At 71.3% G+C, this 115343-nt stretch carries 73 protein-coding genes and 1 riboswitch (2 of these 74 cut by a window edge); of the genes, 24 read left to right on the top strand and 49 right to left on the bottom strand.

All coding sequences use genetic code 11. From position 1 onward, the window contains the following. Positions 1-251, bottom strand: the 5' portion of a protein-coding gene (locus tag VAB18032_RS13990) for a glycoside hydrolase family 43 protein (protein WP_043720670.1). Its footprint begins 1234 nt before the window's first position; only the first 251 of its 1485 coding nucleotides appear in the window; the start codon lies at positions 249-251; its stop codon lies off the left edge, out of view. A gap of 165 nt (positions 252-416) precedes the next feature. Here VAB18032_RS13990 and VAB18032_RS13985 point away from each other — a divergent pair, with 165 nt between their 5' ends. Next, entirely contained in the window at positions 417-668 is a 252-nt protein-coding gene (locus tag VAB18032_RS13985) for a hypothetical protein (protein ID WP_148272274.1), read from the top strand. A gap of 73 nt (positions 669-741) precedes the next feature. Here VAB18032_RS13985 and argS read toward each other — a convergent pair whose 3' ends face one another. Together argS and VAB18032_RS13975 are read right to left on the bottom strand one after the other, a co-directional pair. Then, positions 742-2463 (bottom strand): arginine--tRNA ligase, encoded by a 1722-nt coding sequence (gene argS, locus VAB18032_RS13980; RefSeq protein WP_013733501.1) that lies wholly within the window; start codon positions 2461-2463, stop codon positions 742-744. A gap of 357 nt (positions 2464-2820) precedes the next feature. Beyond that, positions 2821-3282: a VOC family protein gene (locus VAB18032_RS13975; protein WP_043720667.1), complete on the bottom strand. Its 462-nt coding sequence runs from the start codon at positions 3280-3282 to the stop codon at positions 2821-2823. A 201-nt stretch (positions 3283-3483) separates the two neighbouring features. On the opposite strand from VAB18032_RS13975, the gene katG reads away from it, so the two are divergent. The 5 genes from katG (at position 3484) to VAB18032_RS13950 (ending at position 9384) form a co-directional block, all read left to right on the top strand. Next, on the top strand, positions 3484-5679 hold the full coding sequence (katG, locus tag VAB18032_RS13970; protein ID WP_013733499.1) for a catalase/peroxidase HPI: 2196 nt from the start codon (positions 3484-3486) through the stop codon (positions 5677-5679). Positions 5680-5896: 217 nt separating this feature from the next. Next, positions 5897-6421, top strand: coding sequence for an RNA polymerase sigma factor (locus VAB18032_RS13965; protein ID WP_043724212.1), 525 nt, complete (start codon positions 5897-5899; stop codon positions 6419-6421). Continuing rightward, positions 6405-7511, top strand: coding sequence for a hypothetical protein (locus VAB18032_RS13960; RefSeq protein ID WP_013733497.1), 1107 nt, complete (start codon positions 6405-6407; stop codon positions 7509-7511). The genes VAB18032_RS13965 and VAB18032_RS13960 overlap by 17 nt, the downstream gene beginning before the upstream one ends. Further along, the gene (locus VAB18032_RS13955) at positions 7508-8539 is read left to right on the top strand and encodes an ABC transporter ATP-binding protein (RefSeq protein ID WP_013733496.1); all 1032 of its coding nucleotides are present in this window, start codon (positions 7508-7510) and stop codon (positions 8537-8539) included. Before VAB18032_RS13960 ends, VAB18032_RS13955 begins: the two co-directional genes overlap by 4 nt. Continuing rightward, positions 8536-9384, top strand: coding sequence for an ABC transporter permease (locus VAB18032_RS13950; RefSeq protein WP_013733495.1), 849 nt, complete (start codon positions 8536-8538; stop codon positions 9382-9384). The genes VAB18032_RS13955 and VAB18032_RS13950 overlap by 4 nt, the downstream gene beginning before the upstream one ends. Before the next feature lie 39 nt (positions 9385-9423). On the opposite strand, the gene VAB18032_RS13945 is transcribed toward VAB18032_RS13950, so the two are convergent. Beyond that, positions 9424-10827, bottom strand: a complete 1404-nt coding sequence (locus VAB18032_RS13945) for an aminotransferase-like domain-containing protein (protein WP_043720664.1) — start codon at positions 10825-10827, stop codon at positions 9424-9426. Here VAB18032_RS13945 and VAB18032_RS13940 point away from each other — a divergent pair. After that, positions 10826-11779 (top strand): DMT family transporter, encoded by a 954-nt coding sequence (locus VAB18032_RS13940; protein ID WP_050814606.1) that lies wholly within the window; start codon positions 10826-10828, stop codon positions 11777-11779. The two genes, VAB18032_RS13945 and VAB18032_RS13940, sit on opposite strands and share 2 nt — an antisense overlap. An 11-nt stretch (positions 11780-11790) precedes the next feature. Here VAB18032_RS13940 and VAB18032_RS13935 read toward each other — a convergent pair whose 3' ends face one another. The 3 genes from VAB18032_RS13935 to VAB18032_RS13925 form a co-directional block, all read right to left on the bottom strand. Then, positions 11791-12588 (bottom strand): SAM-dependent methyltransferase, encoded by a 798-nt coding sequence (locus tag VAB18032_RS13935; protein ID WP_126712136.1) that lies wholly within the window; start codon positions 12586-12588, stop codon positions 11791-11793. A 135-nt stretch (positions 12589-12723) separates the two neighbouring features. Then, a complete protein-coding gene (locus tag VAB18032_RS13930; RefSeq protein ID WP_013733491.1) occupies positions 12724-13749 on the bottom strand; it encodes a LacI family DNA-binding transcriptional regulator in 1026 nt (341 codons plus the stop codon). A gap of 250 nt (positions 13750-13999) precedes the next feature. Beyond that, the gene (locus VAB18032_RS13925) at positions 14000-17380 is read right to left on the bottom strand and encodes a beta-L-arabinofuranosidase domain-containing protein (RefSeq protein ID WP_013733490.1); all 3381 of its coding nucleotides are present in this window, start codon (positions 17378-17380) and stop codon (positions 14000-14002) included. A 245-nt stretch (positions 17381-17625) separates the two neighbouring features. On the opposite strand from VAB18032_RS13925, the gene VAB18032_RS13920 reads away from it, so the two are divergent. Beyond that, the gene (locus VAB18032_RS13920; RefSeq protein ID WP_013733489.1) at positions 17626-18810 is read left to right on the top strand and encodes a cytochrome P450; all 1185 of its coding nucleotides are present in this window, start codon (positions 17626-17628) and stop codon (positions 18808-18810) included. A gap of 89 nt (positions 18811-18899) precedes the next feature. On the opposite strand, the gene VAB18032_RS13915 is transcribed toward VAB18032_RS13920, so the two are convergent. The 7 genes from VAB18032_RS13915 to VAB18032_RS13885 form a co-directional block, all read right to left on the bottom strand. Then, positions 18900-19532, bottom strand: a complete 633-nt coding sequence (locus VAB18032_RS13915; RefSeq protein ID WP_013733488.1) for a hypothetical protein — start codon at positions 19530-19532, stop codon at positions 18900-18902. Between the two features lie 25 nt (positions 19533-19557). Further along, the gene (locus tag VAB18032_RS30100) at positions 19558-22749 is read right to left on the bottom strand and encodes a family 43 glycosylhydrolase (RefSeq protein ID WP_013733487.1); all 3192 of its coding nucleotides are present in this window, start codon (positions 22747-22749) and stop codon (positions 19558-19560) included. Between the two features lie 61 nt (positions 22750-22810). Continuing rightward, complete coding sequence (locus VAB18032_RS33210) at positions 22811-27547, bottom strand: Ig-like domain-containing protein (protein WP_198408940.1); 4737 nt, start codon at positions 27545-27547, stop codon at positions 22811-22813. 112 nt (positions 27548-27659) lie between these two features. Beyond that, on the bottom strand, positions 27660-29612 hold the full coding sequence (locus VAB18032_RS13900; protein WP_013733485.1) for a glycoside hydrolase family 127 protein: 1953 nt from the start codon (positions 29610-29612) through the stop codon (positions 27660-27662). 2 nt (positions 29613-29614) lie between these two features. Beyond that, the gene (locus VAB18032_RS13895) at positions 29615-30532 is read right to left on the bottom strand and encodes a carbohydrate ABC transporter permease (protein ID WP_013733484.1); all 918 of its coding nucleotides are present in this window, start codon (positions 30530-30532) and stop codon (positions 29615-29617) included. A 5-nt stretch (positions 30533-30537) separates the two neighbouring features. Further along, positions 30538-31455 carry a carbohydrate ABC transporter permease gene (locus VAB18032_RS13890; protein WP_013733483.1) on the bottom strand — a complete coding sequence of 306 codons (918 nt, stop codon included), beginning with the start codon at positions 31453-31455 and terminating at the stop codon, positions 30538-30540. 109 nt (positions 31456-31564) lie between these two features. Next, positions 31565-32863 carry an ABC transporter substrate-binding protein gene (locus tag VAB18032_RS13885; protein ID WP_013733482.1) on the bottom strand — a complete coding sequence of 433 codons (1299 nt, stop codon included), beginning with the start codon at positions 32861-32863 and terminating at the stop codon, positions 31565-31567. A gap of 388 nt (positions 32864-33251) precedes the next feature. Between VAB18032_RS13885 and VAB18032_RS13880 the strand changes: the two genes are divergently transcribed. Continuing rightward, complete coding sequence (locus VAB18032_RS13880; protein ID WP_043720656.1) at positions 33252-34277, top strand: LacI family DNA-binding transcriptional regulator; 1026 nt, start codon at positions 33252-33254, stop codon at positions 34275-34277. Between the two features lie 93 nt (positions 34278-34370). On the opposite strand, the gene VAB18032_RS13875 is transcribed toward VAB18032_RS13880, so the two are convergent. Further along, positions 34371-35414: a LacI family DNA-binding transcriptional regulator gene (locus VAB18032_RS13875; protein ID WP_050814736.1), complete on the bottom strand. Its 1044-nt coding sequence runs from the start codon at positions 35412-35414 to the stop codon at positions 34371-34373. 723 nt (positions 35415-36137) lie between these two features. Here VAB18032_RS13875 and VAB18032_RS13870 point away from each other — a divergent pair. Continuing rightward, on the top strand, positions 36138-37385 hold the full coding sequence (locus VAB18032_RS13870; RefSeq protein WP_013733479.1) for a cellulose-binding domain-containing protein: 1248 nt from the start codon (positions 36138-36140) through the stop codon (positions 37383-37385). 54 nt (positions 37386-37439) lie between these two features. Here VAB18032_RS13870 and VAB18032_RS13865 read toward each other — a convergent pair whose 3' ends face one another. The 13 genes from VAB18032_RS13865 to VAB18032_RS13805 all read right to left on the bottom strand — a co-directional run bounded on the left by VAB18032_RS13865 (position 37440) and on the right by VAB18032_RS13805 (position 53442). Beyond that, the gene (locus tag VAB18032_RS13865) at positions 37440-37997 is read right to left on the bottom strand and encodes a dihydrofolate reductase family protein (protein ID WP_013733478.1); all 558 of its coding nucleotides are present in this window, start codon (positions 37995-37997) and stop codon (positions 37440-37442) included. Between the two features lie 161 nt (positions 37998-38158). Beyond that, entirely contained in the window at positions 38159-40720 is a 2562-nt protein-coding gene (locus tag VAB18032_RS13860) for a M14 family zinc carboxypeptidase (protein WP_148272272.1), read from the bottom strand. 200 nt (positions 40721-40920) lie between these two features. Continuing rightward, positions 40921-42522, bottom strand: a complete 1602-nt coding sequence (locus VAB18032_RS13855) for a DHA2 family efflux MFS transporter permease subunit (RefSeq protein ID WP_013733476.1) — start codon at positions 42520-42522, stop codon at positions 40921-40923. A 234-nt stretch (positions 42523-42756) separates the two neighbouring features. Continuing rightward, positions 42757-43170: a DUF4913 domain-containing protein gene (locus tag VAB18032_RS13850; protein WP_013733475.1), complete on the bottom strand. Its 414-nt coding sequence runs from the start codon at positions 43168-43170 to the stop codon at positions 42757-42759. 19 nt (positions 43171-43189) lie between these two features. Next, positions 43190-44659, bottom strand: coding sequence for a glycoside hydrolase family 19 protein (locus tag VAB18032_RS13845; RefSeq protein ID WP_013733474.1), 1470 nt, complete (start codon positions 44657-44659; stop codon positions 43190-43192). Positions 44660-44664: 5 nt separating this feature from the next. Continuing rightward, positions 44665-46428 carry a type IV secretory system conjugative DNA transfer family protein gene (locus VAB18032_RS13840; protein WP_013733473.1) on the bottom strand — a complete coding sequence of 588 codons (1764 nt, stop codon included), beginning with the start codon at positions 46426-46428 and terminating at the stop codon, positions 44665-44667. Continuing rightward, a complete protein-coding gene (locus VAB18032_RS13835) occupies positions 46425-48200 on the bottom strand; it encodes an ATP/GTP-binding protein (protein ID WP_013733472.1) in 1776 nt (591 codons plus the stop codon). The genes VAB18032_RS13840 and VAB18032_RS13835 overlap by 4 nt, the downstream gene beginning before the upstream one ends. Then, positions 48197-49696 carry an SCO6880 family protein gene (locus tag VAB18032_RS13830; RefSeq protein WP_013733471.1) on the bottom strand — a complete coding sequence of 500 codons (1500 nt, stop codon included), beginning with the start codon at positions 49694-49696 and terminating at the stop codon, positions 48197-48199. The genes VAB18032_RS13835 and VAB18032_RS13830 overlap by 4 nt, the downstream gene beginning before the upstream one ends. A 29-nt stretch (positions 49697-49725) precedes the next feature. Beyond that, positions 49726-51003, bottom strand: coding sequence for a hypothetical protein (locus VAB18032_RS13825; protein WP_013733470.1), 1278 nt, complete (start codon positions 51001-51003; stop codon positions 49726-49728). 1 nt (position 51004) lies between these two features. Then, a complete protein-coding gene (locus tag VAB18032_RS13820) occupies positions 51005-51748 on the bottom strand; it encodes a DUF8175 domain-containg protein (protein WP_013733469.1) in 744 nt (247 codons plus the stop codon). A gap of 52 nt (positions 51749-51800) precedes the next feature. Continuing rightward, positions 51801-52154 carry a hypothetical protein gene (locus tag VAB18032_RS13815; protein WP_013733468.1) on the bottom strand — a complete coding sequence of 118 codons (354 nt, stop codon included), beginning with the start codon at positions 52152-52154 and terminating at the stop codon, positions 51801-51803. Between the two features lie 59 nt (positions 52155-52213). Next, positions 52214-52891, bottom strand: coding sequence for a hypothetical protein (locus tag VAB18032_RS13810; protein ID WP_013733467.1), 678 nt, complete (start codon positions 52889-52891; stop codon positions 52214-52216). Beyond that, positions 52888-53442: a protein kinase family protein gene (locus tag VAB18032_RS13805; RefSeq protein WP_013733466.1), complete on the bottom strand. Its 555-nt coding sequence runs from the start codon at positions 53440-53442 to the stop codon at positions 52888-52890. Before VAB18032_RS13805 ends, VAB18032_RS13810 begins: the two co-directional genes overlap by 4 nt. A gap of 344 nt (positions 53443-53786) precedes the next feature. Between VAB18032_RS13805 and VAB18032_RS13800 the strand changes: the two genes are divergently transcribed. Then, entirely contained in the window at positions 53787-54203 is a 417-nt protein-coding gene (locus VAB18032_RS13800) for a hypothetical protein (protein ID WP_148272271.1), read from the top strand. 121 nt (positions 54204-54324) lie between these two features. Here VAB18032_RS13800 and VAB18032_RS13795 read toward each other — a convergent pair whose 3' ends face one another. The 3 genes from VAB18032_RS13795 to VAB18032_RS13785 form a co-directional block, all read right to left on the bottom strand. Then, complete coding sequence (locus VAB18032_RS13795; protein WP_013733464.1) at positions 54325-55380, bottom strand: hypothetical protein; 1056 nt, start codon at positions 55378-55380, stop codon at positions 54325-54327. Positions 55381-55492: 112 nt separating this feature from the next. Beyond that, the gene (locus VAB18032_RS13790) at positions 55493-56395 is read right to left on the bottom strand and encodes a zf-HC2 domain-containing protein (RefSeq protein ID WP_043720652.1); all 903 of its coding nucleotides are present in this window, start codon (positions 56393-56395) and stop codon (positions 55493-55495) included. Between the two features lie 89 nt (positions 56396-56484). Then, a complete protein-coding gene (locus VAB18032_RS13785) occupies positions 56485-57054 on the bottom strand; it encodes a sigma-70 family RNA polymerase sigma factor (protein ID WP_013733462.1) in 570 nt (189 codons plus the stop codon). A gap of 353 nt (positions 57055-57407) precedes the next feature. On the opposite strand from VAB18032_RS13785, the gene VAB18032_RS32555 reads away from it, so the two are divergent. Next, positions 57408-59045 carry a ricin-type beta-trefoil lectin domain protein gene (locus VAB18032_RS32555; protein ID WP_013733460.1) on the top strand — a complete coding sequence of 546 codons (1638 nt, stop codon included), beginning with the start codon at positions 57408-57410 and terminating at the stop codon, positions 59043-59045. 107 nt (positions 59046-59152) lie between these two features. Here VAB18032_RS32555 and VAB18032_RS13770 read toward each other — a convergent pair whose 3' ends face one another. Continuing rightward, entirely contained in the window at positions 59153-60682 is a 1530-nt protein-coding gene (locus VAB18032_RS13770; protein WP_013733459.1) for a S8 family serine peptidase, read from the bottom strand. Between the two features lie 240 nt (positions 60683-60922). Between VAB18032_RS13770 and VAB18032_RS13765 the strand changes: the two genes are divergently transcribed. Continuing rightward, positions 60923-63031 (top strand): hypothetical protein, encoded by a 2109-nt coding sequence (locus VAB18032_RS13765; RefSeq protein ID WP_232510797.1) that lies wholly within the window; start codon positions 60923-60925, stop codon positions 63029-63031. Here VAB18032_RS13765 and VAB18032_RS13760 read toward each other — a convergent pair. Both VAB18032_RS13760 and VAB18032_RS13755 read right to left on the bottom strand, forming a co-directional pair. Then, positions 63016-64746 carry a hypothetical protein gene (locus VAB18032_RS13760; RefSeq protein ID WP_013733457.1) on the bottom strand — a complete coding sequence of 577 codons (1731 nt, stop codon included), beginning with the start codon at positions 64744-64746 and terminating at the stop codon, positions 63016-63018. The genes VAB18032_RS13765 and VAB18032_RS13760 overlap by 16 nt on opposite strands. Before the next feature lie 269 nt (positions 64747-65015). Continuing rightward, positions 65016-66230: a ricin-type beta-trefoil lectin domain protein gene (locus VAB18032_RS13755; RefSeq protein WP_013733456.1), complete on the bottom strand. Its 1215-nt coding sequence runs from the start codon at positions 66228-66230 to the stop codon at positions 65016-65018. A 239-nt stretch (positions 66231-66469) separates the two neighbouring features. On the opposite strand from VAB18032_RS13755, the gene VAB18032_RS13750 reads away from it, so the two are divergent. From VAB18032_RS13750 to VAB18032_RS13735, 4 genes are all read left to right on the top strand, one after another. Next, the gene (locus VAB18032_RS13750; RefSeq protein WP_043720646.1) at positions 66470-67060 is read left to right on the top strand and encodes a hypothetical protein; all 591 of its coding nucleotides are present in this window, start codon (positions 66470-66472) and stop codon (positions 67058-67060) included. A 9-nt stretch (positions 67061-67069) separates the two neighbouring features. Then, complete coding sequence (locus VAB18032_RS30095; RefSeq protein ID WP_013733454.1) at positions 67070-67699, top strand: copper resistance CopC family protein; 630 nt, start codon at positions 67070-67072, stop codon at positions 67697-67699. A gap of 566 nt (positions 67700-68265) precedes the next feature. Continuing rightward, entirely contained in the window at positions 68266-68688 is a 423-nt protein-coding gene (locus VAB18032_RS13740; RefSeq protein ID WP_013733453.1) for an SgcJ/EcaC family oxidoreductase, read from the top strand. Positions 68689-68777: 89 nt separating this feature from the next. Continuing rightward, positions 68778-69791: an SDR family NAD(P)-dependent oxidoreductase gene (locus VAB18032_RS13735; protein WP_013733452.1), complete on the top strand. Its 1014-nt coding sequence runs from the start codon at positions 68778-68780 to the stop codon at positions 69789-69791. Between the two features lie 126 nt (positions 69792-69917). On the opposite strand, the gene VAB18032_RS13730 is transcribed toward VAB18032_RS13735, so the two are convergent. The 13 genes from VAB18032_RS13730 to VAB18032_RS13670 all read right to left on the bottom strand — a co-directional run bounded on the left by VAB18032_RS13730 (position 69918) and on the right by VAB18032_RS13670 (position 91812). Then, positions 69918-72950, bottom strand: coding sequence for an AMP-binding protein (locus VAB18032_RS13730; RefSeq protein ID WP_081476112.1), 3033 nt, complete (start codon positions 72948-72950; stop codon positions 69918-69920). Between the two features lie 274 nt (positions 72951-73224). Beyond that, positions 73225-74577, bottom strand: a complete 1353-nt coding sequence (locus VAB18032_RS13725; RefSeq protein ID WP_043720643.1) for a cytochrome P450 — start codon at positions 74575-74577, stop codon at positions 73225-73227. Continuing rightward, positions 74574-75155, bottom strand: a complete 582-nt coding sequence (locus VAB18032_RS13720; protein WP_013733449.1) for a flavin reductase family protein — start codon at positions 75153-75155, stop codon at positions 74574-74576. Before VAB18032_RS13720 ends, VAB18032_RS13725 begins: the two co-directional genes overlap by 4 nt. A gap of 19 nt (positions 75156-75174) precedes the next feature. Continuing rightward, on the bottom strand, positions 75175-75615 hold the full coding sequence (locus VAB18032_RS13715; RefSeq protein WP_013733448.1) for an acyl-CoA thioesterase: 441 nt from the start codon (positions 75613-75615) through the stop codon (positions 75175-75177). A 1-nt stretch (position 75616) separates the two neighbouring features. Continuing rightward, the gene (locus VAB18032_RS13710; protein ID WP_013733447.1) at positions 75617-81355 is read right to left on the bottom strand and encodes a type I polyketide synthase; all 5739 of its coding nucleotides are present in this window, start codon (positions 81353-81355) and stop codon (positions 75617-75619) included. After that, positions 81352-82356 carry an RnfABCDGE type electron transport complex subunit D gene (locus VAB18032_RS13705; RefSeq protein WP_013733446.1) on the bottom strand — a complete coding sequence of 335 codons (1005 nt, stop codon included), beginning with the start codon at positions 82354-82356 and terminating at the stop codon, positions 81352-81354. Before VAB18032_RS13705 ends, VAB18032_RS13710 begins: the two co-directional genes overlap by 4 nt. 5 nt (positions 82357-82361) lie before the next feature. Beyond that, positions 82362-84311, bottom strand: a complete 1950-nt coding sequence (locus tag VAB18032_RS13700; RefSeq protein WP_043720641.1) for a CRTAC1 family protein — start codon at positions 84309-84311, stop codon at positions 82362-82364. A gap of 379 nt (positions 84312-84690) precedes the next feature. Further along, the gene (locus VAB18032_RS13695; RefSeq protein ID WP_013733444.1) at positions 84691-85686 is read right to left on the bottom strand and encodes a DUF1702 family protein; all 996 of its coding nucleotides are present in this window, start codon (positions 85684-85686) and stop codon (positions 84691-84693) included. A gap of 57 nt (positions 85687-85743) precedes the next feature. Continuing rightward, on the bottom strand, positions 85744-86802 hold the full coding sequence (locus VAB18032_RS13690; protein WP_043720639.1) for a carboxymuconolactone decarboxylase family protein: 1059 nt from the start codon (positions 86800-86802) through the stop codon (positions 85744-85746). Beyond that, the gene (locus VAB18032_RS13685) at positions 86799-88454 is read right to left on the bottom strand and encodes an FAD-dependent oxidoreductase (RefSeq protein ID WP_043720635.1); all 1656 of its coding nucleotides are present in this window, start codon (positions 88452-88454) and stop codon (positions 86799-86801) included. The genes VAB18032_RS13690 and VAB18032_RS13685 overlap by 4 nt, the downstream gene beginning before the upstream one ends. Further along, on the bottom strand, positions 88451-88981 hold the full coding sequence (locus tag VAB18032_RS13680) for a DUF5987 family protein (RefSeq protein ID WP_013733441.1): 531 nt from the start codon (positions 88979-88981) through the stop codon (positions 88451-88453). The genes VAB18032_RS13685 and VAB18032_RS13680 overlap by 4 nt, the downstream gene beginning before the upstream one ends. Positions 88982-89309: 328 nt before the next feature. Next, the gene (locus tag VAB18032_RS13675) at positions 89310-90824 is read right to left on the bottom strand and encodes a polyketide synthase dehydratase domain-containing protein (RefSeq protein WP_082746426.1); all 1515 of its coding nucleotides are present in this window, start codon (positions 90822-90824) and stop codon (positions 89310-89312) included. 40 nt (positions 90825-90864) lie between these two features. Continuing rightward, positions 90865-91812, bottom strand: a complete 948-nt coding sequence (locus VAB18032_RS13670) for a DUF1702 family protein (protein WP_013733439.1) — start codon at positions 91810-91812, stop codon at positions 90865-90867. Positions 91813-92259: 447 nt separating this feature from the next. On the opposite strand from VAB18032_RS13670, the gene VAB18032_RS13665 reads away from it, so the two are divergent. The 6 genes from VAB18032_RS13665 (at position 92260) to VAB18032_RS13640 (ending at position 109687) form a co-directional block, all read left to right on the top strand. After that, on the top strand, positions 92260-93066 hold the full coding sequence (locus VAB18032_RS13665; RefSeq protein WP_013733438.1) for a TIGR03084 family metal-binding protein: 807 nt from the start codon (positions 92260-92262) through the stop codon (positions 93064-93066). A 465-nt stretch (positions 93067-93531) separates the two neighbouring features. Continuing rightward, positions 93532-94275, top strand: coding sequence for a helix-turn-helix domain-containing protein (locus VAB18032_RS13660; protein WP_043720630.1), 744 nt, complete (start codon positions 93532-93534; stop codon positions 94273-94275). Positions 94276-94983: 708 nt separating this feature from the next. Continuing rightward, a complete protein-coding gene (locus VAB18032_RS13655; protein WP_013733436.1) occupies positions 94984-96405 on the top strand; it encodes an MFS transporter in 1422 nt (473 codons plus the stop codon). 52 nt (positions 96406-96457) lie between these two features. Next, positions 96458-96988 carry a winged helix-turn-helix transcriptional regulator gene (locus tag VAB18032_RS13650; RefSeq protein ID WP_013733435.1) on the top strand — a complete coding sequence of 177 codons (531 nt, stop codon included), beginning with the start codon at positions 96458-96460 and terminating at the stop codon, positions 96986-96988. 87 nt (positions 96989-97075) lie between these two features. Next, a complete protein-coding gene (locus VAB18032_RS13645) occupies positions 97076-108790 on the top strand; it encodes a non-ribosomal peptide synthetase (RefSeq protein WP_013733434.1) in 11715 nt (3904 codons plus the stop codon). A gap of 123 nt (positions 108791-108913) precedes the next feature. Then, positions 108914-109687: a VOC family protein gene (locus VAB18032_RS13640; RefSeq protein WP_013733433.1), complete on the top strand. Its 774-nt coding sequence runs from the start codon at positions 108914-108916 to the stop codon at positions 109685-109687. Positions 109688-109801: 114 nt separating this feature from the next. On the opposite strand, the gene VAB18032_RS13635 is transcribed toward VAB18032_RS13640, so the two are convergent. Together VAB18032_RS13635 and VAB18032_RS13630 are read right to left on the bottom strand one after the other, a co-directional pair. Continuing rightward, complete coding sequence (locus tag VAB18032_RS13635; protein ID WP_232510883.1) at positions 109802-110779, bottom strand: ribonucleotide-diphosphate reductase subunit beta; 978 nt, start codon at positions 110777-110779, stop codon at positions 109802-109804. A gap of 47 nt (positions 110780-110826) precedes the next feature. Next, the gene (locus VAB18032_RS13630) at positions 110827-113202 is read right to left on the bottom strand and encodes a ribonucleoside-diphosphate reductase subunit alpha (protein ID WP_013733431.1); all 2376 of its coding nucleotides are present in this window, start codon (positions 113200-113202) and stop codon (positions 110827-110829) included. A gap of 135 nt (positions 113203-113337) precedes the next feature. Then, a riboswitch (cobalamin riboswitch) is annotated at positions 113338-113543 on the bottom strand. 240 nt (positions 113544-113783) lie between these two features. Here VAB18032_RS13630 and VAB18032_RS30090 point away from each other — a divergent pair. Continuing rightward, a protein-coding gene (locus tag VAB18032_RS30090; protein ID WP_013733430.1) for an endo-1,4-beta-xylanase crosses the window boundary here: on the top strand, positions 113784-115343 show its 5' portion. 1815 nt of this gene lie beyond the right edge of the window; the window shows 1560 of its 3375 coding nt (coding positions 1-1560); the start codon lies at positions 113784-113786; the stop codon falls past the right edge of the window.

The following is a 115343-nucleotide window of genomic DNA, read 5'->3' as shown; positions in this document are numbered from 1 at the left end:
AGCACCGGCCCGCCGTTGTTCAGGTCGCGCCAGGTCAGCCCGTCGGAGCTGTGGGCCAGGTAGATCTGCTCGCCGTTGGCGGACTCCCCGGTGAAGTGCGCCATCAGGTACCCGGTGAACGGGTCCAGCGCCGCAGCCTCGGCGCGCGGTCCCGCTGCGGCGGCTCCGGCGTGGGGTGCCTGCGCGGCGGGCAGCAACAGCAGGCAGGCGGCGGCGAGCAGCGCGCTCATCCGACCCAGAACTCTCGACATCCGTTGCTCTCCTTGCCGGCGGGCTCCAGGGACGGCAGTGCATGGCCGAGCACGCTTGTGAGCGTTAACAACAGCTAGCGGCAACGCGCCGGATTCACTGTTATCGGCTTGTTTCGCAAGTGTTTACGGCCCTCATCGCACTGTCAAGACATCGACGTGCATCGGTTGCCGCGCGGTCCCGTGCTCAACTCCGGACTGCGCCGGCACGGCGACGAGGCCCCCGCCGTGGAGCAGGCGTTGGCACTCGCCGCTTTGATCGAACTGTCGACCGCCCTGGGCAAGGTGGACCTGGTGCCCACCTGGGGCGACCGACTCCGCGCACTGCCGCTGACCGCCCCCGAACGCGACCAGATCCGCCACTCCATCGCCACCCCCGACACCCGCACCCCCTGGCTCCCCCACCCCTTCCCTGGTTGATCAAGAAGTTCTGGTCTCGGAAGGGCATGTCGGAGACGCAAACATCTTGATCAACAGGGCGAGGGCGGGAGGGCTAGAGGTGGGTGGGGGCGGGGATGCCGAGGAGGGACAGGCCGGTGTGGAGGGTGTCGCCGGTGAGGTGGCACAGGGCCAGTCGGTTGGACCGGACCGGATCGGGGGCGCGCAGCACCGGGCAGTGTTCGTAGAAGGTGGTGAAGGTCTGCGCCAGGCGGTACAGGTAGCCGCAGAGACGGTGGGGTTCGTAGTGGGCGAGGACCTCGGTGAGGGTGTCGGCGAAGCCGTCGAGGTCGAGGATCAGCGCCCGCTCGGCCGGCTCCAGTGTCGTCGTCGGGTCCACCGTGATGGCGGGGTCGCCGGCCCGGGCCAGCAGGGATCGGATCCGGGCGTGCGCGTACTGGAGGTAGACGCCGGTGTTGCCGGTCAACGCCAGCATCCGCTGCGGGTCGTAGGTGTGGTCGCGGGTACGGCTGGTGGCCAGATCGGCGTACTTGACCGCGCCGATGCCGACCTGCCGGGCCCGCTCGTGCAGGGCCGCGCCGGTCAGCTCCGGGTTCTTGGCGGCGACCACCTCGCGGGCCCGGTCGACGGCCTCGGTGAGCAGGTCCACCAGGCGCACGGTGTCACCGGCCCGGGTCTTGAACGGCCGTCCGTCCGGGCCGAGGACCGTGCCGAAGGCGACGTGCACGGCGGACACCTGCGGCGGTAGCCAGCCGGCCCGCCGCGCGGTGTCGAAGACCATGGTGAAGTGCAGTGACTGTCGGGCGTCGACCACGTAGAGCAGCCGGTCGGCGTGCAGTTCGGCGACCCGTTGCCGCAGCGCCGCCAGGTCGGTAGCGGCGTAGCCGAAGCCGCCGTCACGTTTGCGTACGATCAGCGGGCTCGGCGCGCCGTCCGGTCCGCGTACCTCGTCGAAGAAGACGCAGAGCGCGCCGTCGCTGGGCACCGCCACCGCCTGCGCCGCCAGGTCCGCGGCGACGCCGGGCAGGGCATCGTTGTACGCGCTCTCGCCGACCGCGTCGGCGGGGGTCAGCCGTACGCCGAGCCGGGCGTAGACGTCGGTGAAGTAGCGGGTGGACTCGGCGACGATGTCCTGCCAGGCGGCCACGGTGTTCGGGTCGCCGCCCTGCAACGCCACCACCCGTTGCCGGGCCCGTACGGCGAACTGCGGGTCGGTGTCGAACCGGGCCCGGGCCTGCCGGTACAGCGCAGCCAACCGGCTCATCGACGCGTCGTCGCCGCCGACCGTCACGGGCTGCTCGTTCTGGTACTGGATGAGCATGCCGAACTGGGTGCCCCAGTCGCCGATGTGGTTGCGGCGTACCACCGTGCCGCCGAGGTGTTCGAGGATGCGTACCAGCGCGTCGCCGATGATGGTGGAGCGCAGGTGCCCGACGTGCATCTCCTTGGCGATGTTCGGCTGCGAGTAGTCGACGACTGTGGTGATGCCGGTCTCCGGCGTCCCGACGCCCAGCCGGGGGTCGGCGAGCCGCCCGGCGAGCTGCGTCAACAGTGTCCGGTCGGCCAGGTCCAGGTTGACGAACCCGGGCCCGGCCACTTCGGCCACCAGGTCGTCCGCACGCAGTGCCTCGACCACCTCCGCGGCGATGTCACGCGGACGCCGCCGCAGCGTCCGGGCCGCCGCCAGCACCCCGTCGGCCTGGAAGTCGGCGTGCTCCGATCGGCGCACCTGCGCAACGAAGTCCGCCAATCCGAGGGATGTTGCGGCGGCGGAGACGGTGTCGGACAACGACGAGGCCAACGAGGGCACGGTCACGGGTACTCCCGAGAGGGCTGGGACAGCGGGTCACAAGACGACGGCCGGCCGCAATACGGCGGCGGGCTCGACGGAGAACGCGCGGAAGATCGACGACTATCGTCGTCGCAGGCGCACGCGGCGGACGCTGGTGACCACCAGTTCCATCTCCACCGCCTCGACGCCAAGGTCGCGCACGAAGCGCCACCGACTACCCGCACTGTACGCGCCCCCGCCACCGCTCCCCTGCACGCCCCCAGCCCACCCCGCCCACCCCCGTCCTGTTGATCAAGAGGTTTGGTCTCCAGAACGCACCCCGAGGCGCGAACCTCTTGATCAACAAGGCGCGCAGGAGGGATGAGGGGGTGGGTGGGTGGGTCAGGGGTTGGTGGTGAAGCCGTCCAGGGTGGCGCGGGTTTCGGGGGTGTGCAGTTCCTGGAAGAGGGTGATGTGGAGGTTGGCGGGGGCGTCCAGGCGGGCGTTGACCGAGTGCCACGGGGTGGTGGTGGGCGGGGCCACCTGGGTGGCGCCGGCGGCGACCAGGCGGTCGGTGGTGGCGGCGGTGTCGTCGACCTCGAACGCCACGCGCAGTCGGGGGGCGACCTGCTGTCCGACCTCGACCTCGTCGATCATTCGCTTCTGCGCCGGGTTGGCGATCTCCAGGGTGGCACGGCCGGCGTCCAGGATCACCACCCGGGCGTCGTCGTCACCGGAGTAGGCCGCCTGCTCGGGTAGGCCGAGCACGTCGCGGTAGAAGCGGACTGCCGCCTCGTAGTCGTCGGCCTCGACCACGAGCCGCAACTGGCGTACCGGCGACGCTGGCTGCTCAGACGAACTCACGTTTCGATCTCCCACGCATCGAGGGTGGATGCCCGTCACCGAGCGGGCGTCGATTTCGGCGTCCACCGGCGGCGCGGGCGCGGTGTGCGCAACGCTACCGAAGGCGACTGCCGCAGCGGACGCATCCTGGCCCGGCACGCAGTGACTCGTGACCGGGACGGCCAGTTGACATGAACGAGAACCCGTTCGAAGAGGAGAGACGTGTCCGAAAGCGAGAACCCGGCAATCCCCTCCCCGGCGCCGAAGCCGGGTCGACCGAAGACGAATCAGGACTGGTGGCCCAACCAGCTCAACCTGCAGGTGCTGCACCAGCACTCACCTCGGGCCAACCCGATGGGCGCGGCCTACGACTACGCGGCCGAGTTCGCCGGCCTCGATGTCGAGGCGCTCAAACGCGACGTCTTCGAGGTGATGACCACGTCGCAGGAGTGGTGGCCGGCCGACTACGGCCATTACGGTCCGCTGTTCATCCGGATGAGCTGGCACTCCGCCGGCACGTACCGGATCGAGGACGGTCGGGGCGGCGCCGGCGACGGCGCGCAACGCTTCGCCCCCCTCAACAGTTGGCCCGACAACGCCAACCTGGACAAGGCCCGCCGGCTGCTCTGGCCGGTCAAGCAGAAGTACGGCCGGAAGATCTCCTGGGCCGACCTGCTGGTCTTCGCCGGCAACTGCGCGCTGGAGTCGATGGGCTTCAAGACCTTCGGTTTCGGCTTCGGACGCGACGACGTCTGGGAGCCGGAGGAGATCTTCTGGGGCCCGGAGGACACCTGGCTCGGCGACGAACGCTACAGCGGTGACCGGGAACTGTCCGGCCCGCTCGGCGCGGTGCAGATGGGGCTGATCTACGTCAACCCGGAGGGCCCCAACGGCACTCCTGACCCGTTGGCCTCCGCCCGGGACATCCGGGAGACCTTCCGGCGGATGGCGATGAACGACGAGGAGACCGTCGCCCTCATCGCCGGCGGTCACACCTTCGGCAAGACCCACGGCGCCGCCCCCGCCAGCTACCTCGGGCCCGAGCCGGAGGGCGCGCCGCTGGAGGAGCAGGGGCTGGGGTGGCGCAACAGCTACGGCAGCGGCAAGGGCAACGACACCATCACCAGCGGCCTGGAGGGCGCCTGGACGCCCACCCCGATCACCTGGGACAACAGCTACTTCGACACCCTCTTCGGGTACGAGTGGGAGGTGCACGAGAGTCCGGCCGGCGCGAAGCAGTGGCGACCCAAGAACGGTGCCGCGGCCGATGCCGTGCCGTCCGCCCACGACCCCTCCATCCGGTACGCCCCGATGATGGCCACCAGCGACATCGCGCTGCGCGCCGACCCGACGTACGAACAGATCTCACGGCGCTTCCACGAGCACCCCGACCAGCTCGCGGAGGCGTTCGCGAAGGCCTGGTACAAGCTGCTGCACCGAGACATGGGACCGCTGTCGCGCTACCTCGGGCCGTGGGTGCCCGAGCCGCAGCTGTGGCAGGATCCGGTGCCGCCCGTCGACCACGCGCTGATCGACACCGCCGACGTCGACACCCTCAAGGCGGCACTGCTCAACAGCGGCCTGTCCCTCCCCCAACTGGTCCGTACGGCGTGGGCGTCGGCGGCGAGCTTCCGCGGCACCGACTGCCGGGGCGGGGCGAACGGGGCCCGGATCCGCCTGGAGCCGCAGCGCAACTGGGCGGTCAACGACCCGGCCGAGTTGGCGACGGTGCTGCCGGTGCTGCAGCGGGTGCAGGAGGACTTCAACGCCGGACAGTCCGGCGGCAAGCGGGTCTCCCTCGCGGACGTGATCGTGCTCGGCGGGAACGCCGCCGTCGAGCAGGCGGCCCGCAACGCCGGATACGAGGTCACGGTCCCGTTCGCGCCCGGCCGCACCGACGCCGATCAGGAGCAGACCGACGTGGAGTCGTTCACCGTGCTCGAACCGAGGGCGGACGGGTTCCGCAACTACGTGCGGGAGGGCCAGAAGCTGTCCCCGGAGACGCTGCTGCTGGACCGGGCCAACCTGTTGACCCTGACCGCACCCGAGATGACCGCCCTGATCGGTGGCCTGCGGGTGCTCAACGCCAACACCGGACAGGCGCGACACGGGGTGTTCACCGACCGGCCCGAGACGTTGACAAACGACTTCTTCGTGAACCTGCTCGACATGGACACCGTGTGGAAGGTGTCCACCACCGCCGAGGGCGTCTACGAGGGTCGGAACCGGGCCACCGGCGAGATCACCTGGACGGCCACCGCCGTCGACCTGGTCTTCGGGGCGAACTCCCAGCTGCGCGGCATCGCGGAGGTCTACGCCAGCACGGACGGGCAGGAGAAGCTCGTCCAGGACTTCGTCGCGGCCTGGGCCAAGGTCATGAACCTGGACCGCTTCGACCTCGGCACCCGCCGGGGGTAGGCGGCCCCGCAACGGTACGGGTAGCGCGGCGTCGACTGCCGCGCTACCCGTACGTGTTCGCCGCCGCGTGTCACTTCCGGGCCGTCGGCGGTGCTTCGTAGGTATGGAGGAGGAAGCTGGACTCGTGGCACCGGGGCGGGTGACCGCCGCGGCGGCCGCCTGGTCCGCGCGCGGCCACCACAGACCCACCGGGCGTACGGTGCGGAAGGGGGATGGTGTGGTCGGTTCGGCCGCGGCCGGGCGCGACGGCATCCGCGCCGACCTCGAACAGGTCTTTCGGGCCTGTTATCCCCGGATCGTCGGGGTCGCCGCCCGGGTGCTCGGCTCCCGCGCCGAGGCCGAGGACGTGGCGCAGGAGGTGTTCCTCGCCTTCGGGCGTTCCTCGGTGCCGGCCGGGCAGGCGATGGGCTGGCTGTCGGTCGCCGCGGCGCACACCGCACTGAACCAGGTCCGGTCCCGTCGTCGACGCACCGCCCGCGAACAGGTCGCCGGTGCCCCGGAGACGGTCGGTCCCGACGTCGCGGAGGCGGTGGTGACCCGCGACGAGCGCCGACGGGTGCGCGCCGCGTTGGCCCGGCTGCCCCGCCGCCAGGCCGTCGCCCTGCTGCTGCGGCACAGCGGTCTCAGCTACGCCGAGGTCGCCGCCGCCCTCGATCTCTCCCCCGGCAGTGTCGGCACCACCGTACGCCGGGCCGAGTCCGCCCTACGCGAGGAGTTGAACCGTCATGCGTCATCCGACTGACGGCACGCTGCGCCGTCTGCTGGACGAGCCGGCCGGTGTCGCCGACGCCGACCGCGCGCACGTCGCGAACTGCCCGGTCTGTCTCTCCGGGCTGGCCGCCGCCCGGCAGGATGCGACGCTCAGCGCAGCGGCGCTGGGCGGACGACCGGGTGTCGGGGTGGAAGCCGACGTCGACGTGGATGCGGGCTGGCAGCGGTTGAGCCGTACCGTCGCCGAGTCCGGTCGCGGCCGGGTGCCCACCGTCGCCCGCGAGCGTCGCTGGCGTGCCGCCCTGCGCAGCCCGGTGGTCGCCGCCGTCGCCGTCCTCGCGCTTGTGGGTGGGGCCGGCGCCGCAGCGGCCGGGAACTGGTTGCAGGTCTTCCACACCGAGCGGATCGCCCCGGTCACGATCGCGCAGGCCGACCTGGTCGCGCTGCCCGACCTGTCGGCGTACGGCGAGGTCGAGATGACCGAGCCGGCCAACGTCCGCGAGGTCACCGACGCCGCCGAGGCGCAGCGGATCACCGGGCTGCCCCTGCCCCGGCTCGACCGGTTGCCCCGGGGCGTGACGGGCGAGCCGACGTTCCAGGTCGGTGACCGGGCCAGCGCCGTGTTCACCTTCTCGGTGGCCCGGGCGGCGCAGACGGCCGCGGCGCACGGCAAGCCGCTGCCGGAGCCGCCCGCCGGGCTCGACGGCAGCCAGTTCCGGTTGACCGCCGGCCCGGGAGTCGCCGCCGTGTGGGCGGGCCAGCACGGGATGCCGAACCTGATCGTGGCGCGGATGGCCGCGCCGACCGCGTACTCCTCGGGCATCGAGTTGTCCACGGCGGTCGACTATCTGCTGTCGCTGCCCGGTCTGCCGGAGAACGTCGCGGCCCAGTTGCGGCACTTCACCGGCGACGGTACGACGCTGCCGCTGCCGGTGAACGCCCGGTACCTGACCGCCTCCCCCGCCGACGTCAACGGGACGCCGGCCACCGTGCTCACCTCGCGCGACGGCGTACTGGCCGGGGTGGTCTGGGTCGACGGCGCGACGGTCACCGCGGTGGCCGGCCCGCTGAGCGCCGACGAGGTGGTGTCGGTGGCGCGCGGACTGCGGTGGGACCGATGACCGGCCCGGACACCGTCCGGAGCGATCCACCCGCCGGGCAGGAAGCCCTGCTCTCCGGGCAGCAGGACGAGGCTTCCCTCGGTGCGGCGGCGCGGTTGGTGGCCGAGTTGCCGCCCGCTCCGGCGGTGTGGTGCTCGGGGCTGCGCAAGCGGTACCGGCGACGCACGGCTGTCGACGGTGTCTCCTTCACCGTGGACCGGGGTGAGGTGGTGGGGCTGCTGGGCCCCAACGGGGCCGGCAAGACCAGCGTCATCAAGATCCTGCTCGGCCTGGTCCGCCCCGACGCGGGCGAGGTGCTGCTGCTCGGGCGGCCGGCACGCGACCCGCGGTCCCGGGCCCGGGTCGGCTATCTGCCGGAACTGTTCCGCTACCAGCCGTGGCTGACCGCGGCGGAGGTGCTGGCCCTGCACGTCCGGCTCGCCGGCGCGGACGTGCCGCAGCGGGAGCGGCAGGAGTGCCTGGCCGCCGTCGGCCTGACGGACCGGGCCGGCGACCGGGTGGGCGGCTTCTCCAAGGGCATGCAGCAGCGTCTCGGGTTGGCCGTGGCGTTGGTGGCCCGTCCGGAACTGGTCGTCCTGGACGAGCCGACCAGCGCCCTGGATCCCCTCGGCCGGGCCGACGTACGGGACCTGTTGCTCTCCCTGAAGGCCCGGGGCGTGGCGGTCCTGCTCAACTCGCATCTCATCGGTGAGGTGGAGCGGGTCTGTGACCGGGTGGTGATTCTCGACAGGGGGCGGGTGGCCGCCGCCGGCACCCTGGCCGAACTGCTCGGTCGGCGGGAACTGCGACTGCGGCTCGACGGGGTGACCGAGCCGGCCCGCGACCGGCTGGCCGCCGCGGGTCCGCTCGCCCAGGAGGGGAACCTGTTCACCGTCACGCTGCCGAGCGAGCCGGAACCGACCACCGTGCCGCAGCTGGTGGCCGACCTGGTCGGTCTCGGGGTACGCGTGCACGCCGTCGAGCCCGGGCGGGTCAGTCTCGAGGAGCGGCTGCTGGCCATCCTCCGTACCGCAGGGGAAGGGCGATGATCGTCCGGACCGTACTCACCGTGGCCGCGCTCACCCTGCAGGAGGCCGCGCGGCGGCGGGTGTTGCGCTCGCTCGCCGCGCTGACGATCGTGCTGCTCGCGCTCAGCGCCTGGGGGTTCTCCCGCATCGACGCCGAGTTCGGCGGGCTGACCAGCGGTGAGGCGCGACTGGTCGCGGCCATGGTGCTCAACCTGGTGATGTTCGGCCTGAGCCTGATCGCCGCGCTCGGTACGGCGTTCCTCGCCGGTCCCACCCTGGCCGGCGACATGGAGTCCGGGGCGGCGCTGGCGATCCTGGCCCGACCGGTGCACCGCTTCGCGGTGCTGGTGGGCAAGTGGCTCGGGCTGATCGCCTTCGGGGCCGGTTTCGTCGCCCTGGCCGGCCTGGCGCAACTGCTCGTCGTCCGGGTGACCGTCGGCTACTGGCCCCCGCAGCCGGTGACCGGTCTGACGCTGCTCGCCGCGCAGACCGTCGTGCTGCTCACTCTCGGCCTGCTGCTCTCCAGCGTCAGCTCGCCGATGGCCTCGGGTGTGGTGGCCGTCGGCCTGTTCGGGGCCACCTGGATCGCGGGGGTGGTGGGCGCGTTCGGCACCGCGCTGGACAACGACAGCGTGGCCCGGGTGGGCACGGTCTCCCGGATGCTGCTGCCGACCGACGGGCTGTGGCGCGGGGCCATGAACGCCTTCCAGGACCCGACCGTGCTGCGGCAGTTCGGCCCGGCCATGCAGGGTCACCCCTTCCTCAGCGACGCCTCGCTCACCGTCACCTACCTGGCCTGGGCGGCGCTCTGGGTCGTCCTCGTGCTCGGGCTCACCGGGATGGTGTTTCGCCGCCGCGACCTGTGATCCGCCGTATCCGTGCGGCAGCGCTGCGGCGGGCGGTGACTACCCGGCGGGTTGTCGCAGGACGCGGGCCAGTCGGCGGACTGCTTCGTCCATCATTTCCGGTGCAGCGGCGGCGTAGGTGAGGCGCAGGTGGGCCGCCGGTGGTTCGGCGGCGTACCAGGGGCGGCCGGGAAAGACGACGACGCCCTCGGCCGCCGCGGCGGTGGCCACCGCGACGTCGTCGGTGCCCTCGGGCAGCGGCAGCCACAGGTGCAGGCCGCCACGCGGCACCGGCAGCCGGTCGACCAGGTCCGGCAGGTGTCGGCGCAGCGCGGTCAGCAGCGCCTCGCGCCGGTCCCGCAGCGCGGTGCGCAGCGCCCGGTGGTGACGCGCCCACGCCGGGGCGGTGACGAACTCGATGGCGGCCTGTTGCAGTGGGCCGGCGACGAAGAAGTCGTCGAGCAGCCGGGCGGCACGTAGCCGGGCACCGGCCGGGCCGAGCGCCCCGATCGCGGCCACCCGCAGCCCGGGAGCGGCCGACTTGGTCAGCGAGCGCAGGTAGACGACGTGCCCGTCCCGGTCGTCGGCGGCCAGTGGCGGCGGGGCCGGTCCGTCGATGGTGAGGTCACGGGCGTAGTCGTCCTCGATCAGGAACGCACCGGCGTCGCGTACCGCCTCGGCGACCAGGGCGCGGCGGTGGGCGGCCAGGGTGGCGCCGTGCGGGTTGGCGTACAACGGTTGGCAGTAGAACAGCCGGGCACCGGTACGGGCGAACGCGGCGGCGAGGTGGTCGGGGCGTACGCCGTCGGCGTCGGCGGGGACGGGCACCACCCGCAGCCCCGCCGCCTCGGCGGCGGCCAGCGCGCCCAGGTAGGTCGGCGATTCGACGAGCAGGGCGTCGCCGGGCGCGGCGAGCGCCCGCAGCGCCGTCGACAACGCGGCCTGCCCACCCGGACAGATCGCCATGTCCTCGGCACGCAGCCCGCCGCCGATCTCGCGGGCGAACCAGGCGCGCAGGTCGGCCCGCCCCTCGACCGGTCCACGCTGCCACGACGCGGGCTGCCGGGCGGCGCGGGTGAGCGCGGCGCCGAGCGCGGCCGCGGGCTGCAACTCCGGGTCCAGGTAGCCGCCGGAGAGCGGAATCGCCCCGGCGGGCGGTAACGCCAGTAACGCCTGCAACTGGTCGTCGCCGGGGCGGCGAGGGCCGAGCGCGACAGTCTGCCAGGACAGGTCGACGGTACGGGGCTCGACCGCTCGGGCGGCCACATAGGTGCCCTGGCCGGGCCGGGTCTCGATCAGCCCTTCCCGGACGAGGTGCCGGATCGCCTCGGCGACGGTGACCGGCGAGGCCCGATGGCGGCCGGTCAGCTCGCGTACCGACGGCAGCCGGGTGCCGGGGCCGGCGGCGGCCACCGACCGGCGTAGATCTTGGATAACGCGATCGGTTGCGTTACCGTCATTCATGAGAGAGAAGAGTAGCGCTACTGAGCCGCGGACGATAGCGGGCGACCGGGCGGCCGGTCTCCTGCTCGGCGCGCTGGGGGTGCTCGCGTTCAGCATGTCGCTGCCGGCCACCCGGGTCGCGGTGCAGCAACTCGACCCGTGGTTCGTCGCCTTCGGCCGTTGTGTCGGCGCGGCGGTGCTGGCCTGGGGCTATCTGTGGATCACCGCGGCGCCGTGGCCGAGCCCTCGGCAGTGGCGTCGGCTGTCACTCGTCGCCCTCGGCGTGGTGGTCGGTTTTCCGCTGTTCACCTCGTTGGCGCTGACCAGCCAGACCGCCTCGCACGGCGCGATCGTCATCACCGTACTGCCCGCCATGACCGCCGTGTTCGCGGTGCTGCGTGCCGGCGAACGCCCACCGCCGCTGTTCTGGATCGCCAGCACCGGCGGTCTGCTGGCGGTGCTGGCCTTCCTGGTCGCCAACGGCGCGGTGGTCGGCGCGCCGGCCGTGGCCGACCTGTTCCTGCTCGCGGCGGTCGTGCTCGCCGGGCTCGGGTACGCCGAGGGCGGTGCGCTCGCCCGTGAACTGGGCGGTGCCCGGACGATCTGCTGGGCCCTGGTGCTGTCGCTGCCGGTCACCGTGCCGATCGTCGCCGCCGTCGCCCTGGCCGCTCCCCCGCACGCCGGTGCCGGCGGCTGGTCGGCGTTCGGCTATCTCACCGTGGTGTCGATGTTCCTCGGCTTCTTCGCCTGGTACGCCGGGCTGGCCCGGGGCGGCATCGCCCAGGTCGGCCAGCTCCAACTCGCGCAGCCCGTGCTCACCCTGGCCTGGTCGGCCCTGCTGCTCGGCGAACGGGTCACGCCCGCCTCGATCGTCGCCGCCCTGGTGGTGCTGGCCTGTGTCGCGCTGATCCAGCGCACCCGCACCACCAGGCAGGCGATCGTGGTCGTCCCGGCGGCGGCCCGCCGACGGTGACGACGCCCGGGTTACGGCTTACGCCCGACCGCGCAGTACTGGTCGATCGCGGCGGGCTCGGGACCGGTGCTGTCGGGCCGCCAGCGGGTGACCGAGACGACGCCGGGCTCGACCAGCTCCAGTCCGTCGAACAGGGCGGCGATCCGCTCGGGGCTGCGCAGGTGGTACTTCGGGTTGGCGGAGATGTTCCAGATCCGTACCGCCTCGGTGACCGCCTCGCTGGTGTCACTGCCGTCGTACATCGCCAGGTAGCTGCCGGACGGCAGGGCGGCCATGATGCTGTTGATGATCGACTTCGCCTCGTCGTCGGACTCGACGTGGCCGAGGATGCCCATCAGGATCAGCGCCACCGGCTGGCTCAGGTCCAGCGTCCGCGCCGCCTCGCGCAGGATCGCCTGCGGATTCCGCAGGTCGGCGTCGATGTAGTCGGTCGCCCCCTCGGGCGTACCGACAAGCAACGCCCGGGCATGGGTCAGCACCAGCGGGTCGTTGTCGACGTAGACGATGCGGGCCTGCGGGTTGACCGACTGGGCCACCTCGTGGGTGTTGTCGGCGGTGGGCAGGCCGGTGCCGATGTCGAGGAACTGCCGGATGCCTGCCTCACCGGCCAGATAACGCACCGCGCGGGTGAGGTAGGCCCGGGAGAGCCGGGCGTTCTCCGCCAACTGCGGCAGGTTCGAGATGATCTGATCGCCGACCTCGCGGTCGACGGCGAAGTTGTCCTTGCCGCCGAGCAGGTAGTTCCAGATCCGCGCTGTCTGCGGCACACCGGTGTCCAACGTGGGCCTGTTCTGTTCGCCGTCCGTCACGGTCACACCATCCGCCACGATCGCATCCTCGGTCTCGTTTGGATCCAGGTCGAGATATGGATGGAAAGCTTAGAGTCGATCCCTGACCGTACGCTCAGCGGCCCCTTCGTCGGGCGGGTGGTGTGCGGCGGCGGATCAGCCGACCGGCATCGTCGACTCGCGCATCACCACGCGGCAGGGCAGCTCCTCCGACCGGGGCACCGTGCCGTCGATGGCTTCGAACAGCCGCTTGCCGGCCACCGCCCCGAGGTGCTTGAGGTTCATGTCGACGCTGGTCAGGCGGGGACGGGAGTCGGCGGAGATGGCCTCCCAGTTGTCGAAGCCGATCACCGATATCGTGCCCGGCACCTCGCGGCCGAGGTCACGCAGCGCGTCCAGGACACCCCGGCCGATCTGGTCGCTGCCGCAGAAGATCGCGTCGACCTCGGGATGCTGCTCGACGATCATGTGGGTGGCGGCTCGACCCCAGGACTCCTCCCACGACCCGAAGTAGGGCCGGTCGCCGACCATGCGCAGCCCGGCGGCGGTCAGCGCGGCAGTGGCGCCTTCGACGCGGTCCCGGGCCGCCTGGAAGCCGGCTTCGCCGGTGATGTGGGCGATGTTGCGCCGCCCGCAGGAGATCAGGTGTTCGATGGCGAGACGGCCGCCGCCCACGTTGTCGGCGGTGATCGAGATGTCCTTCGGATCGGCCGAGGGGGCGTAGACGTAGACCACCGGCACCGCAATGTTGCCGGCCAACGGCGGACGGGGGTCGGTGCGGGAGCCGACCACGATCAGGCCGTCGACCCGGCGGGAGAGCAGCGCCTGCACGTGGTGCTTCTCGCGGATGGCGTCGCCGCGCGCGTCACACAGGAAGACCGAGACCTGCCCGGCCCCGAAGGCGTCCTCGGCGCCCATCAGGATGGGAATCGAGAAGCGCCCCTCCAGGTCGCTGGTCAGCAGACCGACCGTGCCCGTCCGGCCGCTGAGCAGACCGCGGGCCAGAGCATTCGGCGCGAACGACAGCAACTCCGCGGCCTCCAGCACCCGTACCCGGGTGGTCGCCCGCACCTCACCGCGCCCGTTGATGGCCTTGGACGCGGTCGCGACCGACACCCCGGCGAGCTTGGCGACGTCGGTGAGCGTGGGGGGACGCTTGGCGGGCACCTCGGACTCGGTCATGCGGTGCGTTCTCCTGACGCCGTCGGTCACTGAAACCTTTCCGGAATTTTCGGCCGGGTGCCGGTCTGTCGCCCGTCTCAACCCTGGTGGCTTGGCCGAACATTACACGGAAATCGGCGTCGGAAGGCTCCGGGAGGCCGCGCCGTGACCCGCGTCCCGAAAGCGTTTTTCGGACCCCTTGCCGCGGCCGTGAGGTGACCTGCCGGGACCGTTCGGGGGCGGTGCCGTCCGCCCGCCCCCGACCCGGCGATCAGGAGGCGCCGACCGCCGGATACGCCGCCTCGATCCGCGTGGTGACCGACTCGCCGTCGACCGTCCCGGTGACCACGACGGTCACCGTGCCGGCCGGGATCGCCGCCAGACGTGTGTTGAACGACTGGTAGGCGGGCTTGCCGACGGCGACGTCGGTGACCGTACGCGAGCCGTACGCGGTGTCGAGCTCGATGGTCAACGGCACCTCGTCGGCGTTGACCGCGTTCACCGCGAGGTAGACCCGGCCGCCGATGAGCTGCGTGCGTACCTGGACCTCGACGTTCCAGGTGTGCCCCGGATCGAGTTCCGCGTTCGAGCGGGCGGCCTGCGAGACGATCGTGCTGCGCTCGGCCGCGGTGAACAGTCCGGCCTCGACGAACTCCCCGGCGAGGCGGGTCACCGTCGACACGAACTGGCCGTGGTTGGCGAAGGGCGCCTCGTCCCACACCAGATCGAGGAAGGTCGGACCGTCGGTGCCCGGCGACGGCACGTCGGTCACCGGAATGTCGTAATTCGGCAGGCCGTCGTTGCGCTTGCGGTTGGGCACGCCGGTGTCGGCGGCGCCGAACACCACGGTCGGTTCCACCCGCCGGAAGTACGACGACGCCGCCTGCGTGTCGCCGATGTAGTACGGCCGCAGCGTGAAGCCGTTCGCGGTGAACAGTTGGTCCCCCGCCGCGGTGGTGGCCGCCGGGGTGATCGCCGCGCGGGCGTAGTCGCCGTCGCGCTTGAGGTGGCGGTACAGGGACAGCTCACGGTAGTTGCCGTTGCCCGGGTTGCCGAGCACCTGCAGCAGGACCGGGCCCCAGAAGACCGACTGGGTGTCCGGACGGTCCAGCGCCCGCTCGATGCGAATGCTGAACGGCATCCGGATCTCGATGACGTCGCCGCGCTGCCAGGTGCGGCTGAGGGTCAGGTAGCTGTTGGCAGTGGCGGTGACCTGCTGAGCCAGGCCGTTGATCGTGACGAAGAAGCCCTTGCGGACCCAGCCGGGCACCCGCAGCTTGATGTCCAGCGGGCCGCTGCCGTCCACGGTCAGCCTGGTGCGGTCCGCCCGCGGGTAGTCGGTCTGCTGGGTGATGGTGAAGTCGCGCTCCGCCCAGGTCAGGGTCGAGGCGACGTACAGGTTGACCCAGAGGGTGTCGCCGTCGGCGGACTTGAAGTAGATGGTCTCCTGGTACTTGGTGTGGTTTTCCACGCCGGTGCCACCGCAGCAGGTGCCGGTGTTGCCGTAACCGCGGTTCGCGCCCGGGGTCAGCGGCTGGAAGTAGGTGACCTGCGGGTTGCTGACGGTGGTGGTGTCGGCGCGCGAGCCGGCGATCTGGTTGATCAGGCCCCGCTCGTAGTAGTCGAGGTAGGCCGCGTCGTGCTCGTGGAAGAACAGGTTGCGGGCCAGCTTGAGCAGGTTGTACGTGGTGCAGGTCTCCGCGCCGCCCTGGGCGATCGAGTTGGCGATGTTGCCCCGGTTCTGGAACAGCTCGATGTTGTTGTTGGAGCCCGGGTAGTTGCCGCCGGTGCCGCCGTTGGCGTACATGCGGTGCGGGACGACCATGCCGTAGAAGTTCTTCGCGGCCTGGAAGTACTCGGTGTCCCCGCTGTGCTCGTAGACCCGCAGGTAGCCGACGAACTGCGGCACGTGCGAGTTGGCGTGCAACCGGTCCGGGCGGCGACGACCGGGGTTGTTCTGCGGGGTGACGACGAGGATGTCGCGGTTCTCGACGCAGGCGTCGAAGAGCGACTCCCGGTTGTCGAAGAGTTTGGCGGTCTCCAGGTGCTTCTGGTCGCCGGTGAGCGCGTAGATCTCGGGGAAGACCTCGTTCGCGCCGCCGGTCTCCCCGGCGATGTAGAGGTCCCACATGTAGTTGAGGTTGTCCCGGGTGATCGGGCCGGTGTACGCGGGATGGTTCTTGTCGCCGATGGTCAGTGCGAGGTGCGCCCAGCCGGCCATCTTGACCACGACGTCAAGGGCGGTGGCGTTGTCGGTGTGGTAGTACGCGTCGAGCAGCCCACGCATGATCTTGTGCTGGGTGTACCAGGGCGCCCAGGTGTTGGTGGTCGCGTTGCTGCCGTACACCGCCCAGCGGGGCGGACCGAGCCGCAGCACCGCGTCCTCGGGGATGGCACCGAGGTAGCCGGGGTGCGTCGGCACCCACAGGGCACCGCCGCTGCTCTGGCTCGCCACGATGCCGCCGTCGCGACCGTTGGGCGAGGCGTCGCGGATCGTGGAGCCGCCCTCCTCCTCGAACCGGTACCAGGCGATCGACCCGCCGCCGGTGCTGCCGGCCGGCGAGTCCTGCAGGGACTGGATCTCCTGCGGGCTCAGCGCCCGGTCGAAGATGTGGAACTCGTCGACTGTGGCGTTGAGCATCGGGTCGCCGTACTGGGAGCGCCCGATCCACCGGTTGCCCGGATTGCCGAGGTTCGCCGGGCTCAGTGTCATGTTGGTGTTCTGGCCGACCTGCTCGCCGTTGACGTAGAGCGTCCCGGTCTGCTGGGTCAGGGTCACCGCCAGGTGCACCCACTGGTTGGTCGGCAGCGCCGAGGTGCCGTCGATGCGCTGTTCACCACCGCTGCCGCTGACGGTGATCGCGAATCGCGGCACGCTGCCGGTGACTCCGGCCCGCGGGGTCAGGAACATGTTGACCGTGGCGTTCTGACCGAAGTCGAACAGCCGGCTCCAGTTCTGCGCGGCGGCGAGATTCACCCAGGTGGCGATGGTGAAATCGGTGAGCTGGCTGATCGCCTCCTGGGGCAGCGTGACGTGCTCGGCCCGGCTGGGGCCGTTGAGCCGCAGCCCGCTGCCGAACCGGCCCGGCACCCGGCCGATCTGTGGTTCCTCCGGATCCTCGGTGCCGGGGCCACCGCTGCCCATCCGTGCGGTGATGGCCGTCTGGCAGGCCGCGAGTTCGTCGACGATCCAGTCGAGTTTGCTCTTGAAGATCGGCTCGCCGTGGTCGGCGTAGCCCTGCGCCAGGGCGGTCATGACGTGACCCGCCCAGTGGCCGCTGAGCAGTCCGCCGTCCTCCCAGCCGCCGGGCGCGGTGACGCCGGCCGGGTTCGGCCGGCCGGCCTGGTTGTTGAACAGCACCAGGAAACGGCGCTCGTCGAGCTGCCGGAGGTAGTTCTTCATCCGGTCGCGCTTCTCCTGGAACAGGCCGTCGCCCAGGGTCACGTCACGCAGGCGGAACGGCCGGACCGGGGCGGTGGCGCCGGGACCGACGTCGGTCGTGGTCGAGGTGATCACCCTCGGGGAGGTCGTCGGATCGGGCCTGGCACCGGCCTGAGCCGCGGTGGCCGGGAGGGCACCCGCGGCGACACCGACGGCTGACGCCTGGAGAACCTGACGTCGACTGACGGGAAGCTTCTCGAATTGCGCCACAGGGGACCTTCCTTCCGGGTGGGGGCGGCTGGGATCCATCGCGACTCCCCATGCGGTCCGCAACGCTCGCCGCGAGCCGGCGGCCTTTGGCCGGCCGGGTCCGAGCCATCGATGTCAGGAGTGATCCATTGTTAGCGCTCACCATAGGGCCTGACAGCGCTTGGTTCAAGGGAAAGTCCCTTGATTGACACCTCCCTGAAACATCCATATGTTAGCGCTAACTCATTCATGGTTGGGGAGGTTCGGTGGCCTTCGGTGTCTCGGAGTTGTGGGACCCTGCGGTCCGCCACGACCCACACCCCTTCTACGACCGGGTACGCGCCAGCGGCGGACCGGTGCCGCAGGTCGACCCGGCCGGCAACCGGCTGTGGGTCGTCGCGGGGCACGCCGACGTGCTGGCCGGGCTGCGGCACCCCGAGATCGGGCACGAGATGCACCGGCGCGGCCCCGGCGGGTGGCAGCGCAGGACGGACGACCTGTCGGAGGCGGCCCGGATCGAGGCGCGGCAGCTCATCAGCCTCGACCCTCCGGATCACACCCGGCTGCGGGGGCTGGTCAGCGGTGGTTTCACCGCGCGGGCCGTGGCCCGACTGGAGCCGTGGATCACCGATCTCGCCGACCGGCTGGTCGCCCGCGCCCGCCGCCTGGGGCACATCGACGCCGTCACCGACCTCGCCGACCCGGTGCCGGTCAACGTCATCGCCGAACTGGTCGGCATTCCCGAGCCGGACCGGCCGCAGTTCCGCGCCTGGTCGGCGGCGATCGTGTCGGCACGCCCGGACGGCCCGGCGGCGACCAGCGCCTTCGCGGCGTACCTCGACGAGTTGGCCGCCGCGCGCCGGGCGGCACCGGCCGACGATCTGATCACCGCGCTGGTGGTCGCCGAGGACCGGGACGACCGGCTCGACCGGGACGAGTTGGTGGCCCTGGTGCAACTGCTGCTCATCGCCGGGCAGGAGACCACCGTCGACCTGATCGGCAACGGACTCCGGCTGATGCTGAGCCATCCCGAGCAGTGGCAGGCCCTGCGGGCCGACCCGTCGCTGGCCGCCGTGGTGGTCGAGGAGACGTTGCGTTTCCGGGGGCCCGTCGAGATCGTGCCGCCCCGGTACGCCTTCGCCGACATCGAGTTGGGCGGCGGGCGGATCCCGGCGTACGACCGGGTGGGCCTGTCGTTGTGGGGTGCCAACCGCGACCCGGCGGTGTTCGAGCGCCCGCACGAGTTCGACATCCACCGCGCCGACGTGGGGCGGCACATCGCGTTCGGGTACGGCATCCACTTCTGTCTCGGCGCTCACCTGGCCCGGCTGGAGAGCCGGATCATGTTCGAACGGATCGCGCAGGAGTTGCCGGGCCTGCGTCTCGCGGTCGACCCGGCGCAGCTCGACGGTTTCCGGCTGCATCACGACGGGCTGCCGATGCAGGTCTGAATCCGGTCCGGTCCGTCGCACTGTCATGCCCACCCCCTGCGGCCACAGGCGATGGTCGGGGGCCACCCACGCGGCCCCCGACCGCCGTATCACTCGAACAGGGACAGGGTCAGCGTCGAGGTGTACGCACCAGCCTCGACATCCGCCGGAGTCCGCAGGAACAGATCCGCATCAACCGTGTACTCGCCAGGAGTCACCGCACCCGAATCGAAGGTCGACACCAGCAGTTCCTGGTCCACCAGACCCACGTTGTTACCCGGCTGCGTCGGCTCGTCCAACACCGTGACGACCTCTTCACCCTCACTGACCAGACCGGTGTCCCCACCATCGATCAGCTTCGGCTTCCAACCCAGATGACCGGCACCGATCGGCGCCTGGTCGGCGTCGCCGACGAAGTCGGTCGCGCTACCCAGCACCGCCCACGCGGCACCGGCCGGCACCTCGTCGGCCGTACGGGTGTCAGTGACCGTCACCGTCGGCAGGGTGCCCGTGAACTGACGGACCAGCAACGTCGACCCGTCCTCCGACAACAACACCGAATCGGCGGCCACCGTCATCGCCAGGACACCCGGCTCCCGAATCTCCTCGATCTCGACGGTCACCTCCACCCCGGCCTCGTCACCCGGCTCAGCGAAGGCAGGCGAACCCACCGCCACCACCCCGGCCAGCAGGGCACCGGACGCACCGGCGGCCAGCAGCCGCTTACGACTCCATGTGTTCATTCGTTTCTCCGTTCGTCGTCTGTGATTACTGGGCTTGTCGCGGATCGGCGGCGCAGTCGACGCCGGGGTGTTGTGCGGTGACGACAGTCGTCACGTCCCTGCCGTCGACCGAGCCGCTGACGCGGACGGTCGCCGTACCGGCCGGCATGGAGGCGGTACGGGTGGTGAACTGCTGGTAGGCGTTGCCACCGGGCGCCACGGCGGCGAAGACACGTTCGCCGTACGCGGTCTGCACGGTGACGTCGACCGGCGCGTCGTGGTCGTTGCGGACCTGCACCGCCAGGTACGCCCTGCCGGCCACGCATCGCGGCTGCGCGGTCACCGTCACCGGCAGCTCCGGCACGACACCCGGGTCGTCGGCGAAGACCCGCCACTCGGTGATCGCCACCGCGGACCAGGTGGTGCCGTTGCCGTTGGCCCGGATCGTGGCCCGCACCCGCGAGGTGGTGACCGGGTCGAAGGAGACGGTGTTGAAGGCGGTGGTGCTGGTGCCGTATCCGGCGGCCCCGGTCACGTCGCGCCAGGACGAGCCGGTCTCGTCCCAGTACTGCAGCACCCAGCCGTCGGGTTGGGCGACACCGTCGCCGGAGCCCTGATTGGAGTCGCGCCAGAACTTCAGCTCGGTGCCGGTGATCCGTACCGGACGCGACCAGGTGTACTGCACCCACTGGGTGGCCGGCCGGGTGCCGGACCAGGTGCCCCAGATCTGGGCCTGGCCCGGGTTGGTCGGGTCGGCGTTGTCGTTGAGCGCGGTGAGGCTGTTCCAGCTCGCCGTGTAGGAGGCGGCCGGGGTGGCGATCGGCGCGATGTTGCCGGTCAGCGGGCCGGACAGGTCCGCCGGGACGACCACCGTCCTGGCCGTCTCCAGGTTCCCGGCCACGTCGAGCGCCCGGAACGACAGGGTGTGCCGGTTGGCGTCCGGTGCGGCGACCGGACCGGTGTAGGTCTGCCACCCGCCGGTGCCGATGGCGTACTCGATCCGGGACACCCCGGAGGTCGCGTCGGTCGCGGTCACCGTGACCGTACGAGCGGTGCCGTGCACGGTGGCCGTGCTGACCGGCGCGACGGCGTCGATGCGTACGGCGAGACTGGCCGGCGTCGAGACGTTGCCGGCGCGGTCGGTCGCGGTCGCCGTGACGGTGTGCTCGCCGTCGCCGGTGACGGTGACGTCGACGTGCCGCACGTCGTTCACGACGGCCGGTTCGCCGTCGTCGACCCGCGAGGAGATGCTCAACCGGCCGCCCCGGTCGTCGACGCCGGCGACCCGCACCCGCACCGCCGAGCGGAACCAGCCGGCACTGCCGGCGCTGCCACTGGGCGTGAGGGTCACCGTCGGCGCGGTCTCGTCGCCTTCGGTGTCGTCCGGGGAGATCACGGTGAGCTGCGCGGAGACCCGCCCGGCGGCGTAGCCGAGCACGGTGCCGGAGATGGTGAAGGTCCGGGGCGTCGCCACGTCGTCCGGCGTGACCTCGTCCCAGTAGACCGGCACGCGCAGCGTCTCGGCGCCGAAGGACACCGGCAGGGTGTCCGGCAGGTCGGTCTCCCCCACCTCCACAGTCATCGCCGGCGCGCTGACCGTCTCCGGCTGCGCGGCGAGGACCTTCCATTCCTCGACCGCCACCGCGGAGTACGTGCTGCCGTTCGTCGAGGCGTCGAAGACCGCCCGGACCTGCGTGGTGGTCACCGGGTCGAATGTGGTGTTCTGGAAGCCCTGGGTGCCGGTCGGATAGCCGCTCGGGTTCGGCACGTCGGCCCACTGCCCGGCGTCGAGGTTCCAGTACTGGATGCGCCAGCGGGCGGGGGCAGCCACCCCGACCCCGGTGCCCTGCGGCTGGTCGTTCCAGAACTCGATCTGCGAACCGTTGATCCGCATCGGCTGGTCCCAGGTGTACTGCACCCACTGCTGCGGCGGGTTGTTGCCGGTCCAGGTGCCCCACATGTCCGGCGGCAACGGGTTGCGTCGGACGATCTCGTCGTTGAGCGCCTTCACCCAGTACTGCGTGGGTACCGGCTCGTTGGAGACGGTGACCCGCGCCTCCTGGGCGATGTTCGGCCGGGGGGTGAGGTCACGGCCCTTGGCCGGGGTCGGGGTGACCAGCTTGATCCGGGGCGGGGTCTGCGTGTCGTCCCACTCCAGCGGGTCGATCGCCACCGACCGACGGAAGTGACCGCCGCCGACCGCGTCGGCGGTGTGGTACGCGAGGTACCACTGCCCGTCGAACTCCACCACGCCCGGGTGGCTGGTGGTCGAGGAGACCGGCCGCAGGAACGTGCCCCGGTAGGTCCACGGTCCCTGCGGCGACGACGCCGTCGCGTAGGCCAGGCAGGCGTGGTAGTTCGCCGGGGTGCACTGGGAGGTCGGGCCGGCGTTGTTGCCGGCGTACGCCAGGTAGTAGGTGCCGTTGCGCTTGAAGGCCCAGGCGCCCTCGAAGAAGCCGGTCAACCCGGTGACGGTCCGCACCGCGCCGATCGGCGTCTTCATGTCCTGGCCGAGTTCGAGCATCCGCAGCTGGCTGAACGAACCCCACCACAGGTAGACCCGCTGGTCGGGGCCTTCGCCGTCGACGAGGATCGTCGGGTCGATGTTGTGGATGGTGTTGGCGGTGGGCACCCGCTGCGAGACGATCGGTCCGCCCGCGTGGTCGGTCCACGGGCCGGTCGGGCTCGACGAGACGGCCACGCCGATGGCGAACTTGTCCGACGCCGGGCTGTCCCGCTCGTGGATCGGGACGTACCAGTAGTAGCGGCCGTCCACGCCCCGGACCACCTGACCGGCGTACGCCCGGCCGGGGGTCGCCCAGGCGAACGTGGTCTCCGGGCGCATCAACGACGGGAAGTGGGTCCACTGGCCCGACTCGACGTCGGTGCTGCGCAACGCCCCCCACTCGTTCATGATGAAGTCGTTGGTGGCCGGTCCGGCCTGGTCGTGGCCGGTGTAGATGTAGAGCTGGTCGTGGTCGCCGTCGTTGCCGGGGGCGCCGGCCGGCACCACCAGCGGCGCCGGGTCGGCGGAGTAGTAGCTGCCGTCACCGAGGATCGGGTTGACGGTGTTGGTGAAGGTGTACGACTCGGGTTCGGCGGCCTGCGCCGGGCCGGCGATGCCGGTCAGGCCGGCGGCGACGAGCCCGACGACCGCCGCCACGGCGACCGCCCGACGTGGACGGTGACGCGAGGGTGGGGCGGTGTGCCGCCCCACGGTGGTGTTCACGGTGTCCATCTCCTCACGGGACGATGCGATGGTGGCGGCGCCGATGCGCCGACGCCGCCACCAGGGGAGGTCAGCCGCAGGTGAGCGCGCCGAACGGTGCCTCGAACTCCACGGTGACCGGCTCGCCGTCGACGATTCCGGTGGCCTTCACCGTCGCCGTCGCCGCCGGCACCGATGTGGCGCGGGTGTTGAACGCCTGGAAGGCGGACTTGCCGGACGCCACGTCGGCGACCGTCCGCGACCCGTACGGCGTGACCAGCTCGATGGTGAGCGGCACGTCCCCAGCGTTGCGGGCGTTGACCGTGACGTAGACGTTGCGGCCGGTGCAGCGGGTGCTGGCCTGCACCTCGACGTCCCACGTCGGCGTCTCGGGCGGGTTGCCCACGGTGAGGGTCAGCGTGGTCCGGGTGGCCCCGGCCTGGCTGACGTACGGCGGCAGGATCAGGTCACCGATGATGGTGTACCGGCCGGGGACGTTGACGATGTTCTCGTCGAAGTTCCACTCGACCCCGATGGCCTGGTTGTCCCGGGAACCGTCGTTGTAGGAGACCGACACCTTCTCCGGCAGCCAGGGCAGCTCGCCCACCTCGACGGCCTGCTCGAAGGTCTCGGCACCCTGGATCGAGATACCGCCGGTGGACATCTCCGGTCGCACGTAGATGCGGGCCTCGGCGATCAGGCCGTACGCGTCGTTGGTGCCGTAGACCACGAACGGGTCCACGTTCGGCTCCGCCACCTGCTCGGGCGTGATCTCCTGCCAGTTGAACGCCACAGTGCCGCGGGCGCCGCTGGCGTAGACTGCGTCGAGCGTGGCCGGCAGGGTCGGCACCTGCCCCACACCGGTGCGGATGAGCACCGGCGAACGCACCGAGTCGACGGTCTCGCCGTTGGCCCGCCACCGCAGGACGCCGGTGCCGGCCCCGCTGCCCTGCACGCCCCAGATGCGGATACGCAGGTGACTGGCGGTGATCGGGGCGAAATCGAAGTGGTTGTAGCGGTTGGTGACCAGCCCACCGGCGTACGTCGAGTCACCGGTGAGGGTGACCGGCGTCCAGGTGCTGCCGTTTGTCGACCACTCGATGGCGTACGTGCCGGCGGCGGGGCGGCGGGTGCCGCCGTTGTCGTCGTACCAGTAGATGTCCGTCGAGGACAGTCGTACCGGCGCGTCCCAGCGGTACTGGATCCACGCCTGGCGGTCGAGGCTGGTGCCGTTGGCCGGCTGACCCCAGTTGCCCCAGCCCTGGCCGGTGCCCGGGTTCGAGTTGGCCGGGTTGGTGGGGGCGTTGACCCGGGAGTGGTTCTCCCACGAGGCGGTGCCGCTGGTGCTGATCGTCGCCGAGGCACCGAACTCCGCGCTGACCTCACGCTCGGTGAGGGTCACCGCGACGGTGGCTGCCGAGCGCTTCTCGCCGTCGTCGGCGACGAACCGGAACACGTAGTCGCCGGCGATCGTGCCGGTGACCCGGGTGGACAGCGCCTGCGCGTCGGCGAAGATGACGCCGGCACCCTCCGGGGTGGAGACGGTCTCCCAGCCGAAGGTCAGGTCGTTGTCGTACGGGATGCCGTCGTCGGTGGCGGTGGCGACCAGTCGGGTGGACAGGTTGCCGTCGGTCGAGTTGTCCCGGGCGGCGGTGACGACCGGCGCCTGGTTGGTGACCTCGGGCACGTCCCGTCCCGAGTCGAAGACCTGGATCTCGGAGATGGCGGTGAAGAAGGTCGGGTTGTTGGTGAAGGCGATGCGGACCTTGCTCGACGTGACGGTGTCGAACAGCGCCTCGTTGAACTTCGCCGACGGCACCGTCGGGTTCTTGAACTGGTCCGGCACCTCCCGCCAGCCGCCGTTGCCGTCGGGCACCTGGATCCACCAGCGAGCGGGTTCCCGGTAGCCGGCGGCCTGCCGGTCGCTGACGAAGAAGACCTTCACGTTGTCGAAGGACTTCGCCGCACCCAGGTCCAACTCGACGTAGCCGTTGCGCTCGGTGGTGCCGTAGTTGCCCCAGTAGGGCTCGTTGGCGGTGACCCCGTCGGTGACGGCCGCCAGCGACACCGGACGCTCGGTCACCGAGATCGCGCCGGGGGTGTAGTTCATCGAGGTGGTGCTCCAGCCGGGCGTGTGGAACTGCCGCCACGGCGTCGGCCGCACCCCCTGCTGGGTGTACGACGAGCTGAGCTGCGCGCCCTGCGCCAGGTTCGGCGCGTCCTCGGTGAGGTCGATGCCGGCGGTCTTGAGGTAACCCACCACCCGCTCGTCGGCGATCGGGGTGTCCACCGCAGCCGGGAAGTCGGTCCCTTCGGTCGCGGTGAAGGTGACGGTGAGCCCGTCGGAGGCCTGGACCTGGTTGGTGTTCGGGTCGTAGGTGAGCTTGCCGAGCTTGTCGGTGCTGACCTTCTTCTCCCCGTTGAGGAAGAGGCTGTATCCGGCGCCGAGGCCGTACTCGCTGCCGTCCGGGTCCCAGACGATCGTCACGTCCTGCCCGTGGTACCGCAGGTTGTTGACCATGAAGTGCTCGTACCCGAACTCGATCGGCCAGAGCTCGATCTTGTCATCGGAACGCGGCTGGATGCCCGCCATGTCCTCGATGAAGATGTAGTTCATGTTGCCGAGCATGATGTGGTTCTGGTTGTTGCGGTTGTAGGTGCGGGTGTTCGGGTTCCAGTTGGAGTAGTACTCCGCCTGGTTCGCGATCCGCATGTCCGCGTTCGGGTAGATGCTCCAGGCCATCCAGTCCAGCAGCCGCTTGGCGTACGCCGGGGTGATGTACTTCTGCTCCGGGTCGTAGTGCCGCAGGGCGGAGCGGACACCGCGGTACTGCACCGTGAAGTTGATGTTGGAGAAGTTGTTCGAGCCGCCGATTCCGTAGGCGGCGCGGTCGTACTGGTTCGCGGTGTAGAACGGGAAGATCGGGAAGTTGTCGCCGTAGGTCAGGAACCGGAAACCGTCGACGTAGGTCTGCCACTGGTCCTTCGGGATCAGGTTCTCGGCGTAGACGTCGTAGAGGTTCGACTCCTTGGCCGGGATCAGGTTGCGGGCCGACGCGGGCAGCGGGTTGGCCCGCCCGTTGGCGCTGGCCGCGCTGGTGGCGCCGTGCGACGTGCCGGCCAGGAACATCCGCATGTCCGGGCTCCACAGCCGGTTGAGGATCGCGTCGCGGATCTGGTCGGCGCTTGTCGCCATCTCGTCGACCTTGGCCTGGTCGGCGTCGGCGAGCTGGTAGAGCTGCCGGGCCGCGTCGAAGGCACCCCAGACGTACGCCGACTCGGGCCGCTCGATGGTCCGCGCGCCGGGGGCGCCGGCGTTGGACTTCGGGAAGCCGAAGGTGATGGCGTCGGCGTCGTTGCCCGGCATGTAGTTGGTGTCGTACGCGATCAGCTTGTCGTTGTTGCCGTCGTAGTGTTCGAGCTGACCGACGCCGTCACCCTCGAAGTACCCGGCGAACTTGCGGGCGATGTCCTTGCCACCACCGTGCACGTTGTACGCCTCGAGCCCGGCGGTGCCGAGGTACTGCGAGTAGTGGTTGTTCCAGCTGGTGTGCCCCGGGCTGTCCAGGAAGGCCGACGAGCCGGACAGCTCACCGATGTTGAGAATCTGACCGTACGGCAGGTACGGCGTACGCAGCCACTTGGTGTCCTGAAGGTGCATCGGCTGGGTCAGCGCGACGGCGTTCTGGTAGAGGTTCACCCCCTCGATCGTCGTCGGGTACTGGTAGACGTGCCCGGAGGCGTTGGCGTCGAGCGAGTTGTACCGCTCACCCCACCAGCGGTAGACGATGGCCTTCTCCAACGCCGGGTCGGGCACGTCGATGTAGGGGACGTCCTGCGCCCAGCGGCGGTTGAACTCGGTGATGCCGGTGCGCACGGCCTGCGCCGGCGACAGCTCGGCGTACTCCTGGTAGCTCTGCACCGTCTCCGGCAGGGTGGCCGAGGAGACCGCGCCGACGACCGACAGCGACGTCGAGCCACCGGCCGGGACGGTGATCTCCCGGTCCAGGTTGCTGCCGCTGCGGGTGAAGCCGGCACCGGTCAGGTCGATGCGGATGGTGTCCCACGCCGTGTCGACCAGCCCGTTGTTGGAGCCGCTGGTGATGGTGCGGGTGCCGGTCAGCGCATCCTCGCCGGCGGCCTGGGTGGCCAGCGGTGACGCGGCACGGACGGTGAAGGTGGCCGCCTCGTCGCCGGGGTTGCTGAACTCGATGGCGGTGACCGCCACGTTGTCGTAGGTGATGAACTTGGTCAGGTTCGCGGTGACCCCGGTGGCGCCGATGGTGTACCGGCTCTTGGCGTGGCTGGGCGCGTTGAACCGGTGGGCGTTGACCTCGCTGACGGTCTGCCCGGGCACCGTGACGGTGTAGAGGTTGCCGAGGTTGTTCGGGCCGCCGACGAACGCGCTGCCGGCGAAGCCCATGACGGTGAAGTTGTTGTTGCTCGCGCCCCGCATGTACAGCGAACGGCCTCGGGTCATCAGCACCGCTGACCCGAGGGCACCCTGCACGCCGAGAATGCGGTCGAGGTAGTAGTCGGTGCCGCCGTCGGCGAGGTCCTTGTCGAAGATCGACTGGTGCATGCTGTCCGCGGTGAACGGCACTCCGGGCCGCAGTTGGTTGGCGACGTCGCCGACGTTGCTGTACACCGGGTCACCGATGTCCATGACGTGGCTCTGTCCGTTTGTGTAAACCCCGACGTCGCCCTCGTTGCCGGGCAGGATCGGGCTCGCCGCGTGGGCCGGGGACGGTACGGCGACCGACCCTGTCACCACGAGCGCGGCAAGGGCTGCCCAGAGGGGCGCCCTTCGCACGCGTCTACGGATCATTTCCTTCCTCCTTGTTCTCGGCGCGGGGGCGGGTGAGGCGCCCGGTCGCACCTGTGGCGGTGATTCGAACGGCTGTGTCGTCATCGGTCATCGACCGCTGTGAGCGCTAACATCAGGGCTGCCCTGGCGCTGGTTCCGGCAGGGCGGTGTCGGTGGGAAGCCAGACCCGCATGGTGGAGGGCCCGCGATTGGCCCAGGCGTGGTACGGCACCAGTGGCACGTCGTCGAACTCGTCGACCGGCACCGGCGCCGACTCGACGGCGTCGGCCCGGTAGGGCCAGTCGTGTTCCTGCCCGCGCACCTGACGGCACCGCACGAGGACCTGACCGTCGAGCAGGCGCGGCGGTCGACCCGCGTCGACGCGGAGGTCGTCGACGCTGGCCACGCCCGGCACGTCCACCGACTCCAGGGCGTACACGAGTGGGCCGCGCTCCACCGCGACACAGCCGCGCACCGCGTCGATACGGCTGTCCGGGTGCACGAACCGGGGCGCCATCGGCAGCCGCAGCACCATTTCGTCGCCGCGCCGCCACGCCCGATGCTCGGTGAACACGCCCGCAGCCACCGGCCGGGGCACCCCGTCGACGGTCACCGTCGCCCCCTGGTCGGCCCACCCGGGCACCCGCAACGACAGCGACCAGGGGTGCTCGTCGTCGCTGTCGACCCGTACCCGGATCTGGCCGTCGTACGGGTACTGCGTCGTGATGCGCACCCGTCGGCTGCGCCCGTCGGCGAGGTGCTGCTCCACCGTGCCGCTCAGGTACTGGTGCAGTTGCAGCCCGTCGTCGTCGCAGGTCGCGACGTACGCCGACAGGCTGGCCAGGGTGCGGGCCACGTTGGTCGGGCAGCAGGACACCTCGAACCAGGGCGCCCGCAGTGACGCCGCCGCCCGCAGGCTGGGCCGGTCGGTGTCGGGCGTGGTGCCGAGTTCCCGACGGTGCAGGGTGTTGGTGTAGAAGAAGCTCTGCCCGTCGGCCGCCGGGGAGGTCGACACCACGTTGAACAGCGTCCGCTCGATCAGGTCGGCGTACCGGGGGTCGCCGTCGGCGAGCAGCAGCCGCCAGGCCAGCATCACCGAGCCGATGCCCGCGCAGGTCTCCGAGTAGGCGCGGTCGGGGGGCAGCATCCAGTCCCCGCCGAACGCCTCGTCCTGGTGCCGGGAGCCCTGCCCGCCCGTGACGTAGGTGCGCCGCGACACCGTGTTGCGCCACTGGCCGCGCACCGCGTCCAGCAGGCCGGCGTCCTTCAACTCGACGGCGACGTCGACCGCACCGGCGGCCAGATAGTTCGCCCGTACCGCGTGGCCGCGCAGCACCGTGGCCTGCCGGACCGGCTGGTCGTCCTGGAAGTACTCCCGGCCGAACTCCACGTCGGCGAGCCGGCCGTGACCGCGCCGGTCGACGAAGAGGGCGGCCTGGGTCAGGTAGCGCTCCTGGCCGGTGGCGCGGGCGAACTCCACGAGCGCGGTCTCGATCTCCGCGTGCCCGCAGACGCTGTCGATGCCGTCCGGTCCGAAGGTCCGGCACACGTTGTCGGCGGCGCGGCAGGCGATGTCGAGCAGCCCGTCGTCGGCATCCGGGCGGGTCCGGGCCCGGGCGACCGCGGCCTGGAGCAGATGTCCGACGCAGTAGAGTTCGTGCCCCCATTCCAGGTCGGACCAGCGCGGCGCCTGTCCCGGCCGACCGAACCTGGTGTTCAGGTAGCCGTCGGGCTGCTGGGCCGCGCCGACCCGCCGCACGATCGCGCGGAACCGTGACTCCAGTTCCGCGTCGTCGGTCCGGCCGATCTCCCAGGCCATGGCCTCCAGGAACTTGTAGACCTCGGAGTCGGAGAACTCGCGTCCCCGGCGCTCGCCGGGGTCGCCGCCGTTCGCGGTCAGGTCGAAGTTGCGGATCCAGCCCTCGCGCTCGAGCCAGTGCTCGATGTGCTGGAGTGTGGCCGCGCCGTTGATCGACTGGCGCTCACCCCAGAATCCGCCGGTGATCTCCACGTCCCGCAGACCGAGGGGCCGCAGGCGGCCCTGGGCCGGCAGAACGGGTGCGGCCGAATGCGCGTTGCCGCTCATGGTCATCCTTTCAGCGCGCCGGACATGAAGCCGCGCACGTAGTGTCGTTGGAGCAGGAGGAACAGGACGATGCACGGAAGGGCGAGCACGACGACGCCCGCCTCGGTCGCCCCGTAGTCGACGACACCCTGGACCTGGCCACGCAGATTCGACACCGCGAGCGGGAGGGTCATCCGCTCGGAGTCGTTGATCAGGATGAGTGGGGCCATGAAGTCGTTCCACGCGGCGAGGAACCCGAACAGCCCGACGGTGATCAGGCCCGGCTTGACGGCGGGCAGCAGCACCCGCCACAGCGCGCCGAACGACGAGCAGCCGTCGACCATCGCGGCCTCGTCGAGTTCGCGTGGCACCGCTTCGAAGGAGATGCGCATCAGGAATGTGGAGAACGGCAGCTGGAACATCGTGAGCACGAGAGCCACGCCGACCAGGGAGTTCTGCAGCCCCACCTGGTTGAGCAGCACGTAGAGCGGGATCAGCAGGGTCGCGTACGGGACCATCAGGATGGCGAGCGTGATCAGGAAGAGCAGGTTCTTCCCGGGGAAGCGGAACCGCGCGAAGGCGTAACCGCCGAGGAAGGAGATCAGCAGCGTCAGGGTGACCGTGAGCAGCGAGACGAACGCGGAGTTGGCGAGGTAGCGCCAGATGCCGGCCTGGTAGGCGGCGAGCGTGCGGTAGTTGCCGAACCCCCAGCCGTCCACCTGGTTCGTGCCGGGCTGCGGGGAGACCGAGGCGACGGCCGTCCAGACCAGTGGCGCCAGGAAGATCAGCGCGACCGCCCCGGTGAACACCCAGTACGGCGTACGCAGGGCGATGCCGGCGATGGTCATGCCCTCGGTCTTTTTCCGACCCTCGTGCCGCGACGGTGTCGGCGGCGCGGGTCCGTCGGTGACGGCCGATTCGGTGGTGGATGCGACGGTCATCGGCGTCAGCTCTCCTCGGACCGGAAGGCGCGCATCTGCAGCGCGTTGATCAGGATCAGGGCCAGCAGCACGATGACGGAGATGGCCGCCGCCACCCCCAGGTCGTTCTGGCCCTGGAACGCCACCATGTAGATCAGTTGGACCACGGTGATCGTGCTGTTGTCCGGGCCGCCCTTGGTCAGGATGTAGAACTGTTCGAAGGCCAGCAGGGAGCCGGTCACGCAGAGCACGGTCGTCAACGCCAGCGTGGGGCGCAGCAGCGGCAGGGTGACCTTCCGGAAGGTCTGCCAGCGGCTGGCGCCGTCGGTGCGGGCAGCCTCGTACACGTCGGCCGGGATGCCCTGCAGGCCGACGAGCATGAGCACCATGTAGAACCCGGCGTAGCGCCAGACGATCAAAAACGTGGTGGAGATCAGCGCCGCGGTCGGCGAGCCGAGGAAGGTGAGGCCCAACCGGTCCATCACCGGCGCCAGCGGGCTCGCGTACGGCGAGTAGAGCACGTAGAACAGCAGTGACGCCGAGGCCAGTCCGAGGGCGCTGGGGATCAGGAACGACGCGCGGAGCAGGTTGTTCCAGCGGCTGGACTCCTGCACGAGCAGGGCCAGTCCCAGGCCGAGTGCCAGCAGCAGGGCGGTCGCGAGCGCGGTGTACTTGAGGGTGAACACCACCGACTCGGTGAAGAAGCGGTGGTCGACCGCCTTGACGAAGTTGTCGGGGGCGTTGATGCCCTGGTCGCCGCGCAGCAGCGACCACTTCGACAGCGACATCCGGATGACCAGCAGCAGCGGCACGGCGAACAACAGCGCCACGAAGACCGCCGTCGGGGTCGCGTAGAGCCAGCCGAGCAGGGCCTGGCGGCCGCGCGGCCGGGTGCGACGCCGGGTCGCCGCACCCGGCGGGCGAGACGGTGCGGTGACGCTCATGGAAACCTCTCGTTCGTTCGGTGGCGGGATCATCGAGGCGTTCGGGTCGCCCGCAGGCGTGTGCCGACCTGACACCGGTCGTCGGACGGCGCACGCCTGCGGGGCTCACCTACTGCTTGAGTACGGCGGTGATCTCGTCGTTGTCCTTCTTCAGGTCACCGCTGCCGTTGAGGACCTGGTTGCGCACCAGGGTCAGCCACGGGCTGTTCGGCGCGTTGAACGCCTGCTGGAAGTTCAGCGCGACCGGAGTGCCGCCCTTGCCGGCGACCTCGTTGATGGTGACCAGGCGCGGGTCCTCGGCGGCGTACTTGTTGTTGGCCAGGTCGGCGCGGGAGACCACGTCCTTGTTCTTGGCCAGCACCTCGACCTGGGCCTGCTCGGACATCATCCAGCTGAGGAAGTTCCAGGCCTGGGCGGCCTTCTTCGAGTCCTTCGAGATGCCGATGCCGTCGCCGCCGACGAAGGTGGAGGCGCCGCCGTTGGGGCCGGGGATGCCGGCGACGCCGGCGTCGAACGGGGTCGAGGAGAGCAGCGTCGCCGGGTACAGCATCAGGCCGACCTTGCCCTCGGTGAAGGGAGCGGTCCAGGTAGGACCGGTCTCGCCGGCCGAGGCGGGCAGCACCGCGCCCGAGCGCCACAGGTCGTGCCAGACGCGGTAGACCTGCTGCGCGGTCTCGTCGGCGAGCTTGGACTCCGTACCGTCCTCACTGAGCACCTGGCCGCCGCCGGCCCAGATCGACGGGAACCAGGTGAACAGCAGACAGCCGCCGCAGTTCAGCCCGGCCGCCGTGCCGTAGACGCCGTCCTTGCCCATCGCCTGGATCGCCTTGGCCGCGGCGGCGTACTCCTCAAGCGACGCCGGGGCCTTCTCCGGGTCGAGTCCGGCCTCGGTGAACAGCTGCTTGTTCCAGAACAGCATCGACAGGTCCAGCACGAAGGGCAGGACGTGTTCCTTGCCCTCGCGGGTGCCGGCCGACAGGTGTCCCTTGTTGATGGAGTCCTTGAAGTCCAGGCCGCTGATGTTCGAGCTGAGGTCCTGGAAGAGGCCCTGCTCCACCCAGTTCGGCACGTAGACGATGTCGGCGGCGAAGAGGTCCGGCAGACCATCGGAGCCCGCTGCCGCACCGACCTTGGCGACGTAGTCGTCGTTGGGTACGACGGTGAGCTTGACCTGGTTCTGGTGGCTGGCGTTGTACGCGTCGACCAGCAGCTTCGCCTGCTTCTCCAGCGGCGCGCGGGTCCACAGTGTCAGCTCACTGCCGTCGTCGACGCCGGTGGGACCGGCGTCGGCCGCGCTCGGGCCGCTCGGCTCGTCGCTGCCACACGCCGCGACGCCAAGGGTGAGCGTCGCGGCCAGGACTCCCGCCAGCGATCGTAGGGCAGTCCGCCTGCCCAGGGATGTGCTCATGGTCCTCTCCTAGGGTTCATCAACCGGGCGCGAAACCGCCGAGCGGTCTCCGCCAGCCGAGGTGTGCAGTGTCGAGTTGCCGCGTCAGGTGGATGGGGCAAGGCGGTGACATCACGGTCGGGCGTCGGACAGGTCGAGCCGACCCGCGACGCGGTTCTGCGCGCACCACCGCCGAAGTCACCGCCATGGCGAGGTGGCACCCATCACGTTCCGCCGATAGGGTGCTTCACGAAAACGGTTTCGGCAAGATGTCGTACGGGTAAAACCGGGGCCGATTTTCGGCCCACCCCGGACTTCCGCTTGTGTCAGTCTTCGCACTACGCTGGCCGGAATCGTGGGGCTAGCCAACGGCTGCCGGGTTTCTGAAATTGTTGCGAAAGGCTTTCGAGTGGGCCGACGACGATCGCAATCAGTGACGCTGAGTGATGTGGCGCGCCACGCTGGTGTCTCGATGGCCACCGCGTCCAAGGCCATCAACGGTCGCCCCGAGGTCGCCTCGGCCACCCGGGAACGGGTGCTGCGCGCCGCCGCCGAGCTGTCCTTCCAACCGAACGTGCTCGCCTCCGGGCTGATCTCCGGTCGCACCCGTACGGTGGGGCTGCTCACCGACGAACTGGGCGGCAGATTCGCCATGTCCATCCTGCTCGGGGCCGAGAACGCCCTCGGCAACGGGCAGATGTCCGTGCTGCTCTGCGACGCGCGCGGCGACGCCATCCGCCGCCAGCACTACATCCGCACCCTGCTGGCCCGCCAGGTCGACGGATTCATCGTGGTCGGTGACAGCAACGAGGTGAGCCCGTCGGTGACCCAGCACATCCCGGTGCCGGTGGTCTACGCGTACGCCCAGTCCACCGACCCGAACGACCTGTCGATCGTCGCCGACGACGAGGGCGGGGCCCGGCTCGCCGCCGAACACCTGGTCTCGCACGGTCGGCGCCGGATCGGGCACATCACCGGCCCGGACAGTTACCGCGCCGCCCGCGACCGGGCCGCCGGGCTGCGCACGGTCCTCACCGAGGCCGGTCTCGTACCGGCCGGCGACCCGCTGTTCGGCGAATGGTCCCAACGCTGGGGTCGGCACGCGGCACGTCTGCTGCTGGCCGCCCGGCCGGACGTGGACGCGATCTTCTGCGGCAACGACCAGGTGGCTGCCGGCGTCGCGGACACGCTGCGCGACCTCGGTCGCCAGATCCCGGACGACGTGGCGATCGTCGGCTACGACAACTGGGAACTCTTCGCCGAGGAGTGCCGCCCACCACTGACCACCGTGGACCTCAACCTCGAACAACTCGGCGCGACCGCGGTCCAGCACCTCATCGCGGCGCTGGACGGCAACGCCACCGGTGGGGTGATCCGGCAGCAGGGTCGCCTCGTCGTCCGCGAATCCACCGGACCGGCCCTCACCCGCCACTGACCCTGGTACCGCGGCGCCACCGGCGCGCGTCCCGCACCGCCCTCACCATGCTCGGAGGCCGCATGGCGGTTCGAGAGCGCCCACGCGAAGGGCTCAGGTGCCGCGTGACGGGCCGGACAGGGTCAGGTCCGCGGCTGCGTGGTCGTCGTCGCAGGGTGCCGCCGCGCTGCGGCGGATGACCAGCTCCGGCACCAGTACGTCACGGCGGGGCCGCGAGCCCGACGCGGGCCGGTCGAGTTGCTCCAGCAGCAGTCGCAGACTGCGCCGGCCCAGCTCGGCGAAATCCTGCCGGACCGAGGTCAGTGGGGGCAGGAAGTGGGCCCCGTCGGCGGTGCCGTCGAATCCGACCACGCTGACCTCACCCGGTACCCGCCGACCGGCCTCGTGCAGCGCCCGCAGCACACCGAGGGCGAGTTGGTCGCTGGCGCAGAAGATGGCCGTGACGCTGCGGTCGCGGGCGAGCCGCTCGCCCTGCTCGTAGCCGGTACCGGCGCTCCAGTCACCGGGCACCACGGCGGGCGTCGGCGCCCCGGCGGCCCGCAGGGCGGCATGCCAGCCGGCGACCCGCTCCCGCGCCTCCGGCCAGTCCTGTGGGCCAGCGAGGTGGTGAACGGTGGTGTGGCCCAGGTTGAGCAGGTGTCGGGTGGCGAGCCGGGCACCTTCGACGTTGTCGATCTGCGCACTCGACACGGCCTCGGTGCAGCCGCCACCCACGGTCACCGCCGGCAGTCCGGACGACGCCTCGGCCAGGGCGTCGGCCATGGCGGGCTTGGGTGCGATGGCGATGAGCCCTTCGACCGACTGGCGGCGGAGCCAGTCGACCGCCTCGAACACCGATCGACGATCCAGGTGCCGCAGGCTGGCGACGCTGACGAAGTAGCCCGCGGCCCGAGCCGCGCCCTCGATGGCGTACAGCATGGAGGTGGGTCCGTAGAGCGGGCTCTCGTAGCCGACGATCCCGAGCGTGCCGGAGCGGCGGGTGACCAGGGCGCGGGCGGCCGGATTCAACCGGTAGTCGAGCCGGCGCATCGCGTCCAGGACGCGCTGTCGGGTGTGGTCGGCGACGTACGGATGCCCGTTGATGACGCGGGAGACCGTCTGGGCCGACACGCCCGCCAGTTCCGCGACGTCCCGCATGATCGAACGGCCCGAAGCTCTGACCGGCCGTTCGGCTTCGTTGCCGCGTGCGAGGGCGGACGGGGCTGGTCGCTCCCTGTCCGGCCAGGCACGGCCGCTGTTCTCGATCACCCTGCTCTCCTCGTCAGGAGGTGCCCGCGCGACGCGCGGCGAAGGAAGCGGTGGCCCCCTCCACCACCGACGTCACCTGACCTCTGACAATGAACGCCGAAAGCGATTTCGGCAATGCCCGTCAGGAGATTCGCACAGAAAGCTGAGACGCCCCCCTCCCCCTTTCACCCCGACCCGTCCACACCCACTCCTCCCCGCCCCACCCCCACCCCCACCCCCACGATCTTGCACTTTCGGTCGCCGCTATACGGCTTTTGGTCCGTTAAGCCCCGACCAAAAGCGCAAGATCGGGCGCGGGCAGGGCGCGCGGGGGGCGCGGGGGGGGCGCGGGGGGGCGCGGACGGGGCGCGGGGCAGGGGCAGGGGTGGGGGTGGGCGAGGGGTGGGCGAGGGGTGGGGTGTGAGGGCGGCGGGGTGGAGGGTGGGCAGCTTTGCGGACGAAAGGGTTTTCGGCAAGAGGTGCCGGGAATTACGGCGGTGCCCGCGAAACGGAGGTTGAGGCGACTGTTACGTCACGCCGCGCCACCTTAGTTTGTATAGAAGCCAATCTATATCACCTCTTGGTGTTCGGGCGTCGGCGATCGCTGAGGGGACTGACGAGTGGAGGAGCCTCATGAGATCGTTCAGAACGGGCACGCGGATCATGGTGGCGATGGTCTCCGCGCTGGCCACCATCGGCGGGGGCGCGATCGTGGTCACCGCAGCGCAGGCCGCCGTCGCCGTGGCCTGCCGGGTCGACTACCGGGTGACCAGTCAATGGTCCGGCGGCTTCGGTGCCGACGTCACCATCACCAACCTCGGTGACCCGGTCGACGGGTGGAAGCTGACCTGGGCGTACCCCGCTGGGCAGCGCGTCGTCCAGGCGTGGAACGCCACCGTCACCCAGACCGGCACCCAGGTCAGCGCCACAAACGTGAGCTACAACGGCGTCCTGGCCACCGGGGCGGGTGCCACCTTCGGCCTCAACGGCTCCTTCCGCGACAGCAACCCGGCACCGGCCTCGTACGCCCTCAACGGGGTGACCTGCACCAGCGGGCCTGGCACACCCACGCCGACCACCCCCGCACCCACCACCGCCGCGCCGACGACGCCACCGACGAACCCGCCGCCGACCAGCGGCTGGAACCCGCCGGCCCACCTGGTGTCGCCGCTGAACCAGGTGTGGCAGCACGTGGAGCAGACCTACAACAACGGCAACCTGTACGGCTTCCGCAACTACGGCTGGGACCAGGTGATGGCCAACCGCGGCCACCTCAACTTCTGCGTCCGCTGGGACTCCTCCGCCCCGGTCACGGCGACCCAACGGGACCAGATCCACGCCACCCTCGCCCGCCAGTACAAGAAGTGGATGGACGTGATGGCCGGCCACAACGCCTGGCCGTACCGGGACGTGCCGATCCGGGTCGTCGGCTGGGCGGTACGCGACCGCAACCAGTTGCAATGGAACGACAACTCCGTGGACGTCTACGTCAACAACATCCGGGAGAACGCGCCGCAGTGCGCCCCCGAGTGCGGCCGGTTCTTCAACCAGGGCGGCCAGTACCCCAACTGCCCGGGTGGGGCGGCCCGCCACTACGACCAGTCACTGTGGTTGACCGACGGGTTCGGCGGCGGCGCCGGTGGCGACTGGGGCCAGCGGATGGGCCGCGAGTACTTCATGTCGAACCTCAACGCCGAGAACATGCACATCCTGCTGCACGAGATCGGGCACACGTTCGGCCTCGACGACTTCTACGACTGGACGCCGTCGGGCGTCGGAGGGTTCCTGATGCGCGCCGGCAGCGCCAGCTCGATCACCGAGTTCGACGCCTGGATGTTGCGCGACTGGTGGCGCCACCTCAAGAGCCGGTACGGCTACTGACCGCGTCGGCGCGCCCCCGGCCCCCGTGTCCGGGGGTGCGCCGACGAGAACGGATCAGTGGTTGACGTCGTAGACCGCCAACTGCACACCGTTGCCGTACGTGGCGTGCTCGACAAGCGTCAACTGCTGCTTGTCGGCCCCGTCCGGGGCGAACAGCCGCCGGCCACCGCCGAGCAGCAGCGGAAAGATGAGCAGGTGGTACCGGTCGACCAGGCCGGCGGCGGCGAGCCCCTGGGCGAGGGTGGCGCTGCCGTGCACCAGGATCGTGCCGCCGTCGCCCTGCTTGAGCGCGGCGACCTCGTCGAGCGACCGCAACACGGTGGTGTTGTGCCACTGCGGGTCGGTGAGCGTGGTCGACACCACGTACTTCGGCATCGCGTTGTACTCGGCGAACTCCTCCATGGTCGGCCAGACCGGCGCGAACTCGTCGTAGCTGACCCGACCGATCAGCAACGCGCCCGCCTCCTGCTCCTCGCGGGCCTTGATCTCCCACACGGCCTCGTCCATCGGCACATCCTTGAACGTCCAGCCGGCGTGCGGGTGGCTGCCACCGCCCGGCGAGTCGATCACGCCGTCGAGGGACATGAACTCGGTGACGATCAACGTACGCATGGCGCGGGTCTCCTTCATCGGCGATCTGTGGTGCCTTCACCAGAACGTCGAACGGGCCCGGCGGGATTCGACAGCCGACGAGGAAATTTTTCCTCGCCGACGAGCAGTGCCCCGCCGGTGCGAAAGCTCGCACCGACGGGGCACCGGCATACCTCAGCGGACTACTTCTTGTCCTTCTTGGGCTTCTTGGGCTTCTCCGGCTCCGCGTCACCGATGGTGATCGTGGCCTTGTTGAAGTTGTTGCGCTTGTCGGCCTTCGACGGGTCGTAGTTCTTCTCGATGTTGCCCGCCGCGTCGACCGAGAACCAGTGGAACGTGGTCGTCTCGGTCACGTGGAACACCTCGCCCGGCTCCCGGAACTCGGTCGCCTTGTAGCGGGGCGAGTCGAGGGTCGGGCGGCTGCCGTCGATGGTGTAGTAGATGGTCGCCGGCTCGCTGACCTCGAACCGCACGTCGACCGGGCCGGAGAACCGGCCGGCACCCGGCACCAGCGTGGAGGTGGGAGCCTTCTTGTCCTTGCCCCACTCCGCCGCGATCCGGAACATCTCCATGATGCCGTTGGCGTACTCCATGGTCTCGGCGTGCCCGCTGACCAGCTCGGGGTTGCCCTCCCACGGCGGCTGGAACGAGCCGCCCTGCCAGTTGCCGGTCGCCGGGTTGTATACCGAGCCACCGACCTCCCAGCCGAAGGAGAAGATGCCGTAGGTGTGGTACAGGTCCTCGCGGACGTTGCCGGCCGACGAGTAGAGCACGTCGGACGAGCCACCCACGTTCTGCGGCGTGACCACGGTCTCCCGGTACGCCTTCACCTGGGACAGGATGCGGGAGGCGGCCTGCCAGTAGAACATCTCGTCACCCAGCGGCGGACGGGGGGTGGTGACCCGCCCGTCGGCCTTGTAGGAGCCCGGCTGCCAGAACAGCTGGCCGCCGTTGGAGTGCACCGACATGAAGAACTTGATGTTCGAGTACGTCTCGGCGAGCCAGACGATGTTCTTCGCCTCCGGCTCCGACAGCTTCTCCGGACCCTGGTACGTGTCGCTGGTGCAGCTGAACGAACCACCCGAGTAACCGTCCTGCGCGGAACCCACCCGGTAGTTGCGGTTCAGGTCGACGCCCCAGTTGTTGCGGCGACCCGGGTCGGCGTTGTCGTCCGCGCAGTGGTTGGTCAGGTTACGACGCTGCGAGGCGTTGTTGTAGAAGCTGTAGTTCGCCCCGTCGGGGTTGTTGCTCGGGATCAGGAAGATGTCGGTGTTGTCGACGATCTTCTTGGTCTCCTTGTCGGTCTTGTAGTTGGCGACAAGCCGCTCCGCGGTCTCCAGGGTGGTCGTCGCCGGCACCCACTCGCGGGCGTGGTCCTGCGCCTGGATCAGCACGCCGGGCTTCTTGCCGTCCCGGTGCTTGCCGATCCGCAGGACACGAACGGTGTTCGGGCCACGCGGCACGTCGCCCTCGGGGGCACCGACGCGCTTCTGGTCGAGGAAGTCGGTCAGCGCCACCGGAGCCGTCGGCTGCACGATGCCGGTGCCGGCGTTCGTGCGGTACGGGTGCGAGCGGTCGATCAGCCCGTTGGACTGGGTCTTCAGGGCCGTCGCCACCTGAGCGGCGGTGCTGGCCAGCGCACCGGAGGAGTCCTTGGCGAGCAGGACCCGTACGGCCTTGCCGTTGACCTCTACGGACAGCGGCAGGTTGGCGCCGGGCCGGTCGACGAACTCGACAGTGATGTCGTTGCCGCCCTCGTGGCCCCAGGCCGCGGAGGTGACGACGACCGCGGACTGACCGGTACCACCGATGGTGGCCTGCGCCTTCCGCTGGTAGCCGTTCGTCTTGTACGGCAGGTACACGATCTCGGCGATCTTCGGGTTCTCCCGAGCGATCTCCTCGATCCGGTCGTGCAGCTGCTGCGGGTGCTTGTAGCCGTCGACCAGGTTCCACTTGTAGCCCGGCTTGTCGGTCAGCGGCGGCTCGCCGTCCTCCAACCAGTCGGACACCGGGCCGACCGCGACGCCACCGGTGGAGCTGGTGACCCGGATCTTGCTCGGCCGGGTGTCCAGCTTGAACAGGTTCCGGTGGAACATGTACTGGCCGGAGTCGATGAAGCGGCTCATCGTCCGGGCGAGGGCGAAGTCGGTGCCCGGCCCGGAGTCGTTCTCCACCTGCATGCCGATGATCGGGTTGGTCTGCGCACCCTCGGTGGTGCGCGCCTCGACGTAGAGGAAGCCCTGGCCCTTGGTGGTGAACCAGTCGGCGCGGGCGATGCGTACCGTCGCCTGGTGGCTGTAGGTCGACGTGCTCGTCGCCGCGGTGCTGTCGGTCGCCGCAGCGGACCTCGCGGCGACCCGCGCGCCGGCGTCGGCTGCGAAGCCGCCGTCAGCCTCATCGCTCCAGGTGAAACCCTCGCCCTCGGCCAGGATCCGGACGCCCATCGCCTCGAGTTCGGCGACCTGCTCGGGCGTCGCCACCACCTCGGCCTCGATCCCGTCCGGCACCCGCGTCAGGCCGTGTTCCAGGTCGAAGCCGGCGGCCGCCACCTCGTCCAGCATGTCGGAGCCGGTCAGGTGGACGCGCACCACGTCAGCGTGGTCCGCGTGTTCCAGGTGGGAGCGCTCGGCGTCGGCAGCCGGCGTCGCCGCGGGCTCCGCGACCGCCGGCTGGCCCGCCAGCAGGACGCTTCCCACCAGAACGGGTACTGCGAGAAGAGCGATGCGTTGTCGAGTGCGCCGCATTCTTCCCTCCTTCTGCTTGTGCAAGTGTGGGGAGCAACGTATCGGCGTCGACCGTCCTCGCTGGCCCATCTCCTGCCTGGTTGACCGAATCTTGAGTTTGGCGGGTGCCGGGAGGGGTTGACAGTGGGCCGGAGACGGCCTCAGCGCGAAACGCCGAAGGGGCCGCCGGAACACTCCGGCGGCCCCTTCGCTGAAGGTGATCAGTGGATGACGACCGGTGCCTTCGGCTGGTCGCCGGACTGGTCGTCGAGCAGGTGGGAGCGTTCGCGCCGCCGGGGCAGGAACGCCGCCGGGATGAGCGTCAACACGACAAGCCCGAACGCCACCCAGAAGGTGGTGGCGAAGGCGTCGGCGGCGAAGTCCAACCCGCGCTCGATCAGCGACGGCTCGACCGGGAACTGCTGGAGCAGCTCCGGTTGCTGCTGCGCCGCGATGGCCAGGCCGGTCTCGGTGATCGGGTTGCCGTTCGGGTCGGTCACGCCCGGGATCGGACGGGAGTTGTTCAACTCGTTGGTGAGGATCACCGACATCACCGCGGCGCCGATGGAACCGCCGATCTGCTGGAGGATGTTCACCAGGGTGGAGCCGCGGGCCACCTCGTGCCCGGTCAACGTCCGCAGCGCCGACGTCATGATCGGCATCATGGTGCCACCCATGCCCAGGCCCATCACGAACAGCGAGCCGCAGATCAGCACGTACGAGGTGTTCGCGTCGATCTGGGTGAAGGTGGCGAACCCGGCGATGATCAGCAACAGCGCGAACGGCACCGTCCGGCCGACCGGCACCTTGTCGGCGAGCATGCCGGCGATCGGCATGGTCAACATCGCGCCGATGCCCTGCGGCGCGATCAGCAGACCGGCGGCCAGGGTCGACTCACCCCGGACCTGGAGGAAGTAGCTGGGGAACAGCAGCCCGGCGCCCATGAAGGCGATGATGAACACGAACATCGTGACCGCGGCCACGGTCAGTCGACGGTTGCGGAACAACCGCAGATCCAGCAGCGGGTGCCGGGGGCGGAACGAGTAGATGACGAACGCCACCACCAGGGCCGCACCGATCAGCATGGGCAGCCACACCCCGGTGTCGGCGAAGGTGCCGGTCTCGGGCAGCGTCGAGACGCCGTAGAGGAACAGGGCGAGTCCCGGCGAGAGCATCAGCATGCCGAGGAAGTCGAACGACTCCGAGGGCTCGGGATTGTCCTTCGGCAGGGCCTTCTGCGCGTACGCCAGCGCCACCAGGCCGATCGGCAGGTTGATCAGGAAGATCCAGTGCCAGCTCGCCACGTCGATCAGCCAGCCGCCGAGGATCGGGCCACCGATCGGGCCGAGCAGCATCGGGATGCCGAGCACCGCCATCAACCGGCCGATCCGGTGCGGCCCGGCCGCCCGGGTCATGATCGTCATGCCGAGCGGCATGAGCATTCCGCCGCCGAGACCCTGCAATACCCGGTACGCGATCAACTGGCCGATGGTGTCGGCGGTGGCGCAGAGCCCGGAGCCGATGGTGAACAGCGCCAGGGCCATCATGTAGAGGCGTTTCGTGCCGAACCGGTCGGCGGCCCACCCGCTGAGCGGGATCACCGTGGCCAGCGCGAGGGTGTAGCCGGTCATCGTCCAGGCGACGCGGGCGTACGAGGCGTCGAACTCGCTCTGGAAGGTCGGCAGGGCGACGCCGACCACCGTCACGTCGAGAATCGACATGATCGCGCCGAGCACGACGACGCCCGCCACCTTGAGAACCGCAGCGTCGAGCTTGTCCGAGGTCGGAACAGGCTGCGACGCCGCGACCGATTGCTGTGTCACGAGGTCTCCTGAATCGAAAGTGCCCGTTGGGCGTCGCTGGCGGCACCAGCCGGCGATGGCGGGCATGACCGTTGGGCGCTAACCCGCAGCGCAGATTAACCCGCACCAGCGACGAAACTCGCGTGGATTAACGGTCAGCAGACCGACACGTGACGTGTTCCTGGTCACGGTGGGAATCGGTCACCGGGACGCCGCCGGGCGGTGCCGTACGACGTACGCGTCCCGGTGACCGGTTCACCAGGAGTGCGGGGCGTCGCCGTCGACCTGCGGCCGCTCCTTCGAACGGTGTGACCCGGGTTTGCAGCCGGCGAACGGACCGTTGGGGCTGCGTAGGGCGTCCATGGTCGGCCAGAGGTGACTCTGATGCCACGTGGCCGGGTCGGAGCCGTTCGCCTGCGGACCGGTGCGTTCCTGCCAGGCGAGCCAGAGCCCGTGCAGGTAGGCGATCGCCTCCGGGTGTTCCCACCAGCGGGGGCACCAGGGCGACGAGGAGCTGACCTCCCCGCCGTAGACCGGCAGCAGCAGGTTCGCCACCCAGTACGACAGCCGGCGCAGCTCTTCCTCGTACTCCGCGGCGTCGAGGTAGAGGATGAAGAAGGGCTTGCCTTCCTCGTCGGTCTCCTCGACGACCGGACCCACCTGGGTCATGACTGTCCTCCCTGTCGTCCTAGCACCGCAGGGTGCTCTCGTCACCGGGGTCGACGCCAAGGTCGGCGGCGAACCGCTGGTACGCCTCCACGCGGGCCTGCACCTGGGCGGGATTGCCGCCACCGCACTCCAGGGCGCCGTTGATGGTGCGGATGGTCTCGCCGAACCCGCCGCCGCCGGTGATCGCGGAGTGCGCGGTCATCCGGCCCGCGCCGGTCTGGGTCATCCAGAACCACAGCGCGGTCTGCCAGGCGACCGACGGGTCGTCGCGTACCAGGTCCGGCTGGTGGAGCAGGTCCAGGCCGAGCGCGTCGCCGGCGGCCTTGTAGTTGGTGTTCCAGCTCAGCTGGATCGGTCCGCGCCCGTGGTACGCGGTCTGCCCGGCCGGGCAGCCGTAGGGCTGGCCGGCGTCGCAGTAGTTGCCCCAGGCGGCCTGGTTGATCTCCTCCACGTGCACCAGGCCACCGGACTCGTGGTTGATGTTGGCCAGGAAGGCGGCCAGCTCCCGCTTGCGGGTCTGCTCGTCGCCGGTGCCGGCGAAGGCGGGGAACTTGGCCATCGCGTCGGTCAGCCCGGCGTAGGTGTAGAAGGAGTTCCGGTGGGGGAACATCGCGGTGAACTGCGCCTCGCTGAGCACCGCGGTTTCGTCGGTGTCGGTGCCGTCCGGCCCGGGCGGAGCGGTGGTGCTGTCGTCGTCGGGCTCCGGCTCCTGGTCCGGGTCGCCGGGGGCGGTGTCCGAGTCGGGTTCCTCGTCGCCGGTGGTGGTGTACTTCGCGAAGAGCCCACGCACCTGGAACGGGTACGCGCCCAGGGCCAGCACCGGCATACCGCCCTGGGCCTCGACGGTTTCCAGACCGATGTCCCAGGCCATCAGGGTCAGGCTGAGGTGGTCGCCGACCACCTTCTTGTCCTTGCGCAGCTGCTCGGTCCGCTCGGCCAGGTGGCAGAAGTAGCGGGCGTGCGCGTGGATCGAGTCCTCGGCGTCGAGCACGGAGGCCTCACCGCTGTCGTCGTCGTCCGCACCGAACTCGTCGAACACCTCGGGGGCCAGCTGGGAGAGTCCCTTGCGGCCCTGCGGGCCCTCCTTGTCGGCGTCGAAGCCGGAGGCGTAGTCGATCTGCGCCGCGAGGATCACCGGGGTGAGTAGGTCGCACTCCTTGGCGGCGGCCCGGATCGGTGCGACCAGGTCCTCATCCGGCACCTTCGTCGGGTCGAAGGTGCCGCGGCCGTCACCGCCGGACAGTTCGATGAGCGCGTTGAGGCGGGACGTCTGGCCGCCGGTGTCCGACGGATCCGACGAGGCCGAGGTCAGCTGCGAGCCGCCGGCCATCGCGAAGATGACGAGCAGGACGATCAGGGCCAGCAGCGCCAGGACGATCAGCGGGAACAGTCCGACCACCGAGACGACCAGCCAGAGCAGCTGCGAGGCGTCGAGTTTGAAGACCGAGCTGCCGGCCTGCCGGGCCGCCTGGGCCTTGCGCAACGCCATGGCGCTCAGCCGACCTGGCGGGACTCGCGGCGGCTCCAGCTCGCCGCGGCACGGTCGGTGATGGCCTGCACCTCGGCCTTGGCCGCCGCGGCGATCGGTCCCGCGTTGGGCTCCCGGAACCAGGGGCGCAGCCGGATCAACGCCGGGCGTACGCCGGTGGCCAGCAGCAGGGCGGTGCCCTTGGGCAGGGCGCGGATCTTGTCCGCCGGCAGCACCTGCTCCTGCCGGTAGGACACCGACCGCGACGAGCCGTCCTTGGACCGGGAGTAGCTGGGGGTACGCACGTCGTGCTGGCCGACCAGGCGGGCCACCTTGTCCACGAAGTCGGCGTCGTCGAGCCCGGCGCCGAGCAGTTTGACGGTGGCGGCGCTCCACAGCGCGTCCATGCCCGCCTCGCCCCAGACCCGTACCCCCTGCCGGTAGCTCTGCAGCAGGGTCACCACGCTGATCCCGCGTGAGCCGAGGTGGCTGTAGAGGTCGGGCAGATCGGAGATGCGGCACACGTTCGCCGCCTCGTCGAGGATGGCGGTCATCGGCGGGTCCAGTCGTCCGCCCATCCGTTCGGCGGCGACCACCCCGGCCCGGATCACGGAGTCGGCCAGCCCGGCGATCACCCCGGCCGCCGAGCCACCACCGTCCTTGGAGAGCAGGTAGAGGGTGTCCCGGCCGAGGACGTGCTGCTCCGGGATGAACTGCGGACGGTACGGATCGGGGCTGACCCAGGCCAGGATCTCCGGGTCGAGCAGGCAGGCCACGCACTGCCTGGCGGTCTCGTAGATGCCGTCGCGGGTCTCGACGGCGCCGCGTACGGTGCCCTGCAACTGATCGGCCATGGCGGTCATGCCGACGTCGCGCAGCAGGTCGACCGGGGTACGGTCGGCCGGGTCGGCGAGCCAGGCCAGCAGGTCGTTGACCGTCGCGCCGCTGCGGGACGCGGCGAGGAAGAGCGCGGTCAGCGTGTTCTGCGCCGCGGCGATCCAGAAGTCCTTCTTCGACGAGTCGTCGTTGACGGAGCTGACGAAGTGCCCGGCCAGCCGGCGCGCGCCCTCGATGGTGTCGCAGCCGCTGAGCATGTCCCACCACATGTCGCGCTCGGTGTACGCGATGCCCTGCGGGTCGAAGGTCCACACCCGGCCGACCCTGGTCCGCTCCTGCCGGGTGACGGTGAACACGTCGGACTTGTTCGACGTCAGCAGCACCGGCCCGGGTGCCCGCAGCACCCGCGGGATGGCGATGCCTGTGGACTTGCCGGCCCGGGGCGCCATCAGGTCGAGTTCGACGTCCTCGTAGGAGGAGCGCAGCTCCGGGCCGGCGGGCACGAGGTCACCGAGCAGGTTGCCGGTGTCGTCGGGGTGCAGCCGGGCGACGTCCTTGAGGCCGGGGCGCAGGTCGCGGGCGCGAGCTTCCAGCCCCTTGCCCGTCATGGCGCTGAGCTCGCGGGGGCGGGCCAGGCTGCGGGGCTCGCGGCGACGACGGACGAACCCCCGCACGAGCAGGGCCAGCGGGGCCGCGCCGGCCAGGACCAGCGCGACGGCCCCGCCATAGACCAGATACGACGGTACGCCGGGCCAGAGCTCCTGAGTGGCGCCGCTGACCAGGCGGACGTACACCTGAAGGGTGAACGGCGGCGGCTGCCAGCCGTGCCCGGTGAGCAGGGCGGCGAGGGTTCCGCCGAGCCACAAGGGCACGAAGACCACCAGGTTGACCAGCGCGAAGCCGGGAATCAGCCACGGCAGCCAGTCGCCGCCGATTCCGTCCTGCCGGCTCATCGTCGCCCCGGCCCATCGTGCCGCCAGCCGTCCGGGTCGCCGGCGATCAGGTCGCCACCGGTCACCGCGCGCACCGCGGCGGCCCGTTCGGCCAGGAGTCGGTCGGCATCGCCGTTGGCGATCCAGCGGGTGTTGGTGTCGTGCAGGTGGCGTTCGGTGTCGGTGATCGCGACCCGGATCGGGATGCCCGGACGACCACCGACCTTGATCAGGAACCGGCCCCGGCCGGGCGGCTCCTCGTTGCCGCCGTCCTGCGCCCAGCCCGGCGGCGAGGACCAGGACGAGACCAGGTCGATCTCGCGTCGGGACAGCCCCACCACCCGGCCCAGTTCCTCCATCTCGGCCCGGGGCAGGCCGGCGCAGGCCACCATGCCGGCCCGTTCGACGAAGCCCCGGGCCTTGGCCTTGTCGGCCTCGCTGCCGAGCGCCTCGGCGTCCTTGAGGGTGTGGGTGATCTTCGCGTCGGCGAGGCCGAGTGACCGGTTGAGCCGGGTCAGCGCGTCGATGCGGTCGACGATGCCGGAGGCGGCCCGCAACGGACGCCACAGTTCGTCGAGCACGGTGAAGAACCAGCGGCGGGGGGCCAGTCCCGCGTCGGCCAGGGCGTGCGAGGCGGCCACCGTGCCCAGCCCGTCGGACCAGGCGGCGAGCATCGCGGCGGCGGTCAACTGCCCGTCGGCCTCACCGATGCGGGAGATGTCGATGCAGACGGCGGTGGCGTCCGGGTCGATGCGGGTGGAGGTCTCGGCGGCGAAGGTGTCGCCGAGCGGGCCGTCGAGGATGCCGAGCAACGAACGGTGCAGGGGATCGACGGCGTCGCGGTAGCGGGACTCCTGGCCCCGGTCGAGGGTGACCTGCCGGACCCGGGGCGGCCCCTCCTCCAGCACCGCGAGCAGTTGCGGCAGCCGGAACGTCCGCCCCTGGGGGGTACGTTCGCGCAGGTGCCGCAGGCAGGCGGAGAGCACCGACTGCTCGTGGTCGCTGATCGGGCCGCCCCGGACGATGGTGAGCAGTGCCGCGACCATGTTGAGGACCCGACCGTGGGTTTCGGCCGCCAGGGCGTTACCCGCCTGTCCCCCGATCTTCGCCGCGGCCGCGCCCATCGCGCCCGGGTCCAGGATGTTCAGTCCACCGACCCCTCGGGCGATGGAGATGACCTGTCCACCGAGGGCGCGGACGGTGTCGGCGTAGTCGGGTTTGAGGTCACCGAGCACCAGCGGCACCACGCCCTGGGCACTCAGCCCGATCAGCATCCGGTTGATCAGTGTCGACTTGCCGAGGCCGGGCATGCCGAGCATGAACAGCGACGGGTTGGAGATGTACCGGGCCCGGGTGAACCAGTTGAGCGGGTCACCGCAGACCGTGGCCCCGGTGTGGATGTGCTGCCCGAGCGGGATCCCGGTCATCGGGGCACCGGAACCGGAGGCGAACGGCCAGAGCCCGCAGGCCTGCACGGTGGTGGCCCGCCACATGGTGGGCGGGTCCACCGCCGCCACCCGACCGCCACCCAGGGCGTACGAGCCACGGTGCGGGACGCTGTCCTCCCGGTTGGCCCGGGCCAGGCGTCGCAGGTAGCGCTGCTCGGCGGCGTCCTGCTGCGCCTGTCGCCGCCGCTGCCGGCGCAGCGACCGCGCTGACACCCTGCCGCCCTCGTCGGGTTCCCGGTCCTGGTCCGCGGCCGCCGGCACCACCAGGTCGGACATGGCGGTACGGGCCCCGGACGCGCCGCGTGGCCAGCCCGCACCGAGGCGGAACAGGGCGCCGGAGCTCACAGCGCCTCCTTCAACTCGTGCGGGACCATCGTCTGCTCCCAGGGCAGGATGCCGACCGGCAGAGCGCAGGAGAACGCGGCTGCCTGCATCCGGTCGGCCGGACGCATCGCGATCCGGGTGGCACCGAGCAGGTTGCGCATGGTCACCTCCGCGTCGCGGATCTCGGCGACCGAGTCGACGGTGAGCGTCACCAGCATCGAGAACTCGACCAGACCCGCCCCGGAGGCCTCCTCCGCCGCGGTCTGCTCGGCGGCCTCGATCTCGGAGATCGCCCGGGCCCGGACCAGGCCTCGGGTCGAATTGGCCATGAACTGGGCGGACCGGCGGTCCGACTCGACGATCTTCGCCGAGGTCGCCGGGTCGATCGGCCGGTAGACCAGGGCGACCCGTTTGCGGCGGATACCCAGTGCGGGGTCCAGCAGGCTGCGCAGCACGCCGGAGCGCACCGTGCCGCGCGGGGCCAGGGTCAGCAGCCAACTGCGGGAGACTCCGGAATCGTGCTGGTAGTGGCTCACCGTCTCGACGGTCGCCGCCGGCCCGGCGTCGGCCCACTCCAGGCCGGTGTGGCCGTGCTGGGCGCGTACGTCGAGCACCTCGGCGGCGACGGCCGGGTCGTACGCGACCCGGACGACCTCGGCGATCCGTTCGGCGGACAGCGGTTCCGCCGAGCCGCCGCCGGCCGCGACCAGCCCGCCCAGGACACCCGGTAGGCGCAGCGCCAGATCGGCCACCATCGTGTCGTGGTCCCGTCGGGCGCCGCCGGGTGCCGAGTAGGTGAGGGTGAGGAAGGTGTTCATCTCCGACGACGCGGCCGGGTAGCTGGCCACCACCTCCTCCATGACGGCGCGGGCGGCGGGCGGCGCGTCCGGTGAGATGCGACCCAGCACCTCGGTGGCCAACCGGGTACCGGGATCCGGGGCGGTCTCCACCACCACCGCGGCGCCACGCAGCCCGGGCTCGTGCGCCAGCCGGGACAGCCACTCGCCCCACAACGCCACCCAGGTGTCGACCTGGTCGGGGTCGACGAGCGACCCACCGTCGGGCTCGCAGGCGAGTACGACCGTGTACTGGTTGCGGTGGCGGTGGTAGAGCACCCCGAACGGGCGGTCGTAGGGGTCGCGCCCCTCCAGCATGGTCACCCGGCTCAGCAGTCCCGGCGGGCGGAAGCGGCCACCCGGGCGTGCCGACAGCGGTCCGGAGGCGTACAGGTGCCGCCCCAGCGACTTGCGGCGCAGCCAACCGATCCGGACGGCGGCCATGTTGTAGACGTTGCGGCCGTCGGCGGTACGGATCGCCAGCGGCGCCAGCATCAACGCGAACGGGAGCCCGACCACCAGTGCGGTGTTCAGGGAGACCATCGAGGAGATCAGGACCATCACCAGCCCACCGAACAGGCCGACGGTCCCGACCAGGCCCAGCGAGCCCAACCCGGCCTTGCGGGGGCGACGCCAGTTGCCGTACGTCGGTGTCTTAATGGATTCCGCGGTCGTACTCACGATGGTCCTTCTCCTCGTTGCGGCTTCGGTCAGTCCCGGTCCCCGAGGGCACCGCTGGCGATGTCGCTGGCGTGTTTGTGGGTGCTGCGCGCCCCACTCGCGGTCTTCTGCACGGCGCTGGCGCCCTGGCCCACCGTCCAGGCGGCGACGCCGATGGCACCACCGGCGACGCGTCGCGCCGCCGTCCCGGCGGCGGCCAACCGGCTCCCGGAGCCACCCGAGTCGCCGTCACCGGAACCACCCGGGGCACCGCCACCACCGCCACCGCCGGCACCGGAGGCACCGCCGCCGGAGGAGCCGCCACCGGAAGCGCCACCCGCGGACGAGCCGCGCGAGCCACTGCCCGTCGGTGCGCTGTTGCCGCTCGGCGGCCTGGGTTTGCCCGAGATGGCGGAGGCGGCCTGGCCGCCGGCCCCGGCGATCTTCTTGGCGCCGGTCGCGACGGCACCCGCCGCGGCGCCGGCGGCGGCCATGCCCGTGCCGCTGCTGTCCCGCGAGCCGAGCGTCGCCATCGCTGGCACGACCAGCCGCATCAGCGCGGGCAGTGCGACGGCGGCCATCAACAGCACGGCGGCGCCGGCGAGTTTGTAGTGCTTGGCGTTGTCTCCGGTGGCGCCGATCATCGCCGCACCCGAATACATGATCAGCCCGACCACCGGTTTGAAGGCCAGCCAGGCCACCATCCAGGCGATGTGCTTGCGCCACCAGCCGCCGCCCCACTCGGACATCGAGGCCGCCGCGGCCAGCGGAAGCGTGCCGGTGAGCAGCACCATCACGCCGAGCCGGATGTACATCAGGATGACGTGGACGCAGCCGGCGATCAGCAGCAACAGCCCGACGATGATCAGCAGGAAGGCGGTGAGCCCGTCGGTGCCGCAGTTGGCGATCAGCTTGAGCTGGGCCTTGATGCCCTCTTCGTAGAGGTGGTGCGAGTAGGCGTCCGCCTCGCTGGCCAGCCAGTTGGCCACCGTCCACGCGGCCCCCACGGTGAGGACCATCCGGACCAGGCCCAACAGCGCCACGGTCAGCGGCTGCCCCTTGCGTTCCAGCGCCACCCGGAAAGCCGCCGCCAGCAGTGAGGCCACCGCGATGGTGACGACCAGCCAGTCGGTCTGCATGTGGATGCTCTCGTTGAGCTGCTGATCGCCGAGCGTGGGAATATCGCCCAGATTGGCGAAGAGTTCGACGGCGGCGCCCATGATCGCGGCGGCGATGTCGCTGAGGATGCCGTCGATGCCCCGCTCGAAGAAGCCGACGACCTGGCCGATCGTGCCGATGTAGACGGCGTCACCGGTGGCGCACTCCACGTCACACCTCGTCCCAGAGCACGAAACCGACGAGCGAGACGACGGGGGCGGCGCGGGTGTGCAGGCCGCCCGAGTTCAATGGCCGCAGCCGCCAGTCGACGCCGTTCCAGTCCACCGTGTAGTCGACGGAGGCGTACAGGACGTTGGCCTGTCGGATCAGCACCCGGACGGTGGCCGTGCTCGGCGAGTACCGCAGCACCAGGAACCCGGCGAGCGTATTGACGGTCTGCACCGGCCCGGTCTCGTCCATCGACGCCCGCATCGCGTCGAAGTAGTCCCGCCCCAGGCCCGGGACGAGCTGCTGGTGGCTGACCGTACGCCAGTCGGGCCCGCTCATCTGACGGGAGATGGTGTGCACCGCCATCACCGCCCCCATCGGGGTGTGCGCGAAGCACCACAGCAATGGGCCGGTGGTCTTGCGCGGCCCGGCCGAGGCCGAACGCGGCACCCGTGCCCCGTTGAGCGGCCGCCACGAGATGTCGTCGGGGGCCGTGGTCGGGATGCGCTGTGCGGAGTCGTCGGTACGGCAGCCCTGCGGCCGGCTGCCGTCCGGGCCGAGGCTGCCGATCACCGGTCCCGGGGTGGCCGCGACGCTGGGGCTGGCGTCCCGGCCGCCGCCGATCGCGGCGACCGTGCCGGTGCAGAGCGCGAGGGCGAGAAACCCGGCCGACATCTGCCAGCGGCGGTGCTGCCAGAACGGCTTCTCCTGATCCGCGTCGTCGTCGGACGTGTATCTGAGTCTCATGGCACCTTTCCCGGTTCGCGATGGCCGCGTGCTCGCTGTGTGGTCGGTCGGTCTAGGTGCCGGACGATCCGGTGCCGAACACCCAGCTGACGATCGGGCCGGCGGTGGCGACCAGGATGCAGCCGCCCAGCACCATGCCGAGCCGGCTCATGTGCTCCGAGCTCTCGCCGCGCTTGTGTGAGATGGCCATCACCGCGCCGGTGATCAAGATGCCGACCACACCGGCCGCGGTGCCGCCCCAGGCGATCAGGCTCAGCACCTGCTGGACCTTCTGGGACAGACCGTCCGGCAGCGTTCCGTTGATCGAGGGCTGCGGGACCGTACCGCCGCCGCCCGCCGGATCGGGTGCCGCGAGCAGGGTGGTGACCCGTGCCAGGCTGTTGTAGTAGACGTCGGAGAGGGACACTGCGGCTCCTTGAGTTCGGATGTGTTGTCGAGCGGGCTCGGCGGTGCTTCGCCGAGGGGTCAATCAGTGAGGGCGAGCCACCTGACGAACGGACCGGCGGTGGTCGCGATCAGACATGCCGTGAAGACGAAGGCGATGCTTCTCGTGTACTCGGTCCGCTCCTCCATGGCCCCGCGACGCAACTGCGCGGCCAGGGTCGCGCCGGTGATGAGCAGGCCGGCCACTGCGGCGGCGCTGACCAGCCACGCCATCAGGTTGAGCAGGTTCGCCACGGACTTGTTCGGGTTCGTGTCCACCGTGTACGCCGTGATCTCCGGCGGCTCGAAGTTGATGGTGTTGATCGGGCTGTCGCACTGGAACTTGCCGGCATGCACGGCACCCGAGAGCGTGCAGCTGCGCGCACCGGTGATGTCGACGTTGTCCTTGGTCACCGACTCACCGGCCAGACCGGTGTGCATCTCGATGTCCATCTTCACGCTGTCGCCCGGCGCGTACGGGGCGCTCATGTCGAAGGTCCCGTGGGTCGAGCCCCGCTTGCCCGTGCAGACCCGGTCACTGCCACGCGGTTCCTTCATGGTGGTGTCGGTCTTCAGGCAGAGGGTGTAGAGGAAGGCGGCGCCGCTGGTGTGCACCTGGAGGGTGTACTCGTCCGCCGCCGCGGCAGACGAGGGCGCCAGCAGGCTCAGCCCCAGCACGGCACCGACGACGACGAGGACGGTGCGGGCGATGCGGCTCATGACCGCCTCCGCGCCTCGGCACCGGTGGCCAGCACCGTGGCCAGCCGATCCAGTTGCCTCGGCAGCCGCTTCGGTTCCTCGCCCACCCGCAGGGCCGGAATCCAGGGCAGCCGGTGCACCGGCGCGATCGACCGCAGCAGCCGGATCCGGCCGAGCAACGGCGCCGGCAGGCGGACGGGCGCATCGGCGATCAACACCACGCCCATCAGTCGCATCCCCGCCGGATGCCGGCCGTCGCGCAGGGCGTGCAGCGCGCGGGAGACCGCCCGCAACCCTTCCAGGTTGGTGCGGCCGACCACCATGACCCGGGCGGGTTCGGCGAGAGCCGGGTCCGGCCACCGGCAGCCGATGTCGGTACCGCCCAGCAGCCGGCTCAGCGTGGTCGCGCCCGCACCACCGTGCGCGCCGATCCACCCGATGCCCTGCTCGGAGAGGCTGTCACGCTGCCCGGCCGGGCCATCGTCGTGCACCGGCACGGTCAGCGGTCGCGTCCGTCCCGCTCCGCCGGCCGACACCGCCGGTCGCCGTACCGTCATGGACCCGTTGCCCATCTGCCCCGCCTCCCTTCCTGCTCGCCTTCGGCACCTACCGGATGCCGCTGAGGCACCGGTGACGGCCGCTTAACGGTGCGAGTGGTCGGTCGGTTCAGAACGAGTTCGGGGTTTTTTCCTCGGTCCGCTCGGGGCGGCACCACCAGCGCCGAGGCGCGGGTCGATGCGGCGCGGCGGGCCCGGACCGATTCGGAAAGTCGCCTCATTCGACGAACCCGGCGGCGTCGCACCCGTAGAGGACGGTGCATACACAACCTGGAGGGAGACAGATGGTCACACCGCCGTCCCGCCACCAGGAGGCCGCACGCGGTCTCAGCTCACGACGCCCGACGCGGTCGGGCCCGGTGCCATCGTCCGAGGTGGTCGCGCAGGCCGCGGCACTGACCAGCGTCCGTCATGTCCACACCGACGACAGCTGGATGGACCAGCCGCAGCTGCGGCAGGCGGACGCGCTCAGCAGCGAGCGTGACCGCGCCTGGGGTCGCGTCAACCAGGCCCGCGGTCTGGCGGCCAAGGAGTATCTCGACCATCGGGCCACCCCGGCCGATCATCCGGCCGCCCCGACCGAATCGCGGGAACGCAACTGGACGGCCGCCGACCACGCCCGTTGGCGACGGCTGGCGCTGGCCGCTGAGTCCGGTCCGGGCCACACCACGGCGGCACGGCTGACCAGCGTGCGCGGCGTCGGGGCGAGGAGCCGGCCGGTTGCCCCGCCGGTGCTCGGCGGATCCGGGCGGCGGTATCAGGCGCGGTCGCGCTGAGTACCCGTGCCACAGGTCAGCGCACGCGGACCGGCCCCGGGTGCCGGCGCACCGGCACCCGGAAACCGCTGCTGCCGGCGACCACGACACCGGGCATACGGTGTCGCGGCCGCACGGTACGTCAGCCTCTGCTGCCGCGTCGTCCCTGACCGCCCTGGCTGTTGCGGCGGGTCAGCTCGGTGAGCCCCGCCTGCGGGTCCTGCTGGTAGCGGTAGCCGCTGCCGGACGGCAAGCTGACCGAGCTGGACCGACCCGTCGTAGGCCGGCCGGCGCCAGCATGCGACTGCATCGCGGCGGCGCGCTTGCGGTCGGCCTTCTGGTCCACCTTCGAGAAGTACTCGGTAAGCGGTCTCTGCACCTTGGCGGGGAGCCTCGTCCAGTTCTCCAATGCCATGATCTTCTGTCGGTTCGCGATCAGGAACTCGGCGCCCCCCACGTCGGGTTCACCGCGGCGCTCGTTGAAACCCTTGATCGCTGCAGCAGTGGCGTTGACCAGGGTCCCGGCGAAGGCGATGTCCGGCCGTCCCTGCACCAGCGACGCGACGGCGGTGACGGTGCCACCGGTGAAGCTGACCAGATCCGCCGCGACCTCCACCGCAGGCTTGCTGGTCGCGGTCTTGAGCCGGTGGATCTGCTGGGCCGCCAGCCCGGTCTCCGGGTCGACCTGTCCCTGTCGCATCGCGTCGCGGGCGGTCTCGTAGCTGGTGTACGCCGTACCGATGGCGGTCATCAGTCCGCCGACGCCCTGCACGTAATCTCCGGCGCTCTCGGTAGCCGACGAGGCGCCCCGTATGCCGGCACCGACGAGACTGGTGACCGCGCCGACCGTCTGCATCCAGTAGAACGTCTGCTTACCGAACCTGGCCAGCATCGACCCGTTGTCGGCGACGGCGACCACTTCCGCGCCGACCTCCGCCAGGGAAATCGAACTCGACGAGCCGGTCGACCCCATCGACCCGGTCGGCGAGGGCGGCGAGTCGTACAGTTGCTCGCCCTCGTACATCTGCTCGGTCTCGTGGATCGGTTCGAGCGGCTGGCGCTGCATCGGCGCCAGCGGCGTGGTGGCGGACCGGGAGAACCGGGGGCGCGGTGGGTCGGCGAAGGCCCCCTGCGGCGCCGAGCCGCGGCGACCGCGTGGATCACTCAGGTCGCTGAACTCGTAAGCGGGATCGGACACGATGGCTCCTCACGTGCGTGACGTTTGTCGACGCCAGCAGGACGGCCAGGGGCACCGATCGGTTCACCCGCGACTTGAGAAAACCCGGGCGTGGGTACGTGCGGCCCGGTGGTCAGCGGGGAGAGGCCGGGCTGCCGGCGATCGGGGCGGTCACGATCGCCGAGCCGTCGGTGAGCCCGACGGTGATGAAGGACAGCTCGTCGACCGGCAGGGACGTCTCGCCGGCCACCTCCTGCGGCCCGGACGTGGCGGTCCAGTCCCGAACGACGTGGGTGGCACCGTCGCGGGTCACCGCGAACAGCCGGTACCGGGTGCCCTGCCGCAGACCGGTGGCGGTGATCCGGATGGTGGAACTGCCCTGATCGCCGGCGGTGATGACCACCGAGAGGCTGGCCCCGTAGCCCGGCGCCTCTCCCGTGCCGGTCAGCACCGGGTCGGCCCGGGTGGTCCATTCGTTGATCGCCACCACCCCGCCGGCCAGCGCCAGGACCACCGCCGCCGCCGCGGCCCAGAGCCCACGCCGTCGGTACCACGAGCCGGCCGTCGTCGCCGGACGCGTGCCGGAGGTACGCCGACCGGTCGGGCGGCTGCCGGACGGACGGACCGGAGCGGGACTCGCCGCGCCACCGCGCTGCCGTGGCATCGGCACCTCGGTCGGGCCGGCAGTGCCGTCGGCCGGGCCGGGGTTGTCGGGAGCATCCGACTGCTGGAGCTCAGCGACGCCGGGGGACCGCACCTGAGCGGGAACGGTGGGCTCGGGCGCGTCCGTCGATGCCGCCGGGCCGGACCCGGACGGCACCGAACCCGCCTCGGCGGAGAAGTCGGACGGTGCGGCGTCGGTCGGCAGCGACCAGTCCACATCGGCGAGACCGGCCAGGCCACTGATCGACGGGCCGATCTCGGCCGCTTCGTCGAGGCAGTGCCAGCAGTCGGCGAGGTGTGCCTCGAACGCCTCGCGCTCGGCGTCGTCCAAGGCGCCCATCAGGTAGAGGGCAAGCCTCTCCTGATCGGCCACGGAGTGATCCCCGCCTACGCGCATCCAGCCCTCTCCTCAACGGGTCGGCACCACGCGGTGTGTCTGTCTGGGCCCGGGCGACCTCGGGATCAGGACGACTCGGTCGAGCCGATGGCGGCGTGCAGTGCGCGTACCGCGTAATAGGCTCTGGATTTTACCGTACCTTCGGGTATCCCCAGGCGCATCGCCGCCTCGGCCACCGAGGCGCCTCGGTAGTACATCTCGATCAGCACCGCCCGGTGCTCCGGGCTGATCTTGCCGAGGGCGAGCCGCACCGCGTGCACGTTCACCACCCGGTCCATCTCGTCGTCGGTGGTGGGGACCCGGTTCAGGTCCGGCAGACTGACCTCGGGGGGTCGGGCCTGCCGAGCGCGCATCGCGTCGATCGCGACGTGCCGGGCCACCGTGTAGAGCCACGGGGCGATCTTCGACGGGTCGGCGGCGAGCCGGTCGGCGTTGCGCCAGGCCCGCAGAAACGTCTCCTGCACGAGGTCCTCGGCGAGTTCCTGCTGCCCGAGCAGCAGGCGGGTGAGGAACCGGTGCAGGGGTCGGCGGTACTCCTCGACGATCTGCCCGAGCAGGGTCTCGGTGGCGGGTGTCTCGACGGTGGCGCTGTCCGATGAAGACGGTCCGATCGACTCGTTGGGCACCGTCGACACAAACCGCCTCCCTGACGGACGGATGGCATCCTGCCGGCCAGGGGGACGATGCGCGCCCTCGCGGCCCTGACAGCGAGCATAGTCGTACGGACTCGGGGTGACGCCGTCGAGGTCGGCCGCCCGGCGGCGACGACATCGACGGCTGCGATGATCGGCGAATCGATCCAGCTCAGCATGGTGCTACTCCATTCCGGACGGTACGGGTCGATCAAGTGCCGCTGCCTCGTTGACGGATAAAGGGGACCGCCGGTTCAGTCCCGACCGACACCGATTGAGAGAATCCACGTCGGCGGTGAACGCCAGACGATGGAAATCCGTCACGACAGGTGTCGCCACGCCGAAAGGGATGGCCCGTGACCACCGACCTCGTACGTAAGACGTTCAGTTTCGGCCGGATGCCGCGCAAGTTGCTCGCGGCGCTGCTGGCCGCGCTGGCGGTCCTCTCCGCCGTCGTCGCCACCATCAACTGGGGGGTCGCCTCTGCCCGCGATGACACCGTGATCGGCACCAAGGTCACCGACCGACAGTTCAACGCCATCGTCGCCGCGGCCCGCTCCTGCCCGATGCTCACCCCGGCGCGGATCGCCGGGCAGTTGATGGCCGAGTCGGGGCTGGACAACCGCGCGCGGGACACCGCCTCCGGCGGCAGGGGCATCGCCGGTCTGGACGACGAGGACTGGAAGACCTGGAAGCCATGGCCGGACGCCCGCCGCTCCGACATCTCCGCCAACGTGCTGGCGCTGGCCCATCAGATGTGCGACTTCAGTGGTCAGCTCCGCCTGGCCGGCATCACCGGTGACCAGTGGCGGGTGGCGGTCGCCGCCTTCCACGCCGGGCTGCCCGCCGTCACCCGGGCCAACGGCGTACCCGCCGACGCCGTCGAGTACGTCGACCTGGTCAGCGGCTACGCCGGGTACTACGGCCAGCTCAAGCAGTTCGGTGGGCCCGGGGTGCCCGCCTCGACGGCCCCGCCGGCGAGCGACACGAAGGGGGTACCCGCCCCGTACGTCCCGTTGGTGGTCACCGCCGGGACGGTGTGCGAGCAGGTCACTCCGGCGATGGTGGCCGCCCAGGTGATGGCGCTGTCCGGCTTCGACCCCCACCGGTTGGGTCCGGCCGGGCAACGCGGCATCGCGCAGTTCCTGCCCGAGGTGTGGCGCAGCTACGGTCCGAGCCGTGGCTCCGCCTGGGACCCGGAGACGGCGATTCCCGCGGTGGGCGCCACGATGTGCGCGCTGATCGACGAGTTGTCCAAGCTCGACGGTGATCCGTACCTGCTGGCGCTGGCCGCCTACCGCAACGGTCCCACCGCCGTACGGCAGAGCGGGGGCAGTTTCGACCAGCCGACCGAGACCTTCCTGCGCGCGGTGAAGGCGCTCACCGACCTGTACGTGCTGGACACCCGGCTGGCCCGGCCCGCGCCGTCGGCCGATCCCACCACCGCACCGCCGTCCTCGCAGGCACCCGACCCGGAGGCCAGTGAGCCGCAGCCGAGTTCGTCGGCCAAACCGTCGTCGGCGCCCCCGAAATCGCGGAACACGGCGCCGTCCGAGCCCGACGAGGCGAAGCCGACGACCACCGCGCCGAAGACGACGGCACCCAAGCCCGAGCGTCCCTCCGGGGCCAAGCAGATCTTCCATCCGCGGACCGGGCTCTGCGTCAGCTCCGGCAGCACCGGCGACGGCACCCGACTGGTGTTGCGCAGTTGCCAGGAGGATCCGTCGCAGTGGTGGGTGGTCCGCGACGACGGCACCATCCGGTCTCGCGGGCTGTGCATGGACATCGCCTGGGGCGACTCCGCCGACGGCACCGCCATCCAGGTGGCGATCTGCAGCGGCAACCCGGCGCAGTCCTGGCGGATCAACGACAAGGGCGGCATCATCAGCACGCTCAACGGCAAGTCCGTCGACGTCGAGATGGGTGCCAAGGACAAGCCGCTGGAGCTGTGGATCTACGTCGGCAACGCCGAGCAGACCTGGAAGCTGCGCTGACCGCGGACCGCTGAGAACACGACATCGGGGTACGGACCGTGTCCGTACCCCGATTCGTCGCCACCGCCCGATCAGCTGCCGTCGACTGACCAGCTGCAGGCGGCCGATCAGCTGTAGGCGCGCCGGCGGTGCAGGCCCAACGCCAGGAAGGCACCGCCGCCGAGCAACGCCACCCCGATCAGGACGAGGGTGGCCATCCCGCCGCCACCGCCGCTGCCGCCGCTCGACCCGGCACCGGTCGGCTGCTCGCCCTCCAAGGTCCGGGCGAGCGACACCACCGGGTTGATCATCCCGGCGCCGTACCTGCCGTCCGGGGTCTGGTCACCCAGCGCGTCGGCGGTGTTCCGGATGCGCTCCTCGATCTGGGTCGCGTTCAACTCCGGGTAGGCGGCCCGCACCAGAGCCGCCTGGCCGGCCACGAAGGCGACCGCGAAGCGGGTGCCGCTGTAGCTCAACGTGCCGGCCTTGCCCGGTCCGATGCCGAGCACGTCCGCGCCGGGCGCGACCACCTCCACCGCGTCCGGCTGGTACTCCTCGACCAGCTTGTTGTCCGCGCCGACCCCACCGACCAGCAGCAGCGCGCCGGTGGCCTTGGGCTCGCTGGCCGCCGGCAGCGTCACGGGCTTGGTCGGTGCGCCCGCCACCACGACCACGTCATGGTTGAGCGCGGTGGTCAGCGAGGCGGCGACCGCGGGAGCGGACAGATCCACATGCGAGCCGAGGGCAACTACCGAGGCGCCCGCGCTCACCGCCACCTCGATGGCGTTCGCCGCGTCCGTGGGCCGGGCGGTGCCCGATCTGCCGACCATCCGGACCGGTAGGACGGTGGCGTCCGGGGCGAGACCGACGGGCGTCTGCTGGATGCCGGTGTTCGCGGCGATGATGCTCGCCATCGCGGTGCCCGTGCCCAGACAGTCGGTGTCTCCGCGCCCGTTGCCGACGGTGACGTCCGCGCCGACCGTGACCCGTCCGCTGAGCTGCTCGATGCGGCCGTCCACACCCGAGTCGAGGACAGCCACCATGACGCCGTTGCCCCGGCTGAGATCCCATGCGCCGTCGATGGCCAACCGCAGTTGCGCCCAGTCGGAACGGCTGCTGGAGCCGGCGACCGCCGTGCACCCCGCGGTACTGCCGGTACCCGACGGTGACGGGCTCTGGCCAGGGCTGCGCGACGGCGTCGGGCTGGTGGCCGGCGGCGGGCTGGTGGCGGACGTCGGGGCGGTGCCGGGTTTCGCGGTGCCGCTGGGCCGAGGGCTGGTGGTGGGCTTGTTCGGTTCGGACGGGATCTGCCCGTACGTCACCCCCTCGCCGACCGCGTCCCAGGGCAGCACCAGATACCAGCCTCGGTTGAGTCGGGCCGGGTCGGTCAGGCTCGCCCCGTCGGGTTGCACCCGGCCGGCGTTGAGGTTGTAGATCTCCGCGGAGCGTTCACCACTGCCGAGAAACCGGGTCGCGATCGCGGTGAGGTTCTCCGGCTGACCCTGGTACTCCGCCGTGACGACGTAGTACTTGACGTACGCCTGCGGGTCCAGCGGCGCCTTCCGGGCTGTCGCCGTGCCGGCCATCGCCACGACCATGCAGCAGACGACCACCATGCCCGCGAGCAGGCGTCCTACGTTGGGGCGCTTCGCCAGCACTGATGTTCCTCCTTCAGTAGCCCGGCCGAAAGCCCGGCCGACACGCTCTACAGCGGATCTGGACCGTATCCGTTCAATACGATCGAGGAAAAAACGCTCGAACTTGGCTGAACCAGCGGCCAGTGACCATCGTCATGATGACGCAAGGGCCACGAGACCAGATGATGTGGTGGTTCGCCGGCCGTCACCCGCACGCTGTAAACCTGCGGACGTTGGTGAAAGCAGATGTACGCCACGACCATGACGATCGACGCGGACGATGACCAGCCGGTGGTTGCACACCGCTTCGACCCCCGCCGCCACCGGCGGATCCCCGGCCTGTTCGATCTCTGGCTGACCTCCGGTGCACGCGGTGGGTTGGTGCTGCCGACGAAACCCGACCGGCCGCTTACCGCGCGGGCCATCACCGAGTTGGTGCTGCGCTCCGGCGAGGCCGCCGACGACGTACGGATCCTCACCGACGACGGTGCCCGGCACGCCGAACTGTTCAGCGAGGTGGCCGGGCTGCTCGCCCACGACGTGCTGATCAGCCCCGAGGGTGCGGAGATCCGGCAGCACGGTGGGCGCGGCGGACCGCTGCACGCGGTGCCGGTCGACCGCGAGGCCCGCCGGGCCCGGGACTGGCTGGTGATCCAGCCGCCGGACCTGGCCACGCCGTTGCCCGGCTGGTTCACCGTCGAACGTGGTCTGGTCCGTCCCCGTAAGGGGGTGGTGAGTCTGCCTCTGCACGGCGGCGCCGTCCTCGCCACCCGGGCCGACTTCGTCGCCCGGCGGGCCACCGCGCACCGGCTCGGCACGACCGTGGGCGGGCTGGTGACAGTCGCGGTCACCGCGCGGGCCGGCGGCTTCCTGGTCGGCGACTACGGCGGTACGCAGCGGGTCTACCGCGGCGACCAGCTCGCCGCCCTCCTCGGCGACCTGCCGCTCTACGGCAGCGATCTGCGGCTCTGGCTGACCTGGCCGTCCGATCCCGAGGAACAGCACAGCCTCGGCACCCATGCCCGGGAGCTGGCCGAGACCACCGGCGCCACGGTCTGGACCCCGCCGCCGGGTGGTAGCGCGGAACTCGTCGACGGCCGCCACGATCTACGGGCACTCGACCATGCGGGTCGGCCCGCCGAGTGGCACGCGTACCGGCCGCCGTTCGCCGCCGGTCCGCCGGCACTGCGGACCACCCCGACCGGTCTGCTCGTGCCGGCGTCGGCCCGGCTCAGCCTCACGGTGCATCCGGCGTCCCCACCCGACATCGAGGCCGAGCAGACCGACCCGTCGCCGGCCGTCGGATCCCCCGCTCCCCCACCAGTCGAGCCGTCACCGGACACCACGGCCACGCAACCGACCGACCGGATCCCGCAGACCGCCGAGCCGACGGAGCAGGTGTCGGCAGACGCCGACGGGCCGACGAGGCAGGTGTCGGCGCAGGCCGACGAGCCGGTGGAGCGGGTGCTGGCCGCGGCGGAGTCGGCGAGGGCGGGTGTTCCGGCGACTCCGCTGGCTCGTCCCGCGCTGGCCGGTGAGGATCGTCGCCCGCCCGGGTACGGTCTGCGGTGGCTGTCCCCGGGGCAGCAGGTCAACGCCGAGCGGTTCGAGGCGTTCGTCGCCTCACCGGTCGACGCTCAGACGGTCGGCGAGGGACTGCCCGGTGCCGAACTCTTCCTGCTCGCCTTCCTCGACCCACGGTCGGTGCCCGAGGGCCGCCGACTGCTGCGGGTACGGGTGGATCCGGGCGGGGCGATTCCGATGTCCGCGCTTCGTGCCCGGCTGCCCGCGCGCCTGCAACACCTGCGTGGGCTGCGGGAGGCGTACCTGCTGCCGGCGGCGCGGCTGGACCGGGTCGTCGCGGTGGACACCTTCACGGTGGACCCTGCCGGCGAGCTGACCTCGACCGGGGAATGCGTGCCGGAGCCGCTCTCCATCCGGTGCGGCTCCCCGGCCCGGTTGACCGCCGGGCTGCCCCACGAGGTACGACGCTGGCCGGCCTTCGGCACCCGTCGGGCCTACGCGCTGCTGCCCGCCGACCGTGTTCGCCTGCCGCGTCACTGGCTGCGGTTGTACCGTCGCCAGCCGCCGGTCACGGCAGGGCGGCTGATGGTGGAACTGCGGGTACCGAGGGGACGCACGATCGACGTGACGGCGACCGCCGACCTGCTCGCCCCGCTGAGCCGGGTCCGTAGCCGGGCCGAGGCGCTGCGCGCCGCGCAGGTGGAGTTGATCCTGGCCAGCCGCTCCTACCCCCGGGTGCGGGTGCGGCGCGCGTACCGGGCCGAGGCAGGTGCCTGGCAGCGGGTGCCCCGCCTGGATCAGGGTCCGCTACCGAGCGTCCTGCCCCGGCTTCAGCCGCCGAGCTGAGCGGACCACCGGCCGTACGGCACGGCACCGATCACCAGCGGGATGCAGCGGCCCCGGGAACCGGCGGCCAGGCCGGGTAGGCCCGCACCACCGTCCGTCGGCACCCCTGCGCCGATCACGACGTACGGCTCGGGCCCGAGGTCGTCCGCCGCAGCCCAGGTGGCCAGCCGGCGGCAGCCGTCAGGAGGTTCGGCACCGAGCGCGTCACCGACGACGGCGACGGCGACCCCGGCCTCACGCAGCTGCCGGGCATAGGTCGCGGCCAGCCGGCGGCAGTCGTCCATGACACCGACCAGGGTGAAGACGTCCGGTGCCCGGCGCAGGTCGATCTGCAGGCGCCACGGGCCCCGGCGGCCCAGCACCAACGGCACGGTCGCGGCGGGCACCGGCTCATCGTCGGCGAGCCAGGCGTAGGCGGCGGTGGTCGGACCGGTCGTCACGCCGACCAGCCGCACCAGGATCGGGCCGAGGTCGGTGGCGAGGTTGGTCCGGACGTACGGCACCTCGCCCTCGCCCGGCAGCGCCGGTCGGGCCGACCCACCCTCGTCCGCCGTCGTCGGCCGCTTTGTCGCCACCGGGGCGGCGGACGTGGTCGCCGGCAAGGCGGTCGTTGGGGTGCCTGGTGGGGTTTCGGGGACGGCTGCCGACGGGGCAGCCGATGCCGTTGACGGCGGGGCAGCGATCGGGGGCCATTCCGCCGGGGGCGTCGACGACGCGGGACCCGGCCCGGGATCAGGCGAAGCGGCGGTCTTGGCGGGATCGGGCCGAGCCGACGGCGGCGGCCCGGCAGGCGTCGACCGGCCGGGTGCCGCCGACGGAGTCATCGGCACTGCCACGGTGGGCGATGGCTGTGCCGCCGATACCGAGCCCACCGGGGCATCAGGCGCGGACGCCGGGGGGTTGGGCGAGGACGCGCGTGGGGCAGGCGAGGGCACGGGAGGATCGGGCGGGGACGCGGGTGGGGCAGGCGGAAAGGCGGGAGAGCCAGGCGGGGACGCCGGCGGGGTGTCCGAATTGGCCGCGAGTTCGGCCGGGGTGGGGGTGTGGTGGCGTTGCGGCGGCCACGGGCCGTCGTCGAGGGTCGCCGAGCGCATCCGGTACGCCCGTCGGGGCAGCACCAGGATCGCGACGACGGCGAGCACCAGGGCGAGCGCTCCGGCCCCGACGCGTACCAGATCGGGGGCGGCATCGGCCAGCTTCGACGGCGCGGCCTGGATCCACGGGGTGCGGTCGGCCGGGGCGGTCGGGTCGCCGGCCGGAGCTGCCGTGGCCGGCGGCGGGGCGGCACCGCCCGGTGCGGGTGGCGGAAGGGACGGTGAGGGTGGCAGCAGGGTCGGCGAGGGCGACCCGGCACGCGGCGACGGTGTCGACGGGCTCGGCGTCGATCGCGGAGCCGGCGGGCGGATCGCGGGCAGGCGGCCGGTGCGTACCCCTGGTCCGTCCGCGTCCTTCGGCAGTACGAGGATCCAGCCGGGCGCGAGTTCGACGCCGTCGGTGAACGTCGCTCCGTCGGGCTGTTCCCGGCCCCGGTTGAGCTCGATGATCTCCCGGAAGCGGTTGCCGTTGCCGAGGGTCCGCAGCGCGATGCTGTACAGGTAGTCCCGCTGGCCGTCGACCGGCGGCCCGACGACGTAGTACTTGCCGGTTTCCTCGGGCACGGCGGCGGTGGCCTGCGCCTGCGCGGCGACCGGGATGAGCAGGACCGCCAGCAGCACCGACAAGGCCCACCAGTGACTCGCCCGTCGACCGCGCACCAGGTGCGAGCTCGCCGGTATCTGCGGGTCCGACCTCGACGCCCGGCCCCGACCAGCTGACTGCATTCCTGTCTCTCCGTCTCCTCGCACGCCGTGGCCCACCGGGGGGCGGGCCGTGCGTACCCGTCTGGTCAGCGACGTTGCCCAGTGGACCGGGTCCCACCAGTCCCGTCGGCGGGATCTCCGCCGGGGACGGGCAGGATCATCGCACCGGTGGAATCCGGGCGGGCTCAGCGGCCCACCGGCTGCCACGTCTGGTTGGCCCGACCGGGGGCACATTCCCAGGTCTGGAGGGCAGCGCCGTCGGCGGTGTTGCCGCCGCGTACGTCGACGCACCTGCCTGAGTGGGGATTACGCAGCATCCCGGCCTCGACGACCCAGACCTGCGCCGGACCGCCGTTGCAGTGCGCCAGTTGCACCTTGGCGCCGTTGTCGCGCGACGCCCAGGCGACGTCCATGCACTTGTCGAGCGCCATCAGGGACCCGTTGGGGCCGTGCGAGAACCGTTGGGCCGGGCTGTCGTTGCACCTCCAGAGCTGCAATCCGGCACCGTCGGCGGAGATGCCGCCGGGCACGTCGATGCATTTGCCCTGGTACCCGCGCAGCGCGAAGGTCGAGGCGGGCTGCTCGACGGTCCGCCGTACGGGAGCCCCGCCGCCCCGGAAGGTGACCACGAAGTCCGCGCACCCGGGGCAGCTGAGCACTGTCTCGTTGCCCGGCACCCGGTCGTGGGTCGACCACAGGTAGGCGCGCGGACCGAAGGGGCGCAGCGCGGCGGTGTAGGTGCTCTCGGAGTCCCGCTCCGGGTTGACGCAGTTGATCCGGTCGCCGCGCTGGGGGTCGATCACCGCATGCGCCTCGGGGCAGGCCGCGAGCAACTGCCCACCGGAGCAGTCCCACCTGACGCAGGTTCCCGCCACCGGGGCGGGCGGGCCGCCGGGCGTCTCGATCGTGATCGTCAACGAGAGCGCGTCGACGTAGCTGACGTTGTACCAGGGTGCCCCGGAGTTGTGCTGGTCGAAGTTGAACTCGGCCAGGCTGACCGGTTCCGCGCCTCGCTCGCAGCGGTCCGGGTGGACGCCGCAGTCACCCACCAGGCAGCGGAAGGTGCTGCCGGGTTCTCCGCTGCACCGCTGCCGGGCGAAGAACCGTCCGCGCCAGTGGCCCGGCCGACCGTCGTCCGGGATGACGATGGTCGCTGACGCTCCGGGGCGCAGGACGGGCAGGCCGGTGATCGGTCGCGAGCCGTCGGCGCTCTCCCCCGCACCGATCCACAACGTCTCGCCGGTGGAGTTGACGAACGTGACCCGTTCCCCGACGACCGCGTCGGATCTGCTCGACATGACCACGACCAGACCGAGGGCGAGCGTCAGAATGGTCAGGAGGGCGATCCTCCCACCCAGTCGAGCCTTGCCGCCCGGGAACGAGCCCGTACTCACCGTCATGCCGCCCTCCGCTGGCTGAACAGGCGGACCCACCAGGTCCGCGGGGTGTGTGCGACCGGCGCACGCCCGCATGACGGCGCACGACGCCCCTCGGTTCAACCGCACCTGGCCCTGGTTGGCGGAGATCGATGTCGACCAACCGGCAAAGATCGATAAATGCGCAATTACGAGTAAGCGAATCGCATACGCGGGCACCTAACGTAGTCGTCAAATTACCCAGCTCTCTGGATGGAGTCCACATGACAGTGGCCAAGGAGCATGCCGCTCGGCGTGGGGTGATCGGCGCGATCAACGAAGCGCATCACCGTGCGGTTCTGGGGCTGTACATGGTCATCGTGCTAGCCCACTGGGCCGAGCACCTGGTTCAGGCGTACCAGATCTGGGTGCTGGGTTGGGCCCGGCCACAGGCGCGCGGCGTCCTGGGCATGCCGTTCCCCTGGCTGGTCAGCTCCGAGTGGCTGCACTACGGGTACGCGATCGTCATGCTCATCGGTCTGTTCGCCCTGCGTCCCGGTTTCGTCGGGCGGGCCCGCACCTGGTGGACGATCGCCCTGGCGATCCAGTTCTGGCACCACATCGAGCACTTGTTCCTGCTGTTGCAGGTGCAGGCCGGCTTCCTGCTGCCCGGCACGTCGGTGCCGACGAGCTTCGCCCAGCTCCTGATCCCCCGGGTCGAACTGCACCTGTTCTACAACTCCATCGTGTTCCTGCCGATGCTGGTCGCGATGTACCTGCACCTGCGCCCCAACGAGCAGGAGTTGCAGTTGCAACGATGCAACTGCACCCTGGAAGGCCGTCAACGGCTCGCCGCCACCAACTCCGGCAGCTGACCGGCCATCATGTCTGCCGGGCGCCGCACGCTGGCCATCGTCACCGCCCTCGCCTCCGTGGGGGTCGCCCTCACCGTCGCCGCGGTCGTCCGGCAGTCCGACGGCACCCCCGCCCGGGTCCTCTCGGTGGACCCGGGCGACGGTGCCGCGCTGACCTCCGCGCCGGACGCGGTCACCCTGCGGTTGTCCACCGGCGCCGACTCGGTGCTGTCCCACGTCACCGTGCGCGACAACACCGGCAACGCGGTCAACGACGGCCGGGTACGCGCCGACGGGAAGACCGGGCTGCGCCAACCGGTACGGCTCACCGACCCGGGCGACTACAGCATCGCCTACCACATCACCTTCTCCAACGGACAGGACGCCACCGGCATCCTGCGCTTCAGCGTCGGCACCGGCGCACCGCCCCAGGGCATCGTGGACGTCCCCGACCCGATCCTGGACGACGCCGACCACGCTCACGGCATCGACCCGTTGGGCGCCACGCTCCTCGTCATCGACGGCCTGGTGCTGGTCGTCGTCCTCGCGCTGCTGCTGCGCCGGCCCGCCCGTCACCGACGACCACCGGCCCGCGCGTCGACCGTCTCGGCCGCCTCCGGTCACCTCGACGGGTCACCCGACGAGCCCGCCGGCCGCTGAACCACTCGACCGGCCCGGTCGGTGCTGATCACCGACCGGGCCGGTCCTGTGTGCACTGACGTCGCGATGGCCGTAGAGCCTGCTCCCACCCCTCGCATCCTCGGGTGTGCGCACCGGCTGTCCCACGGCCGTGAGCACGACGAAGGTGGTGGCTGCGAGGGCCTCCACCCGGCGCGAACGTGTCGACTGCCGTCGATCGCACGTCCATTCGTGGCCCAGCCTGCGAATCGGGCGAACGGCGACCGACGACGGCGACCGTACGCGCCGATCCGGGCGGTCATCATTGCGCTGACGTGCGGCGGAGCACCGTCCAGTGACGCACTCGGAGAGATGCGACGGCCGCCGCGCCACTGTGATTCTCACAGGTGACGGGCTGCGCCGTCCGGCACCCGCTTCCGGCGGGATCGCCCTCAACACGCAGCAGGGTGCCCACGGCTTGGAGTCGCCGACCAGCCGACATCGAGGAGTGCGCAGTGCCAGCCACCGACGTCTGGAATGCCGCAATCCTCGCCCCGGACACCCGCACCATCTGAGGCCCGACGCGCCTCTGACGGAAGGAGTCACCCGTGACCACCAACAGCCTCGGACCGCAGGTGTCCGCCGACGACCGGGCCGCTGTCGCAGCCCTGCCCGAGCGGGTCGTGCAGGCGTGGGCGGCGAACGACGCCGACACCTTCGCCGGTCTCTTCACGCCGGACGGCACCATGATCCTGCCCGGTGTGACCCGCAAGGGCCGCGACGACATCCGCGACTTCATGGCGCAGGGCTTCGCCGGCCCCTACAAGGGGACCCGCGTCACCGGGCAGCCCTTCGACATCCGCTTCCTCGGTCCCGACGTGGCGCTGCTGCTCACCGAGGGCGGCGTACTCGCCCCGGGTGAGACGGAGGTGGCCGCCGAGCGGGCCATCCGCGCCTCCTGGCTGCTGGTCCGTACCCCGAACGGCTGGCAGTTGACCGCGTACCAGAACAGCCCGCGCGACGCGCGCTGACTGTGCACGTCCTTCGGCACCCGGTCGAAGGCCCCGCTGACTGGTGCCGTCCAAGGTGTCCCATCTTCGAGTGAAGGGCAGGAACGAACGTGCGTGTACTGGTCACCGGCGGCACCGGTTTCATCGGCTCGCACACGGCCGCGGCATTGCTGCGCGCCGGGCACGAGGTGCGACTGTTGGTTCGTGACCCCGACACGGTCGGGCCTGCCCTCGAACCACTGGGAGCGTCCACCGCGGACGTGGCGACCGTCACCGGTGACGTGACCGACGCGCGGTCGGTCGGCCGGGCGATGGACGGCTGCGCCGCGGTTCTGCATGCCGCCGGGGTCTACTCGTTCGACACCCGCCGTCACGCGCAGATGTGGCAGGTCAACGTCGGGGGCACCGAGGTGGTGCTCGACGCGGCCCGCGCGGCCGACGTCGAGACGATCGTGCATGTGTCCTCGGTGGTGGCCCTGGCACCGACCGGGGGTGCTCCGCTCGCCACGGATCTGCCGGTGGGCCGCCCACGGGAGCGGTACATGGCCACCAAGGCGGCTGCCGAGGAGATCGCCCGACGGCACCAGGCAGCGGGATCACCGGTAATCATCACGTACCCGATGGCCACGCTGGGCCCACACGACCCGTACGTCGGTGATCAGGCGGCCCGGTTGCGGGCGCTGCTGCGCGGGCAGCTGCCCATCTGGCCGGGCGGCGGATTTCCGGTGGGTGACGTCCGCGAGGTGGCCGACCTGCACGTCGCGGCGCTGCGACCCGGGCCGGGCCCGCGACGCCTGCTGGCACCGGGACGGACCTTGTCCACCCGTGAGTTCGTCGCGGCCGTACGCGAGGTCACCGGCCGCCGGTTGCCGGTCGCCTACCTGCCCTCGGCGGCGGTGCTGCCGGTGGGGGCCGCCGCGTCCGCGTTCCAGCGGATCTGGCCCTGGCACGTCCCCGTCGAGTACGGCGCGGTCTACACCTGTCACTGCGACCTGCGTACCGGCCCGCAGGTGCCCGCGCCGACCCGCCCGGTCACCGAGACGATCCGGGACACCGTGGCCTGGTTGTACCGGACCGGCCGCATCAGCCGGCGACAGGCCGGGCTGGCCGCCGACGCCGCTTGACCACGAGGCGACGGCGTCACCTCCAGCGGCGCTCCCTCCTTCGGCGATCCGTCGCCGGCGTGCCCTGGCGCCGGCCACCCTGGTGCCGGCGTGCCCTGGCGCTGACCGCCCTGGCCGTCGGCGCGGCTACTGTGCCGTGTCTGCGGCAGCGGCGAGTTCCGCCCGACCTTCCGCCGCCTCGACCAGGATGGTCATCCCGGCCAACGTGTGGTGGGTGAAGCACTCGCGCAGCGGGACCGTGACCCCGAAGCGGCGCTGGATCCGCCGGACGAGCTGGGGGACGAGCATCGAGTGCCCCCCGGCGTCGAAGAACGAGGTGTCGGCCGCGAACGGACCGGTGCCCAGCAGCGCCGACCAGATCTCGGCCAGGCCCCGTCCCACCGGGCTGTCCACGGGCCGTCGCGCCGCTGCCGATCTCGGTGCGGACGCTCGGCGACGCTCCCCCTTGCCGGCCGCCTGGCGGGGCAACGCCTCGACCGGGTCGCGGCGGCCACGCAACTCCAGCAGCCCGTCCCAGCGCCAGCGCCCGAGGTCACCGGTGCGGTACCAGCGCAGGTCGCTGTCGTCGGCCGGCTCCCCGTCGGGGGCTCGGAACGCCGCCCGCCGTCGGCTACCGTCGTCGCCGCTGCCGTCGTACTCACCGCTGCCGTCGTGCCCGCCGTCGTCGAGGTAGCCGTCGCAGATGTAGCGGCTGCGCACCACGATCTCGCCGGTGAGGCCCGTCGGGCAGGGCTGGTCCGCCTCGTCGAGGACCAGCACCTGCCGTCCGGGAATCGGGCGGCCGATCGGCACGTTCGCCGGCACCGGGCCGGTGATCTCGTGCCAGGTGGCCGCGATGGTCTCGGCGGGGCCGTAGAGGGTCGCCAGCCGGGTCGCCGGCAGCACCCGTCGGAAGCCGTTCACCACCTCGTCCGACAGCGTCTCGCCGGTCAGCACCAGCCGACGCAGGCTGCTGGGCCGGGCGGCGGGCTCCCGGGCCGCGAGGACGCCCAGCAGCTCCCGGGCGAGGCTCGGCACCGTCTGCAGGAAGGTGATGCGCTCCCGGACCAACCAGTCGACCAGCTTCTCGGGGTGCGCCCGGATGCGGACCGGCACGGGATACAGGGTGCCGCCACCGACCAGCGTGGCGACCGTCTCGCACAGGCTCGGGGCGTGTTCCGGGGCGAGCCACTGGGCCACCCGGGCACCGGGCGTCAGCTCCAGGGCGTCGGCCATCCAGGTGACGAACTGGGCGAGCGCCGCGTGGTCGTGGGCGATGCCCGCCGGCCGCCCGGTGCAGTCCGAGGCGTACGCCACATAGGCCGTGCGGGTGAGGTCGTCGGTCGGCGGCGGCGCCGTCGTCGTCGACGAACGGGGCAGGCAGGTCACGTCGACCAGCCGGCCGTCGAGTTCGTCGCGGAACCAGCGGGCCAGGTCGTCGTCCGGGTCCTCCCCCGTCCGGAGCAGACAGACCGGACGCAGCTGCGACAGGATCGCCCGGCCGCGCTGACCGCCGTCGCCGGTGCCGAACCGGACCAGGTGACCACCGGCGCGCAGGACGCCCAGCGACGCGGCGAGCTGCCACGGCCCGGTGGTCATCCGTACCGCCACGGGCGCGCCCTCGACGGCCAGCCCACGCAGGTACGTGGCCACCGCCGCGGTGCGGCGCTCCAGTTCGCCGTACGTCCACCGGCCGTCCCGGCTCGCCACGGCGACCGCCTCCGGGTTCTGTCCGGCACGCCGACGGACGATCTCGTGCACGGGCAGCGCTTCGGCGCGCGGGCCGTCGGTCGAGCCGACAAGCGTCGGGCCGTCCAGGGACAGCCGATGCACCGGCGTGTGCGGTGCGTCGAGCGCGGCCGACAGCAGCGTGCGCACCTGCCCGAGCAGGCCGGCGGCGGTGGCGGAGGCGAACCGGTCGGCGCGGTGGCTGAGCGTGCCGGCCACGGTGGGCCAGGTGCTGCGTACGGTGATCGCCAGATCCGCGACGGTGGGGCCCAGGTCGGTCACCGCCGTCGGTACGACACCGGCACCGGCCAGCCGCAGGTCCGCCTCCGGGCCCGGTAGGGCCAGCAGGACGTCGCAGAACGGCACTCGCCTCGGGTCACGCTCGACGGGCAGTTCCCGGACCAGCCGCGCGAACGGCAGCTCCCGGTGTCTGGTGGCGGCCCGCAGCACGGCTGCGGCCCGGTCCACCGCCTCGCTGAAGGTGGGGCCACCGCCGAGATCGGTGGTGAGGACCAGCAGGTTGTCGCAGGGGCCGACGAGCGCGGGAAACCCGGGCGGTGGCACCGGTACCGGCATCGCGACGGTCACCCGGTCGTCGTCGCCGTACCGGTGCAGGACCGCCTGCACGGCGGCCAGCAGCACCGCCGCCGGGTTGGCCGACCGGGTCCGGCAGTACGTGGCCAGCTGGTCGGCGAGGGCGGTGCCCCAGTCGAACGGCACCAGGCCGGCGGGCCCCGCCGGGCGGGTGGCGCCGTCGTGGTCGACGGGCAGCGGTACCGGTGGCGGCAGCGGGGTGAGGTGGGCGGTCCACCAGTCCAGCAGCCGGCGGCCGACCGGGCCGTCCACCAGGTCACGCTGCCAGCGGGCGTACTCGGCGTAGCGCAGCACCGGGGCCAGCGACGCGGGGGTGATCGGGCCGGGGCGTACCTGCGCGGCGTAGCAGATGGACAGCTCGTCCACGATTATCGAGATCGACCGGTCGTCGGCCACCGCCCGGTGCAGCGCCAGCACCAGCCGGTGCGTGGCGGGGCCGGTACGCACCAGCGTCAACCGGGCCAGCGGCGTGTCGGTGGCCCGCTCCGGGACGGAGGCGGCCGCCGTGCAGACCCGGTCGATGGCGCGTTCGCGTTCCGCGTCGGCCAGGTGCCCGAGGTCGACGTGGACGAACGCGCCGGTGCTGTCGGCGGAGACCACCGGCTGCGGGACGCCGTCCACCTCGACCAGCCGGGTCCGCAGCACCTCGTGCCGATCCAGCAGTGTGCGCCAGGCCGACCGCAGCGCCGGCACGTCGATCGTCCCGTGCAGGTGCCAGGTGCGGACCAGCCGGTGCACACCCCGGTACGGGGCGAGTTGCTCCAGCAGCCACACACCGTCCTGCAGCCAGGAGGTGGGGCCCGGCTCGACTGCCACCTCGGCGTCGCCGGTCAGCGTCGTTTCTCCGCTCGTTGCCACGGACGAATCGTGGCATGTGGAATTGCGGCGGTCTTCTCAGTGATTGCGATCCCGAATACCGGTGCCGACGATTATCCGTCGAGCAATTCAGTCGACCGAAACTGACCGGAAATGGCATTTCCGACCCGCCTTTCCGGCCCTGCACACGCCGCAGTGCCGCCGCGTGCCTTCGCTGCCGGTTCGCAGCGACATGCCTCGCGACGGTGCGCGTTTCGGGTTTGTTCCGGCGTGCCGCCGTCGTCGGCGGCACGCCGTCCGTTCATCGCGCCATCGGTCAGGAGACCACCGTGACCCGCATCGGCAGGCCACCCTTGATCCGCAGGGAGAGCATCGGTTCGGGCACCACCTGGTACGCCGGGTCGCCGGTCAGCCGCAGTTCCCGTACCACCATGGCGGTGACGAAGGTGGCCTCCATCAGTCCCAGGTGGTTACCCACGCAGAACCGTGGTCCGGCGCCGAACGGCACGTACGCGTAGCGGGGTCGGTCGTTCGGGCGGGCGGGGTCGAACCGGTCCGGGTCGAACCGGTCCGGGTCGTCCCAGAACTCCGGATGCCGGTGCAGGGTGTACGGGCAGATCAGCACGTCCGAGCCGCCCGGCACGTGGTAGCCGCCGATCACGTCGGGCTGCTGGGCGATCCGGGAGAGCATCCACACCGGCGGGTACAGCCGCATCGCCTCGTTGATCACCTGTGCGGTGAACCGCAGCCGGGCCAGGTCCTCGTACACCGGCTGCCGGTCGCCGAGCACCTCCACCGCCTCGGCGCGGACCCGTTCCAGCACCTCCGGGTGCCGGTCGAGCAGGTGGAACGTCCAGCCCAGCGTGCTGGCCGTGGTCTCGTGACCGGCCAGCAGCAGGGTGACCAGTTCGTCGCGCATCCGCAGCCGACCCACCCGAGGGTCGGCCTCCTGCCGGGTCGAGACGATCAGCCGGGACAGGGCGTCGTCGCCCTCCTCGCCCCGCGCCCGCCGCTGGGCGACCAACGCGTCGACGACCCGTTGCAGGTCCCGCCGGGCCCGCCGGAACCGCAGCTGGTGCGGCAACGGCAGCCAGGTCGGCACGGAACCCATGGTGACCATCTCGAACATGGCCTGGTCCTGCATGACCTCGAAGGAGTGGCCCACCGAGCGGTGCTCGCTGAGGTCGCTGTCGAGCAGCGTACGGCCGAGCACACCGAGGGTGAGCCCGGTCATCTCCTTGACGATGTCGACGGGCGCGCCGTCGCGGTGCGCCCGCAGCCGTTGCACCAGCCCGGCGGCCTCCTCGACGACCACGCCGGCCTGGGCGGCGATCCGCTTGGCCTGGAACGCCGGTTGGATCACCCGCCGCTGTTTGCGCCACAGCTCACCCTCGCTGGTGAGCAGGCCGTCGCCGAGGGCCCGCCGGGCCTGGGCCAGTCCGACGCCCTTGTGGTAGTTCTGGCTGTTGTCGGCCAGCACGTACTTGGCGTGGTCCGGGTGGTTGAAGAAGTAGAGCCGTTTGAAACTCGGCCCGAGCCGGACCACGTCGCCGTAGCTGGCCGCGGTGCGCATCATGCCCAGCCGGTCCTGGGCGAGCTGCCAGAGCGTACGCAGCATCGCCGCTCCGGTCGGTCCCGCTGTGACCCGCCGCGTTCCTGCGATGGTCATCCCGTCACCCCGCCTCGGACAGCGGCCTGCCAGGCCGGCACACCGTCAGCCACGTCGATGCCGTCCCGGTCGAGTTGCCGGAACCGGCCACGTACGAACAGCACCCCGTCGGCCTCCGGTTCCCGACGGACCGCGAGCAGGTTGGCCACGAAGATGGTGTGGTCCCCACCGTCGTAGGACCGCCACAGCTCGCACTCGAAGTGCGCCAGCGCCCCGACGATCAGCGGAGCGCCGGTGAGCCGGCCCGGCACCCAGTCGACCGCGTCGAACTGAGCGGCGCCCAACGGGCGCCGGCGGTCGGCGAAGTGCCGGGCCACCGGCTCCTGGTGTGCGGCCAGGACGGAGACTCCGAACTGGCCGCACTCGATCAGGCTGCGATGCATGATCGCCTGTTGATCGACGCAGATGAGCACGAGGGGCGGATCCAGGGAGACCGACGTGAACGAGTTCGCGGTCATCCCGTGTGGACATTCTCCGCCAACGGTCACCACGGTCACGCCCGTGGCGAACGTGCCGAACGCACGGCGCAACTGGACCGGATCGCACGGCTCGGCGGTGGGCTCTGGCTGGACGTTCACGTGTACCTCCCGTGGATCGCTATGCCGCCCGCGCCCGCACCCGGTAGGGCGCCAGCGCCCGGGCCAGCGCCTCCGGCACCCGGGACGGGCTGGTGCGGTTGTTCGGCCCCCGCATGCAGGCCACCCGTTGCCGGCCGCGGGCGACCAGCACCTCGCCCTCGGGATGCATCCGGACATAGTCGAAGCTGAATTCGATCTGTGTCTGGGCGAGTTCGACCAGCCGCATCCGAATGGCCAACTGGTCGAAGGCGGTGATTTCCGCGAAGAATTCGCAGTCGACCTTCAACGTGAACAGCTTCAGATCGCTGCGCAGGTCGTCGAGGACGTCGTTCGCCTTGTCGTGCAGGAACATCTCCCGGCAACGGCCCTGCCAACGCAGGTAGTTGACGTAGTAGACGTTGCCGACCAGGTTGGTCTCCTCGAAACCGACCGTGTGCCGATACTCGTAGTAGTCCTCCACCTCACAGCCCTCCGTCGGTACGGACGGTGAACACGACAGGCGTGGCCGCCGGGCCAACGGTGGTGGCGAAGGTCGCCACCCGCGTCGCGCCCGCGGCGAAGACCAGCCACCCGTCGCGTTGGATCGGGGTCAGCGTCACCGAGAGATGCTCCGGCAGGTCGACCTGCCGCAGGCAGTCCAGCGCCGCCTCCACCTGGGTCGCGGCGGTGTCCCGGTCGACGCCGAAGCCGGTGACCACCTGGTCGACAAGCGCCTCGTACCGGCCCAGGACCGGGGCGCCGCTGTCGACCGGTCGCGGCGAGACGGGCCGTACGTCGCAGCCGACCGGGGTACGGGCTGCCACGGCGAGGCTGAGTTCCGCGCCGTGGGAGACCGCCACGTACCGCCCGTCCACCTGCTCGGCATGCCCGTCGGGGGTGTACCGCAGGTCGGCGGCGTGCCCGAGGGCCCGACCGACCGCCAACTCCGGCTGGTCGCCGGCGTTCGGCTCCACCGCCACCGCGATCGCGGTGCCGATCAGGTCGCCCAGGGTCCGCTCCAGGTAGGAGCCGAGCAGCGGCGCCACCCAGGGGCCCCGGCCGTCCTTCTTGCGTACCGCCCGCAGTTGCAGGCCCTCCCACCGCTCGACGACCTCGCCGGTGCCGGTGCGCAACGCGATGTCGTAGACGTAGGTGTCTCCGTCGCGCTCCCGCTCGGTGGCGCAGTAGCGCAACGGCTCACCGGTGCCCATCCGGGACCCGGCCGGGTACAGCCGTGCGATCGCCACCGGCAGCAGCGTGGCGTCCGGTACGCAGACCTGGTTGCCGTGCATCAGCGCGTCGCGCACCCCCGGGTCTCCGAGCACCAGCGTGTCCGGCAGGTAGGCGCTGAACCAGTCGGTCTCCGGCACGGTGGCCACGTCGGCGTCGACGTCGCGGGCCGCCGCCCGGTGGAAGGCGCGCAACCGTTGGAAGCGCGCTCCCTGGAACAGGGTGTCGCCGTACAGGTCCCGGGCCGGGTCCAGCGGCACCGGCGGCAGGTCGTCGGCGACCTGCTCCGGCGGACCGTCCGGCACCGGACCCTCGACGAAGCGCAACGTGGCCTCGAAGTGGTCCGCGGCGAATCCGGTGTCCGCGGTACGGATCACCGCCCGTACCGTGTCGTCGGCGGTCACCAGGGCCGCGACCCGGATGGTGGTGCTGCCGTGCGGTGGCACCACGATCGGCCGGGCGAAGCGGGCCTGTTCGATGACCGGCACCTCGCTGCGACCGGTCACCGTCATGGCCGCCTGGGCCATCGCCTCCATGCCCATGACCGCGGGGAAGAGCAGGTTGCCGTCGAGCAGATGGTCGGGCAGGTACAGGTCGCTGCCGGCGGTGAGTTCGATGTCCGTGACCAACTCCACGCCGTGGTAGCGCACCTGCGGCCGGTCCACGAAGCGCAGCAACGGCAGTTCCGGCTCCTCGAAGCGCAGCGTGTCCAGGCTGTCGGCCCGTCCGCTGATCACCACCACCGCCGGGGTGTCCGGGTCGGTGACCAGCCGGCGCAGCACCGCCACTCCCTGCTCGGGGGTGATCGGGGTGATGCCGTCGCGGGCCAACGACTCGACGACGGACAGCTTCTCCCCCATGCCCACACCGGACCAGACCGACCACTCCAGGCAGATCGAGCGGCAGGTCGGGTGGGCCGCGCCGAAGCGACGGGTCTGTTCGGCCAGCCGGTCGTTGGCCGTGGCGTAGTGCGCCTCGCCCCGCAGCCCGGCCCGGCCGATGATGCTGCCGAAGGTGACCAGCAGCTTCAGCCGGTCGGCGTCGACGGCGTCCAGGACCGCGGCGAGGCCGCCGACCTTGGGTGCCAGCGCGCCGTGCACGGCGTCCATGTCGAGCGAGGTCAACGCCGCCGGTTCGTTGCGCCCGGCGCCGTGCAGCACCCCGGTCACCGGGCCGAGCAGCCGCTCGACCTCGTCGACCGCGGCCCGCACCGCCACCGGGTCGGTGACGTCGGCACGCAGGTAGCGCGCCTGCACACCGGCGGCGGCGAAGCGTTCCAGGTTGGCCGCCAGTTCCGCGTCGGCGGCCAGGTCGGAACGGCCCAGCACGGCGAGTTTGGCACCGGCGTCGGCGGCCAGGGCGAGCGCGCACTCCGCCGTGATGCCCTTGCCGCCGCCGGTGACCAGCAGCACGTCACCGGCATCGAGCGGCTGTTCGACCCGACCGGCGTCGATGGGCAGGGCCCGCAGGACCTGCTGCCGACGCGCCCCGGTCACGTCGTAGTGGACCTCGTGATAGGTGTCGGTCGCGGCGACCTCGGCCAGCACCCGGTCGGCGACGTCCAGGGTGGCCGGCAGGTGCACCACAGTGGTCCGGATCCGGGGGTCCTCCAGCCGCAGGGTCCGGGCCAGGCCGCTGGCGCCCAGGCCGTGCTGCACCAGCACGAAGCGGTCGCCCGCTCCGGCGGTCAGCGCCGCCCGCGCCCCCTGCAACGCCGGTTCGAGTTGCTCCGGGGTGCAGTCGGCCGGCAGCCAGACCAGGACTCCGCCGCCGACTCCGCCGCCGGCCAGCGCCTGCCGGGCCTGCTCCGCGCGCGGGTCGGTGTGGCCACCGAACAGTTGCCACCCGGCGTTCGTCTCGGCCGGGCCCGGCACCGGTGTGGGCGCCTCGACCAGGTCGACCGCGAACGCCCGGATGAAGGTGTCCACGCCCGGCACCGACGCGGGCTGCGTCAGGTCCTCGGCCAACCCGGTGCCGATCAGCGCCTCCATCGCCTCGGCGACCTCCCGTACGGTCGCCGTGGCCACGTTTGTGGGCAGCCGCGACGGCGGTACGCCGAGCTGCTGCGCAGCCTGGTTCACCACCTGGCTGACCGTGATCGAGCTCAGGTGCAGGTCGTCGAGGAGCCGGCTGTCCTCACCGACCATGTCCAGCGGCAGTTCCGCCCGGGCGGCGACGAGTTGACGCAGCACCAGGGAGGCCGGCTCCCCAGTGGGTGCGGCACCGTTCACGGAGGCCGGCGCGGCGACCGGCGGCGGCGAGTCGGGCAGCACCACGTCGGAGTCGGTCTCGCACGGGCTGGCGAAGAAGCTGAACTCGTCGACGTCCTTGACCGGCCGGACCAGCCGGCCGTCGAAGAGCTGCGGATGCACCCGCGCCGCCCCGACCACGTACGCCGCGGCGACGACGCGCAGCACGCTGGCCAGCGTCTCGTCGTCGGTGTCGAGCGCGACCGTCGGCACCGAGGTGTCGGTACGGCCCAGGTCGGACAGGATCCGCCCCGGTCCGACCTCGACGAACAGGTCCACCTCCTTGGCGGCCATCGCGATGGCCTGCGCGAACAGCACCGGCTCGGTGATCTGGTCGCGCAGCAGCACCGACAGGTCGACGTCGGCAGGCAGGACGGTGCCGGTCACGGTGGAGACCACCTGGCGCTGCAACGGCTGGAACCGCTCCTCGGCGAGGTAGCCGCCGAACGCCTCGGCCGCCTCGGCGACCAGCGGCGAGTGGAAGGCGTGCGAGACCCGTAGGCGTTTGCCGGGGATCCCGGCCACCTCGGCTCGTTCCAGCACCCGCTCGACGGCGTCGATCGGACCGGAGATCACCGTCTGCCGCTGACTGTTGTAGCCGCCGATGACCACCGGCTCCCCGCTGAGCAGGCGGCGGGCGGTCTCCGGGTCGGCCGGGACACCGGCCATGGTGCCGCCGGGACGGCCGTGCTCGGCCATGGTGCGTCCCCGGGCGGCAGCCATCCGCAGCACCGAGGACAGGTCCATCGCCCCGGCCCAGTGCAGCGCGGTGAGCTCGCCGAGGCTGTGCCCGACGGCCACGTCGGCCTCGATGCCGAGCGCGCTCAGCACGCTGAGCCCGGCGACCGAACCGGTGACGATGCGCGGCTGGGCGACCTCGGTGGCCACCACGTCACCGGTGGGCAGCGCCGCCTCGGTGACGATCCGGTCGGCCTGGGTGAACCGGCGGCGCAGCGCCTCGGCCGGTCGACCCCGGCCGGTGCCCTGGCCGGGGAAGAGGAACCCGACCCGGGCGGCGCCGCGGACGTGGCCGAGGAAGGCCCGGCCGTCGGCGGCGTACAGTCGGCTCTCGCCGGCCTGCAGCGCCGCGTGCACCCGCAGCAGTTGACGCTCGGCGTCCTCCGGCGAGCGGGCCACCACCGCGGCCCGGTACGGCCGGTCGCCGAGTTCGGTGTAGATGCTGGCGGCCAGGTCGCCGAGTTGGGCGTAGGAGAGGCGGATCACCTGTCCGGCCAGGGCGTGGACCCGCTCGGCCAGTTCGGCCGGGGTGTCCGCGTCCAGGACCAGCAGTTCGACGTTCTGGGCGCGGGCGGCGATGGTGCGGGTCCGGGCGTCCGGCGAGCGACGCGCAGTCTCCTCACCGGACACCACCAGGTGCGTGTTGATGCCGCCGAAGCCCATCGCGGTGATCCCGGCGCGCAGCGGCGCGTCGGCCGGCCACGGCTCGGCGGTGGGCAGCACCCGCAGCTTCGCCTCGTTCGAGGTGAGCACCTCGTGCGGCTCCTCGCAGGCGACCGTCGGCGGCAGCATCTGGTGGTGCACCGCGAGGACCGCCTTGAGCAGGCCGGCCACCCCGGCCGCCGCCTTGGTGTGCCCGATCATCGCCTTGATCGAGCTGATCGCGGCCGGGGTGCCGGACGCACCGGCGGCCCGACGCGCCTCGGTCAGCGCCCGCAGCTCCGTCGCGTCACCGACCTCGGTGCCGGTGCCGTGTCCCTCGAACATCGGCACGGTCTCGATGCCAAACCCGGCGCGGGCGTACGCCCGGGTCAGCGCCAGCCGGTAGCCGTCCTCCTCCGGCCGGGTGATGCCACCCTTGCCGTCGGAGGACATGCCCCATCCGGCGATGGAGGCGTAGATCCGCCGGCCCTGCGCCACCGCGTCCTCGTGGCGCATGAGGACGACCATGCCGCAGCCCTCGCCGGGCCAGAAGCCGTTGGAGCCCTGGTCGTAGACCTTCATCTCGCCGCGCGCCAGCGCACCGGTCTTGGCGAAACCGATGATCTCGAACGGGTCGATCGACAGGTCGACCCCGCCCGCGACCGCGACGTCCAGTTCGCCTTCCACCAGGCTTCGGCAGGCGGTGAGCACCGACAGCAGCGACGACGAGCAGGCGCCGTCGACGGTGTAGCCGCCGCCCTTGAGGTCGAAGTAGTTGCAGATCCGCCCGGCGATGGTGTTGGACAGGCCACCGGCCAGGGTGTCCTCGTCGATGGCCGGGAACGGCGCCTTGTAGCGCTGTTCCAGGGTGCCGAGGAAGTCGGCGAGCTGGTCGTCGTCCCAGCCCTGCTCGCGCAGGGCGGCACCGACCGTCCGCCGGACGTACGGCCAGCGCAGCCGCATCACGTTCGCCCGGGAGAACTCCCCGGTCAGGGTGTTGCCGACCACCACGCCGGTGCGTTCGCGGGGCAGTTCGGCGCCCATCGGGAACCCGGCGTCACCGAGCGCCCGGGCGGCGGTGTCCAGGGCCAGCCAGTGGGTCAGGTCGGTGGACCGGTACGTGCTGCCGGCGATCCGGTACTTCTGCCGGTCGAACTCGTACCCCTCGATGACCGCGGCGTTGCGGGCGTAGAACCGGTCCGGGACGCTGCGGTCGGCATCCCAGTAGTCGGCCAGCCGCATCCGTTCGTCCGGCAGCCGGCGGAAGGCCCGCCGGCCCGTGATCACGTTCTCCCACAGTTCACCGGGAGAGGCGGCGTCCGGATATCGGCATGCCAGGCCGACGACGGCGATCCTGCTCATGCCGGCACCGCTTCCTTGTGGGAGTTGGGGCCCGCGGCGAGGGCGTCGGTCGCGGGGACCGGCACCCCGTCGGTGGGCGCCGCCGCGGCGGCGGCGGCTTCCCGCTGTTCGCGAGCCTTGTTGGAGATGTGCAGCGCCCAGAGGAACATGCCGCGGATGAGGCAGACCGCCGCGGTGGCGAAGAAGAGCCCGTACGCGATGCCCATGCCCGTGATGAGCCCGTAGAGACTGGCCACGCCGGCGCCGAAGGCGATCTGGGACGCCGGGCGGGACGGGCTGGTTCCCGGGTCGGTGATCATGTAGTTCGTGAACAGCACGAACGCCACGCTTGTCATCATGCCCAGCGCACCCAGGATGGAGACGTCCAGGACCAGGCCACGGATCACCGCCTGGAGCACGAACGCGGACAGCCAGCCCATGATCAGGAACATCCGGCCGGTCAGCTTGGCGTTGAGCATCGTGCCGGCGGTGAGGATGATCGCCGGGACCAGCCAGTCACCCAGCGCCGGGGTGTGCTCGGTGAAGTGGTACGGCGGCGCGATGCTGGCCCACGGGAAGAGAATCAGGATCATCGCGATGCCGAAGTTCGACGGGTTCATGTAGTGCCGCAGTCGACCCCGGACGGGGGCTCGCAGGATCCACTTCGCGGCGATCGCCACGGTGACCCCGAACATCATCACCCAGACCCGGTCGTTGACGTAGGTCAGCATGTTGACGGCCAGCGAGGTGATGTGCGCCGGGAAGAGGAACTCGACGAATCCGCGCTTTCCGGCGCCGAGGAAGCGCGGCGCGCGACCCTCGGCCCGGGCGCCGATCACCTCCAGCACGATCTCCACCGTGTAGCCGGTGGCGAGCGCGATGAACGGCCACAGCCAGGGCTGCTCGAAACCGAGGTAGACGTAACCGACGATGTTGAAGATCGTGATCGAGATCGCGAAGCGGCGCAGCGCCGTCGTCGTCTTCGCGTCGTGCCGGACGGGGCTGGTCTTGGTGTCGGCCATCTCCGTTACCTCTCGTTGGCCTGCGAGCCGAGCTGCACGTCGTGCCAGCCCGGGGTCAGCTGAAGGTCCTGCTTACGGATTTGCCCGGTGCGGTCGCGCCAGCAGAGCGTGACCTGTACCGAACCGGTGACCTCGGCGCCGAGACCGATGTGCACCTCGTTGCTGCGCTTGCCGGAGTGCCCGCCGCCGCCGTCGACCCGGGAGACGAACTTGCGGCCGTCGGGGGTGGTGACCATGACCTGGGCGCCCACCGCCGGCGAGCCGGTAGTGGCCGGATCGGCGGTCTCGTGGGTCAACCGCAGGCCGAGGAAGGCGCCGGCGTCCGGGCTGGTGTTGCGGTAGAAGATCGGCTCGGCCCACTGCCGGGCCACCGCCATGTCGAGCCGGCCGTCGCCGTCGGCGTCGCCGGTGGCGATGCCTCGGGTCGGCAGCGGGATGTCCAGGCCGAGCTCGGGGGCGATGTTGACGTACCGGCCGTCCTTGCCCTCGACGAAGAAGTGCAGACGCTGACTGCCGCCGATGTCGTCACCGGGACGCACGTTCGGCCACCAGCTCGTGTGGCGCACCAGCGTGTCGTTGGTGGTGGCCAGCTCCTGCAGCTGGGGCCAGCGGTTGACCTCACCGCGGACGAAGCCGGTGGCCTGGGCGATGGCGAGCCGGCCGCCGTTGTCGAAGTCGGCCATCTTGACGTCCCAGCCCCAGCCCGACCAGGCCAGGCCGAGGTCGGCGCTACGGTCCCGGAAGGGCGCCTTGCCGCTGCTGAACGCCGTCTTGACCCCGCTCTGGTCGGCGGCGGTGTTCATGAACGTGTAGTTGCTCTCCTGGATGCCGAACGGGGTGGTGATGTTGCTGACGAACAGGTCGTACAGGCCGTCACCGTCGATGTCACCGAAGTCGGCGCCCATGCCCTTGAACGAGTCCCGGCCCAGCACCTTCGACTTCGGGATGGTCGCGCTACGGGCCCCCTGGACCAGGGCGAACTCGATGTTGCCCGGGGTGGACCGGTTGTAGAGCAGCCGGTCGGGACCGAAGTCGTGCGCCAGGTACAGCTCGGGCAGCAGGTCACCGTCGAGGTCGACGGCGGCAGCAGCCAGCGCCCACCCCTTGGAGGCACTGTGCGGGATCACGTTGTCCACCCGCTGGAACACGGCGGTGGGCTCGGCGCCCCCGGTGCCCTCGGTGAACCGGAAGACGTAGTCCTCGCCGCCGTTGAGGCCGTAGGACATCGAGTCGTTCATCTCCACGCCGCCCTTGACCGTGTCGTCGAGGACCGGGCTGTGCGGGAAGTAGTTACCGACATAGATGTCGACGTGGCCGTCACCGTCGAAGTCGTCGATGGCCACCGCGTTGGTGTTCCACAGCGGGCCGTTGTACTCGCCGACACCGACGCCGGGCACCAGCTCGACGGGGCGGTAGGCGGCGGTGCCGGAGCTGAGTTCCTTGCCGTTGTTGAGGAACAGGATCGGCGTGCGGGCCCAGTAGTAGACCAGCAGGTCCATCCGGCCGTCCTCGTTGAAGTCACCCGGCGCGCAGCCCATCGGTGCGGTGATCCGGCTGATCGGCAACGGCGCGGCGTCCAGCGCGAACGGCTGGTACCGCTGCTCGCCCAGACCCGGAGTCGGGGTGACGATCGTCTGGTCGGTGCGCGGGTCGGTGATGCACAGGTCGTTGGCGAGACCGTCACCGTCCAGGTCGTTCATCGCGATGCCGGCGCCCACCGAGGAGATCCAGGCGTCGATGTGGGTGTACGTCTGGTTGACCTTGCGCACGGTCTGCTGATGCTTGCTGGCCGGCAGCGCGATGCCCATGGGCTCGAACGCGTACCGGGACGCCAACTCCGTACGCTCCGCCGCCGAGGCGCTGGGGAGCCGGACGGCGAAGAACATCCCGACCACGAGTGCGAGGCCGATGATTCCGGCCAACTGCCGGCGCAGCAAGCCAATCGTCATTGACATGAACTCAAGACCTCCCGTTGGTGACGGATTCGTCGGTGGCGACCCCACCGCGCGTCGCGGTGAACTACCGGCCCCGGCCGGTCGGACCGCGGGCCGCTCGGCCACTCGCAATAGCCGGTGGCTTGCGCCCTCTCCGATTGACGGGCGGCACGCGGGACCCGGACCGAGATGCTGGTCCGGACCCTCTTCGTGCCGCCCCGCCATTCGTAGGGCGTGTCAGCAGATCCTCACAGGAGGTCAGAAACCCGGGCTACTCGAAAAATGCCAAGCATTGCTGCTCATCGAACTGATGACACATAAAGATATGCTTCCCAATCTGCGGAACTGAGTCCCCAAAAAGGACTGGGAAGGACGTGGAAGGACGTGGAAATGTCGGGCATCACTCGGCTGCGGCGGCCGCCGTCTGCTCGAATTGCCGACGGATGTTGGCCCGCCACCGCTCGTACGGCGGCACGGATCCGCCGGCGTCCGGCGCCGGGGCGGTGTCGTCGGCCAGGGCGACGGCGGCCGGCACGGACAGCCCGGACAGCGCTGCCGCCGCCACCGCCGAGTGCGGCGGCACGAACCCCGCGTGCACTCGCGCGCGCAGCGCGAACACGCTGCCCAGCGCCAGCTCGGGGGCGTGCTCGCCGGCCTCTCGGCGCAGCGTGGCCAGGTCCGCTTCACCGCACCCACCGGCGAAGGTGGCGGCCAGCCCGACACCGCTGAACAGGTCGGCGTGACGTTCCGGGGCGAACCGCCGGACGGCGGCGTCGACATCGAGCACGCGGGCACCGTGGATGAACCACAGGGCCCGCCCGATGCCCTGGTCCACCGCGCGACCGAAGTAGTCCCGGTGCCCCTGCCAGTCGTACGGCGCCGGCCGGCGCTGCTCGTCGACCCACTTCGCGACGTCGAAGTAGGCCAGGTCGAAGCCGTACCCGTCCACCGCCAGCCAGGTCATCGTCGGGTGGAAGGGACCGGGGTCCAACTCCGGCACCACCTTGCGCCACAACGGTCGCGGCAGCCGGGCCATCGCGAAGCCGATGCCGATGTAGGCCAGGAACAGGTGCGGCGCACCCGGGCCGAGCAGCAGCTCACGGGTACGTCGCCGCCGCCCGCTGCCCATCGCGTCGAGCACGGTGAAGGCCATCGTGACGCCCTCGTACGCGAAGCCCCGCATGCCCTCGTCGACCAACTCGACCCGCTGCTGCACCTCCTCGAGGCCGCGGCAGTCGATCCCCCACTCGAAGCCGCAGACCACGGCCCGTGGAATCGCCTCCAGCCGGGCCGTGGCCGGTGACGACGGCCCCGGGAAACCCCGGCGGGCGAAGCCGACCTCACTCAGCGCCGGCGCCAGCGCCAGCCTGCGCAACGAGCCCAGAACGGTGGACATCGCGTTCCTCCCTCGACGGAGTCGTACCGGACAGCATGGCCGCCGACAGTGCGGCGGTCACGAGGATGCGGGGGCGTCCGGGTCGACCCGGACCCAGCCGGCCGCCCGGCGGGCGGCGGCCATGCTGGCCCATGCGGTCAGCTCGACAAGCGCCCGGTCGTCGGCCCCGGCGGCGCGGACGTCGGCCACCACCTGGTCGTCGACCTGGTAGGAGGCGAAGGCGGTGAGCAGTGCCAGCCGTGCCGCCGGTTGGTCGACGGTGGGCAGATCACGCACTGCCTCGCCGACCCAGGCGCGGCTGATCCCCGTCGGTCGGCCGTCCCAGTCGTCGAGCCGGGCGGCGACCAGGTCGCGTACCGACGTGGGCACCGACCGCTGCCCGGCGGCGTCGATGGCCGCGCCGCCCCGGGCGAGCGCGTCGGCCAGCGTGGGGTGACAACTGCTCCAGGCCAGATCCGGGGCCAGTGGGGCGGCCGGCAGCAGGTCCCGGGCGGTGCCGGGCGGCCGGTCGCCGCGGGCGCCGCGGGCCATCAACTGGCCGAAGACCCGGCGGACACCGCCGCGCAGCGCCGACGGCAGGGCGGCCGGCAGCGGCGACGGTTCGAGGAAGACGTTCACCATCCGGTTGAGGTAGTGGAAGACCAACGCCACGCCGAGCAGTTCGACGGCCTCGACGGCGGGAACCGGCGGCACGAGGTCACGGGCCTGGGTGCGGTCGGTGCCCGCGCGGGCCCACTCGGCCACCCGGCGCCGCTGGTCGTCACCGGCCGGGTCGGCGGCGGAGCGCAGCAGCCCCGCCATGGTGGCCGAGTGCACCTCCACGCAGTACGGGCAGGAGTTGACCGTGGAGACGGCGGCGGCCACCGCCTCCCGGGTGGCCCGGTCCACCCGGCCGGCGGCGACAAGCGTCTCGCGCAGCACGATCCAGCACGCGGCCAACACCGGTGGCGCGGGCGAGTGCAGGCTCACCGGCGGGGCGAGCATGCCGAAGTCCCGCTCCACCTGGCCGTACACGACGGCGGTGAGGCCGTCGGCTCGCTCGATGGGCACCGGGGTGACCCGGCGTACGTGTCCCCGGGAGGGACGCCGGGCCACCCTGGCGTAGAGGCCACTCACCGTCGCAGTGCGCTGCGCGCCAACGGCAGCACCGCGTCGCGGCTGCTCGTGGCCCCGTCGGGGGCGGGAGCGCCGTACTGGACATCGACTCCTCGGGCCCGCGCCGCCGCGACGATGCCGGGCACCGCCCGCTCGGCCAGCGCGGCGATGGTCATCGCCGGGTTCACGGTCAGGCCGGCCGGTACGGCGGAGCCGTCGGTGACGAAGATGCCCGGGTGGTTGCGCAGTTCGTGGCGGTCGTCCAGGGCCGAGGTGGCCGGGTTGTCGCCGATGCGGCAGGAGGCCAGCGGATGCACCGTGTAGGCCCCCACCACGTCGTTGGTCCACGGCATCACCCGGGACAGCCCGTCGCGTTCGAGGATGTCGCGCACCTCCGCGTCGGACAGCGCCCAACCGCGCAGCGTGTTCTCGGTCGGCTCGTAGCGCAGCGAGCCACGGGCCAGCATCTGCTGGGACAGCCGTACGGCGTTGCCGCTGGGCGGCACGGCGCCGAACTCTCCCTCGTTGTCGTCCTCGCTCATCGTGAAGACGGTCAGCCAGGACTGCCAGGTGCGCAGCAGTTCCTTCTTCTCCGCGCCGAACCAGGTCGGCCCGACGGCGTCGGGCACCTGGGCCAGGATGGTGCCGAAGCCCGGCGGGAAGTAGAGCTGCTCAAGGGAGAACCGCTCGTACTCGGGCAGGGAGCCGTCCAGCCGGTCCCAGTTGGCCACGCAGGGGCCCTTGCCGATCTGGTACGCCTCGTACGGCACCCCGTCCGGCCGGCTGAGGCCGAGCACGTCGCGGATGCGCTCCTCGTCGAAGATGGCGGTGTTGAGTCGCTCGCCGTTGCCGGAGAAGTACCGGCCGACGGCGTGCGGCATGGCGCCGAGGGTCGGCTCGGAGCGCTGGAGGATCACCGGCGTGGCGCCGGCACCGGCCGCGATGATGACGATTTTCGCGTCGATCGTGCCGCTGCCCACCTCGACGCGGTAGTCGACGTCGTCCAGGACGGTGTAGTGCACCCGGTAGCCACCGTCGTCGGTACGGCTGAGGTACTGCACCTCGTGCAGCGGCCGGATCTGCGCGCCGTGCGCCAGTGCGGCCGGCAGGTAGTTGAGCAGCAGGGAGCGTTTGGCGTCGAACCGGCAACCGGCCATCATCCAGTTGCAGTTGGTGCACTTTGCCTGGTCCAGCGCCACCGGCACCGGGTTGGCAGTCCGCCCGGCGTGGTCGCAGGCGGCACCGAACAGCCCACCGGAGAACGGCACCGTGTCCCAGCTCGTCTGGGAGACGGGCAGCGCCTCGGCGACCCGGTCGTACCAGGGGTCGAGCGTGTCACGGGAAATCGAGGACGGCCACATCCGGTGCCCGAAGCGGCCCTGGCGGTCGAAGACGAAGCGGGGCGCGCGGGGCATCGCGGCGAAGTAGACGACGCTACCGCCGCCCACGCAGTTGCCGCTGAGCACACTCATCCCGTCGCCGACGACGAAGTCGAAGACCCGCGTCGACGACGAGCCGAACTTGAAGTCGTGCTCGAACTCCTCACCGGTCAGCCACGGCCCGCGCTCGAGCACGACCACTCGCGCGCCGCCCGCGGCGAGGTGGTACGCGGTGATCGCGCCGCCGAAGCCGCTACCGATCACAAGGACGTCAGTGCTCTCGGAACTCGTCATGCAGGGCTCCCGGAGGCCGTGGTGTCGGGGTGTGGCTGGGCCAGTTGCCGGCCGTAGCTGTAGGTGTCGAACCGCCACAGCCCGTCGGAGTCGGGCTGGCGGAAGCCGATGATCTTCAGTCCGACGTGGCCGGCGTCGAGGGCCTCCACGGTGTGGGAGTGTGCGGCGGCGTCGAAGGCGATGACGCTGAACATGGCGAGACTGATCCACGCCTCCCGTTCCGGGTGCGTGGGGTCGGTCAGGCGCTGCACCAGCCGGACCCGGTCGGGGAAGTCGAGCGAGACGAACGCCGGCACCTCCGGGTCCAGCTCGATGCCGGTCTCGGCGGCGTACTCCTCGGCGTGCTCGTCGAGCCCGTCGGCCAGCGCGTCCAGCGCCGGAGCCAGGCCGCCCTCGGGAGAGCGCAGCGCCAGCAACGCTCCGGCGGCGACCGCGCCGCCGTCGGACGAGACGCCGGCCACGGCACGATCGCCCGGCCACCGCTTCTCGCCCGGCAGAATCGTATCGGCGTACGCCTCCAGCACCATTGTTCGTCCCTGGTTGGTTTCGATTGCCGGGGGCACGGGCATCACCTCTGACGCTCAACTCGAACTGACAGGAAACGCAGGGCCCGAATCGGCTACCGAGGGCAATTCAAGTCACAACTGAAGGCGCCTGACGCCCTCCGCTACATTCATCCAGCCTGGCGTACACCAATGGTGTACGGCGAGCGGCGGGTCGGCATCTCGCGTCATGCTGTCCGTATCCATTTAGGACCTTCGGGCGATGGGAATGGCACGGGCGCACAAATGCGCCCGCCGGTCCCGGCGGCCGATGTCAGGTGACCAGCCGTGACAGCCGGGACTCCCCGCCGGGTCAGCCGGAGGTCGGCTGGTGGCGGGCGGCCACCGCCACCACCAGCTCGTCCGGCCCGCCGCGCAGCCCGGTGGCGCAGGTGGACACCCGCCAGCCGCCGGCGCTGAACAGCAGCCAGCCGTCCGAGGTGTCCCGGTCGTAGGTCAGCGGGGTGAACGCGGTGACGCCGACCTTGTGCAGCGACTCCAGCGCCGACCAGACCCGGGTGCCCGCCCGGTGCGGCGATTCGCCGGTCTCGGCGACGATCAGTTCGGCCAGGGCGTGGTGCGCGCCGAGCAGTTGACGCCACTCGACGGGCGTACGCTCGACGACGGTTTCCAGGTCGCAGCCGACCGGCGTACGGGCCGCCACCGCGAGGGTGTGGCCGGCGCCGTGCGCGGCCGAGATCCACCACCCGCCGCCGACCTCGGGGCGACCGTCGCGGCGGTAGCGCACCGTCGTACCGTCACCGAGCAGCCGGGACACGGCCAGCGCGGTGTGCTGCCGCCGCCACCCCCGGCGCAGGCCCGGCTCCAGCACGGCGGCCACGTCGTGGGCGGTCAGGGCGGCGAGCCTGCGGCGCAGGTACGGTCCGAGCACCTGCGCCGGCCACGGACCGGTGGCCCGGCGTACCGGCAGCGGTCGCAGGCGCAGCCCGGTCCACCGTTCCACGATCCGCCCGCCGGCCAGCGTCTCCAGGTCGAACCGGTGCACGTCGTCGTCCTCGACCCGACGGGTGGCGCGCAGCGTCACGTGTTCGTAGGGGCCGGCCCCGGCCAGCCAGATCCGGTCGACGCCCAGCGGTTGCAGCACCGTGTCGGGTGCCCAGGGGTGCAGGGCGCGCAGGAAGGCGTCCCGCACACCGGGGTCGCCGAGCACCAACGGGCCGGCGACGGCGGCGAGCGATCCCACCGCATCGCCCGCGGTCAGCTCCAGCACGCAGCCCGACGCGGTGATCTCGCGGTAGCGCAGCCGGCGACCCGAGGCTCCCGCCTCGATGAAGAAGGCGCGGGGCGGCCGGTACGGCGCGAGGCCACCGACCCGCACGGGCGGCACCGGCAGCGCGGTGGGCACCGGCAGGCCGGCGGCCGACGGTACGGCGGAGGCGGGAACGGCCGACCGGCCGGCGCCCGGGTGCCGCAGCCGGGCGTGGGCGTAGGTCACCTGACGGCCTCGGTGCTCACCGCGCAACGTGACCACGACGGCGTTGGCCACCGGCTCGGCCGCGGCGGTCAGCCGCAGCCTGACGACGTCCTCGCCGACGACGAGCGGCGCACCGAACTCGACCGCCTCGAACACCGGCGGACCCCGGTGGCCGGTGAGCGCGGCCCACCCCTGCGCGAGCGCCTCCAGCACGTGCGCGGCCGGCAGCAACGGAGCGCTGCGGTCTCTCGGCTCGTCGAGGCCGGGCGTCTCGCCGGGGCTGAGCGTGGTGGTGGTGACCAGCAGCCGACCGGGGTCGTGGACGAGCACCGCGCGGGTGAAGCGCGCGGCGAACGCCAAGGGCTGGGTCATCCCGTCCGCTGTTGTCGCCATGCGCTGCACCGTGTCCACTCTCTGCGGTAGCGTCGCCGACTCAGGCGAACTGCGCCTGGATCCGCTGCCGCCACACCTCGTAGGCCGGTTCGGCACCGTCGGGCGGGAGGTTCTCGCGGGCCCGGTCGGTGACCGCCGCCGCCTCCTCCGGGCTGCACCCGCAGAACACCTCGGTGGCCAGGGGCGTGTGCTCGGTGACCAGTCCGGCCCGCAGTCGTGCCTGCGCGCCGAAGGTGGCGCCCTGGGCGAGCTGCGGACGGTACCGGCCGGCGTGGACGGCGAGCTTCTTCAGGTCGTCGGGGTCGGCGCCGCCGGCGTAGGTGGCCGCCAGGCCCATGCCGCTCCACAGATCGGCGTGCCGGTCGGCGTCGAAGCGACCGATGATGTCCGCGGCGACATCGGGATCGGCTCCGGCTACGAACCAGCTGGCCCGGCCGATGCCCTGGTCGAGCGCGCGCCGGGGGTAGTCGCCCGGCAGGTCCGGCGGCCACGCCACCGGAGCGACCGTCTGCTGGCGGACGTACCGGTCGGTCTCGAAGTAGGCACGGTAGAAGCCCAGGCCGTCGAGGACGAGCCAGCGCAGCAACGGGTCCGGCGCGGCCAGCGCCCGCCAGCGCCAGCGGGGGACCTTGGCGAACGCCCAGCCGATTCCCACGTAGGCCATGTAGATGTGGGGCGCGCCGGCGCCGGTCAGGAACCGGGTGGTGCGGTTGCCACCGGCCACCCCGTCCAGCACGGCGTAGCCCATGGCGGCCCCTTCGTAGGCGAAGCCACGGAACTGTCGCTCGATCAGGTCGAGTCGACCGATGTCCGACTCCTCGCGGGCCTCAACGGCAGCCCGGAAACCGGTGAGGAAGCTGGCACCGACGGATTCCAGCCGCTGGCGGGCCGGCTCGTCCTTGACGTGGAATCCACGTCGGCTCATCGTCGTTTCGGCAATGTCCGGCGTCATCAGCTGCGCGCGGAGGGTACGCCACAGGCCTGCCATGAGCTCTCCCCAGGGAAGACGGACGCGATCGGGTCCGGGTCCTCGTCCGGTGTCTCCAGACGAACCGAGGCTATGGGTACGGGTTGACCTGCGCCTACTTCATAGTTGCTCTGAGTGACAGAACGATCACGGAAGGCGTTCCCTGGCTGGCCGGCGGGACGACGGCCACCCGAACGCAATTGACCCCGCGGGCCAACCGGCTGAAAGCACGAACAAAGAAGGAATACGGTCGCCGACTGGGGCACACTCGGAAAGTCTATTCGACGTGATCACACCCAGGACGCGTCGTCGCACGTCAGAGAATTTTCTCCACGCGCAGACGCTTCCACCGAAAATTACTATATCCACCCAGAGGCAATGATGCCTACCAATCGGTAAGAACCGCAATTCGCCGGGCCCCGGCGGAACGCCGCCGCCGACCAACCATTTCAGGAAGAGGGTATCGACGTGACACAGGCACCGGACGTGATCGCCGACCTCACCGCGGAGAGTGAGGCTCTCGACGCCGTCGTGGCCAAGCTGAGCGACGAGCAGTGGGAGACCGGCACCCCGGCACACGGCTGGGCGGTCCGACACCAGATCGCCCATCTGGCCGCCACCTTCCGACTCGCCGGACTTGCCGCCGCGCAACCAGCCGCCTTCCAGCAGATGACCTCCCGGCTCAGCGACGACTTCGACGCCAACGTGGCGGCCGCCATGGCCGACTTCGTCGTCGAACCACCGGCGGTCCTGCTGTCCCGGTGGCGGTCCGAGCGGGCCACCGCGGAGAAGGCACTCGCTGCGGTCCCGCCCGGTCAGATGGTGCCGTGGCTGGTCCGACCGCTGCCGGCGCCGGTGCTCGCCGCGGCCGGCATGATGGAGGTCTTCGCACACGGCCGGGACGTCCTGGACGCGCTCGGGGTACGCCCGTCCTACACCGACCGCCTCGGTCACCTGGTCGGGTTCGCCGTCCGGACCTGGGACTTCGGCTATCTGGCCCGGGGCCTGACGGCGCCCGACGTCCAGTTCCGATTCGAGATCACCGCCCCGTCCGGCGCGCTCTGGGCGTTCGGGCCAGCCGACGCCGACCAGCGGATCACCGGCCCGGCCGAAGACTTCTGCCTGCTCGTCACGCGCCGGCGGCACCGGGACGACCTGGCGGTCCGGGCCGTCGGCAGCGACGCCGAGCACTGGCTCGACATCGCCCAGGCGTACCGGGGGCCGGCCGGGCCCGGCCGGCGGCCGGGGCAGTTCTCCCAGACCGATCAGGCCTGACCCGGTCAGGTCAAGCACATACCACGTGAAAGGACGTCGGATATCTGTCTCGCACAGTTCCGCCCGCCCGCCGGAACGGTGGATCGTCCCATTTACCAACGTTCCGCCGGGTGGGCTTCCGACAAAACTGGATGATCATTCCATGGCACCGCAGCACCAATTGCTGCTGTCGCCACATACGAGGCAAGCGTCCGTTTTTTCCGGCCTGACCAGTGTCGGCGTAAAACTTGAATTGACCTGCATGATTCGCTGTTGATTACGACGCTGAGCCCGGATAGCATAACCCTGCGTCACCGCGTAACTTCCCTCCGTCAACAGTCAAATGTTTTTCCTCGCAAATAAAAACTGGGTTAACAGAACCAGCACGCGCGGAACGGCGTATCGCCACACGCCGACATCTGACGTCGCCACGCCACAGCCACACAAAACGTCGCCACAAGCGCAGCCATCGGATTGGGGGATGCGATGGAAGACAGTATCCAGCGAGCCGTCGGTCGGGTAATCGAAGCCATCCGGGAGGACCTAGCGGAGCAACACACCGTGGACGGCATGGCCCGAACAGCCATGTTCAGCAAGTTCCACTTCACCCGAATCTTCCAGCGCACCACCGGCATCTCCCCCGGCCGCTTCCTGATGGTCATGCGGCTGCACCGTGCTAAACAGTTGCTGCTGTCCACCTCCATGAGCATCACCGAGATCACCCACGAGGTCGGCTACGCGAGCGTGGGCACCTTCAGCTCCCGCTTCAGCAGCAGTGTGGGGGTCTCGCCGAGCACCTACCGCAGGCTGCGCGGAGTGACACCACAGGTCCCCGTCGACAACCGGGCCGTCGCCCAACCGCCGATCCCGGCGATCCAGGGCATGGTCCACGCACCCGAGTCCGAAGAGTCCGAGGACCGGCTGACCTTCATCGGGCTCTTCCGCGACCCGGTTCCGCTCGGGCGTCCGGTGCGGTGCACCGTGCTGGAGAAGCCCGGACCGTACCGGTTGGACAGTCCACCACCCGGGCAGTGGTACGTCCTTGCCTGTTCCCGCCTGCGGGGTCGCCAGGACTACTGGCAGGCCAACTGGAGCGACGACGACGCTCTGATCGGCGTACACGGGCCGATGACCATCAGCCGTCGGCCCGGTGCCATGGAGGCCGATCTGCACCTGCGCCGAATGACCCCGCTCGACCCACCGATCCTGCTCGCCCTTCCCCTGCCCTGAGCCCGCGCTTCGGGAGCACCCCCCACCGGTCCACCACCACCGTCCACCTCTCACTGTCGACTTCCGCACCCGCCCCCGTCGGCACCGCACCGTCGCGGCGTACACCGGGACGCGGAGACGCTCTCCGACACACGGACCAGACCCGCCACCGGTCCGGTGTCGACCCCACCCGCCGGCACCAGGACCGGCGCGGTCACTCGCGACATCACACCCGCCCGGCCCGCCGGATCCACCCGGTGGGCCGGTCGATGCCGGCCGCCCGCCACGGGAAAGCGCCGACGGGTGCTCGGTCCCGCCGCACATGACACGTACGGAGAAGTCGCGACCGTCCCAGGCGAAGGAATAGCGCCGGCCCGCCGCATGAACGGCGTCCAGATCGCCCCGAACAGCAGCCGGTGCGCGCCGTGCCGCCCACCGCGAGACCTGACCGATCGACAGGCGTGACACAGCTCGGGGAACTCAGGAAACACAGGCTCGTGCTGCGGACGCACTGCTGCTATCTTCATTGACCCACGTAAGTTTCAAAACCGGACCGACGTGGCTGAGGGTGGTCCCGTCACGCGCGGCGCCCGGGCCACCGAGACACAACCCGGTTCGCACCCGGGTCCGTCTTATCCGTGGCCACCGCGGTCGTTAACTGTCGACGGCACGTCCCGACACGCGCCAGAGGCAACAAGCGTCCGCGACACGGGGGAACCAAGGGGCTGGATGGTGGAGAACTTCAGCGGAGCGTCGACAGCCCGTCTCGGCGCACGGCAATGGCTGGCGATCGGCGCGCTCGGCGCGTCGTTCCTGGTGGTGGCAGCGGACAGCACCATCGTCTACGCCGCGATCCCGAGCATCCAACGGGCACTGGACCTCTCCACGGCGACCGTGCAGTGGCTCATGTCCGCCTTCCTGATCAGCTTCGGCGGCGTCCTGCTGCTCAGCAGCCGGCTGGCCGAACTCTTCGGCCGACGCCGGCTGTTCACCATCGGACTGGCGCTGATGACCGCCGCCTCGATGCTGTCGGCGGTGGCCTGGGCCGGTGAGGTGCTCATCGGCGCCCGCGTCCTGCAGGGCATCGGTGCGGCGCTGATCGCGACAACCGCGCTGCCACTGCTCGCCATCGCTCTCGGTCCCGGTCCGGCCCGGGTCCGCGCGCTCGGCCTCTGGACGCTGATCGGCGCCTTCGGTGGCACCACCGGGCTCCTGCTCGGTGGGCTGCTCACCGACACCGTCGGGTGGCGGTGGGTGTTCCTCGTCAACGTGCCGGTGGGGATCGTCGCCGCGCTGCTGGCACCGATCCTGCCGGCCGACCGCTGCGGCGGATCCGGGCATCCGCTGGAGGTGGCCGGCGGGGTCAGCCTGGTCGGTGCCCTGACCCTGATCGGCTGGACGGTCGTCGCCGCGTTCGCTCCCGGAAGCTCGACCGGCCCGGCCCTCCTGCGGTTGGCCGCGGCGGCGGTGCTGCTGCTGCTCTTCCTGGTCATCGAAGCACGGACCGGCCGCCGCCTGGTACGCCCCGGACTCCTGCGATCCCGCACCCGGTTGGGCGGTCTGGTGGTGCTGTTCGCCGCCGGCACGCTTATCGACGCGGTGCTGCTCCTGGTCACTCTGTACGGACAGGGAGCGCTGGGGCTCTCCGCCACCAGGTTCGGCGCGTTGATGGTCGCCCTGACCCTGTCCTCGGTCGTCGGCTCGTACGTCGGTCAGGTGGTGGTGGTGCGACACGGGCTGCGGCTGGTCGCGTTGACGGGCATGTCCGTGGCCGGTGCCGGCCTGTTGGCGCTGGCCATGGTGAACGGCCCGCTGGACACCGTCGACTTCCTCAGTGTGCTGCCCGTGGTCGGCGTCGGCGCCGGCGCCGCCTTCGTCGCCGCGCAGATCGCCGTGACCCTCGGTGCCTCCGATGCCGATTCCGCGGCAGCCTCGGGCCTCAGCGATGCCTCGTTCAGCCTGGGCGGGGCACTCGGGCTGGCCGCCGTGTCGGCCGTGCTCGTCGCGAACCAGACCGAGCTGCCGGTGCCGATGGGCGCCGCCCTGCCGATGGCGTTCACGGTGACCGCCGGACTCGCCGCGATCGGTCTGGTGGCGGCGTTGCTGCTGATGGGCCAGCAGCGTACGCCGGTGCCCAGCCAGGGAACGTAGGGGTGAGATTTCCACCCGACCGGAGCGAGCCGATCGCCTCTACGATGGCCTGATGGCTCTCCGCAGGTACGGTCAGGACTGCTCCATCGCACGGGCTCTGGAGGTCGTCGGTGAGCGGTGGACGCTGCTCATCGTCCGCAACGCGATGGTGGGTGACTGCCGCTTCGAGTCCCTGCTCGACAGTCTCGGCATAGCCCGCAACGTGCTCGCTCAACGACTCACCACACTGGTCGAGGCCGGTGTTCTCGAACGTGTCCCCTACCGCGAGCGGCCGGTACGTCACGAGTACCGCCTCACCGAGCGCGGCCGTGAACTGGCGCCCGTACTGGCCGCGTTGATGCGGTGGGGGGAGAAGAACTGCCCCACCGACCAGCCCCCGCCCAACCGGGCCCTGGTGCACGCCCGCTGCGAACACCCGGTCGAACTGGTGGTGCACTGCCCGTCCTGCGACGAGTCGATCCCGACCAGCGAGATGGTGTCTCGTCCGGTCGTACGTTCTGCCGTCGAGACCCACGACCCGCAGCCCTCGGCGGACGGGCGGCCATCGGCGGTTCTCGCGGCCACCGTTCCCGGCGTCCGCTGACCGGAGGGCAGCGCAGCCGCCGTCCACGCGGCGACGGTCGGCAACTCCGGTGCCGGTCCCAAGATCCCGGCCACCTACCATCCTGCTGTGTCGACTGCGAGCGGGCCCGGCGCCCACCACGGCCTGCTGGGCGTACTCCTCGATGCCGCCGACCGGGCACCGCAACAGGTCATCGTGCACGTCCGGGAGGACGGCACGGAGCGTACGGTCAGCTTCCGGCAGCTGCGGGACGAGTCGCTGCGGGTGGCCGGCGGCTACCGGGCCGCCGGGATCGCGCCCGGTACGGCCGCCCTCCTGCTCGCCGACGCCGGTGACGACTTCCAGCCGATGTTCTGGGGTGCGCTCGCCGCCGGACTGGTGCCGGTGCCGCTGCCACCCGAACCGAAGCGGGTACGCGCCGTGCGGGAGGTGCTGCCCGACGCCGTGCTGGTGACCGACGACGCCACCGCAGCCGTGGTGGACGGGCTGCCCGAGCCGGTGCTGCGGCTGGCCGACCTGCGGGCCGGCGCCGCACCGGCGGAGCTGCCCACCGTCGCCGGTGGTGACCTCGCCTTCCTGCAGTTCTCCTCCGGCAGCACCGGCGCGCCCCGGGGCGTGGAGCTGACCCACGACAACGTGTTGGCCAACCTCGACCAGGCCCGGTCGGCCAGCGCGGCACGCCCGGACGACGTGCTGGTCAGCTGGATGCCGTACTTCCACGACATGGGGCTGATCGGCACCCACCTCACCCCGCTCGCCATCGGCCTCAAGCAGGTACGCATCCCTCCGCTGGCGTTCGCCAAGCGCCCCGCCCTCTGGTTCACCACCGCCCACCGGCACCGGGCCACCCTGCTGTCCGCGGCGAACTTCGCGCTGGCTCTGGCGGTGCGCAGGGTGCCTGCGGAAACCCTCGCCGGGCTCGATCTGAGCGCCGTACGGTGCGTGGTGGTCGGGGCGGAACCGATCTCGCCTGCGGTCTGGCGGTCCTTTCTGGCCCACACCCGTCCCGCCGGGCTCGATCCCGCCGCGCTACGACCGGTGTACGGGCTCGCCGAGGCGACCCTCGCGGTGACCTTTCCCCCACCGGGCGAGGTGGCGGTGCCACACGTGCTGGACCGCGCCAAGTTGAGCCAGGGACGGGCGGTGCCGACCCGACCCGGCCCGCACGCGGTCGAACTGATGGACCTGGGCCATCCGGTGGCCGACTGCGCGGTACGCGTCGTCGACGATCACGGTCGACCGCTGGCCGACCAGCGGATCGGCCAGATCGAGGTACGCGGACCGAACGTGGCCCGGGGCTACCATCGTGATCCGCAGGCCAGCCGGGACACCTTCGTCGACGGTTGGCTGCGTACCGGCGATCTGGGTTTTCTGCGCGCCGGGCGGCTCTGTGTCACCGGCCGGGCCAAGGACGTGGTGTTCGTCAACGGCCGCACCTTCCACGCCGCGGACCTGGAGACCGTGGCGGTGGCCACCCCCGGCCTGCCCGGCGAGGTGAGCGTGGTGGTCGGCGCGACCGACCCGGATTCCGGTGGGGAACGGATCGTGGTGTTCGTGCCGTGGGCCCGTCCACCGGCCGACGCCGGTACGGTGCTCGCCGCGGTGCGGGCCCGGGTGGCCGAGGCGTGCGGTCACGACGAGGTGCGGGTGCTGCCGTTACCCCCCGGCGCGTTCGCCCGGACCACCAGCGGGAAGTTGCGCCGACGCCGGATGCGTGAACGGTACCTGGCCGGCGATTTCGCCGACCGCGAGCGACGCTGGTGTCCGCCGGTCGCCACGGAGGTGCCGCACGATGCCCCGCCGGCCGCCGACGATGCGCCGCGCGACGCCCCGTCCGGGGCGGAGTTGGAGGCGCTCGTCCGCGACGTCTGGGCCCGGGTGCTGGGCCGTCCACCTGCCACGATCGGCCCGCACGACCGGTTCCTTGCCATCGGCGGATCGTCGCTCAAGGCCATGGAGGTGCTCGCCGCGCTGGAGGACGCCCTCGGTATCCCGTTGAACCCGGCGGACCTGCGGGACTGCCCCACCGTGGCCAGCCTCGCCGACCGGCTGGCCGACGCGCCGCTGCGCCGGCCCACCGGTGACGCCGTCGGTGCCCCGGCGCAGGGACCGGCCCGGGGTCCGGTGCCGGTCGCGGTGATCGGGATGGCCTGCCGGTTTCCCGGCGCGGAGAGCCCCGAGCAGTTCTGGCAGCAGTTGGTCGATGGCGTCGACAGCGTCGACGTGGTGCCCGCACACCGGTGGACCTCGTCGGACGGGACCGCCCGGTGGGGCTCCTTCCTCGACGATCCGATGCTCTTCGACGCCGGGTTCTTCGGCCTCACCGACGAGGAGGCGCGGCTCACCGATCCGCACGCGAGGCTGTTCCTCGAGATCGGCCACGAGGCGCTGGAACGCGCCGGGTACGCCGGGCCACGCAGACACCGGCACCGCATCGGCGTCTTCGCTGCCGTCGGGGAGAGCGCGTACCCGCAGATGGTGGCGGCGGACGGGTCGGCCGGCGGGGCGACGGCGCTGGTCGGAAACCTGCGCAACCTGATACCGGCCCGGTTGGCGCAGACGCTGGATCTCACCGGGCCGGCGATCGCGGTGGACACGGCGTGCTCGTCGGCGTTGGTGGCGCTGCACCTGGCGGCGCGCAGCCTGGCCGCCGGGGAGTGCGACGTCGCGGTGGTCGGCGGGGTGAACCTCAACCTCACCGAGACCGGGTACCGGCTGCTGGATGCCGCCGAGGCGCTCTCCCCCACCGGACGGTGCCGGGCCTTCGCCGCCGACGCGGACGGTTTCGTCCCCGGCGAGGGCGGGGCCGCGCTGGTGCTGCGCCGGCTCGGTGACGCGCAGGTCGACGAGGACGAGGTGCTGGCCGTGGTCGCCGGGACCGCCGTGGGCAACGACGGGCGGGCGTTGAGCATGCTCGCGCCGAACCCGCACCGGCAGTGGGAGGTGATCGCGCGGGCGTACCGGGAGGCGGGCATCGACCCGGCGCAGGTGTCGTACGTGGAAGCCCACGGCACCGGCACCGAACTCGGCGACCCGGTCGAGGTCCGGTCGCTGGCGGCGGCGTACCCATCGCCCGTCGACGGGGTGCCGCGCGGACTGGGTTCGGTCAAGACGAACCTCGGTCACCTGCTCAACGCCGCCGGCCTGCCGGCGCTGGTGAAGGTGGTGCTGGCCCTGCGGCACCGGTATCTGCCGCCCGCCCTGCACCACACCCAGCCGGCCGACCGCTGTGACCTCGCCGGAGCCGGCTTCGCCGTGGTCACGCAGGGGCGGCGGTGGAGCGCACCAGGTCCCCTGATCGCCGGGGTGAACGGATTCGGCTTCGGCGGGACGAACGCCCACGCGATCCTGCAGGAACCCCCGCCCACCGCGCCCACCGCGCCCGGCGGGCCGGAACTCGGTCTGGTCACCCTGAGCGCGCACTCGGTGCCGGCGCTTCGGCAGGCGGCTCGGGACCTCGCCGCCCACCTGCGGGCGCATCCGCACCTGGCCGAGGCGGACGTCTGCGTCAGCGCCGGCACTGCCCGCGACGACGCCGCGTACCGACTGGCGATGGTCGCCGACGGCGAGCTGGCCGTCCGGCTCGACCGGGCCGCCGACACGCTGGGCGAGCAGATCGCGCCGGTCAGCCGGCGACCCCGCACGGTGTTCGTCCTTCCCGACGACGGCGCCACGGTGCCACCAGCGGCGGTACGTGACCTCTACGACCGGCTGCCGGCCTTCCGCGACCGACTGACCGAGGTCGCCGCCCCGACGGTACGGGGCCGACCGCTGCTGACCTGGTGCCTGAGCGGTGCCGACGATCCGCAGGTCACCCGGCAGGTGGCGGTGGCGGTCGGGCTCGCGCTGGTCGGTCAGTTCACCGCCTGGGGCGTACGGCCGGACCGGCTGCTCGGCGTCGGCGTCGGTGACCTGGCGGCGGCGGCCGGCCGGGGCGAGCTGGACCCGGCCGAGGCGATCCGCCGCGCCGCCACAGCCACCCCACGGACCGAGCCGGAGCTGCGCGTCGCGCTGAAGCAGCTGTGCGCCGACGGGTACGACACCGTCGTCGACCTGGGCGTCTCGGGCCGGCTGCACGCCGTGTCGCCGCACGTCGGGGTCGACCCGGCGCGGGTGTTGACCGTACTGGACGGGCCGCAGGCCACCGGGGCTCTGCTGGCGGCGGTGGGGCAGCTGTGGGCCCTCGGTGGCTCGCTGGACCGGGCCGCGCTGCACGCCGGTCGGCGGCGGGTGCCGGTGCCGACGTACCCGTTCCAGCGACGGTCCCATCCGCCGTCACCGGTGCTGCCGCTGCACCGGGTCATCTGGCGGGAGACGCCGTCGACCAGCGGCGGGCCGGCGGCCGGGGTCGACCGCGACCTGCCGGCCCGGGTGCGGTTGCGCGGCCCGGGTGCCGACGGCGACCTGGCTGCCCGACTCGCCACGGCGCTGCGCGAACGCGGCGTCACCGTCCAGGTCGCACCGCAGGTCGACGACGGTACGCCGCCGGAGCTGACCGTGCTGCTGGCCGGTGCCGCGGTCGACCTGTCGGACGTGGCCGACCTCGATCGCGCCGTGGCCGCACAGGTTCGTACGGTGCGTGCCCTGATCGACGAGCCGGACACCCGGCTGGGTCGGCTGCTCGTGGTCACCGAGGACGTCCAGGTCACCGGGCACGGCGAGCGTCCCCGGCCGGTGCAGGCGGTGCTGGGTGGGCTGTGCGCGGCGTTGGCCGACGAGCGACCGGGCCTGCGTGCCCGGGTGGTCGATCTGTCCAGTGTGGATGACTTGGCGGTCCGGGTGGAGTCGGTGTGCCAGGAGTTGTCCGACCTGCACCGGGCCGAGGCCACGGCGCACCACGCCGACCGGTTGACCGGGCTGGCCTGGCGGGCCGGACGCCGACTCGAACGGCACCTGGTGTCGGTGTCGGTCCCGGTTACGCCGTCGGGTGCGGCGCACTCCGATGACATGCACGTGATCCTCGGCGGTGGTGGCGGGCTCGGCGCCGAGCTGGCCCGTACCCTCGCTCACCGGGGACGACCCACCCTGCTGCTGGCCGGGCGGTCGGCCCAGGCCCCGGCGGGCCTGCTCGACGAGTTGACCTCGGCCGGCGCCACCGCGACGTACCGGCGGTGCGACGTGACCGTGCCGGCCGACGTCGACGCGCTGTTCACCGGGCTGCCCCGGGTGGGGACCGTCTGGCACGCCGCCGGCACGGTCCGGGTCGGCACCCTGACGGCGAAGTCGGTGCCGGAGATCCGGGCGGTGCTGGCACCCAAGGTACGCGGCAGCTACCTGGTGGCGGAGTCACTGCTGCGGCACGGCCACGACCGGGTCGCGCTTGTCGGTTTCTCCTCGGTCAGCGCGGTGCTGCCCGGTCTGGCCGCCGCGATCGGCGACTACGCGGCGGCCAACGCCTTCCTCGACGCCTTCGCCGCCGCCCAGCGGGTGACCGGCCGCCCCTTCCAGGCCGTCGGTCTCGCCGCCGTCAGCGACACGGGGATGGCAGCCCGAGAGGGCTCCCGCCACGACATCGCCGGCTCGCTGACCGCGCGGATCGCGCTGGACGCGTTGCTGGCTGCTCGGGACGTCGACGCCGCCCACCTGATCGTCGCGGACCGGCGACCGGCGACCGCACCCCCGGCCGGCGTCGCGCGACGGGGGCAAGACTTCGATGGCCGCGTGCAGGCACACGCCGGCCGGCCCGCCCAGCCGGTCGACCCCGAAACCGTCGAGGTCGCCGAGGTCGGCGGTGTTTCGGCCATCAAGCCGGCACGTCATCAGAATTCGGACGTCGAGGAATTGGCGCGGCTGCTGCGCCGGCTACTCGCGGAGCCCCTGCACCGCCCGGCTGACCAGATCACCGACGACGACTCGTTCCTCGCCCTCGGCCTGGACTCGCTGGCCGCAGTCGACCTGGTCAAACGACTGGAGGACGAACTCGGGCGGCAACTGCCGGTCACCCTGTTCTTCGAATACACCACGATCGCCACGTTGGCCGCTGCGCTTGCGGAAACCGTTCCGGGGCAGCCCCCGGGCCACCAGGTCGTGCCGCCGTCGCGGGTGGCACGACCGGCGGCGGGCGGGGGATCACCGAGCGGTCCGCTCGCCGATGGGGAGCCGTTCGCTCTCACGGCGGTGCAGCGGGCCTGGTTCGTCAACGAACGACTGCACCCGAGCGTGGCCGGGTACGCCTTCGTCCGGCAGACCGTCACGGGGCCACTCGACGTCCGGCTGCTCGACCGGGCTCTGACCGGCCTCGTCGCCCGGCATCCGATGCTGCGGGTGCGCTTCCTCGCCGACGTCACCGCCCCCCGGCAGGTGATCGTGCCGCCGACCGCCGCCGCCATCAGCCTGGACGTACGGGCACTGGCCGGCGAGCTGACCGCGCTGGAGGAGCAGCTCTGCAACACGCCTGTGGATCTGACCCGGCAGCCGCCGCTGCGGGCGGTGCTCGCTCAGGAGCGATCCGACCGCGCACACCTGATCCTGGTGCTGCACCACGCCGCCGCCGACGGGTTCAGTCTCAACCTGCTCAGCGAACAACTCTGGGCGGACTACAGCGCACTGGTGACGGGAGGCACCCGGACGGTGCTGCCCGTCACCGGCAGCTTCGCCGCCTTCGCCGCTGACCTCGCCCCGCCACGCGAGACGGATCTGACCTGGTGGCGTCGACAGTTCGACGATCCGGGATGGACGCTGCGGCTGCCGTACGACGGCGACCCGGCGGGTCTGCCCGCCCCACCCTGCGTCACCCGAACCGACGAACTGGACGCCGCGCTCGTGGCCCTGCTGCGCGAGCGGGCCGCCGACGCCGGTGTCTCCCTGTTCCACCTGCTGCTCGCCGGGTATCTGCGGTGCCTGGCGAGGTGGAGCGGGCAGCGTCGGGTGCCGGTCAACGTGGCGCGGGCCGGTCGGGACGCCCGGATGCCCGGCATCGAACGGCTCGTCGGTCCGTTCGCCGACACCCTGCCCCTGCTGGTCGAGGTGGACCCGACCGAGCCGGTTGCCCGGTTGGCCGATCGCCTTCGGCAGTCCTGGACCGAGGCACAGCGGCACGGCTCGGTGTCCAGCCTGGACCTGGCCCGGCTGCTCCCCGCGATCGACAACGGCCCGCGTACCGCCAGCCCGGCGGGGTTCAGCTTCGCCCGGTTCCCGGTTGACGTCGATCCCGACTGCCCGGTGACGGTCACCCCGACGGCGGCCGGCTCCGGTTCCGCCGCCACCGGGCTCAGTCTGCTGTGGTGGGAGTCGGGGACGACGCTGCGGCTGTCCTGGAACTTCCCGCTGCGGTTGTTCCGGCGGCAGACGGTGGCCCGGTTGGCCGCCGAGCACCACCAGGAACTTGTCGACCTCGCCGCCGGGCGGCAGCGGGCCGGCGACCAGGATCGCAGCGTACGACCGGAGCCCGTTGCCGGGGATGTCAGCGCCCGGATCCGGGCGGTCTGCCGGCGTACCCCGGACGCGACGGCGATCACCGACGGCCGACGTACGGTCACCTACCGGGACCTGGACCGGGCCGCCGACCGGGTGGCGGCGCTGCTGCTCGCCCACGGCGTACGCCCCGGCGAGCACGTCGGGTTGCTCACCGCCCCCGGCCGGAATTCGATCATCGGGGTGGTCGGCATCCTGCGCGCGGCAGCGGCCTGGGTGCCGCTGGACGCCGCCCATCCCCCGGCCCGGCTCGACGGACAATTGCGCCGTGCCCGCGTCCGGGTGGTACTGCACGACGACGACTGCGCAGCCACGGTCGCCCGACTCGACGCCACAGCGGTCAACCTCGACGGCCCGGCGGTCCCAGTCGACAGCCCGGCGGCCCCGCTCGACGGTCCGGCGGTCGGGCCGGACGACACCGCGTATGTGATCTTCACGTCGGGCTCGACGGGGCGGCCGAAGGGGGTGCCGATCACCCACCGGTCCATGACGAACTACCTCGACTGGGCCATCGACACGTTCGGCTATCACGCAGGTGATCGGCTGGCCCAGACCTCGTCGATCTGCTTCGACGCCTCGGTCCGGCAGATCCTGGCGCCGCTGCTGGTCGGGGCCACGGTGGTCACCTTCGCCCGGTCGGAACTGCGCGACCCGCAGGTGCTGCTGTCCCGGTTGGAACGGGACCGACTCACCGTGTGGAGTTCGGTGCCCACCCTCTGGGAGCGGCTGCTGCGGGCCGCCGAGGACCGCACCACCCGCGAGGGCGTACGGCCGAATCTGTTGGCCCTGCGGTGGGTGCACGTCGGCGGGGAGGAGTTGTCGCCGGTGCCGGTACGCCGCTGGTTCGACCTGTTCGGCGACGGCTGCCGGATCACCAACCTGTACGGCCCCACCGAGGCCACGATCAACACCACCTGGCATCTGATCGACAACCGCCCCGACGAGACGGTACGCCGACTGCCGATCGGTCGACCCGTCGGCGGGGCCCGGATCCGCGTGGTCGACACGCACGGTGACCCCTGCCCGCCCGGGACGGCCGGTGAGCTGCTGATCGGCGGCGTCGGGGTCACCGCCGGCTACCTCGACGAGCCCGCACTGACCGTCGCCGCCTTCACCCGGCTCGACGGCGAACGGTACTACCGCAGCGGCGACCGGGTCCGCGTCACCGCCGACGGCACCCTGGAGTTCCTCGGTCGGCTCGACGACCAGGTGAAGATCCACGGGCACCGGCTGGAACCCGGCGAGATCGAGGCGGTGCTGCGTACCCATCCGGCGGTGACCGCCGCGACGGTGCTGCACCAGGCCGAGCCGCATCCACGGCTGCACGCCTTCGTCGCACCCCGACCGGGAACCGAGCCGACGGTGGCCCAGCTGCGCGAACATCTCGCCGACCGGCTGCCGGAGCCACTGGTTCCGGCGCGCATCCATCTGCTCGACACGCTTCCGTTGACCGTCACCGGGAAGGTCGACCGGGATCGGCTGCGTGCACTCGGCGGCTTCGCACCCGCCGCCGGCCCCAAGCGACTCCCGACACCCGCCGCTGCGGGGCGACTCCCGGCAACGGCCGCTCCGGAGCGACTTGCGGCACCCGTCGGTGCGGACGCCGCTGCCGGCGGATACACCGCAACCGAGGCGAGGCTGGCCCGTATCTGGGGTGAGCTGCTCGACCTGCCGGCGATCGCGCCCGACGACGACTTCTTCGCTCTCGGCGGCGACTCCATCCTGGTGCTGGAGGTCTTCGCCCGCGTCCAGGACCAGTTCCCGGCCACACCGAGCCCCACCGTCATCTACCAGCACCGAACCCTGCGGGACCTCGCCGCCGAGATCGACGCCACCACTGCCAGGCGCCGGACCACCGACGGCACGGGCCGCAGCACCGCCACCGTGGACCGGGTCACCGGCCCGGTGCGCGCCGGCGCGGACGGGCCCTACCCGGTGACGGCCACCCAGCGCGGTTTCCTGCTCGCCGACGCCATCGCACCGGGCGACGGCACCGCCTGGCTGGCCCGGCTACGACTGCGCGGCCGGCTACGTCGCGACGTCTTCCAGCGCGCCGTCGACCTGCTGGTGGCCCGGCACCCGATGCTGCGTACCGTCTTTCCGGCCGGCGTCCGTCCCCCGGTCCAGCAGGAACTTCCCGCCTCGCTACGGCTGCCGGTCGGCTACCGGGCGGTCGCCGGCCCCGCCGAGGTGGGCACCCTGGTCGCCGAGGAGCGCCGCCGTCGCTTCGAGCCGTGGGCCTGGCCGCTGCTGCGACTGCAGCTGCTGGGGCTCGCCCCCGACGACCACATCCTGCTGGTGCACGGCCACCACCTGATCGGTGACGGCTACAGCGCCGCCCTGCTCGGCCAGGAACTGCTGACGGTGTACCACCGGCTGGTGGCCGACCAGCCCGACGGACTGCCTCCGCTGCGCACCCACTTCCGCGACTACGTCGAGCTGCTGGCCGACCGGGTCGCCGGCCCACCCGACCCGGACGCTCACGGCTGGTGGCGCGGACGCTTCGGCACCCCGTACCGGCCGCCGGTGCTACCCGCCCCCGGCAGCGCACCCGACCCGGGCGGTACGTCCGCGCCGGTCTGCGGCTTCACCCTGGACGGGACCGTGGTCGCCGGGCTGCGCCGGCTGGCCGCCTCGGCGGCGAGCACCCTGTACGCCCCGGTGCTGACCGCGTACCACCGGGCGGTGGCCCGGTTCACCGGACAGGACGACCTGGTCTTCGGCCTGGCGCTTACCGGTCGGGATCATCCGCTGCCGGACCTGCACCGGATCTTCGGCCCGTGCGCGGCGATGCTGCCGCTACGGCTGGGCGGCTCGGCCGGCTTCGCCGAACAGCTCGCCCACGTCGGGGCCGAGGTCGCTACTGCCCGCCGGTACGACGACCCGCCGTCGATCGCGGCGGCCGTGCCCACCGGCCCGGGCGGCACGCCCATCGGTGCGCAGTTCTTCTTCAGCTTCCTGGACTTCTCCGCCCGCTCCGCGCCACCGGCCGTGCCGGGCGATGCCGATCGGCTCAGCCTCGACTGGGACGCCGACAGTGAACTGGCGCCACCGCCCCTCGGGACCGACCTGTTCCTGACCGCGCGCCCGGAGCGGGACGGGCTCCGGCTCACCCTGCGCGGCTGTCCCACCACAGTCACCCCGGCCGAGCTGCGCCGGCTCGCCGACTGGCTCCGCGCCGACCTGACCGCCGCCGCGCACACCGACCCGGCCCGTCGGGACCAGACGGCCACGCCTGCCGTGGTCACCGGTGACGCCGCCAGCGTGCCGGCGACGACTGCCGTTCCCGGCCGACCGACCAGGCTGGCCGCGGCGATCGTCGGCTACCTGCCGCCGCCGGCCCAGCTCGCCGCGATCGCCGGGCTGCCCGCCGGCAGCCTGCCCCGGGACCAGCTACGCGAGCTGCTCTTTCCTGGTGGCCGTCCGCGTCTGCTGGAGCAGCTGACCACGCCGCTGGGCGTCTCCGGCTTCGTCTGCCTGCCCCGGTTCGCCGACGAGCTGACCGCCGCCGGGGACGTCCTCGCCGACGAGACCGCCGAGGCGGTGGACCTGGCCGCCCGCCTCGGCGCCCGCTGCGTGTCGCTGGCCGGGATGATTCCCGCCCGCACCGGCTACGGCCTCGGGGTGCTGCGCCGTACCCGCAGCGGCGTGGCGGTGACCACCGGCCATGCCGTCACCGTCGTCTCCGTCGTCCGCACGGTGCAGGCCGCGCTGGCCGCCACCGGGCGTAGCCTCGCCGGCCGCGACCTCGCCGTGGTGGGTCTCGGTTCGATCGGGTTCTCCGCGCTGCGGCTGTTGCTCATCCGGGCCGAGCAGCCGCCCGCGCGACTCGTGCTCTGCGACGTTCCTGCCGCCGCGCCTCGACTGGGCGAGCACGCCGCGCGGCTGCGGGCGGACGGCTTCGCCGGCACCATCGAGGTGTGCCCGTCGGCACCGGGAATCGCCCCGGCCGGCTACACGGCGGACGTGATCATCGCGGCGACGAGCGCGGCCACCGCACCGATCGAGGTCGACCGGCTGGCACCCGGCACCATCGTGGTGGACGACTCGTTCCCGCCCGCACTGGACACCGCAAAAGCTCTGACCCGGATGCGCCGCGACCACGACATCCTGGTGGTCGGCGGTGGGCTCCTGCACGTCGGCGAGACCGAACGCGACATACCCGGGGACCTGCCGCCGGTGCCGGTCGACGGCAACGTGCTCGGGCTGGCCGGGACGATCGCCTCCTGCCGGTTGGAATCGCTCCTGTGGTCGACCGCTGCGGACCTGCCGCTGGTGCACGGCCTGGTGGACGACGCGACCGCGGCGGCGTACGCGCGGGCGCTCACCGAGGCCGGCATCGACGCCGCGCCCTTGCACCTGCTGCACCACCCGATCGGGTCGGAGTTGCTCGGGAGGTTCGGACGCTGACCGCGCAGGCCAATTACTCAGCTGCGCCCGTCGTGGCTCGGCCTTACGCTTCCGTCCAGCGGTGGTCGGTCGACGGTGACCGGGCCGGCGGTGTGGTCGACGTGGTCGGTCTGCGGAGCGGAGATGAGCAACGAGATGGCATGTCACCTGTTCGCGCTCTGCGTCGACGCCCATCAACCGTCGCGGCTCGCGCGCTTCTGGTCGGAGCTGCTGCGGTGGAACGTGACGGACGATCCACTCGACGGAGTCGCCCTCCTGCCCACCGACGACACCGGCTTCCGGCTCCGCTTCCTCGCGAGCCAGGAGCCCAAAATCGGCCAGAACCTGATGCACTTCGACCTGACCAGCACCTCCGTGGAGGACCAGCGGCAGACGGTGGCCAGGGCGTTGGCGCTCGGCGCGCGGCACGTCGACGTCGGGCAGGGCCCCGAGGATGAGCACGTGGTCCTCGCCGATCCCGAGGGCAACGAGTTCTGCGTCATCGAGCCCGGCAACAACTTCCTCGCCGAATGCGGGTTCGTCGGGGCGCTGGCCTGCGACGGTTCCCAGCAGGTCGGCTACTTCTGGGCTGCTGCGCTCGGCTGGCCGCTGGTGTGGGACCAGGACCAGGAGACCGCGATCCGATCGCCGCACGGCGGCCCGAAGATCACCTGGGGCGGCCCACCACTGATGCCGAGGTTGGGCCGTAACCGCCTGCACTTCGACGTCGTACCCCCGCCCGGCGGTGACCAGCAGGCAGAGGTCGACCGCCTCCTCGCCCTCGGCGCCACCCGAATCGACGCCGACCTGGATGCGGGCCGGGGCGAGACCAACCGGGGCGAGACCGGTCGGAGCGAGACCGGCCGGGTGGCGATGGCCGACCCCGACGGCAACGAGTTTTGCGTCCTGACTGCCTGACGCGTAGTCGCCCTACAGCGCCGACGATGTGGACGCCGTTTCGGCGGTATGGCGGTATCCGGGTGGGTGGGTGACCGCCATACCGCCGAAACGGCGAATCGGATGAGACCGGGATCAGAAGTCGTCGTCGAAGGCCACCGTGCCGGTGACACCGACCTGGTAGGCCGACACCCGGCGTTCGAAGAAGTTGGACAACTCCTGCACGTCCTGCAGTTCCATGAACGCGAACGGGTTCGTCGAGCCGTACATCGGTGCGATGCCGAGCATCGCCAGCCGCCGGTCGGCCACGTGTTGCAGGTACTGGCGCATGTCGGCCAGCGGCATGCCGGAGACGCCCTGCTCCAGCAGGTCGGCGGCGAACTGGACCTCGCAGTCGACCGCCTCGGCGAGCATGTCGCGCACCTGCTGCTCCATTTCGGCGTCGAAGAGGTCGGGCTCCTCGGCGCGTACGGTGTCGACGACGTCGAAAGCGAAGGCCATGTGCATCGACTCGTCGCGGAACACCCAGTTGGTGCCGGAGGCCAGCCCGTGCAACACACCCCGGGAGCGCAGGAAGTACACGTAGGCAAAGGCGCCGTAGAAGAACAGTCCTTCGATGCAGGCGGCGAAGCAGATCAGGTTGAGCAGGAACGCCCGCCGGTCGGCCCGGGTCTTCAGCTCACGCAACTCGAAAATCGAGTCGATCCACTTGAAACAGAACTCGGCCTTGCGGGCGATCGACGGGATGTTCTCCACCGCCGCGAACGCCTCGTACCGTTGCTTCTCGTCGGGCACATAGGTGTCGAGCAGGTTCAGGTAGAACTGGACGTGCACCGCCTCCTCGAACAGCTGCCGGGACAGGTAGAGCCGGCCCTCCGGGGAGTTGATGTGCTGGTAGAGGTTGAGCACCAGGTTGTTGGCGACGATGGTGTCGCCGGTGGCGAAGAAGGCGACAAGTCGGGACACCAGGTGCTGTTCGGCCGGGGAGAGCTTGGCCAGGTCGGCGAGGTCGGCGTGCAGGTCGACCTCCTCGACGGTCCAGGTGTTGCGGATCGCATCCTTGAACCGGTCGAAGAACTGCGGGTAGCGCATCGGCCGCAGGGTCAGGTCCATGCCCGGGTCGAGCAGCAGTTGCCGGGTCTGGGTTTCGGAAACGGTGGTCACTGGCAGGCCTCGCAGCTCTCGGGGTTCTCCAGGGAGCAGGCCAACGCCTCGTCGTCGCCGACAGCGACGATCGCCGGGGCGGCCGGGGTGACCGCGACGGTGGCCTGCTGGATCCGGGTCGCCGGACGCGACCGCAGGTAGTAGGTGGTCTTCAGCCCGGACTTCCAGGCGTAGAGGTACATCGAGGAGAGCTTGCCGATGGTCGGCGCGCTGATGAACAGGTTCAGCGACTGCGACTGATCGATGAAAGGGGCACGGGCGGCGGCCAGGTCGATCAGCGCCCGTTGCGGCAGCTCCCACGCGGTGCGGAACAGTTGCCGTACGTCTTCGGGCAGCTCGGCGATGCCCTGCACCGACCCTTCGGCCCGTTTGATCTGCTCCCGGATCGACGCCGTCCACAGCCCTCGCGCCTTGAGTTCGCGGACCAGGTACGTGTTGATCTGGAGGAACTCGCCGGACATCGTCTCGCGTTTGAACAGGTTGGACACCTGCGGCTCGATGCACTCGTAACAGCCGGCGATCGAGGCGATGGTGGCCGTCGGCGCGATGGCCACCAGCAGCGAGTTCCGCAGCCCGTGCGCGGCGATCGTCTCGCGCAGCGCGGCCCACCGCTGCGCCTGGGTGAGGTCGGCGCCCCACAGGTCCGGGTGCAGCTCACCGCGCGCGGCACGGGTGTCGTCGTACGCCGGGTGCGGGCCGAACTGCTGGGCGAGCTGTGCTGAGGTCTCCAGAGCGGTCAGCAGGATCTCCTCCTGCACCCGGCTGGACAGTTCCCGGGCGGGGGTGGAGTCGAACGGCATGCGCAGGGTGAAGAAGGCGTCCTGCAGGCCCATCAGCCCGAGCCCGACCGGTCGCCAGCGCGGGTTCGACGCCGCCGCCTGCTGCGCCGGGTAGTAGTTGATGTCGATGACCCGGTCGAGGAAGAGCACCGCCGTGCGGACGGTGGCGCGCAGCTTCTCCCAGTCGATGCCGTCCGCGGTGAGGTGCGCGGCGAGGTTGATCGACCCGAGGTTGCACACCGCGGTCTCGGTGTCGTTGTTGACCTCCAGGATCTCGGTGCACAGGTTCGACAGGTGGATGGTGTTGCCCGGCGCGCCGGTCTGGTTGGACAGCCGGTTGGCCGCGTCCTTGAACGTCATCCACCCGTTGCCGGTCTGCGCGAGGGTGCGCATCATCCGCCCGTACAGGTCGCGGGCCTTGACCGTGCGGACCGCCTTCTTCTCCGCCGCCCGGTACGCCTCGTCGAACGCCTCGCCGTACAGGTCGGGCAACTCCGGCGCGTCGGAGGGGTCGATCAGCGACCAGTCGCCGTCGGCCTCCACCCGGCGCATGAACTCGTCCGGGATCCAGTTGGCCAGGTTCAGGTTGTGCGTACGCCTCGACTCCTCCCCGGTGTTGTCGCGCAACTCCAGGAACTCCTCGATGTCCGGGTGCCAGGGTTCCAGGTATACGCAGGCCGCGCCCTTGCGCCGGCCACCCTGGTTGACCGCCGCCACCCCGGCGTCGAGGGTCTTGAGGAACGGCACGATGCCGTTCGAGCGCCCGTTGGTGCCCCGGATCAGTGCCCCACGACCCCGCACCCGCGTCCAAGAGATGCCGATGCCGCCGGAGAACTTCGACAGCTTCGCCACCTGGTGATACCGCTCGTAGATCGAGTCGAGTTCATCGCGGGGCGAGTCGACAAGGAAACACGACGACATCTGGGTGTGTCGGGTGCCGGAGTTGAACAGCGTCGGCGAACTCGGCAGGTAGGCCAGGCTGGACATCAGCCGGTAGAAGCCGATCGCCTCGCCGGGCGTCTGGGACAGCCCGCAGGCGACCCGCAGCAGCCAGTACTGCGGGGTCTCCACCACCTGCCGGGTCTGCGGATGCCGCAGCAGGTACCGGTCGGCGACGGTGCGCAGCCCGAAGTACTCGAACCGCAGATCCCCCGCCGGGTCGACGGCGTCGTCCAGCTTGCGGGCGTTGCGGGCCACGAACGCGGCGGTGGCGTCGCCGATCAGGCCCAGGCCGTGGGCGTACCGGATGGACTGGCTGAAGCTGGCCACCTGCTGGCCGCGTACCTCCTTGTCGACGAACGCGGCCAGCAGCCGCGCCGCGAGCCTGGAGTACTGCGGCTCCTCACCGATCAGCTCGGCGGCCGTCTGGATCGACAGCTTGTCCAGCTCGGCGGTGGTCGCACCGTCGTACAGGCCGCTTATCGTCTTCGTCGCCACCCGCAGCGGGTCGATCTCGTCCAGGTCGGTGACCCAGCGCTCCACCGCCTTGACGATCTTGTTGACGTCCACCGGCTCGGTGTCGCCGTTGCGTTTACGCACCTGCATCACGTGCCGGCGTTGCTCCGGCCCCGCCTGTGCCCGGGTCACCGTCATGGCCCCTCCTCGTACCGGTCGGTGAAGGTCGACGGGCACGCGGGAGGACGCCGCCGGTCACCGGACGGACTGACTGCCGTCGACGACCAGCTGATGGCGTCGGCCGTCCCGCGCGGCCTTCGACCGCCGCACACGTACGCGTGCGGCGCGCTGGCAGGTCTTCGGACTCGTGGGCGTGTTCGTGCCTACTGGCCGTCGCTTCCCAGACCTGGCGGGCCCAGTGCTTCGTTGACGGCGGTCGTTCCCACTCACCGCTGCGGGGCAGTCCCGGAATTCCACCGGGTTCCCTCTTGCCTCGGCCGTCGTGGAGTGACTGCCGAACCAGCTGCGGGCACTACTATATATGGGAACGGGCCAGGAACCTCAACACCACATGCTGTGTCGCCACGCGTGTCGATCGAATCATCCGCCCGAGCGCGACGACCGCCGCCGAGGCAACCGACCCCACGCATCTTTCCGAAAACTTCCGGAAGTTCTGGCTATGCCAATCGGGTCGACATAGCATGCACGCGCTTGGATCTGTCCGGAAACCCGACGTCAGGCACCCCCACCACTGTCCAATTTGCGTAAGGGACCAGTCGATGCGCCTGTGGAATCCGTCCCAACGATCACGACGCCGATCACGAACTTTCGCCGTACTCTGTTCGGCCGCGCTCGTCGCGGCCATCACCGTCGCCCCCACCCCGGCCGTGGCCGACGAGGTCGTGCTCAGCAACGACTTCGAGTCCGGCTCGTACGCCCCCTGGGGACCACGCGGTGACGTGACCCTCGCCATCGCCGACGAGGGTCACGACAGCGACGGCAGCCTGTCGGTCACCGGCCGTACCGCCAACTGGCAGGGACCGGCCACGAGCGCGACCGCGCTGATGCGGCCCGGCAACCGATACACGGTCACCGCCTGGGCGAAACTTCCGACCGGCACCGAGGGCAGCGCCGGTGTGCACTTCACCGTCGAGTCCACCCCGGCCGGTGGCGGCGAGAACACCTACACCTGGATCGGCGACAACGTCACCACCACCGCCGACGAGTGGGTACGCATCGGCGGCGAGTACACCCTGCCCACCGGTCTGGACGCCGCCACCCTCTACGTGGAGGCGGAAGGCAACACCCCGTTCCTGCTCGACGACGTCCTGATCACCGCGCTGGACGGCGGCGGGGGCGGACCGGAGCCGGGCACGATCGTCATCGACACCGACTTCGAGGACGGTCTGGACGGTTGGGGACCCCGCGACGGCGGTCCGGGCGCCCCGACGGTCACCCTCACCGACGTCGCGCACGGCGGCACCTCCGCCGCGCTGGTCACCGACCGGGTGAACCAGGGCGCCGGCCTGGGCCGCGACGTGACCGGCCTGTTCACCGCGGGTGTCACCTACGAGCTCAGTGCGTGGCTGCGGTTCGCCGCCGGTCAGCCGGCCGACCAGATCTGGCTCAGCCTGGCCAGCACCGCCGGGGACAGTCAGTCGTTCAGCACCCTCGCCCAGTTCGAGACGATCACCAACTCGGGCTGGACGGAGGTGACCGCGCGGTTCACCATGCCGGCGGCGGACAGCGCCTTCCTCTACTTCGAGACCCGCTGGCAGGGCGAGGACGTGACCGGCAACACCAGCGACTTCCTGGCCGACGACATCGTCGTGCAGGTGCCCGAGCCGCCGGTCATCGAGGACCTCACCCCTCTGCACGAGACCACCGACTTCCCGGTCGGCGTGGCCATCGACAGCCGGGAGACGATCGGTGCTCCCGCCCAGTTGCTGACCCGGCACTTCAACCAGATCACGGCCGAGAACCACATGAAGCCGGAGGCCTGGTACGACGAGGCGGGCAACTTCCGCCCGCACGAGCAGGCGCTGACCATGATGGACTTCGCCCGCGACAACGACCTGCGCGTCTACGGGCACGTGCTGGTGTGGCACAGCCAGACCCCGGCCTGGTTCTTCACCGACTCCGCCGGACAGCCGCTGACCACCTCGGCGGCCGACCAGCAGGTGCTGCGGGAGCGGCTGCGTACGCACATCTTCAACGTCGCCGAGTCGCTGAGCGAGCGGTACGGCCCCTTCGGCTCCTCCACCAACCCGCTGTACGCCTTCGACGCGGTCAACGAGGTGGTCAGCGACAGCGGCGAGTACAGCGACGGTCTGCGTCGC

It is taken from the genome of Micromonospora maris AB-18-032 (assembly GCF_000204155.1).
Lineage (GTDB): Bacteria > Actinomycetota > Actinomycetes > Mycobacteriales > Micromonosporaceae > Micromonospora > Micromonospora gifhornensis.
This window is presented reverse-complemented; position numbering and strand designations above follow the sequence as displayed.

Bases quoted from the DNA above. Each gene is read 5' to 3' on its own strand.
- VAB18032_RS13960 (WP_013733497.1), top strand. From the start codon at position 6,405: ATGCGTCATCCGACTGACGGCACGCTGCGCCGTCTGCTGGACGAGCCG.
- VAB18032_RS13955 (WP_013733496.1), top strand. From the start codon at position 7,508: ATGACCGGCCCGGACACCGTCCGGAGCGATCCACCCGCCGGGCAGGAA.
- VAB18032_RS13950 (WP_013733495.1), top strand. From the start codon at position 8,536: ATGATCGTCCGGACCGTACTCACCGTGGCCGCGCTCACCCTGCAGGAG.
- VAB18032_RS13940 (WP_050814606.1), top strand. From the start codon at position 10,826: ATGAGAGAGAAGAGTAGCGCTACTGAGCCGCGGACGATAGCGGGCGAC.
- VAB18032_RS13945 (WP_043720664.1), bottom strand. From the start codon at position 10,827: ATGAATGACGGTAACGCAACCGATCGCGTTATCCAAGATCTACGCCGG.
- VAB18032_RS13930 (WP_013733491.1), bottom strand. From the start codon at position 13,749: ATGACCGAGTCCGAGGTGCCCGCCAAGCGTCCCCCCACGCTCACCGAC.
- VAB18032_RS13915 (WP_013733488.1), bottom strand. From the start codon at position 19,532: ATGAACACATGGAGTCGTAAGCGGCTGCTGGCCGCCGGTGCGTCCGGT.
- VAB18032_RS30100 (WP_013733487.1), bottom strand. From the start codon at position 22,749: ATGGACACCGTGAACACCACCGTGGGGCGGCACACCGCCCCACCCTCG.
- VAB18032_RS33210 (WP_198408940.1), bottom strand. From the start codon at position 27,547: ATGATCCGTAGACGCGTGCGAAGGGCGCCCCTCTGGGCAGCCCTTGCC.
- VAB18032_RS13900 (WP_013733485.1), bottom strand. From the start codon at position 29,612: ATGAGCGGCAACGCGCATTCGGCCGCACCCGTTCTGCCGGCCCAGGGC.
- VAB18032_RS13895 (WP_013733484.1), bottom strand. From the start codon at position 30,532: ATGACCGTCGCATCCACCACCGAATCGGCCGTCACCGACGGACCCGCG.
- VAB18032_RS13890 (WP_013733483.1), bottom strand. From the start codon at position 31,455: ATGAGCGTCACCGCACCGTCTCGCCCGCCGGGTGCGGCGACCCGGCGT.
- VAB18032_RS13885 (WP_013733482.1), bottom strand. From the start codon at position 32,863: ATGAGCACATCCCTGGGCAGGCGGACTGCCCTACGATCGCTGGCGGGA.
- VAB18032_RS13875 (WP_050814736.1), bottom strand. From the start codon at position 35,414: ATGCGGGACGTCGCGGAACTGGCGGGCGTGTCGGCCCAGACGGTCTCC.
- VAB18032_RS13870 (WP_013733479.1), top strand. From the start codon at position 36,138: ATGAGATCGTTCAGAACGGGCACGCGGATCATGGTGGCGATGGTCTCC.
- VAB18032_RS13865 (WP_013733478.1), bottom strand. From the start codon at position 37,997: ATGCGTACGTTGATCGTCACCGAGTTCATGTCCCTCGACGGCGTGATC.
- VAB18032_RS13860 (WP_148272272.1), bottom strand. From the start codon at position 40,720: ATGCGGCGCACTCGACAACGCATCGCTCTTCTCGCAGTACCCGTTCTG.
- VAB18032_RS13850 (WP_013733475.1), bottom strand. From the start codon at position 43,170: ATGACCCAGGTGGGTCCGGTCGTCGAGGAGACCGACGAGGAAGGCAAG.
- VAB18032_RS13845 (WP_013733474.1), bottom strand. From the start codon at position 44,659: ATGGCGTTGCGCAAGGCCCAGGCGGCCCGGCAGGCCGGCAGCTCGGTC.
- VAB18032_RS13840 (WP_013733473.1), bottom strand. From the start codon at position 46,428: ATGAGCCGGCAGGACGGAATCGGCGGCGACTGGCTGCCGTGGCTGATT.
- VAB18032_RS13820 (WP_013733469.1), bottom strand. From the start codon at position 51,748: ATGAGACTCAGATACACGTCCGACGACGACGCGGATCAGGAGAAGCCG.
- VAB18032_RS13810 (WP_013733467.1), bottom strand. From the start codon at position 52,891: ATGAGCCGCATCGCCCGCACCGTCCTCGTCGTCGTCGGTGCCGTGCTG.
- VAB18032_RS13805 (WP_013733466.1), bottom strand. From the start codon at position 53,442: ATGGGCAACGGGTCCATGACGGTACGGCGACCGGCGGTGTCGGCCGGC.
- VAB18032_RS13765 (WP_232510797.1), top strand. From the start codon at position 60,923: ATGACGATCGACGCGGACGATGACCAGCCGGTGGTTGCACACCGCTTC.
- VAB18032_RS13755 (WP_013733456.1), bottom strand. From the start codon at position 66,230: ATGACGGTGAGTACGGGCTCGTTCCCGGGCGGCAAGGCTCGACTGGGT.
- VAB18032_RS13750 (WP_043720646.1), top strand. From the start codon at position 66,470: ATGACAGTGGCCAAGGAGCATGCCGCTCGGCGTGGGGTGATCGGCGCG.
- VAB18032_RS30095 (WP_013733454.1), top strand. From the start codon at position 67,070: ATGTCTGCCGGGCGCCGCACGCTGGCCATCGTCACCGCCCTCGCCTCC.
- VAB18032_RS13725 (WP_043720643.1), bottom strand. From the start codon at position 74,577: ATGACCATCGCAGGAACGCGGCGGGTCACAGCGGGACCGACCGGAGCG.
- VAB18032_RS13710 (WP_013733447.1), bottom strand. From the start codon at position 81,355: ATGAGCAGGATCGCCGTCGTCGGCCTGGCATGCCGATATCCGGACGCC.
- VAB18032_RS13705 (WP_013733446.1), bottom strand. From the start codon at position 82,356: ATGGCCGACACCAAGACCAGCCCCGTCCGGCACGACGCGAAGACGACG.
- VAB18032_RS13700 (WP_043720641.1), bottom strand. From the start codon at position 84,311: ATGTCAATGACGATTGGCTTGCTGCGCCGGCAGTTGGCCGGAATCATC.
- VAB18032_RS13695 (WP_013733444.1), bottom strand. From the start codon at position 85,686: ATGTCCACCGTTCTGGGCTCGTTGCGCAGGCTGGCGCTGGCGCCGGCG.
- VAB18032_RS13685 (WP_043720635.1), bottom strand. From the start codon at position 88,454: ATGACGAGTTCCGAGAGCACTGACGTCCTTGTGATCGGTAGCGGCTTC.
- VAB18032_RS13680 (WP_013733441.1), bottom strand. From the start codon at position 88,981: ATGGTGCTGGAGGCGTACGCCGATACGATTCTGCCGGGCGAGAAGCGG.
- VAB18032_RS13675 (WP_082746426.1), bottom strand. From the start codon at position 90,824: ATGGCGACAACAGCGGACGGGATGACCCAGCCCTTGGCGTTCGCCGCG.
- VAB18032_RS13670 (WP_013733439.1), bottom strand. From the start codon at position 91,812: ATGGCAGGCCTGTGGCGTACCCTCCGCGCGCAGCTGATGACGCCGGAC.
- VAB18032_RS13660 (WP_043720630.1), top strand. From the start codon at position 93,532: ATGGAAGACAGTATCCAGCGAGCCGTCGGTCGGGTAATCGAAGCCATC.
- VAB18032_RS13655 (WP_013733436.1), top strand. From the start codon at position 94,984: ATGGTGGAGAACTTCAGCGGAGCGTCGACAGCCCGTCTCGGCGCACGG.
- VAB18032_RS13650 (WP_013733435.1), top strand. From the start codon at position 96,458: ATGGCTCTCCGCAGGTACGGTCAGGACTGCTCCATCGCACGGGCTCTG.
- VAB18032_RS13640 (WP_013733433.1), top strand. From the start codon at position 108,914: ATGAGCAACGAGATGGCATGTCACCTGTTCGCGCTCTGCGTCGACGCC.
- VAB18032_RS13635 (WP_232510883.1), bottom strand. From the start codon at position 110,779: ATGGACCTGACCCTGCGGCCGATGCGCTACCCGCAGTTCTTCGACCGG.
- VAB18032_RS13630 (WP_013733431.1), bottom strand. From the start codon at position 113,202: ATGACGGTGACCCGGGCACAGGCGGGGCCGGAGCAACGCCGGCACGTG.